Origin of the sequence: Saliphagus sp. LR7 (assembly GCF_003344565.1) — an archaeon.
Taxonomy (GTDB): Archaea; Halobacteriota; Halobacteria; order Halobacteriales; family Natrialbaceae; genus Saliphagus; species Saliphagus infecundisoli.
Genome location: NZ_QPND01000003.1, coordinates 169,975 through 281,324, shown reverse-complemented (window position 1 = coordinate 281,324; position 111,350 = coordinate 169,975). Strand labels below are relative to the sequence as shown.

The window sequence follows — 111,350 nt, the reverse complement described above, 5'->3', positions numbered from 1 at the left end:
GGCCTCGCCGTCGACGAAGGTGACGTCGGTGAGCGCGCCCGAGAACCGGAAACCGAGGCTCTCGTCGGTCACCGAGCCCTGAATGGTCGACCCCGAGACGATGGTCACGTCCTCGTTCTCCCCTTCCTGCTCGACCGTGCCGTCGATCGTCGCCTCGAAGCTCGCGGGCGTCCCCTGGCCCTCGATCTCCAGAGTCTTCGGGAGCTCCGTGCCGAAGTCGGCGGGATCGACCTCCTCGCCGTCGATCGAGACGGTCGCCGGCCCGTCGGCCGTGAGCTGTTCGATCTCTCCTTCGAAACGGAAGGCGTCGCGCCAGTTCGCGACGACGCCCTGGACGGCCCCGTCCTCGATGGCGTCCTCGTCGTCGATCGTCGCTCCCTCGTAGTTGGCCGCCTCGACCTCGCCGCTGGCGGCGAACTCGTATCGGGTGACGCTCTCTTCGCTTCCCTCGAAAAGGATCACGTGCTCGAGGCCGCCGGCTGCGTCCGCCGATTCCCCGTTCTCGGCCTCCGTGGACTCGGCGTCCTCGCTCCCGGAGCTGTCGGCCGGGTCGCCCTCGTCGCTCTCGACCGTCGAGGCGACCTCCGTGGTCTCCGTCGTGGCGCCCGCAAAGACCTCCTCGGGGCTGGTCGGCGTCCCCTCGGGGACGGAGGGATCGGGGTCGGTTCCGTTGTTCGACTCCTGAAGGTTTACCGTCCCGCGTTCCTGGAGGCCGCCGCTGTAGTTCGTCCCCTCCATGGAGACGGACGTCGTCTTGCCGTCACGACCGATGTCGAGCGCGTAGGGGTAGGGGCCGGCGACGAAGTCACAGTCGACGACCTCGACCGCGTCGCCGTGGGCCTCGGTCGGCCAGACCCACAGCGGCCGGCCGTTCCGGCCGGACTCGGTGTTGACGGCGGTGCAGTTCTCGACGGTGCCCCGGGCGATCCGGAAGCCCGAGACCCACGAGTCCTTCGCGTAGGAGTCCTTGTAGTGGATCGTCCCGCGTCCGCCGTTGGAGTTCGAGCCCGGCGCCGAGCCGTAGAAGGCGTTGTCGTGGGCGCCCTCGACGTAGACGTTCTCGACGTGGAGGTGGCCGTTGTGTGCGGGATCGACCCAGAGACCGAACTTGGGGTGGCGCTGACCGCCGACGCTCCCGTCGACGCCGTCGCCCAGATAGACGTTCTCGATCCGGGAGGTGCCGTTGCCGGTGTCGGCGACGCCCAGCGCGCGGTCCCGGTGGGAGAACTCGCCCTTCCAGGCGACGTTGCGGATCGTCCAGTCACTGCTCGTCGCCGCGATCGTCGCCGCCGATCCGGGCGCGGTCTGGTCGAAGAGGACGTTCTCGAACGTCTCGCCGTCCTCGAGCCGGATGACCCGACGCTCGCCCTGGTCCAAGGTGATCGTCTCGTAGTCGGCCGCGGCCGCCGTCGTCGCCAGCGCGCTCCCGGCGAGGCCGGCCGTCGCGGCGCCGGTGAGCTTCAGGTACGAGCGTCGTCCGAGGACGCCCTCGGGGGTGGTTCCATCGCTATCGCTCTCTTCCTCGTCCGCAGGTTCGCGTGCCATTGCGTCCGGGTAACACCACGTTACCCGCATAAATCTTTCCTTAGTACGACGATTAAAATTTATAGATAGTAACTAATATCTGATCGACTTCACACAGGATCTTATACGTTCCATCATGAACGTTTATACGATCGAGCGAGCCGATTTCGTTCCGAAAGCGGTCGTTGACCGGACTTCGAGCCGGAGCGCCGCGAGAAAAAGGGAATTACTGCTCTAGTCGTCGCCGACGGCCTCGCCGGGGCTGGTGGGGACGGCGTCGGGAACGACCGCCTCGGCGCCGGTCTCGACGCCGGAGCCGAGGTCGACGCTTTCCTCCCCGTTGATCCCGCCGTGGTAGCCCTCGTCGTAGGCGGTGTCGGTGACCGAGACCGACGAGGCGCTGCCGTTCGCGCCCGCGCGGATCGCGTAGTGGTTGTCGCCGGTCTCGAGCTGGCAGTTCTTGACCTCGCAGGGACCCGGCGCCCAGACCCAGACACCGCGGCCGTCGTACCCCTCGTCGTCGAGGCGGACGCTCGAGTTCGTCACCGTACTTCCCGCCGAGCCGATCCGGTAGTGGGCGACCCGGCAGTTTGCCGCGAAACAGCGGTCGATGTGGACCGTCCCGCCGCCTTTCCCGCCGGGCGCGGAGGCGTAGATCGCGTTGTCCGGGAACCGCTGGACGTTGACCCCCTGGATGTCGAGCTTGCCGGAGTGATCGGGCGCGACCCAGATCGCGGTTTCGGCCGTGTCTCCGCCGGCGTTGGTGCTCCCGTCGCCCAGATAGACGTTCTCGAGCCGGGAGCTGCCGCCGCCGGTGTCGGCGATCCCGAAGACTGCGCCGGGCGCGCCGACATCGAGTTCGCCCTCGACCGCGACGTTGCGGATCGTCCAGTCGGTGCCCATCGCGCTTACCGTGACGCGTGCGCCCTCGGCGGTGCAGTCGATCACCCGGTTCTCGAAGGTCTCACCGTCGCCGACCTTGATGGTCCGGTCCTCGCCGGGGTCGATGACGATCCGTTCGGCGTCCGCGCCGTCGGCGGCCGCGGCCGTCCCGACGGCGCCGGTGGTCGCCGCCGCGACCGCGGCCAGCGAACGCACGTACGAACGCCGCGTTAATCCGTCGTTTCGGCTCTCGGTAATCGTCTGCTTTCGTGGCATGCATCCGGGAAACACCGGGTTACCCGCATAAATTTTTCCTTATTACGGACTCTAAGTTTTACTGACTTTGGTTCGTTAGGAACTGTGGGCCGGGTATCGTTTCTCCGGACGCGACCGAAGGAAAGACCGACAGCGATCCCGGAGAGTCGTCCGACGAAGAACGGAACGAGCCGATTACCGGCGTCAATCGGCAATTATCGCGGGTCGAGAGCGGGCGCGACGGGCCAACGGCCGTGTGAACGGGGAGTACACGAGGCTCGGGTCACGACGAAGCGGGGTCAGCGATCCTCGACCGCGTACAGCGTGACCTCCCCGTTCGAGAGGAGTTCGTTCGCCGCGGGGTCGGTCGCGAGCTCCGCCAGCCCCTCCTCGCTGTGGTGGAGTTCGTCGTAGACCTCGTGTTCGCGGACGCGGTCGTACTCCGTGACGACGAGGTAGTAGCGGTCGGGCGGGTAGGCCTCGCCGTAGGCGCCGGCCTCGAACGGGTCGGGTTCGACGGTGCCCGCGATCGTCGCCCGGTAGCGCCGGTCCTGGTCGCGCTCGACGCCGTACAGCCCCTGGCCGTAGCGGGTGACGCCGAAGCCGTAACCCGCGTAGGCGATCTCCTCGCTTCCGTGTTCGAACGCCGAGTCGTAGCCGCTCACCTGTGCGTCCGTGACGTGTTGGGTCGGCGTGTAGATGAACGGGCTCGCGAACAGCGTCGCCAGAGCGAGGACGAGACAGGCGCCCAGCGCGGCCGCGGCGACGGCGGTCGCGCCCGGCGTGGTGACCAGCCCGGAGAGCCAGCCGACGCCGCGTGCGAGCGCGACGCCCGCCAGCACCGTGATCACGACGAAGATGAAGCCGACCTGGCGAAACGCCATCGTCGGCGTCCCCACGAAGTAGACCAGGAAGATCGCCCCCAGGGGGACGAGGGCGGCCCCGAAGTAGGTGACGAACGCCCGACTCTCGCTATCGATCCGGGTCCGGCCGAGCCAGGTCAGGAGAACGAACAGACCCACGACGCCGCCGATCAGGGCGCTCACGAGGAACAGCTTGACGAACAGCTCGCCCAGGCTCCCGCCGACCTCCGAAAGCGAGGAGCCCCGCTGGCCGACCTCCGAGCCCGCCCCGACGCCGGCGGTCGCAAGCCCGTAGAACAGCCCCGAGAGGGCGTCCCGGAATCGCTCGTTCGAGAGCGACCAGGCGACGAACAGCCCGCCCAGTGCGAGCGTGTGGGCGTAGGCGGTTCTATGTCCCGCGATCGCGGGGTTTCCCGAGCGCCGGCGGCAGACGAACTGGACGAGACAGATCGCCGCGAGAACGACGACGACGTTGACCATCTGCTGGGGGTGGACTAGGAGGAGCGCGACGCTCGAGGCCAGAAGCAACAGGCCGAACGGCGAGATCGCGAACGGGAGGGCCTCGAGGTCGGCTCGGCGGCGGCTGTAGGCGACGAACGCGAAGAAGACGGCGGGCACGAGAAAGAGGGCGTTCGAGTTGGTGTGGATGCCCATGTGGGTCGCGACGTTGTTGATCGGGAGGACGAGCCAGGCGGCGATCGCGGCGAACCCGACCGCCGCCCCGTCGCCAGTCATGTCCCGGACGACAAGGGGAACGAAGACGACGAACGGGACGAAGAGGGCGACGACGACGAGCAAGAGCGCGCGCTCTACGGGGATTCCGCCGGCGAGGTGCAGCGCCGAGGCGATGCCGTGAACGCCGGGATAGAACAGCTCGTGGGGGTACATCGCGCCCTCGAGGAAGTCCCGCGTCCAGCCGAGGTGGGTGAGCGCGTCGCCCATCCCCGAAAAGCGGTAGTTCCTGACGGCGGGAAGGGCGACGATCGCGGTCACCGAGAGCCCTCCCAGCCCGATCCCGGCGGCCTGGTCGAGCCCGCGCGCGAGGAGGGCGATGGCGACCGCGACGGCCATCGCGACCCCCAGTCCGAGCCAGGTCGCCGTCGGCGTCCCGGCGTAGATCGAGGCCTCGTACCCCGTCGGCGGGGACCCCCTCGCGACCAGGAGCGCGGCCGCGACGGCGAAAAAGCCGACCCCGAGGACGCAGTTGACGACCGACCGTCTCATCCGATCTCCCTCCGCGGGCGAATGCCGTCCATCGAACGTTCGGTCCCCAACACTGCGGTTTGTTATCCGGCTCCTACCCCCCGGTTCCGACTCCGGGTCGCTCCATCACGCAACTCCGACGGGGTTCTCCGTCCTCCGGCCGACCGAACTCCCGTCGAGAACCGGAGCGGGTAGCGGACCCGTACCGCCGGTCGGGAATCGGTTTCGATTCCCCTACCCGATGGCCCCCGGGTGAACGGTCGACCGGGCTTTTGTGGCCAGCGCTGGCGGTTCCTCTCGCCGATGTCCCCATCCGCCCCGCAGATGTCCGGCCAGCGGACCGAGCCAGCCCCGGAGACGCCCCCGCCCGACCCCGCGGTCCGGATCGGCCGGATCGCAGCCGAGGGGACGACCCTCGAGTGCTCGGTGACCCCCTCCGCTTCGCTCCGGCGGTTTTTCACCGGCGAGCCGTTCCGCGCCGAGTACGACGTCCCCATCGAATCGGTCCCCGACGCGATCCTCGCGATCCCCGTCCTCGCCCAGGTCTGTCCGGTGGCGTGGGCCGCCGGCGCCGACGTCTACGTCGCGACGGTCGACCGGACGTTCGCGACGGCGCTGGGCGAGGTCGAGGCCACCCTTGCCTCGCTCTACCCCTTCATCGAGGGCGGCGACCTCTACGCCAGGGCGTTCGCCGAACCGACTCTCGAGGTCGGGAGGGGATCGACGGACACTGGCCTCCTTTTTACCGGCGGCGTCGACTCGACCTGTTCGTACGTCCGCCACCGCGAGGAAGAGCCGACCCTGATCAGCATCCGGGGTTGGACGGTGACGACGGATTCCAGCGACGACGAGACCTGGGACCGCCTGCGTTCGCGGGTGTCGGCCTTCGCCGACGAGCGGGGCCTCGAGACCGCCTTCGTCGAGTCGAACGCGCTCTCGATGCTCGACCATCCGATGTTGCTCGCACACTTCAAACGCTACGTCGACGGCGGCTGGTACAGCTCCGTCGGCCACGGCCTCGGCCTGCTCGGGCTCTGTGCCCCGCTGGCGGCCGCCCGCGGGCTCTCCGAGCTCTACGTCGCGGCCACCCACTGGGAGGGAGTCGACCTCGAGTGGGGCTCCCGGCCCGACATCGACGACCGGGTCCGGTGGACCGGCACCCGCTCGCACCACGACGCCTACGAACTCACCCGTCAGGAGCGCATCGACCGCATCGCCGACTACGTCCGGACCGAAGCCCCGGAGCTCCCGCTCCAGACCTGCAACGTCCGGATCGAGGACAACTGCGGCCGCTGCGAGAAGTGTTACCGAACTGCCGTCGGCCTCCGGCTGTCGGGACTCGACCCGACCGACCACGGCTACCCGCGGGAGGCCCTCGACTACGACGCGATCCAGCGCGGTCTCGAGAACGGCGACTGGATCCTGGGCGAGGACGAACGCTACATGTGGGCCGACATCCGCGATCGGGTCCACGAGACCGATCCGCAGTCGCCCGCGGAACGGGCCTTCTTCGAGTGGCTCCTCGAGGCGGAACTCGACGGCCTCGTCGACGAGTCGGGATCCCCGCTCTCCCACCGCGCGCTCCGTGCGGGCGCGCGAAACACCCCGACGGTCGTCTACACCCGGATCTACCCCGTCTGGGACGCCGCGAAGGGGGTTTACCGGCGGTTCGCGTAGGTCGCGTTCCGGGCTCTCGGAGCGCTCGAGGACCCCGCCGCGGTGCTGGCACGCGAGGGCGAGACGTCGGTCCGGTCGGGAGCGTCGGCGGCTACGGCGCGGTTCTTAGGGCCCGTCTAACGCGACCGGTACGGCCCCGTTCCCGAACTCGCCTGGTCCGTTTCTGCCGGGCGAACGCGACGCGGGACTCGATCTCGATCGGCTTCCGTCACCGGATACGAGGGTCGGTGGCGGGTGACGGTCCCCCGGGTAGTGACGTTCTTCCTTGAGCGGATCGGGGGCTCCGGAAACATCGTATTACCGTTAGTCATTCGCGTATGTCTCCCCTCCCGAGTAGTGTTGATTTCCTCACGTTCCAGGGCCTGATTAGCAATATACGGCCGGACCGGTGTCGGAGTCGCGTTATGCGATCCACACCTGACCCTTCGGAGAGCAGCACCGACGACCCCGAGAGCGGATCCGACCGGTCTACGAGTACCGGACCGGAACGAACCCCCGTCTCGCGGCGAACCTTCCTCGGACGTGCGGCCATCGGCGGCCTCGCGGCGGCCGGACTCCCCGCGGTGGTGTCGAGGACCGCGGCGGCGGTTCCTCGAGCCGACGAGTACGGAACGGTCATCGACATGGTCGAGGAGGGAGCCGACGATACGGGCACCGAGTCGATCACGCCCGTCCTCGAGTCGGTCCGGGGCGACGACACGCTGCTTTACTTCCCGCCCGGGCGCTACTACATGGACAGCCAGTTCCGGTATACCGGGTTCGAGAACGTCGGCGTCGTCGGCGAGGACGCGACGCTCGTCCCGGCGACCTACTACGAGTTCGACGGTCCCCAGTACCGGCTCTTCCGGCTCGGCACCTCGAGTACCCCGGGCCGTCGGATCAGGTTCGAGGGGTTCGAGGTCGACCAGACCGCCCCCGAGACGGGGATCCGGGTCGTCGAGGCCTACGCCGTCGACCGCCTCGACATCGTCGACGTCCGCGTCCGTGGCGTCCACGACAGCGGCACGTTCGGGCCGTTCCTGGCGAACGTACTCGGTTCCGACGGGACCGGCCTCGTCGAGAACGTCCGCGCTCCCGACGGCGGCGCCTGGATCGACGAGACGCCACACACCGAACCCGGCGGGCTACGCGAGACCCGCGGACCGGACGGAATGCTCGCGAACCAGACGGAAGGAACTCTCCGATTCAAGGATTGCGTGATCGGCGGCTTCCCGAACCACGGGCTGTACGCGTCCACCAGCCCGGGTCGGATCGTCGTCGAGGGCGGCCACTACAGCAACAGCAACCCGGTCTCGCTCCGGATCGGCGGGACCGACAGCGAAGTCCGGTCCGTGACCGTCGAGGTCGACGAGACCCGTCCCCAGGACGTCTCCCAGCGGGGGATCCAGGTCGGCAACGGGAACGTCACGATCCGGGACGCGACGGTTCGTATCACCTCCCCGATGCCCAACAGCCACGCGATCGCGGTCCTCAACAGCTCTTCGGGCACGCGGATCGAGGGAACGCGCGTCGAGATCAGCGGCGACCGGCCCAACAGCGGGATCGTCATCTCGCCGGATGCCGGCCGGACGACGATCGCCGACACCGAGATCCTCCACGACGTTCCCCGAGGATATCCGCTGTGGGCTCGCGGCTCCGGGGGCGACCCGCTCACCTGCTCGCACGTCCGGGTCACCGAGGAGACCGTCATCGACGGCTCGAACGACGGCGTCTACTGCGTCGAGGACGGCGAATCGATCCCGTCCGATCCCCCGGAGTCGGATTCGAGCGAGGAGGAACCGACCGAACCGGATTCGAGCGACGAGAGCGGGCAGCCCAGTGACACGGACGACGATGTCTGTCCGACCGACCTCTGAGCACGTCCGGTCCGACCCGCACTCGCTTCGATACCCCTCGCCGACCATCTTCGAGGCACCCGTCCCGTCGGTATCCTTTTCCGGAAACCCGGAAAGATCCGACCATGGTCTGGGCGTTTCACACCGACGAACCCGAGTTCTGTCCGCAGTGTGGCGACTCCCTCGAGACGCAATCGACCGAGGACGGGCCACGACCCCACTGTGCGACCTGTCGGACGACGGCCTATCACAACTCGGGGGTGATGGCCCGAACGGCCGTCGTCGACACCGACCGGGTCCTCCTCATCGAGCGCGGCGCCGCGGGGGACGTCGGCGCATGGGCGACTCCCGGCGGCTACATCGACGCCGGCGAACCCCCGCGCGAGGCCGCCATCCGCGAACTCGAGGAGGAAACCGGGTTCGAAGCCGCCCCCGAAGCGTTGACGCCGGTGAACGTCGGCTTCCTCGAGTTCGACGGCGGCGAGAGCGACGTCGCGGTCAACTACGCGGTTCTCCGCTCGGAGACCGCCGGAACCGTCGAGGCGGGAAGCGACGCGGCAGAGGCCCGCTGGTGGACGCGCGACGCGCTCCGGGCCGATCTTCCCGCGGAGAAGAACAACCTCCGTGCGATCGGGATGGAGACCCTTCTCGATCTGCTGGACGACCGGTCGTGACCGTCGCTCGTCCCCCAGGTGTTCGAGCGGTCCCGATAGCTTCGGGAAGGGGAAGACGAGAGCGGATTCGACGAGTTACTCGTACCGAAGCGCCTCGATCGGGTCCGTTCGAGCGGCCCGCCACGCCGGATACAACCCGGACCCGATCCCGACGACGATCCCGACGGCGACGGCGAGAACGACGTACTCGAGGGGATAGACGACGGGGAGATCGATGTACTGGGCCCCGAGATAGCCGACGACGAGTCCGAGAACCGTCCCCAGAACGGCCCCGATGAGGCCCAGGACGACCGCCTCGAGCAGGAACAAGCCGAGGACGTCCCGTTTCTGTGCCCCGACGGCCTTCATGATGCCGATCTCGCGGGTTCGTTCTGTCACCGAGACGAGCATGATGTTCGCGATGCCGATCGAGGCGACGACCAGCGAGATGGCGGCGATCCCGACGATGAAGCTCTGGAAGATCTCGAGGACGTCCTGGAGCTGCTGGAGCAGTTCCGTGCTCGTCTCCAGGGAAACCGCGAGATCCTCGCCCAGGAACTCGCCGGCGTCGGAGTCGTCGCTTTCGAAGTAGGCTTCGGCCGCGGATCGAGCGTCGTCGACGGCGCCGTCGTCGGCGGAGGGTGCTTCGATCACGATCGCGGCGAACCGAAGCCCGCCGTCACCGGTGTCCTGGCCCTCCGTTCCGACCTGTTCGGCGTAGAAGGGGTCCGTGGGAACGTACACCCGCGGCGAGTTCTCGAACCCCTCGAAGGGGCTCAGTCCCTCGGAGCTGTCGGTGATGCCGACCACCTCGACGTCGGTTTGGCCTCCCCCGAGGAGCGTTATCGTGAGTTCGTCGCCGACGCTGACGTTCTCCTCGAACTGGCTCGCGGCGGCCGGGTTGAGCACCGCCTCGCGTGCCCCCGTCTCGAACTGGCGTCCGTCGGCGAGCGTGCTCTCGCGAACGTACGACGGCCCGGTCGCGATGACGCCGTCGCCCTGGGGGAGCCGCTGGTCGCCGGACGCGATCGAGCGGGTCCCCACCGGGGCGTAGCCGTAGGCGGCGTCGACCTCCTCGAGGTCGGCGACGGCCGCCAGATCGCTATCGCTGAAGATCGGCTGGGCGCCGGCTCCCGGTCCGCCCTCGACGTCGGGGTCCGCGGCCCAGCCGTAGAGGCTGCGCTGGTCGTCCGGGCTGATGTCCCCGATGATCCCCGCCTGGAGGCTCGCCCCGAGCGTGACGAATGTGATCACTGCTGCGATGCCGATGACGATGCCCACGATGGTCAGGGCCGAGCGGAGCTTGTGTCCGGTGATCGCACGCCAGGACAGCCGCAGGCTCTCGCGGACCATCATGGCGCCGCCCCCGAACTTCGATCCCGGTCCCCGTCGGTCGAATCGGATGCGTCGAGCCGTTCGATGCGCTCGATGGCGCCGTCGAGGAGGTGGACGATCCGGTCGGCTCGTTCCGCGACGTGGCGCTCGTGGGTGACCACGACGAGGGTCGTGCCGGCCTCGTGGAACTCGGAGAAGAGATCGAGCACCTCGGCTTCGGTCTCGGTATCGAGGTTGCCCGACGGTTCGTCGGCGAGCACGATGGCGGGGTCGTTCACCAGCGCTCGAGCCAGCGCGACCCGCTGGCGTTGCCCGCCCGAGAGCTCGTTCGGGAAGTGTTCCGTCCGGTCTGCGAGCCCGACCCGCTCGAGCAGGGTTCGCGCCCGGTCCGTGCGTTCTCCCCGTGGTACGTCCTGAAACAGCTGGGGCAGGCGAACGTTCTCCAGGGCGGTCAGCCGGGGCATGAGGTTGAACGTCTGGAAGACGAACCCGATCTCGCTCCCCCGGAGACGGGTGCGTTCCCGGTCCGAGAGCCCGCCGGCGTCCCGTCCGTCGATGCTCACCCGTCCCGACGTCGGGGTGTCGAGACAGCCGACGAGGTTCATCAGCGTCGACTTCCCGGAGCCGCTGGGCCCCATGATGGCGGTGTACGAACCACGGGGAATCTCGAGGCTGACCCCGTCCAGGGCGTAGACCGGTTCGCCCCGGTAGTAGGTCATGGAGACGTCGGTCAGGGAAACCGCCGACTGCGTTCCCGGCATGGCGTTCCTACCACACCACGGACGAAAAGCCTTCGTTGCGGGCTTTCGGGACCGATGAGACCCACCCCATCGGAGCGAGCGTGGTGTGGTGAGGGCGGTTAGCCCGCGGGACCGGTCTCTCGGTAGCCCGTGGATCGGGAGCCCGCGGGAATCAGCTATCGGTTGCTTCTTTGCCCGGAGCCGATATCGACAGGCATGAGGGTTCCCCATCCCCGCCGCCCCCCGAGCTTTCGACTCGCCGACACGGCCCAGCAGGTCGTCGGCGGGTTCCTGCTCGCCGGGCCGTTCGTCGTCACCGAGGAGGTCTGGGTGCTCGCGGCGAGCATGAGTTCGTTGCAGGGGGCCGCGACGGTCGGTATCGTGTTCGCCATCGGCTACGCCACGCTGTACACCGCTGATTCGCGCCGTGACCCGACCGTCGAACGGGAGGTCAGCGGCGTGCCGCTCAGGTTCGTCTCGCTCATGGGCGTCTCCTTTGGCTCGGTGATCATCCTCGCGCTGCTGTTCGACGCCCCCTGGACGTTCCTCGATCCGGCGGAGACCGGCGAGAGCGTACTGGCGACGTCGGCCAAGGCGGTGAGCGTGGGCTCCGTCTTCAGCGTCGTCGGCGCGGCGACCGCCGACAGCGTCTTCTCGAAGTGAACTCCGACGGGGTAGCTATATCCGCCCCGCGGACCTACGTCGGGTATGGCAGACGAACCCGTCACGAGCGATGCGCCCGACAGCCCGTTCCGGACGACCGGCACCGACCACGTCACCATCTGGGGATCGAACGCCGAGGACACGATCGCGTTCTATCGGGACCTCCTGGGGATGCCCCTGGTGCTCCGCCAGCCCAACCTGGACGACCCCTCCCAGACCCACCTCTTCTTCGACACCGGCGACGGCCGGATCATCACCTTCTTCGTGAGCGACGATCGGCCCTCGAACCAGGGGCCCCAGCGCGGCGGCGTCGGCGCGGTCCACCACCTCGCCTTCTCGTTTGCCCCCGAGGACTTTCGCACGGTAATGGAGGCCTTAGAGGAGGCCGGCCACGGCTACAACGTCTTCGACCGCGGGATCTTCCAGTCGCTGTACACCCAGGACAACAACGGCCTCGTGATCGAACTCTCGACCGACAAGTTCGCCATCCCCGACGACCGCCGCGGGGAGGTGCTCGCGACCACCCAGCGCATCCGCGAGGACGCCGGTGCCGACTACGCGAAGGACGAGCACCTGGAGGCCGCCCTCGAGGAGCTCGGGATCGAGGCCGAACCCGCGGACTTTCCCGACGCCGCAAGCGGGGTCGGCGGCGTCGACTGATACTGCTGGCTGTAACTACGTGAAGGTTCTCGGCATCCCGTATCGCTCAGAACCTTCACGAACGTATAGTCGGTAGTGTGGGACGACGCCCGGCACTTGCCGGCAGGATGAAGTTCCCCCGTCTCCACTCGCCCGTATGAGCGGAACGATCGTCGAGGTGGGGCTCGCACTCGAGGACCTCTCTCTCGAACACACGTTGACGGCGATCGAGGGGCTCGAGTGCGAGGTCGAACGGCTGGTCGCCGACGACGAGGCCCGCGTGATGCCGTTTCTCTGGGTCGAGGCGCCGGATCTGGAGGGGCTCGACGAGGTCTTCGAGGAGGACGATACCGTAGACGAGGTCTCCCTCGTCACCGACCTCGGCACCGAGCGCCTCTACCGGATGGAGTGGGTCGCCCGGATCGACGCCCTCGTCCGGATTCTGGTCGAGGAGAACGGGACCGTCCTCTCGGCACGCGCCGACGCCGAGGGGTGGAGCCTCAGGCTGCTCTTTCCGACGCGGGAGGCCGTCTCGCGGACCCACAGCTACTGCCGGGAGAAGGAGATCGGACTCGAGATCCGGACGATCTACAGCCTCGACGACGGCCGCCAGGGCCGGTTCGACCTCACCGACGGCCAGCAGGACGTGCTGGTGGCGGCCTACGAGCGGGGGTACTACGAGATCCCGCGGGACGCCGATCTCGAGGACCTCGCCGCCGAGTTCGACATCTCCCACCAGGCGCTGTCCGAACGCCTCCGGCGGGCCCACCGGAGCCTCGTCGAGAACACCGTCATCATCGGCGAGGAGGCCCACGGGCCCTGAACCGTCGCCGGAGGTGTTTCACCGACGGCACCCGTTCCGCGTTCCTCACTCCTTGGAACCGTGAGACGGTGGGCAGAACCCCCTTATCGGCGTTTTCGAGGGGGGTCGAATATAGGCTCTTCGCTGGCAAGCACGGTGGCTACTCGTGTCACTCCGGTGAATAGGAGTGGAGAGACCAACGATGTTCCATCACAGCGACGAACTGCAGTACGACGTCACCGTCGAGGAACCGGACCCCGAGTTCGCGAAGCTGCTCCAGCAGGCCATCGGCGGCGCCGAAGGCGAGATGCGCGTCGCCCTCCAGTACATGTTCCAGGCGTTCGCCGTCCCCGCGGACAAAGGGGAGTACCGGACGATGCTGATGGAGACCGCGGCCGAGGAGCTGGGCCACATCGAGATGCTCGCGACCGCCGTCTCGAAGAACCTCCAGGGTGCCCCCGAGGCGGACCGCGAGCGCGCACGCGAGGACCCCGTCATCGCGGCGATGATGGACAGTGGCCAGCCCAGACAGGCCCTCTCGGCGGGACTCCACGCGATGCCCGTCGACAGCAACGGCGTCCCCTTCGACGGCAACTGCGTCGTCGCGAGCGGGAACCTGGCGGCCGACATGCAGGCGAACGTGATGGCCGAATCCACCGGACGGCTGCTCGCCTCGCGGCTCTGGGAGATGACCGACGACCCCGGGATGAAGGACATGCTTTCCTACCTGATCGCCCGCGACACCATGCACCAGAACCAGTGGCGGGTCGTCCTCGAGGAGGCCTTCGAGGACCACATGCCGATCCCCGGAAGCTTCCCCCAGGAGGAGGAAAACCAGGAGTTCAACTACGCGTTCATGTCCACCCACCGTGACGACCGCGAGGACCCCGAGATGCCCTGGACCCAGGGCGAGTCCCCCGACGGCAAGGGCGAGTTCTCCTTTACCGACCAGCCCGGCGGCGGCACGGCCGACCTCGAGGCGGTCATCGAGGAGATGCACAACGAGGTGAACTAGACTCGTCCACTCGTCGCGGACGTGCTCGCGGCGAGAGGAGGCCGCGCGGATCTTGAACTAGGTCCGACAACCGTTCGCTTTGCTCGCGGAACCTCGGTCCCTCAAATCCGCGCTCGACACGTACTTGCCGTTCGCGGAGTTGCCTGCGGCGAGTACGTGGGACCGCGCGGATATTGAACCACGGTCGCAGCAGGCTGGTCCCTGATTCAAATCCGCGGGTCGTGACTGATTCGCTCCTCACGTTCGTTCGTCGCAGAATCAGTGGGACCGCGCGGATTTGAACCGCGGTCACGGGCACCCAAGGCCCGAAGTATACCAGACTAACCCACGGTCCCGTACACGGGGTTCGCGCGTCGGTAGGTAAAGCGTTTCGCTCCGGCCGGGAAACCCGAACGCATTTGGCCGCCTCGTCGCTATCTCGGATATGGTTACCGGCCTCGAGATCGGCCTGTTGGTGCTCGTTCTCGCCTTCTTTCTCGGTGCGGCAACGATCATCCGGGCGGTCAAACCGTTCATCGTCAACGCGGTCGTCGGACTCCTGACGATCCTCGTCGCCCAGGCCGTGTTCGGCGTCTCGGTCGCGGTGACGCCGGTCGCGCTCGTCGTCGTCGCCCTCGGCGGGTTCCCCGGCGCCGTCCTCGTACTCCTGCTCTCGGCGTTCGGGGTCGCGTTCGTTCCCTGAGCCGACCTACTCGTACTCCTCGCGGAGTTCGATGTCGGCGACGAGGTCGTAGGGGTGGGATCCCTTCCGGATGCCGTCGAGCAGGACGAAGCTCTCCGAGGGCGAGAGGAAGTGTTCGGTCACGACCCGGCCCAACGGCGTCGGCTTGAGCCCCTCGATGAACCCGTACTCGATGAGCTTTCCGAGGGCGTGTTTGGTCGGCACGGAGCCGAGCATCCGGTCGTTGAGCCGTTTCGTGGCCTTCCCCCCGACCGTGACGTTCGCCAGGGTCTCCTCGATGGCGGCGGCCTCGTCGTAGTGGGTCATCACCGACTCCATCTCCCCCTTGAGGAGTTTGAAGGCGACCTCGTCCTCGGTCATCTCCATCGAGTTGTGATACGAGCAGTCGGGTTCGACGAGGACGTACACCTTGCCCTCGTCGTGATAGTCCGGGCGACCGGCTCGCCCGAGCATCTGGTGGAACTCCTGGACCGAGAGCCACTCGATGCCCATCGCCAGCGAGTCGAAGACCACCTGCGAGGCCGGGAAGTCGACTCCCGCCGCCAGCGCCGCGGTCGTGACGACCGCCGCGAGTTCCTGGTCGCCGAACTTCCGCTCGACGGTCTTGCGGCGCTTGTAGTCCAGCCCGGCGTGGTACGGCGCCGCGTCATACTCGAGCTTCCGGCTGATCTCGTGACAGCGCCGCCGCGAGTTGGTAAAGATAATCGTTTGTCCGCGATACCCCTTCGAGGACTCGGTGTCGAACTCGCGTCTGACGAGTTTGTTCTCGACGCGCACCTTCTCCTGGCCGTCGGCGAAGGTGACGTGGCGCTCGATGGGGACCGGGCGTTCCTCGAACTCGATGAGGGTGGCCTCCAGAGCTCCAGCAAGTTGCTTCGGGTTGCCGACGGTCGCCGAGAGGGAGATCCACTGGGCACCGCCGTAGCCCTCGGCGCGCGCCGCCCGCTGCTCGCAGTAGTACTTCAGCCGCGAGATGAGTCCGTCGAGGCGATGGCCCCGTTCGTCCTCCTTTAGGGTGTGGACCTCGTCGATGACGACGGTCCCGACGTCGCCCAGGTCCTTGCCCGTCCGCAGGGCGTGGTCGATCCCCTCGTAGGTGCCCACGATGACGTCTGCGCCGGGGTCGAACCGGTTGCCGTCGTCGTTGATCCGGGAGGCGCCGACCCGGAGGGTGACGTCCACGAGGTGGCCGTACTCGTCCTCGAAGTCCTCGTAGGTCTGGTTGGCCAGCGCGACCAGGGGCACGAGAAAGAGCAGCTTTCCGTCGCCCCGCAGGACGCGGTCGATCCCCGCGAGTTCCCCGACGAGGGTCTTCCCGGTCGCGGTTGCGCTCACGACCAGCTGGTCTTCTCCCTCGAACAGGCCGTTCTCGACCGCGAGGCTCTGGACCGGAAGCAGGGTATCGAACCGCCCCTCCAGAAGCTTCTGGAGTTCGGGCTCGAGATCGAGCGACTCGACGCCGACGGGATCGACGTCCTCGGTCGTCGCACTGATGGTATCGAACTTCGTGAGATCGGGGTCGAGGTCGCCCTGGAGGAGGTTGACGATCCGCTCTAGGTCCTGGACCTCGTCCATCAGCTCCTCCAGTCGATCCTTCGCCGCACTCGTCACGTTGCCCGCATACGAGAGCTCTCGCTCCAACTCCCGTCTCGCACAGTCCCGACAGATCCAGTCGTCGTCGTCCCTGATCGCCGTCTCGGTCGTCACCGGCGAATACTTTCCCTCGCTCGCACAGTACCGACAGGTCCGGACGGCCGTCGCCTCGAGCTGGTAGCCCGTAAACATCTCCTGGAGGTCCGTCCGCGCCTCGGGCGGGGTCTGCTCGGAAATCCGGATCCGGTCGGCTCGCCGGGCGATCTCGACGAACTCGTCGGGCTGGCGGGGCTCCTCGCTCGACCCGTCCTTGAGCCGGAACTTCGTCGGGCGCGGACCCGCGGAGGTCTCCGAGAGCCCGAGCTTCGCCCGGAACAGCCGCTTTCCGTCACGGATGGCGACGACGAGGTAGTCGCCACCGATCCAGTGACAGAACAGGGTCTCGACGCGCTGGACCTGCTTCGACACGCCCGTTCCTATGATCCGGCGGTATTTCAGCGGTTCGGACTCTCCACGTCCCGTTCCAACGGATCACACGCGAGACGGGCAGCCGCGACGTCTCGGCCGCCGGTCGATCCCGGCCGACTCACTCGACCAGCTCGATCTCGTCGTTACCGTTTGGCACCGCACAGAGGAACGCGCCCTGCTCGTCGCCCTCGTTTCGGTACCAGTGGACGGCCCCGGCGGGGATCAGGAGCGAGTCGCCCGCGCTCACCTCGTGTTCGTCGCCCTCGATCCCGACGACGTACTCGCCGTCGAGGACGTACTGTTCGTGTTCGACCTCGTTCGTGTGTTTCGGGACCTCGGCGCCCGCCTCGAGCGTGAAGCGCCGGAGCGCGAACGTCGGTGCGCCGTCCGTTTCGTCCACGAGCACGCCCTTCCGGAGCCCGGCGGCGGCATCGACGCCCTCGTACTCGATCTCGCTCTCTCGGCGGACGACCGGCTCGGGATCGGTCATATCACCCCTCGGGGGGCGATCGACGAAACCCTTCGGGATCGTCGGTCACTCGACGTCGAACCCGTCCTCGAGGCGGTGGACGAGGATCGAGATGAAGTAGACCGCCATGAACAGCCCGAAGCCGGCGACGAAGCCGACGATCTCGGTTCCGCGGAGGCTCTCGGGGTTGGTGACGGCAAAGGTTCCGAGTCCGAGGACGAACAGCGCCGTGATGAAGCCGCCGACGGCGACGTAGAAGGCGGTGTCGGACTCGAGGTAGCCCCGCATGGAGGGGGGTTCGGACGGGGAACGCAAAACGGTATCGACGCTCGGTCCGCTACGACCCGCGATTCTCCCTGGAGGAGCCCCAGGCCCAGACGCCGAGGGCGGCGGCGGCCGCCGCGAGGACGCCGAAGGCGATCCACTGGCCGGTTTCGCTGTCGGCGATCGGCGCGAGCACGTCGACCAGTCCGGTCGCCTGCATGAGTCCGAGCGTGAAGACCACCACCAGGAGAATCGAGAACACCCCGATCCGGATCGAGTTCTGGACCATCCAGGCGCTCTCCTCGGCGGCCTGCTCCCGGCTCTCGGTCGTCGTCTCCGTCGGATCATCACGGGAATCGGACATGTGTCCGCCTACGGACGAGCCGGGGGAAACGGTGTCTCTTGCACACACAAGGTCGCTTACGTCCACCGGTTCGGTCGTCGGACACTGTCTACCTACTCGGCAAGCGCGAGCCGCTCGCCCCGCTCGACGCTCCGGCGGGCGGTCTCGACGATCCGCTGGGCCTCCCGGCAGAAGGCGGGGTCGGCCGGCCCCTGTGGCTCCGAATCGGTTTCGAGGCAGTGGACGAGATAGGTCGCGAGGGTCTCGTATCGCGCCTCGAGGGGCGCGGGCTCGACCGCATACCCCTCCGGGCGCTCCTCGGTGGTGACCCGGATCGGAACCCCGCGCTCGCGCGTACTGATCGCGCCCTCGCTGCCGACGAGTTCGTAGCCCTTCGCCGGCTGGGGCTGGATCTCCCAGGGGTTCGTGAGCAGCCGCCAGGTCGTCTGGAGCGTCGAGAGTCCCTCCTCGTACCGGCAGCTCGTCGAGCTCTGGACGTCGACCGCGAGGTCCTCGGGGACGTAGGCGTCGGCATAGACCGCTTTCGGCAGTTCGCCGCCCCGGAACCACGTCGAGAACGTCGCGCCGTAGCCGAGGTAGTCCGCCATCGACCCCCCGCCGGCGTCGGGATCGTAGAACCAGCTTCCCTCGGGTGGGGCGCCGGCGTTCCCGCCGTAGTACTGGACCTCGATGATCTCGCCGATCGTCCCCTCCTCGACGAGCCGTTTGACCTCGTGTTTCACCGGGTCCCAGGCGACGGGCCAGTTGACCACGAAGAGGTCGTCGGCCATCGCCTCGAGCATTCGGTCTGCATCCTCCAGACTGTGCGCGAGGGGCTTCTCGATCGCGACCCCGACGTCGTAAGCGGCGACCCGTTCGACGAACTCGGCGTGTAAGGAGTTTCGTGGACAGCCGACCACGACGTCGGGCGCGCTCGCCTCGAGACAGCGATCGAGGTCGTCGTAGACCCGATCGTCGGGGAGGTCGAGGTCGGAAACCGCCCGCTCGAAAGATCCCGTCGAGGTTTCCGGTTCCTCGTCGCAGAGAGCGACGACCTCGCAGTCGGGGTGGTCGGCGAGCCACTCGAGATTCGTGTTCATGTGCATCTGGTCGAAGTTCGCGCCGACGAATCGCCAGGTCATGGGCGGAGCCTGGCGCCGGCGGGCCATCAACGTTCGGCTCGACGGCTCCCGCCGGACGCGGACGGCCCTGCCGCCTGGCCAACCGTTTTCCCCGCGCCGGGGTTACGGCAGGTGATGACAGATCGGACCTTCGATATCGGCGACCGTACCGTCGACCGCCTGGGATTCGGCGCGATGCGACTCACCGGCGAAGACATCATCGGCGCGCCCGACGACGAGGACGCGGCCCGCGAGGTCGTCGAGCACGCCGTCGAGGCCGGCGTCGACCTGATCGACACGGCCGACTCCTACGGCCCCGGCGTCAGCGAGCGTCTGATCGGCGAGGCCATCGGCGACGACGAGGACGTCCTCGTCGCCACCAAGGCCGGATTGCTCCGAAATCGTGAGGGCGACTGGCTCCCCCACGGCGACCCCGATTACATCCGCAACCAGGTGCTGTGCTCGCTTGACCGGCTCCGGACCGACACGATCGACCTCTACCAGTTCCACCGACCCGACCCCGACACCGACTTCGAGGAGTCGGTGACCACCTTTGGGGAACTCAAAGACGAGGGGCTCGTAAGCGAGGTGGGGCTCTCGAACGTCAGCGTCGAACAGTTGGAGACCGCCCGCGACCACGTCGAGGTCGCGACCGTCCAGAACCGGTACAACGTCGGCGACCGCGAGGAATCCGACGTTCTGGAGGCTTGCGAGGAGTACGGCATCGGCTTCATCCCGTGGGCGCCGATCAACGGCGACGACATCGACGGAGTCGATGCCGTAGAGAAGGTCGCCGACGACCACGACGCGACGACCCGCCAGATCGCGCTCGCCTGGCTCCTCGAGCGCTCGGACGTGATCCTCCCGATCCCGGGGACCTCGAGCGTCGACCACCTCGAATCGAACCTCGAAGCCACCGAGATCTCGCTGTCGGACGAGGAGGTCGAGCGGCTCACGGACGCGGGCTCGAACTGAGACGCCGGTTCGAGACGGCTACCACCGGGTCAGCGCCTGCGCGCCGTGAAAGTGGATCAGGACGAGGAGGAACGTCCCGACGCCGGCCAGCGCGAACGCGCCGCCGACGTAGAACACCGAGGCCATGCTGACCTCGACCATGAGCCAGCCGCCGAGCAGCGGCGCGATCACGCTCCCCGGGCGCCAGACGAGTTCGCGGATGCCGAAGCTCGAGGCGACGCCGCCCTCCGACGTCCCCTCGTCAGCGAACAGCGCCATGCTTGCGGGCTCGCGGAAGCTGTCGGCGACTCCCAGTAACCCGGAGAGCGCGACCAGCGGGAGGAAGGCAGCGGAGAGATCGCCGAACAGCGGGTAGGAGGCGGGGAGGCCGAGTTCGGCGCCGACCGCTGGTGCAAAGGGTACGGCGAGGGCGACCAAGCCGTAGGCGCCCCCGCCAGCGAAGACGAACAGCGCGCGGCCGTAGCCGTCGGAGAGCCGTCCCGTGAACGGCTGGCACAGCATGTTCGTGAACTTCTCCGCGGTGACCGTCAGTGCGACCGCGAGCCCGCTAGTGGTGTAGCCGAGCCCACCCTGGGCGGCGGTCACGCCGGCGAAGATCGGGACCCAGTTGCGAACAAGCGTAACCGAGAAGGCGTACTGAAAGCGGAAGGTCGAGAGCGTGAGAATCCTCCGGTTCAAGGCGAGTCCCGTGAACGGAAAGCCCTCGATCCGGGTCTCGTCTTCCTCCAGGTATCCCAGACAGGCCAGCCAGGCGACGACGACGATCGCGACGATGATCCCAAATATCGGCCCGAAGCCGAAGGCGCCGTACATCCCTCCTGCGCCCAGACTGCCGAAGATCGATGCCGAGAAGCTCGCGGCGTTGGCCTTCCCGATGTAGTTCGCGCGGGTGCCCCTCTCGGCGATCTGACCCACGAGCGAGAGCGTCATCAGTCCCGCGCCGGTGACGGCGACCCCCTGGAGGGCACGGATCAGGATCAGCGAGGCACTCGAGTCCACGAGCGGGAAGAGGCCGTAGACGACCGCGCCGAGGCCGACGACGGCGAGCAGGACGGTCCGCTTGTCGAAGCGGTCGCCGGCCCACGCCAGCGGGACCACGGCGACCGTCTGGGCGATGGTGAACCCGGTCGTGTACATCCCGATGATCAGCCCCGCGCTGATCGAGACTCCGAGCACCGTGGTCCCCGAGGGGTCGAGTTCGTTGATGTAGTACGGCAATAGCGTGACGAGGGCGATGAAGCCGAAGCCCTCGGCGAAGCGGGTGAGATACAGCGCCCAGAACTGGGCCCGGTCGTCGTTCACGCGGAGTCCTGTCGCGGTCGGTTCAAAGAGGCTTTCGAATCGACCTGCGGGGGACCTCGTCGTACTGCCGGCGTTCGAGCAATCCCGTCGGTCAGTTCCCGGAGACGGTCGAGAGCGTGTTCGCGGCGATCCCGAGCGACGACTCGCGAGAACCACAACGGATCATCGGGGAACCCGACTCCGAGAGCACCGCGATCGGGTGAGCCTTCTCGGATCTCGGCCGTTGCTTCGAGGAGTCGGAATCGAACGTATAAGCGAACAGCGCCCGAACGCGGGGTATGCGAATCGCCGTCTTCGGTTCGACCGGCCGTACGGGACGCCCGTTCTGCGAGCAGGCGATCGAGCGCGGACACGAGGTCGTCGCCCACGCCCGTTCCCCCGGGAAGCTTCGCTTCGAGCACGATCGGTTGACCGTCGTCGAAGGGGACGCCTACACCGGCGAGGGCGTCGCCGAGGCAGTGCGGGGCGCGGACGCGGTCGCGAGCGTCCTCGGCCAAGGGGAGGGCTCGCCCGACGACCTGCTCGCGGTCGCCGGCGACCACATCGTCGAGGCGATGGCCGAGGAGGGCGTCACCCGCCTGGTGACCCTCGTCGGGGCCGGCGTCCGCGAGGAGGGAGAATCGATCTCGCTGGGCGGACGGGTGATGGGCGTGCTGTTGAAGCTCCTCGCCCGCAACGCCCTCGAGGACGCCGCCGAACACGCCCGCCGGGTCCGAGCGACGGATCTCGAGTGGACGATCCTTCGGGTGCCCCGACTCGGCGAGGGCGACCCCGACGGCGACTACCGGATCGGCGACCCGAAACTCGGCTTCGAGGCGGTAGACCGAGCCGACGTCGCCAGGTGTCTGCTTGACCGGCTCGAGGCGGACGATTACGTCCGTGAGATGCCGAAAGTCGCCCCGGCACGAGGCGAGTAGTTCGTCGGGGACGGCGAAACGAGTCGTCTCTCCCGGTTCCGGCGAGTCGATCAGTCGCCGGCTTCTGCCCCCCGGCGTACCTTCTCGGCGAACTTCTCTCTGACCTTCTCCACTTTCGGCTGGGCGTGCATCGAGCAGTAGGCGTCGGTGGGGTTCTTATCGAAGTAGTCCTGATGTTTCTCTTCGGCGCGATAGAACGTCTCGAGGTGCTCAACGTCGGTGACGACTTCATCGTCGTAGCCGCCCTCTTCTTCGAGGGCTTCGACGTACGAGTTGGCGAGCTCGAGCTGGCGGTCGTCGTGGGCGAGGATTATCGAGCGGTACTGGCTGCCGACGTCGGGGCCCTGGCGGTTCAGCTGGGTCGGATCGTGAACGGTGAAAAAGACCTCGAGTAGCTCCTCGTAGCTGATCGCGTCGGGATCGTACTCGATCTGGATGACCTCGGCGTGACCTGTGTTGCCGGCACAGACCTCGCGGTAGGTGGGGTCGTCGGTGTGGCCGCCGGCGTACCCCGACGTGACGCTCTCGACGCCCTCGATCTCCTCGAACGCCGCCTCGGTACACCAGAAACAGCCGCCGCCGAACGTCGCTCGTTCCATGGCATCCGATACGGTCCGTTCGCGGAAAGACCTATCGCCCCGCCTATCGGTCGCCGGTCGCCTCCGCCTCGAGCCGTTCTAGGAAGTCCTCGACGAACGCCCGGCGCTGCTCGGCTACCTCCCGGCCGCGGTCGGTGTACATCCGCTCGGGGAGCGCGAGGATCTTCTTCCGAAGGTGGTTCGTCCCCGTCTCGCCTGCCGGGGAGTCGTCGGCCTCGACGGGGCGGTCGGGGTCGTGGATCGGCGTTCCCGTCTCGCCGCCGTAGGCGAAGACGCGGGCGATCCCGATCGCGCCGAGGGCATCGAGGTTGTCGGCGTCCGAGAGCAGCCGCGCTTCCACGGTCTCGGGTTCGACGTCGTTCGAGTAGCGGTGAGCGCGGATCGCGTGGGCGACGGCCTCGGTGCGCTCCGCGTCGAATCCCTCGCGCTCGCCGAGAACGTCCCGTGTTTCGCTCGCGCCCCATGCTGCGTGATCCTCGATCTCTCCCGCGTCCTCCCGGCCCCGTCCGATGTCGTGGAGGAGAACAGCGGCGTGGAGGACCCGTTCGTCGATCTTCCGGCCGTCGGCCTCCCGCCCCGCCGCGAGCCGATCCGCGAGGGCCTTGACGCGCTCGACGTGGTGCCAGTCGTGGGCCGGTCCGGGGTCGTACTCCGCGAAGTAACTCCGCGCGGTCTCGCGGAGTCCGTCGGCCTCGGAGCTCATATTGCGGGATCGACCGTCGGGCCGATAACCGTTGTGAACCCTGTCGTGCTACTGCTCGACCGTCCACGAGAGGAGTACGCCGCCGTCGAGGCGCTCGACGTCCTCGAGTGACAGCGACGGGAACTCGGTGAGAAAACCCTCGCCGTCCGCGAGCGTCGGCGCGTCGCGGCCGCCGATCAGCTGGGGGCCGACGAAGGTCCGGAGCTCGTCCACCAGACCCGATTCCGCGAGCGAGAAGATCAACTCGCCGCCGCCCTCGACCATCACGTCCTCGATGCCCGCCTCAGCTAAGGCCGCGAACGCCCGCAGGAGATCGACCCGCTCCTCTCCTGCGGTGACGAACTCGACGCTCTCGGGATAGGCGGCCCGCCGTTCGGCGCCCGCGGCCTCGGTGGTCAGGAGGTACGTCGACGCGGCGTCGTCGACGATCCGGGCGTCGGTCGGCGTCCGGAGCTGCGAGTCGGCGACCACGCGGGCGGGCTGGGCGGGTTTGCCGGCCGCGATCCGTTCCTCGAGGAGATCCGCGTCCTTCACCGTGAGGTGGGGATCGTCGGCGAGCACGGTGCCGACGCCGACGACGACGGCGTCGCTTCCCGCCCGGAGGCGATCGACGCGCGCGAAGTCCTCGGGGCCGCTGATCGCCACCTGCTCGCGCCGGACCGTCGAGAGCTTCCCGTCGGCGCTCATCGCGGCGTTGACGACGACGTGCATGACGGGCGTCCGTCGGCGGGCACAAAGAAGCCACCGCGTCATCCCCGACCCGGCACCCCCCGCTGCCGGTACGCTTATAATGATAGATATATAATCTTTCGTATGGCATATTCCCGGCACCCGTTCGCCCGGGACGCACTCGTCGCGACCGTGATTCTGGCCGCCCTCTACGGCCTCGGCGCCGCCAGCCAGGCCGCGCCGCTTCAGCTCCCCGCCTACCTCGTCGTCGTCGGGTTCGACGTCCTCGAGGTGGGCTTCGGCGCCGCGCCCGTCTACCGGATCTCGTTCGCCCTCTACCTGGTCGGGCTGGGGGTGGTCGCCGCGGCGGCCGCCGCCGGGATCCGTCGGCTGGCTCGAGGGCGGGAGGTCTCGAGCCTGCGACTCGGTGCGGCGGGTGCCCTCGCCGTCGTGGGAACCCTCTCGCTTGCGGTCGCCGCGAGCGTGTTTCTCGGGACCACACAGCGAGAACCCGTCGCCATCGCCGGGACGACCGGAGCCGTCATGCTGGCGCTGGCCGGCTGGCTCGGCGGGCTGTTCGCCGTTCCAGACCGCCGGAGCCGGTAGCGCGGGCGGCTATCGCCCGCTATCTGCGCCGCGGGTCGTCGCTCGTCCCGAGCAGGATTCGATACACGAGATAGCCGAGCAAACAGGCAAAGGCGAAGACCGCGACGGTCTCGGCGAACCAGACCGCCGCGTACAGCGCCCGGGTCAGGACCCGGATGACGACGATCCCGCCGAAGACGGCGGCGACGGCTGCGAGTCCGCCAAGCGCCGCGCCGACCCGTTCCATGACTTCCCCTCGTGCCGGCGGTCCTTGAAGATAGCGCAGCTCTCGGCCCCTCTCGGCGCCGACTTCACTTTCGCCCTCCTGCGGGAACGCTTTTTAACTCCCCGCTCGAAGGGCGAGTGATGGATCTCGAATCCCATGCCGAGGATCTTGCCTCCGACCTCGGTGTCGACAACGAGGAGGTCTTAGAGGACCTGCGGAATCTCGTGGAGTACAGCGTGCCGATCGACGAGGCCAAGGGGAGCCTCCGCCGGAAGTACGGCGACGGCTCTGCCGGCGGTGGCGGTCCTACGGCCACCGACGTCGGCTCGATCACGACCGACGTCAGCGCGGTGACGGTCACCGGCCGGGTGCTCACGGCGGGCGAGCGCTCGATCCGCTATCAGGGCTCCGATCACGTCATCGTCGAGGGGAGACTGGCCGACGGGACCGGCGTCATCGACTACACCGCCTGGGAGGACTTCGGGCTCTCTCCCGGCGACACGATCACCGCCGGCAACGCCGGCGTCCGCGAGTGGAACGGCGAACCCGAACTCAATCTGGGCGAGAGCACCTCGGTCGCCTTCGAGGACGACCCCCTCGAAGTGCCCTACGAGGTCGGCGGCGAGGCCGACCTCGCGGACCTCGCGACGGGCGACCGGGCGGTGACCGTCGAGGTGAGCGTCGTCGAGTGCGAACGGCGGACGATCGACGGCCGCGACGGCGAGACCGAGATACTCAGCGGAGTGTTCGGCGACGAGAGCGGCCGCCTTCCCTTCACGAACTGGGACCCAGACCCTGCGATCGAGGAGGGGAGTTCGGTCAGGATCGAGAACGCCTACGTTCGGGAGTTCCGCGGCGTGCCCGAGGTCAACGTCTCGGAGTACTCGACGGTCACTCTCATGGATCGGGAGGTCGACGTCGGCAGCGACGCGCCGACGATGTCGGTCCGGGAGGCAGTCGACTCCGGCGGCGTCTACGACGTCGCCCTGGTCGGCAATCTCCTGGCGGTTCGGGACGGCTCCGGGCTCATCCAGCGCTGTCCGGAGTGTAACCGGGTCGTCCAGCGCGGGCAGTGCCGGAGCCACGGCGACGTCGAGGGCGTAGACGACCTCCGGACGAAGGCGATCGTCGACGACGGCACCGGGACCGTCACCGCGATCCTGGGCCACGACCTCACCGCCGAAATCTATGGCGGCGACATCGAGGACGCCCGCGAGGAGGCCCGGGAGGCGATGGACCAAGAGGTCGTCGCCGACCGGATCGCAGAGCGGATCGTCGGCCGCGAGTACCGCGTTCGGGGCCACCTCTCGGTCGACGAGTACGGCGCCAACCTGGACGTCAGCGAGTTTTCGGAAAGCGACGACGACCCCGAGGCGCGTGCGACGGCCTACCTGGAGGGGATCGAAGCATGAGCGGCGAGGACGAGCCCGTCGGCCGCGAGGTCGCCTACCGGATCTTCGCGGCAGAATACGACGACGCCACCCTCTCGCATACCGAAAGCGACGACGACCGGGCGCCCAACTACGTGATCACGCCGACGGGCGCACGGATCAACCGGCTGTTCGTCGTCGGCACCCTGACGGAAGTCAGTCGAGTGAACGAGGAGATGGTCCGCGCCCGCGTCGTCGACCCGACGGGCGCGTTCGTCGTCTACGCCGGCCAGTACCAGCCCGAGGCCCTGGCCTTCCTCGAGAGCGCCGACCCCCCCGAGTTTGTCGCCGTCACCGGGAAGGCCCGCACGTTCGAGCCGGACGACGGCGATCGGATCTACACCTCGGTCCGCCCGGAGTCGATCGCCGTCGTCGACGCCGACACCCGCGACCGGTGGGTGGTGACGACCGCCGAGCGGACCGACGACCGGATCGGAACCATCGCTGCGGCTGCGACCGAGGAGGCCCGCGACGACGAGCTCGCGACCCTGCTCGCCGATCGGGGCATCGAGAGGGGCCTCGCTAGCGGGACCGCCCTCGCGCTCGCCCACTACGGGACGACCCCAGACTACCTAGGGGCACTCTCGGAACTGGCGACCGACGCAGTCCGGGTGATCGCCGGCGACTTGGAGGAGGTCCCGCCGTTCGATATCGCACCAAGCGGCGAGGGAGAGACAGATATCGCGTACGCGGATCTCGCCCGGGAGTTCGACGGGGAGCCGGCCGCAGTCGCCGACTCTGACCTGGCCTCTTCGGAACCGACGACCGCGGGCGAGCCGACGGAGACGGACGAGTCCGGGGAGCCGGATGCGACCGACGCGGAAGCGCCCACGGAGACGAGTGCGGCCGAAACGGATACCGAAAACGTCGAACCCGAAGGCGGAGACGAGGAGACCGCGATGGAGAACACGGAGTCCGCGCCGGAAACCGCAACCACGGAGCCCGAGGACCGCGAGGAGGCCAAACCGGCGGACGATCCCGAGCCGGCCGCCGGTGAGAAACCGGACCCCGTCTCCGAGGAATCCGCGGCCGCCGACTCGAGTTCCGAGCCGGCCGACAAGGAGCCGGAACCGGAGGCCGAGAGCGGAGCCGGTACCGAAGCCGACAGTGAGGCCGGCGAAAACGGAACAGAAGCGGCCGCCGACCTCGAGGAGAACGTCGAGGGAGAGGCCGGGATGTACGAGATGGACGACGAGGAGCGCGAAGAGATCGAAGACGAGTTCGGCGCCGAGTTCACGACCGGATCCGACGTCGAAGAGCCCGGAGAGGCCGACATCGAGGCCCCCGAGCCGGAGGAGCGCGAGGAAGGGACAGAGCCGGGCGATGGGGCGGCGACCGAGGAGGAGTCCCTAGAGGACTTCGACTCCGGGAGCGAGGGGTTCTCGGACGCGACGGACACCAGCAGATCGGATGCTGGCGGCGAGCCGACGTCGGCCGACGCCGGGCCCGAGGACGCCACCGAAACCGACGACGAGGCCGGCGGGGAGGACGAGGGGGACGTCGATCTCGAGGCGTACGCCGTCGAGACGATGCAGGAGTTAGACGACGGCGACGGTGCCGACCGCGAGACGGTGGTCGAGCGGGTCGCGAGCGAGACGGGTACCGACGAGGAGGCGGTCGAGTCCGCGATCGACGAGGCGCTGATGAGCGGCCAGTGTTACGAGCCCGAGGACGGGACGCTGAAGGCCATTTGAGCCGATGGTCGACGACGGCCGAGTCGAGCCGATCCCGGGGGAACCGGCGGCGGTCGCCGACCTCGGGGGCGAGCGCGCGCTCGTGATCGCGGACTACCACGCCGGGATCGAGGCGGGGCTCCGGGCCGAGCGGGGGATCGAGGTGCCGAGTCGAGCCGGCGAGCGCCGCGACCGGCTCCTCTCGCTGGTCTCCCGAACCGATCCCGACCGGCTCGTCGTCCTCGGGGACCTGATGCACTCGATCGGCGGGCCGGGAGGTGCCGAACGCGGCGAGCTCGAGGTGCTGTTCGAGTCCCTGCCAGCGGCCCTCGACGTCCTTCTGGTAAAAGGCAATCACGACGGCGAGATCGAGGGCTGGCTCGAGGGCGTAGACGTCCGACCGGGCGAGGGATTCCGCCTCGGCGGCGTCGGCGTCTGTCACGGCCACACCTGGCCGGCGCCCGCGGCGCTCTCCGGCGAGGTTCTCTGTCTGGGCCACGAGCATCCCTGCGTCCGTCTGGAGGACAGCGTCGGCGGGAGCCGGGTCGAGCGCGTCTGGCTCCGGGGCCGACTCGAGCCCGCGGGGTTCGAAGAGCGGGCGGGCTACGAGGCGGTCGGCTGGCTCGGCGGGGACGAAGAGCCCCCCGAGATGGTCGTCTTCCCGGCGTTCAACGATCTTGCTGGGGGAACCTGGACGAACCTCCCGGACCAGTCATTTCTCTCGCCCTTTCTGCCCAACGGGCTGGCGGGAGGCGAGGCCTACCTCCTCGACGGCACCCGGCTGGGCGACTACCGGTCGGTGTAGTAGCAGATGCAAGCGGGGGGTCCTTGCACCGGGACGGCCATCGCCCACTCATGCCGATGGAGACCTACCGACTCGAGGTTCGGGAGACCGAGACCGCGGAGGGAATCGACGTCGACCTCTACGGCGAGGACGACCTGGTCGAGGCCTCGACCAGGGTCGCCTACGAGGAGTTCGGGCTCGAGCCGGCCGACGACCGCGAGACGCCTACCGCCGAGGTCCGGGAGTTCCGGGCCGACGCGATGCGGACGGACGTCCAGTTCGCGCGCGACCCAGCCGGGTTCGATTTTCGAGTCGTCGGCGACGGCGACGACATAGAGACCGTCCGGATCGAGGACGAGGCGTGGGACCTCGACGACTCCTGATGCCGGTCGAGCCGACTCGACCGTGACGGCCGATCACGAGCCACGTCGACGAACAACGACCTTTTGGCCGCTGCGCCCCTGGTTCCGCCGATGATGCGCGGGGACCAGGCGGCGTTCGCTCGCCTCGGGGAAGCGGTGCGCGAGGCGCTCTCCGAGCGGGGCTTCTCGACGCCGACGGCCCCCCAGCGCCTGGCGATCCCGCCGCTTGCGGCGGGCGAGCACACGCTCGTGATCGCGCCCACCGGGAGCGGGAAGACCGAGACCGCGATGCTGCCCGTCTTTGACGACCTCTCGGAGGATCCTCCGGAGGGGTTCGGCGCGCTCTACGTCACCCCGCTGCGGGCGCTCAACCGGGACATGCGGGATCGCCTCGAGTGGTGGGGCGAGTACCTCGATCTGGAGGTCGACGTCCGCCACGGCGACACCACCCAGTATCGGCGGGGCAAACAGGCCGAGGACCCCCCGGACGTGCTCGTGACGACCCCCGAGACGCTCCAGGCGATGCTTACAGGGGAACGGCTCCGGGAGGGCCTCGAGAGCGTCTCCCACGTCGTCGTCGACGAGGTCCACGAGCTCGCGGCCTCCAAACGGGGCGCACAGCTTTCCGTGGGACTCGAGCGCCTCCGTGAGCTCTCGGGGGGGTTCCAGCGGATCGGGCTCTCGGCGACCGTCGGCGACCCCAGCGAAGTAGCAAATTTTCTCACGGGCGGGCGGCCCTGCGAGGTCCGGGAGATCGACGTCGGCAGCGACGTCTCGGTGACCGTCCGCGAACCCGAGATCACCGACGAGGACGAGGCGCTGTCGGGACAGTTGATGACCGAACCCGACACGGCGAGTCACGTCCGGTACATCCGCGATCTGGTGGCCGAAAAGGAATCTACTCTGATCTTCGTCAACACCCGCCAGACAGCCGAAGCCCTCGGCTCGCGCTTTCGAGAACTCGATCTCCCGATCGGCGTCCACCACGGCTCGCTCTCGAAGGAGGCCCGGATCGACGTCGAGGATCGGTTCAAGGAAGGCAAGATCGACGCCCTGCTCTGTACCTCCTCGATGGAACTGGGGATCGACGTCGGCCGGATCGACCACGTGATCCAGTACAAGAGTCCCCGTCAGGTCGCCCGGCTGCTCCAGCGGATCGGCCGGGCGGGGCACAGGAGCGACGAGGTCTCGGAGGGGACGATCGTCACCACTCGTCCCGACGACACCCTCGAGGCACTGGCCATCGCCCGCCGGGCGCGCGCGGGCGAGGTCGAACCCGCGGCGATCCACGAAGGGAGTCTGGACGTCGTCGCGAACCAAGTACCTGGACTCGTCCAGAGCCGTGGCTCGACGCCGTTCGAGACGGCCTACGAGATCGTTACTCGAGCGTACCCCTACCGGGAGCTCTCCGAGGAGGGATTTCGTGAGATCTGTTCGGAACTCCATCGCAATCAGGTAGTCTGGTTCGACGAGGGCGAGGATCGCCTGGAGACGACCGGCGGGACCTGGCAGTATGTGTATGGAAACCTCTCGATGATCCCCGACGAGGAGACCTACGAGGTCCACGACATCGCGGGGGGAAGCCAGATCGGGACCCTGGACGAGCGCTTCGTCGTCAACTTCGCGGCCCCCGGCGAGGTGTTCATCCAGCGCGGGGAGATGTGGCGGATCTCGGAGATCAACGACGACGAAGGGAAAGTAAAAGTAAGTCCGATCGAGGACCCCGCGGGCGAGGTCCCCTCCTGGATCGGCCAGGAGATCCCCGTTCCCGCCCCCGTCGCGGGCGAGGTCGGCGAGCTCCGGGGCGTCTGTGACGCCCAGCTCCGGGCGGGCGCGGAGGGGGGAAGCGTCGCCCGCGACCTCGCCGGACGGTATCCCGCCGACGAGTACACGCTGGGGGAGGCGATCGACGAACTCTCCCGCCAGGTCGAGGCCGACCACCCGATGCCGACCGACGACCGGCTCGTCCTCGAGCGCGAGGGCCGAACGATCGTGCTCAACGCCCACCTCGGCCACATGGCTAACGAGGCCCTCGGACGGACGCTCTCGGCACTCCTCGGCCAGCGGACGGGCTCCTCGATCGGCCTCGAGACCGACCCCTACCGGATTGAACTCGAGGTCCCTGGAGGAGTATCGACGACGGACGTCCTCGATGTGCTGCGGGAGACCGACCCCGACCACGTCCGGACGATCGTCGAACTCGGGCTCAAACGCTCGGACGCGCTGGCCTTCCGGCTGGCGCAAGTTTCCGCCAGCTTCGGCGCGCTCAAACGCTGGGAGGGCTCGGGGCGTCTCTCGAACGACCGGCTGCTCGCGGCCCTGGAGGACACCCCGATGTACGACGAGGCGCTCCGCGAGATCTTCCACGAGGACTTGGACGTCGAGCACGCGACCCGAGTTCTCGAGGGAATTCAGTCGGGCGACCTCGAGGTCGCGACGGTGGGCGGGCGGACCGCGGTCGGAACGGGTGGGATGTCGGCGGGGACCGAACTCCTCTCGCCCGAAAACGCCGACGCGAGCGTGATCGAGACGGTCCGGGAGCGGATCCGCGACGATCGGATGATCCTGCTGTGTACCCACTGCCACGACTGGAAGGTTCGGACGAAGGTTCGACGGATACAGGAGCAACCGACATGCCCGGAGTGTGGCTCGACCCGGATCGCCGCGCTCAACCCCTGGGCCGACGAGGTCGTCAAAGCGGTGCGCGCCGCCGAAAAGGACGACGAGCAGCGAGAGATGACCGAACGGGCGTTTCGCTCGGCGAGTCTCGTCCAGAGCCACGGCAAGCGGGCCGCCATCGCGATGGCGGCCCGCGGCGTCGGCCCGCACAACGCCGCCCGAATCATCAACAAACTCCGCGAGAGCGAGGACGATTTCTACAGGGACATCCTCGCCCAGGAACGCGAGTACGCCCGGACCCAGTCGTTCTGGGACTGACTGTGGCCGACCAGGACTAATCCTAATTCGCCGGTGAACCCGGCTTTAACCCTCTCGGGGTGGTGAATCGAGCTATGGAGTACGTCAGACTCGGTTCGACCGGCCTCGAGGTCTCGCCGCTGTGTCTGGGCACCTGGCGCTTCGGCCAGGAGTCGGGCGGCGTCGTCGAGACCGACCGTGAATCGGCCCACGAGTTACTGGATGCCTTCGCGGACGCGGGCGGAAACTTCATCGACACCGCGAACGGCTACGGCGGCGGGGATTCCGAGCGCTGGATCGGCGACTGGCTCGAGGGGAAGGACCGAGAGGAGTACGTGATCGCCTCGAAGGTCTACTGGTCCCAGAATTCGCGATTTCAGGAGAACCTCTCGCGCAAGAACGTTCGCGCGGAGATCGAGGGCACCCTCGATCGGCTTGGCACCGACTACCTCGACCTCTACTACATCCACCGCTTCGACGAGGAGACCCCGATCGAGACGACCCTTCGAACCCTGAACGACCTCGTCCGCGAGGGGAAGGTCCACTCGCTGGGCGCCTCGACGATGGCCGCCTGGCAGCTCACGAAGGCCCTCTGGAAGGCCGACGTCGAGGGGACCGAACGGTTCGACGTCACCCAGCCCCTCTTTCACGCGGCCTACCGCGAGGACGTCGCCGACTACCTCGACGTCTGTGCCGATCAGGATCTCGCCGTCTGCCCGTACTCGCCGCTCGCGGGCGGATTTCTCACGGGCAAGTACGAGCGGGCGGGCGACGGGACCCAGGATGTGGACGCGCCGGACGGCTCGCGCGGCGATCTCGACGAGATGTTCGGCGACTGGTACGTCTCCGAGCGGGGATGGCAGGTCCTCGACGAGGTCCGGGCGATCGCCGACGAGGAGGGTGCCACCCCCGCACAGGTCGCGCTGCGATGGCTGATGGATCAGGAGGCGTTCACCTGCGTCCCGATCGTCGGCGCACGGACGACCGACCAGCTATCCGAGAACCTCGGGGCGACCGACGTCGAGCTCGCCCCCGACCAGCGCCGGCGGGTCGACGACGCCCGCAGTGCCTGATTACGTCCGCCGAGAGGCGGAGAGATCGACCTGGTCGTCGGTCCGATCGTCGATCGGGCCATCGAACGCGAGGCGAACCGACTCCTCGGGGGCTGTGAGCTCCTCGTAGATCCCCTCGAGTTGGGACATGGTCCGATCGACGGCGTAGCGTTCGACGCCGCCGCGGGTGTCCCGGTCGGTCCGGAGACAGGTCTCGACGGCGGTGGCCATCGACCGGACGTCCCCGGAGACGAACCGCTCGCCGTTGTCGGGGCCGATCGTCCGGTCGAAGGGGGGGACGTCGGGGGCGACGACCGGGGTTCCACAGGCGTTGGCCTCGAGCGTCGAGAGCCCGAGGGTGTCGGCCGTCGAGGCGGTGGCGAAGGCGTCGATCGAGGAGTAAAACGTCGGCAGCGCCGTCCGCGGGAGGAAGTCCCAGAAGTCGACGTTGTCGGGAGCCTCGGCCTCGAGTTGCTCCCGGTAGGGGCCCTCGCCAACGACAACGAACTCGTAGTCGGGCAGTTCCTTGGCGACTGCCAGGACGTCGGCGACGTTCTTCTCCATGCTGAGCCGGCCGCTGTAGCCGATCACGGTCCGATCGGCGAACCAGTCGACGGGCGAGGGCTCGAAGAACTCCATGTCGATCCCGACCGGGAGGGTGACGTGGTCGACCTCGCGGTCGATCCGGTTCGTCGAGGCCGTCACGACGTCGAACGTGCTCAGAAAGCCGTTCTCCAGGGGGAGGTAGAGCCGCGCGAGGGTGTCAGCGACCGTCTCCGACCGGACGCTCTGGTGGAAGTACTCCTCGAGGGGCGTGTGGTGGGTGTAGACCGACGGAAGGTCGTGTTTACGGGCGTAGTAGCGCCCGAGGAGGCCGATCGTCGCCGGACCGTGACAGTGGACGACGTCGAGCTCCGGGAGGTCGGATGGCCGTTTGAAAAGCGGGATCCGGTAGCCGCCGTAGAAGGGGTTGGGCGCCGACGCGACTGGGATCTCGCGGTCGTCGGGCTCGTAGTCGCCGTCGGGGTAGACGACGTACACCTCGTGGCCCCGGGACCGGAGCTCCTCGCGCCAGAGGTCGATCGTGTACGTGACGCCGTCGATCTCCGGGAAGTAGCTGTCGGTGAAAAAGCCGATCCTCATCGTCTGCCCACCCGGGTTCGGATCGGCTTCGGTTCCAGTTCCGGGTCCGGATCGAGTTCGTGGCGATCGCCGCTCCCGGAGTCCGGTTCGGCCCCGCATTCCCCCCGTCGAACCCCGATCGACACGCTCGCACACACCCTCGCATCGCCGGCGCGGTCGTGGCTCGATCTCATTCGGGTTACGGCGGGATTCACACGGTCGTCTTATCAACGTTCCGTCTCGACCGGAGTCCGCAAACTGATGGTCTCCGCGTTCGAAGCGCCGGTGTGGCCACCACGATCCGGGCGTCGGCGGTCGGGTTCGTCGTCGCCGGTGCCGTCCTCGCCGTCCTCCTCTGGCTCATCGACACGGGGACCGTCGTCGCCGCGCTCCTCAGTGCCGACCCCGCGCTCGTCGCGGCCGTCGGGGCGACGATCCTCCTCTGGAACGGCTTCTGGGGGGTCGCGCTCTGGAACGTCCTCCGGGCGCTCGAGGCCGACGTCGGCCTCCCGCTTGCGGTCCTCGTCAACGCCGCCGCGGCCTTTTTCAATCACGTCTCGCCGGTCGGCCAGGCCGGCGGCGAGCCCGCGACGGCCTACCTGCTCACCCGATCGATCGGGACCGACTACGAGGTGAACCTGGCGGCGGTCGCGAGCCACGACGCGATCAACGTGGTGCCCTCCGTCACGCTTGCGGCCGTCGGCGCGGCCTACTACGCCACGACGGCGACGATCGATCCCGACCTCCGCGTGCTGTTCGCGGGCGTCGTCGCCGTCGCCGTTTCGCTCCCGGGCGTCGTCGCCGTCGCCTGGCGACGCCGGCGCGGGATCGAGCGCGCCGTCCTCGGAGCCGCGACCCGCGTCCTCGAGGCTACGGACCGGGTCGCCAGCGCGGTCCCGCTTCTCCCCGCTCCGCCCGATCCCGACGGGCTCGCGGACCAGCTTCAGGGCTTTCTCTCCTCGCTCGCGGTCGTCGCGCGCGACCGCCGGCGGCTGGCCGCCGCCGTCGCCTTCTCGGCGGCGGGCTGGGGAGTCCAGGCGGTCGGGCTCTGGCTCTCGGTCCTCGCAGTCGGCGGCTCGATCCCGCTCGTCGTTCCCTTCTTCGTCGTCCCGCTCGGGGCGACGGCGAGCGTCGTCCCGACCCCCGGCGGGCTCGGCGGCGTCGAGGTCGCCTCCGTCGGACTGCTCGCGCTCCTGACGGGGCTCGACGCGGGGACGGCGACCGCCGCCGTCGCGATCCACAGCGTCGGCGGCTACCTGCTGACGTCGGCGGTCGGGGCGGCCGCGGCCGGCGTCCTCGGCGCCCGGGGCTACCGGTAGCCCAGCGCCCGGAGGTGGTCGTCGATCTCCAGATCCTCGACGTCGGTCGGATCGACGCCCCGTTCGGGCAGGAGCTCCGCGAGCCGGGCCTCGGTTTCGGGGTCGTCGACCGGCGAGAGCTCCCGTGGGTCCGCTTCGAGGTCGTACAGCTCTGGAGGCCACTCCCGGCCGGGGTAGGTGACCAGCTTCGCGTCGCCGTCCCGGACCGCCCGCGCCCAGTTGCGCTCGCCCCGCAGCGAGGCGCCACACGCCCGAAGGTACGCCGGCCTGTCGGTGACTCCCTCGCGGGGTCGGATCGCCTCGCCGTCGCCGGCGGGCTCGACGCCGAGGGCCGAGAGCACCGTCGGGAGGACGTCGATGGCGCGGACCTGGGCGTCGACCGTCGCCGGCTCGACGCCCGGCCCGGCAAGGATAAAGGGGACGTTGGTCGTGAAGTCGAAGACGTTCTCGCCGTGGCCGTTCTCGAGGAAGTGGTCGGCTACGTCGGGGCCCAGATCCTCAAGGCGGCGGTTGATCCGGCGGACGGCCCTCCGGGTGTCGATCCCGCCGTAGTACTTCAGGGCGTCACGGACCGACTTCGCCGCCAGCCGAAGGGGGTTGTGTCGGTGGGTAATGCTCTCGCCGTGGTCGCCGACGACGGCGACGACGGTGTCGTCGGGAACGGAGTCGACCAGCGCCTCGATCTCGCGGTCGAGCGCCGACAGCGCCCGCTCGTAGGGCGTCCCCCCGTACCCCTTGCGGTCGTAGGCCGACGGTACGATGACGTCCTCGTGGAGCTCCCAGAGGTGGACGACCGCGGCGAACGGCTCCGGGAGGGCGCCCAGGCGCGCCGTGGCCCGCTCGCGCCAGGCTCCGAACACGGATTCGTCCTCGCCGCGACAGCGGTAGGCGTCGAACCCCCGGTCGAGACCCGTCTCGGGGACCAGCGGCCCGGTCACCATCCCTTCGGTATGCCAGCCCCGCTCGCCGAGGACCTCGGGCAGGAAGTCGACCCCCTCGGCGAGGCGCCCGCGGCGCAGCGAGTGGATGCCGTTTCGCTCGGCGTAGGAACCGGTCAGGAGGCTCGCGACCGCAGGGGTCGTCGTCGTTGCCGTCGCGTACATCGACGTACACTCCGTCCCCCGCTCGCGGAGGTCGTCGAGGAAGGGGGTCTCGGTCCGGTCGGTGATCACGAGGTCCTGGCGCAGACAGTCGACACAGACCAGGAGGAGGTTCGGACGGTCCCCGGGAGAGTCGCCCGAAACGGTGCCGTCGCCAGCGATGCCGGCGTTCTCGACGCCGGTTGGGGTGTTCGAGGTCATGTCAGGTGCGATAGCCGAGGCGCTCGAGGCGGTCGTCGACCGTCGCCGTCGGCTCGCTCTGGTCGGCCGTCCGCCCGTCGGGTTCGCGAGTCCCCCGGTCGGTTCCGGTCGTCACGCACCAGGGAACCTCCCGGAGGCAGGGAAGGGAGACGCCGCTGGGATGGCCGTAGATGCCGTACTCGCCGATCGCGTTGCCGTGGTCCGCGGTGATCACTGCTCGTTCGCTCTCGACGTTCGAGAGAAGGTCCTCGACCTCCCCCAGGACGTACGCGAGGTTCGCCCGGTAGCGTTCCCTGACCGTCTGCTCGCTCACCCGGCCGAACCGCAGGGCCTCCCAGACCGACATCGGCTCGTCGCCGAACGCCGACAGCGAGACGCCCTCGTCACCCCCGGAGAGCCCGGGCGCGATCGCGGGGAAGTGTGGCTGCATGTAGTGGACGACCATCCGATCGAACTCGCCCGTTCGACCGAGGTCGATCGCCCGGTCGGTGATCGGTTCGGGCGGGACGGTGCCGAGGTCGTCGTCCCAGCCCTCCCGCCAGACCTCCTCGATGGCGCCGAAGGGGTCGGATTCGAGAACCCGGTCGGTGTAGGGGTTGCCCGAGACATAGGCCAGGTCCTCGAGTTCCTCGGGGTCGGCGCCCCCGAACACCGCCTCGAGCCAGCCGACGGAACTGCTCGCCGGCGAGATTCGCGTCTCGCCGGGGTGGAGCCGTTCTGAAGGGTGGTCGGCCGCGACTTCCGAGAAGACGTCGGCACGGCAGGCGTCGAGAACGACCAGCAGGTCCCAGTCGGCGGCCAGCACCGGGTCGGGCCGGGGCGGGCGCCGCAGCGAGAAGGCGGTCCGCCAGGCGAACTCCCGGACCGCGCCGAGACCGGCGTGACGGAGGCTGCGGGCGGCGGTCGCGGCCGCGTCCGTCGGGTTCGTTCGGAGCATGCGGACGTTGGTCGAAGGTTCGGCCGTCGGGGCAAAAAGCCATCCATCCGGCGGCTCGTCGGTGGAATCGGATAAGTTTATGAAGGGACACACTCGATCCCCGGTGACTGTGGGTGGATCCAAGCGGTTTTCAGGAGTTCGGTCGCCGAACGCGCGGGCAACGGGGGATCGTCGGAGTCGAGATCGGGCGCCAACCTCTCCGATCGAGGGCCGGGCCGGCCACCCATGAACGGGGCGATCGCGGTCGCCCACTACTGCGAGGGCGGGGGCCACGCGACCCGGATGCTCGCGGTCGCCGACGGGATCGCCGACGCCGGCCACGAGACCGTCCTCGCCGGCGGCGGCCCCGGACGGGCGTTCGTCGAGGAAAACGGCTACACCGAGTTCGCCCCCCGTGCGGTCGACTTCATCCGGAGCTATCAACGGGGGAACCTCCTGGTCGTCATAGAGGAGTGTTTCCCGAACCTCGTCGATCGCGTCACGGAGTACGTCTCCTGGCTCGAGACTCACACGCCGCCGTTGCTCGTCGCCGACGACCTCTCGGCGGCGATCGCGGCGACGGTCCGGTCGATCCCCTACTACTACGTCACCCACGACCCCGCGGGCTTCTATACGAACCGTCTCGAGCGGGCCGCGGCGTGGCTCCGCAACCGGTTTGCGGCCCTGACCGCCGAGCGGTTCCTGCTCCCGAAGGTCTGGGAGGGCGAGCCGACGATCCCGAAGGCGGTCGAGATTCCGCCGATCGCGCCCGGCGGCGGGGAGGCAGTCGAGGAGCCGGTCGGAGTTCTAGTGGTCCCGAGTGCCTTCAGCGTGGACGAGGAGCGTCTGACCGGGGCGATCGAGGCGACCGGACGGCGGGTCACCGCGGTCGGGGGCGACGAGTGGGAGGTCGTCGCCTCGCTCCAGGGCCACATCGAGGCGGCCGACGCCGTGGTTTGTAGCGGCTACTCGACGGTGATGGAGGCCGCCGTCGCGGGCACACCCTGTATCGTCCTCCCCCAGACCTCCGAACAGCGCGGGGTCGCCCGGGCGGTCGATCCGCTCCGGGGGTTTCACTCGGCGGAGACCGTCCCCGAGGTCGTCGACGGCATCGAGCGCACCGAGGCGCCCCGTGGCTACGAGAACGGGACTGATCGAGTCGTCGAGGCCGCCCTCGGGGGGCTCGCCCGGTAGTCCCGTCGGCGAGACGACACGCTTACGTGGGGGCCACGAGACCGTCGCTCCAATGAACGGGATCGAGAACGTCCTCCTCGTGACCGTCGACTGCCTCCGTGCCGACCGGTTTCGCGAGGGGATCGACGCCGGACTGTTGCCGACCTTCGCCGACCTCGACGCCCGGGGAACGACGTTCGACGACGCGTTCACGGTCGCGAACACGACCGACCCGAGCCTCACCTCGATACTGACCGGTGCCTATCCCATGGACCACGGCGTCGTCGAGAACGGCTGGGGCCTCCCGGCGGATCGGCCGGTCGCGGCCGAACGCTTCCGCGAGGCCGGCTACAACACGTTCGGGGTCGTCAGCGTCGACCACCTCGCCGACGACCACTCCGGGCTCGGCTGCGGGTTCGACCGCTACTTCGACGGCTCGGCCTACGGCACGCTCTACCCGATCCTGAGCCGGATCTACGACACCAAGGGGTTCAACGCCGTCTTCGGCGCCGTCAAGGACCGCGGCGTCGGCCCCTACACCGTTAAACGGTTCCTCCGGAGGACCGGGCTCATCGATCTCCACTGCCGGCCGGCCCGGAAGGTCACGGCCGACGCCCGCTCGGGACTCGAGGCCGTCGAGGAGCCTTTCTTCGGCTGGGTCCACTACTTCGACCTCCACGAGCCCCGGAACGCCCCGCCGGGGCTCCGGGCCGACCACGACGAGTACACCGCCGCGATGATCCACGCCGACGACCACGTCGGGCGGCTGCTCGACGACCTCGAGGAGCGCGGGCTGGCCGAGGAGACCCTCGTGGTGCTCACCGGCGACCACGGAGAGGCACTTGGCGACCACGGCTACACCGGCCACGGCCGGACGCTGTACGACGAGGAACTCCACGTCCCGCTGGTGTTCGCCCACGACTCGCTTCCCGCGGGGACGGTCGGCAGGCAGGCCCGGACCGTCGATATCGTCCCCACGCTGCTCTCGCTTTCGGGCCTCGACCCGCTCGGCCCGGCGGGGAGACCCCTCTTCGCCGACGGCGCTCCTCTGGCGGAGGACCGGCCGCTGTTCGCGATGGCCTACCCGACGTTCGAGGACCGGGTCGCGCTTCGGACGGAGGGCTGGAAGCTCGTCCGCGACCGCGGGGCGGGAGACGAGGAACTCTACGACCTCGCGGACGACCCGGGCGAACGACGGGACCTTGCGGGGGAGCACCCCGAGCGCCGCGGGGATCTCGCCGCGGAGCTCGATGACTGGCTCGACGAGTTCGACGCCGTCGAGCGCCAGCAGGTCGATTCCGGAACCGAGGAGATGCTCGCCGATCTGGGCTACCGGGAGTAGGACCCCCGGAGGTAGACGAGCCCGCCCAGGAGGTTGTTGAAGACCCCAAGCACCAGTTGCATGGCGATCCCGAGGGTCAGGGCGGCGCCCGCGGGCGCGCCGACGGCGCCGAAGAGGTAGACGTAGGCGGTCTCCCGGACGCCGAAGCCCTGTATCGAGACGGGGACGAACAACAACAGCTCGACCAGCGGGACGAAAGCGAGGAAGTAGACGAACGAGACCTCCATCCCGAGGCCGACCGCGACGACGTAGTTATTGACGACGAGGACGAGCCGGAAGACAAGCGAGAGCACGACGACCGGAACGAGCGCCCGGCCGGCGCCACGGTAGTCGTGGATCGCGTCGTACACCCCGGCGAGGCGGTCGCCGAGGTCGAACCGGGAGACGCGAAACAGTGTCCTCTCGAGAACCCCCCGGCCGGTCCCCGTAAAGAGGACGCCGGCGACGGCCGCGCCCGCGGGGAGCGCCAGCAGGACGGTTCCGGAGACGACCGGCGGGAGCCGGTCGGCGACGACTGCGGTCGCGACGCCCCCGATCGCGAGCACCGTGAGCAAGCCGGTGAGTCGCTCCATGACGACCGAGGAGACCGCGTCGGGGCCGGCGTCGTGGTGCGCGTGGAGGGAGTAGACCCGGACGCCGTCGCCGCCGACGGTCGTCGGCAGGAAGGCGTTGAAGAACTGGCCGACGTAGTAGTAGGCGAGCAGCGTGCGAAAGGGGAGGTCGATCCCCTTGATCCGGAGGAGCAGGCCCCACTTGTAGGCGCTGATGGCCACGTTGAGCACGGCGAGCCCGAGGGCGGCGCCGAGGGCGGTCGGCCGGAGCTCGGCCAGCCCCTCGAGGACCGTCTCGACGCCGACGGTGGCGACGACGGCTCCGAGGAGGACGAGGCTGACCGCGACGCGGCCGGCCGTTCGGAGATCTGGCAGGGTCATGGCGGCAGGGTGGTGCCAACAGGCTGTGACGGCGGATTCGTGGCGGGTGGGCTCCGGCGGAGCCAACACGTCGGGCCGGGTTATAGGTTGTGAACCGCGGTCCCGGCGCCCGGAGGACAACGTTTATTATCAACTCGTGAACGACTTTTGGGCATGGACGGGGATCACGCCGGCGGCGTCGCGATCGGCGGGCGCGGGGACGCCCGGCGGGTGCGGACGTCGATCGTTCTCCCGGCGTACAACGAACGCGGGAACGTGGAGGCGCTGGTCGAGGAGATCGTCGCCGTCGCCGACGGGGCGGAGATGGCCCAGTTCCGGCCGGTCGAGATCGTCGTCGTCGACGACGGCAGCACCGACGGCACGAGGGAGGTGATCCGGGAGCTGGCCGCTTCCCACGACCGCTTTCGGGGCGTGTTCCTGACCCGGAACTTCGGGCAGAGCGCCGCGTTGTGTGCCGGCCTCGACGAGGCGGACGGGGAGTTCGTCGTCACCCTGGACGCCGACGGCCAGAACGACCCCGCGGACGTTCCCCGGCTGCTCTCCCGTCTGCTTGAGGGCTACGACTGCGTCAGCGGCTGGCGCCGGGATCGACAGGACCCGCTCTCAAAGACGCTCCCCTCCCGGATCCAGACCTCGCTCGCGCGGTTTACCGGCCCCAAGATCCACGACTTCGGCTGTACGCTGAAGGCCTACCGCCGCGAGGCCGTCGAGGAGCTCCAGCTTCGGGGCGAGGGCCACCGCTACATCCCGGCGAAGCTCTACAACCGGGGCTTTGCCATCGCCGAGGAGCCGGTCGCCCACCGGCCGCGGACTGCGGGGACGACCAGCTACGGCACGGGGCGGCTCCTCCGGGGGTTCGTCGACCTGGGCTTTCACGTCTTCTGGAACCGGTACTCGATGCGCCCGCTTCACTTCCTCGGCGGGACCGGGGTCTGCCTGCTCGGGCTGGGCGGGCTCCTCGGGAGCCACGCGGTCGTCATGAAGTACGCCCTCGGCGCGTCGTTGCTCCCCCACCTCCCCCGGCTCGTGCTCGTCGTCGCCCTGATCCTCTTTGGCTTCCAACTCGTGATGTTCGGCGTCCTCGCCGAGATGCAGAGCCGGTTGCTCCACCGCGAGACGCGCCCCTACCGGATCGCCCGGATCGAGGGCGGCGAGCCCGAGGGGCAGGCCGACCGGCCCGTCCGACGGAGCCGCGAGGAGTCGCCGGTCGCGATCGAGGGGGGAGAATGACGGTCTCGCGGGCGACGGACAAACCGGAAGCCGCTCCCTCCGGGGGCCGCCGGTAGCTCCCGATGGGACTTCGATCGCCGTCGGAGTCGTCCGTCGCCGCCGGTCGCCGGCTCGAGTCCCGCCTGGCTCGTCTCCGCGGGGCCGTAACCGTCGACCGGCTCCTGCTCGCGGCCGTCGTCGGGCTCTGGATCGCCCTCTACGTCGAGGGGCTCGGCGAGTTTCCACTCCGGGTTTGGGACGAGTCCCGGTACGCGGTCCCGGCCCGGCGGATGGCCGAGGGAGGAAGCTGGCTCGAGCCCCGGATCCGGCTCGACACCCACGAGCCCGGGTTCGCGGTCGAGCCCCGGCTGGTGAAGCCGCCGCTTACCTACTGGCTGCAAGCCGGCGCGATGGTCCTCCTCGGGGTCTCGGAGTTCGCCGCCCGGCTCCCCTCGGCGATCGCCGCCCTCGGTTGTGCGGGGCTCGTCTACCGGATCGGCGCGCGGACGTACGGCCGCCGGGCGGGCTTTGCCGGGGCCGTCGTCCTCCTCGTGTTCCCCGGCCTCCTGCTCGGGAGCCACGGCGGGCGCGCCGCGGTCACCGACCCCCTGCTGGCGCTCGCCGGCAGCGGCTTCGTCTGGCTGACCTGGCGGGGCCGCGAGCGGCCGCGCCTGCTCGTTCCCGCCGGGATCTGTGCCGGGCTCGCGGTGATGACCAAGGGGGTCGCCGCGGGCGTGTTCGTCGTCGCGGTCGCGCCCGTCCTGGTCCACTCGTTCCGGGCCTACCGCACGCCCTGGACGGTCGCCGCCGTCGCCGCGACGGCGGTCGTCGCCCTCCCGTGGCATCTCTACGCCTGGCTCGTCCACGGCGAGGAGTTCGTCCACCAATACTTCCTGACGGCGGCGGCCTCGCGGGCGAGCGGCGAGATGGCCCCGCCGCCGGCCGAGCCGCTGTTCGGGTTCATGAACTACCCCTACTTCCGGTTCGCCCTCGAGATGTTCGGGCCGCCCTACCCCTACGCGCTGCCCGTCTTCGGCGCCGGACTGGTCTGTGCGGTCGCTCTCCTCGGTCGGCGGGTCCGCCGGGACGGCCCCGCTCCCCACGCCGACGGGCTGTTCCTCTGCTGGTGGGCGGCCGCGGTCCCGCTGACGTTCGCGGTCGCCGGCGGCAACCACCCCTGGTACCTCCTCCCGATGTACGTCCCCGGTGCCGTCCTCGCAAGCTCGGTCCCGGCGGCTCTCGCCGCCCGCGTCGAGTCCCTCGACCTCTCGGTCGAACTCCCCTCGGGCGCCGGGACCGCGGTATATGCCGCCGTCTGTCTCTGTCTGGCGCTCCTGCTGGTCGGGGTCTACGCTCCGGCACCCGCCGAGGCCCACGACGCCGAACAGCGCGAACTCGGGGAGGCGATCGACGTCGAGGTCCCCGAGGACGAGCCCGTTTACGTCCACACGGACACCGACCGCCGTGCGCTAATGTCGCTCGTGTTCTACGGCGACCGTCCGCTCGAGGAAGCATCCTCCATAGCGCTCGAGGGCGACCCGGCGGTCCGGTACGCGATCGTTCCCGTCGAGAACCGCCAGCAGCTCGACCGCGACCATCGAGTCCTCGCCGAGGGCCCCGTCAACGGCGTCGCCGTCGTCGAGTTCGTCGGCGACCGCGGCTGACGGAACCGGCGGGCCGGCCGGCTACCGGCTGTCGCCCTCGAGCCGGTTATGGTCGTCGCGGTCGCCGTGGACGAACTCGACGCTCTCGGGGACCGTCGCGGACGTCTCCCCGCGCGTGTAGCAGGTGACGCCGTGGCCGGCCGCGGCGAGTTCCCGCGTGATCCCGTGGCTGATGAGGCCCGTGTCGCCGACGACGAGGACCCTATGAACCGGCTCGCACCCGACCGGGATAACGCGTCGGTGGACGTCGATCGCGTCCTCTCTCGAACGGTCTCCCGGACGAACTAACGCTATCCGGATATGTATTGTATTCGGTTAACATTCTCGCCCCTGAAACCGCGATCTTCCCTCATCCGTCCGATACCGAGCCGTTCCGCGGCTACTCGGAGATTCCAGCCCTGACTCATACCAGTCCGCGCTCGAAACGATTCGAGGATAGATATACGTAATCATATGAATAGTGGAACGCACTACTGTTCGTATAATTCGTCGCGGTCCGGTCGACCCGGCCGGCGGAGAACGGCCCGTTCGGGCGCGTCAGTCGCGCGTCAGACGCCCGGCGTAGCTCACAGGCGTAGTAGTGTAATGGAGTTTCGGGAGCGACGACGGCTCCCGTCTCGCCCCGGCCGGGGCGGCGTGCGCAACACTTGTAACGGTGGGTTCTCTCTACTCGGGCATGGCCGGAACCAACGGGCGCCGCCAGACCAAGGTCGAGCGCGTCATCGACGCCTACGACCTCGAGGGACTCGGCGACCGCCTCGAGCGCGAATGGGTCGGCGACGGGACCGATCGGACGAGCCTGCGGGATCTGGCGACGGAGTTCAACGTCGAGGTGCTCCGGGCGGCGCTTTCGGCGGCCGGCGAGTCGACCATCGAGAGCGACGTCGAGAGCACCTATCACACGCTCTCGGACGATGACGTCCCCCGGTCGGACGAGATCCGCAAGCGCCGCGAACTCGAGCGGGCGGGCGTCGAGGTCGAGGACGTCCTCTCGGACTTCGTCACCCACCAGGCGATCCACACCTATCTCACGAACGTGCGGGAGGCCGAACTCACCCGGGACGACGGCGACCGGATCGAGCGGAAAAAGGAGACGATCCAACGTCTCGCCAGCCGCACGCAGGTCGTTACCGACTCCACGTTAGAGGAGCTCTCCCGGGCGGAACTGCTCTCCGACCGGGAGTACGAGACGTTCGTCAACGTCCGGGCGGTCTGTAACAACTGCGGGACCGACTACACGATCGACGAGCTGATCTCCCAGGGCGGCTGTGACTGCGAGCTCTGAGCGAACCGACAGACGCAAGTCATGAATATTTATAAGCAGTGACCGATAGCATAGACGTATGTCCGTAGCAGAGTCCATCGAGACGCCAGTCGAGGTCGCCGCCGAGAACATCGGCGGCATCGACTCGACACGGGTCTCCTTAGAGCCCGGCATCAACGTACTAACTGGGCGCAACGCGACCAACCGAACCTCCTTCCTCCAGGCGATCATGGCCGCCCTCGGTAGCGATCGCCCCTCGTTGAAAGGCGACGCCGACGAGGGATCGGTCGAACTCTCCTTCGGTGAGGGCCACTACCGTCGGTCGCTCTACCGCCGGAACGACACCGTCGTCTTCGACGGCGAGCCCTACCTCGAGGAGCCCGAACTCGCCGACCTCTTTGCGTTCCTGCTGGAATCCAACGAGGCCCGCCGGGCCGTCAGCCGCGGCGACGACCTCCGGGAGCTGATCATGCGTCCGATCGACACCGACGAGATCCAGGCCGAGATCCGCCAACTCGAGGACGAGAAACGCGAGATCGACGACCGACTCGACCACCTCGACGACCTCAAGAACGAACTCCCGGGCCTGGAGGAGCGCCGGGTCTCGATCGACGACGAGATCGAGAACTTGGAGGCCGAACTCGAGGAGGTCGAGGCCGAACTCGACGAACTCGACGCCGACGTCGAGGAGAGCCAGAGCCGGAAGGAGGAACTCGAGTCGACGTTCGCCGACCTTCGGAGCGCCCGGCGAGAGCTCGAATCCATCGAGTACGACCTCGAGACCGAACGCGAGAGCCGGACCGAACTCGAAAACGAACGCGACCGTCTCGAAACCGACCTCGACGACCTCACCGACGAGGAGGACGGCGACGAGTCCCCCGAGCGCCTCCAGGGCCGGGTCCAGGAGCTTCGCGAGCGCAAGCGCGACCTCGATACGACGCTGAACGAACTCCAGAGCGTCATCCGGTTCAACGAGGAGCGTCTCGAAGACGGAGGCATCGACCTCGGGGACACCATGGACGAGGACGACGCGGTCACCGACCGCCTGCTGGCCGGCGACAGCGAGGTCGTCTGCTGGACCTGCGGGTCGGAGGTCGAACGCGACGCCATCGAGTCCACCCTCGAGCGCCTCCAGGAGCTCCACCAGTCGAAACTCGCCGACCGCAACGACCTCCAGGAGAAGATCGACGACCTGACGAGCCGCCAGAAGGAGCTCCGCCAGCGCCAGAACCGTCGCGAGCGCTTGGAGGAGCGCCTCGACTCGATCGAGGACGACCTCGCGGCCCACGGCGACCGGATCGACGATCTGGAGGACGAGCGAAGCGACCAGGAACAACGGGTCGAAGAGCTCGAGGACGACACCGAGTCGTTCGACGACACCGACTACAGCGAGGTCTTGGAGGCCCACCGCGACGCCAACGGCCTCGAGATCGAGATCGAGAACCTCGAGGACGAGCGCACGGAGGTCGACGACCGGATCGCCGAACTCGAGGCGACCATCGACGAGCGCGAGGAACTCGACGACCGGCGCGAGGAGATCACGGACGAACTCGCGGACCTCCGGACGCGGGTCGACCGGATCGAGGACGACGCCGTCGAGGCGTTCAACGAACACATGTCCTCGATCCTCTCGATTCTCGACTACGCGAACATCGACCGGATCTGGATCGAGCGTCGCGAAGGGACGGTCAAGGAAGGCCGCCGGAAGGTCGAGCGAACGGCGTTCGACCTCCACGTCATCCGCTCGACGGCGGACGGAACGAGCTACGAGGACCGGATCGAACACCTCTCGGAGAGTGAACGCGAGGTGACGGGGCTGGTCTTCGCACTGGCGGGCTATCTCGTCCACGACGTCTACGAGCAGGTCCCGTTCATGCTGCTCGACTCCCTCGAGGCGATCGATTCGGATCGGATCGCCGCGCTCGTCGAGTACTTCGAGACGTACGCCGACTGCCTCGTGGTCGCCTTGCTCCCCGAGGACGCAAGTGCCCTCGACGACGCCCACAACTACGTCACCGAGATCTAGTCGGACGCAAATTTTATCTACCCGGGCGACAGGTCGGGTGTATGGACCGTGGACTGGTGGTAGTCGAGTCGGCGGATCACGCTCGAACGCTGATCCGGGAGGCCGGGGAGCTGGCGGCCGGCGTCGGCGCAGACCTCGTGCTCCTGACGCTGATGGACAGAGACGAGTACGAACACGACCTGGAGACGATGGAGACGATCGCCGACATCGAGGGCGTCTCCTACACCTCCGAGGACATCAAGGAGAGCGGCCGCCGGTTCGGTCGGGACATCGCCCGCGAGGAGATCGGCGACCTGGCCCTGGAGTACGAGTCGATCTGTGCGGTCGTCGAGGGCGGCGGGGAGGCCGATCGGATCCTCGAAGCGGCCCAGCGGGAGGGCTGTGATCACGTCTTCATCGCCGGCCGGAAGCGCTCGCCGACGGGGAAGGCGCTGTTCGGGGACACGACCCAGAAGGTGATTCTGAACTTCGACGGGGTCGTCTCGGTCGTGACGGCCTGACCTGTTCTCCGGAGTTCGGCCTCCGTTCGGCGTGGTTACAGCCGTACGAATGTAATGATCGATTACGACAGTTACTCGCCGGCGCTCCAGCGGACGCAGTTCCGGAGGAGGGCGGCGACGTCCGGGTTCGAGAGCGTCGAGACGGTGTGGCCGATCGAGCAGTACGCGGAACGGCCGTCGCCGTACTCCTGGACCCAGAGAACGGGCATGTCCGCGTGATCGGGGTGGTCCATCCGGGCGAGGACCCGGACCGACTCGGAGACGTCGACGACGTACGGTTCGTCGAACACCCGGAGGTCGGGAGCCGAGACGGTGATCGGGTGGTGGCTGTCGACGATCCGGACGCCGTAGGCCGACTGCTCGGGGTGGGTGAGGAAGTGGCCGCCGACGAGGTCGCGGAGTTCCTCGATCGGTTCGTCCCGGGAGTCGAGGACGTCCTCGTCGTCGACGGGAACCGTCGAAGTCAGGTCCGAGGCACAGTGGAGGCCGAAGTACCCCCCGCCGCTCTTGACGAACGAGAGCAGTCCCTCCTGCTGGCCGTCGGTGAGCGTGCTGTCGGTGAGATAGTCGAGCACGACGTCGGCGTCGGGCGCCTCGAGCGCGCCCTTCTCCGTCGTCAGCGCCACGTCGATCCGCTCGCTTCCCACGGCGTCGGCGATGTGGGGCCCCATCTCCTCGAACCGGTGAAACGGGAAGTCGTTGTCCCCGATGGCGAGCACGTCGATCGGGTCGGATGTCATGGGTGGGGCTCGTCCCCGCAGGGTAAAACACCTCTGGACAGCGGCGGTATGTCCCGGTAGTCGTCGCCCGCGGGGGATCCTCCTCTCGGACTCGCCGGAGCCGACCGCCGGCGACGCCACGGGAGCGCCGGCCGGACGACCGCAGCGGGAGCGAACGGTGTTGAAGTTCTCTATCACAGAACGACGTTCGGCAGAGCGTCCGAACCGGCCTCCGATCCCCCACAGTTAAGTCGCCGCCCCGGTCTCTCTCGGTATGGGTACGATCGCGCTCCAGCTATACAGCATCGACGGGGTCGACGACGAGACGGCGACAAAGGTCGAGGAGGTCGCCGACGCCGGCTTCGACGGGGTCGAGTTCGCGGGGATCGACGGTTCGGACCGCGACGTCGCCGAGGCCCTGGCGGAGACCGGAGTAGAGGCGCCCAGCGCCCACGTCGGACTCGAGGAACTGGAGAACGATCTCGAAGGTGTTGTCGAGCGCTACGCCGACCTAGGCGTCTCTGAGTTCGTCGTCCCCTACCTTCCCCCGGAGCACTTCGAGTCCCGGGAGGCAATCGAGGAGACCGCCGACCGGCTCTCGGCCGTCGCGGCCGACCTCCCCGACGGCACCCGGCTGCACTACCACAACCACGACCACGAGTTCGTCGAGGTCGACGGCGAACCCGCGCTCGTCGCGCTCCTCTCTCTCACCGACGACGTCCTGCTCGAGCCCGACCTGGGCTGGATCGGCACCGCGGGCCACGACCCCGTCGATTTCTTGGAGGAGTACACCGACCGGGTCTCGCTGGTCCACGTCAAGGACTACGAGGACGGGGGCCAGCCGGTCGAGGGCGGCACCGGCGACCTCGATCTCGAGGCGGTCGCCGAGGTCGCAGACCGCGAGGGCATGGAGTGGCTGATCTACGAACACGAGGAGCGCCAGGACTCCTACGAGACAGCGAGAAACGGCGCCGGCTACCTGGCTCCCTACCGGTAGTCGGACGGGTTCGGGAGGCTCAGAACTCGAGTTCGCTCTCGAACTCCGCCGCCTCGCTAGCCGAGGGCTCCTCGGTCGGGATCTCGACGTCGATCAGCGTCGGCCCATCGCGGTCTATGGCGGCCCCGACCTCCCTCGCGAGTTCGTCGGCGGTGTCGGCCGACCGCCCGTCCCAGCCGAAGCCCTCGGCGATCGTCGGGAACGACGGCGAATCCCAGACGAACTCGTGGTCGCCCGTCTCGGCCATGATCTCCGGGGATTTGCTGATGACGCCGTAGTCTTCGTTGTTCGAGACGACCAGCACGATGTCGAGGTCTTCCTCCGCTGCGGTGTGGAGTTCGTGGACGCACATCATGAGCCCCCCGTCGCCGGAAAGACAGACGACCGGCCGGTCGGGATTCGCGAGTTTCGCGCCGATCGCCGCGGGGAGGCCGACGCCCATCCCGGCCCACGAGCCCGCCGCGACGAACCCCTCGGGCTCGTAGCTCTCGAAGGCCTGCATCGCCCACAGCCGGAAGCCGCCGACGTCGACCGTCACGATGCTTTCCCTGGGTGTCGACTCCCGGACGGTCCGGAGCACCGCGGGCGTGTTCAGGGGTGGAGTGTCCTCGAGGAGGCCCTCGTGCTCGAGGCGCCGGACGTACTCCTCGCGGGCCGCGCGGGCGACCTCGCTTCCGTCCCAGCCCGCCGCCTCCTCGGGAAGCCGGTCGTGAATCTCCCGTGCGGCCTCGCCGGCGTCGGCGACGACCCCGATCTCCGGTTCGTAGCTGGCGCCGATCGCGTCGGGATCGAGGGTGACGTGGATCAAGGAATCCCCCATCGGGAGCGCCCAGCCGTCGGTCGTGACGCCGTCGAAGTCGGTGCCGAGCGCGAGCACCGCGTCGGCCGCCTCGAGGACCGCCCGGGAGCCGGGCGGGAGATGGCTTCCGGTCACGCCGAGCGCGCGGGGGTCGTCCTCCGGGAACAGCCCCTTTCCCTTGTAGGTCGTCGCGACGGGCGCCCCGAGCCGGTCGGCCAGATCGCGGAGAGCGTCGGCGCCGCCCTCCGAGCGGCGGCAGCCGCCGCCGGCGTAGAGGACCGGCCGGTCCGCATCGGCGAGGATGTCGGCGGCCGCCTCGAGGGCGGACGCGTTCTCCCGGGTGATGCGTTCGGGCTCGACGCTGGCCGCGGGCGCCGAGAGCTCGCTCGCGAGTATTCCGCTCGGAACGCCGAGCCGGACGGGTCCCATCGGCGGGGCGAGCGCGCGCTCGATTCCGCGGGCGACGGCGGCCGGGAGGTCGCTTCCGCTCTCGACGACGACGTTTTCCTTGACGACGGTATCGTAGGTTCCGGGATCGATCTCGTGGATCGGTCCCTTTCCTCGATCCGCGGGATCGACGTCGGCGCCGACGTGGACGATCGGGACGCTGTCCTCGTAGGCGTTTTTCAGCCCGTGCATCGCGTTCGTCTCGCCCGGTCCGGGAACCGTAAGCGTCGCCGCGGGGGTTCCCGAACTCTCGTAGTATCCCCACGCAATGTGGGGAATCGCGGTCTCGTGGCGGGCCATCACGTAACGCATCTCCGATCGGCGGGCGACGACCCGGTCCAGAGGAAGGGTCTGGGTTCCCGGCAGTCCCACGAGGAGGCCGATCCCGGCCTCACACAGGGCCTCGTAGACGTACTCCCCGCCCGAGCGCGTCCGGTCGGTCATATCCCTCCCTGCTCCGGCGAGGACTATCAGTGTTCGGCTACCCGAACATCGTTCCCGGATCGAGGAGGTGCTCGCGGGCGACGTCCTCGTCGAGTTCGATCCCCAGACCGGGTTCTTCGGGGACCGTGATATGGCCGTCCTCGATGATCGGCTCCGCCCGGGAGAGGAGGTCGGCCCACCAGTCCACCTCGAGAGCGTGGTACTCGAGGGTCCCGAGGTTCGCCATCGCGGCCCCGAGGTGGACGCAGGCCATCGTCCCGACGGGCGAGCAGACGTTGTGGGGCGAGCAGACGACGTAGTTCTCCTCGGCGCGGTTCGCGATGGCTTTCGTTTCCGCGAGGCCGCCACAGGTCGTCGGGTCCGGCGTCACGATGTCGACGCCGAACTCGTAGAGGAGGTCCTTGAACTCGTGGACCCGGAATCGGTTCTCGCCGGTCGCGATCGGCACCGGGCTGTTCCGGGTGATCTCCCGCTGGGCGTCCATGTTCTCCGGGGGAATCACGTCCTCGAGCCACATCAGGTCGTACGGTTCGAGCGCCCGACAGAGCCGTTTCGCGCTGTCGAGGGAGTAGTCCCAGTGGCAGTCGAAGGCGAGGTCGATCTCGGGGCCAACGGCGTCGCGGACTGCTTCGACGATCTCTCGTTTGCGCTCGATCGCGGCGTTGTCGAGTCGGCCGTTGTAGGGGTCTGGCTCGTTGTCTGCGGGCTGATCGAGGTCGAATTTCAGGGCTCCGAAGCCCATGTCGGCGACCCGCTCCGCTTCGGCGGCGTACGCTTCGGGCGTGTAGGCCTCGGCGTCGTGGCCGACGGTGTAGCCGTCCTCGACCTCGTAGGCCTCGCCGGCGTGACAGTCACAATAGAGCCGGATCCGGTCGCGGTACTTGCCGCCGAGAAGCTGGTAGACCGGCAGCCCCGTAACCTTGCCGAGGACGTCCCAGCAGGCGATCTCGACGCCCGTCGCCGCAGTCACCACCTTTCCCGTCGTGCCGCCGTGGCCGGAGGTCTCCTGGACCATCCGCCGGAAGAGCCGCTCGACGTCTACGGGATTCTCGCCGATCAGGAACCGCTTCATGTACTCGATGACGTCGGTGACGCCCCCGCCGCGGTAGCACTCGCCGATGCCGACGACGTCGGCGTCCGTGTGGACCCGGACGAGGTTCCACTCGAAGTTTCCCTCGATCACGCAGGTCTCGACGTCGGTGATCTCGACGTCACGTTCCGTGGCCCGCTCGGTCGCATGGTTCGAGAAGTCACGCATGGGACCACCCGTACTCCGCGAGGGCGTCGCGGTCGAGTTCGATCCCGTGGCCCGGGCGGTCGGGGATCTCGAGGTACCCTTCGTCGTCGGGCTCCATCGGGTGGACGAGCACGTCGTCGAACGCCTTCACGTCGGAGTCCCGGTAGAAGAACTCCGCGAAGAGGCCGTTCTCGATCGCGCCCAGCAGGTGGACGTGGAGGTCCCAGTTGTAGTGGGGCGCGACCGGAACGTCGCGTGCGGCGGCGGCCTCCGCCACCCGGAGCCACTCGGTGATCCCGCCGACGACGGTGGCGTCGGGCTGGACGATGCCGACCGCGCCCGACTCCATGAGGTGCTCGAACCCGTAGCGGTTGAACTCGAGTTCGCCCGCCGCGACGGGGTAGTCGAGGGAAGCGTTGACCCGGGCCATCAGATCGATGCCGTCGGGCATCACCGGCTCCTCGATGAAGTAGGGGTCGTACTCCGCGAACGCGCGACAGGCCCGGACGGCCTCCTCCTCGTTCGTCCACTTGCCGTTTGCGTCCATCAGGAGCGTCCGGTCGGGCCCGATCGCCTCGCGGACAGCCGCGACCCGCTCGCGTTCGGTCGGGAGGTCCTCGCGGCCGACCTTCATCTTCACGGCGTCGTGACCTCGATCGATGTACCTGGCCATTTCCTCGCGCAGCCCCTCCAGGTCCTTCCCCTCGCGATAGTACCCGCCGCTGGCGTAGGAGGGAATCCGCTCGGCGCTCGCGCCAAGCAGCTTGTAGAGGGGCATTCCCGCGGCCTTGCCCTTGATGTCCCACAGCGCGATGTCCACGATCGAGATCGCCCGCAGGAGCACCCCTTTCCGGCCGATCTGGACGGTCCCGTCGAACATCTCCCGCCAGAGCCGGGTCGTGTCGCGGGGATCCTCCCCCACCACCATCGGCTCCAAGATCTCGCTTACGGCGTCGGCGATCAGCCCCGCGCCGCCGTAGCCGAGCGTGTAGCCCACGCCCTCGAGGCCCTCCTCGGTTCGCACGTAGACGATCGCGTGGTCGCGTTCCTCGACAACCCGGGTGGCGAAGGCGACGGGTTCCTCTAAGGGGATCGACACCGCGCCCGTCTCGATCTCGGCGATTTCCATGGCGGGGGCTCCCCCCGCTGGCGCATAAATCCGGTGGTGGCGTCACATACCACGGGTAGTGGTCGGATCGGGGCGGCTGATCCGAGCCGCGGCGCCGAGGATATATCCGTCTCGCCCGCACACCGCCTCCCATGGAGTTCCCCGACGCCTCGACGATCGACGCGGCGCTGGATACCGTCGAGTTCCCGGCGTTCGCGGAGGTGAGTTACGAGCCCCCCGCACCCGAGATCGACGACCCCGCGTCCGCCGCCGGCGAGGCGGTCGCCGACCTCGCGCTCGAGGAGGTTCCCGAGGGGGGAACGGTCGCCGTCGGCCTCGGGAGCCGCGGCATCCACGCCATCGACCGGATCGCCCGGGCGGTCGTCGAGGAGATCGGAAGTCGAGGGTACGACCCCGTCGTCGTCCCCGCGATGGGGAGCCACGGCGGCGCGAGCGCCGAGGGCCAGCGCGAGACCCTGGCGGCACTGGGACTCACCGAGTCGAAGCTGGGGTGTCCGATCGACGCCCGGATGGAAACCGAAATCGTCGGCGAGTCCGCACTCGGCCAGCCGGTCCACGTCGCCGAGGCCGCCCTCGCGGCCGACGCGGTCTGCGTCGTCAACCGGATCAAACCGCACACCAGCTTCCGGGCGCCGATCGAGAGCGGGCTCTGCAAGATGACCGCGATCGGGCTCGGCAAGCAGGGCGGCGCGGCCCGGACCCACGAGTACGCGATCGAGGAGGACTACTACGAGGCGATCACCGCGGCGTTCGACGTGATCCGCCGGGAGACGCCCCACGTCGGCGGGGTCGCGGTCGTCGAGAACTTCTACGACCGGCCTGCCGAGATCTCCGGGATTCCCGCAGACGAGCTTCCCGACCGGGAGGCCGACCTCCTCGAGCGCGCCAGGGAGTACATGCCGACGCTGCCCTTCGAGGAGTTGGACGCCCTCGTGATCGACGAGGTCGGCAAGGACGTCTCGGGGACCGGGATGGACACGAACGTCGTCGCCCGGACGCCGATGCTCGGCGCGAGCGGTCCCGACGAGCCGGAGATCGGTCGGGTCGTCGTCCGCGGGCTCACCGAGGCGACCCACGGCAACGGCCACGGGATCGGCCTGGCGGACCTCACCACGACCGACGTTCTCGAGGAACTCGACCTCTCACAGATGTACACGAACGGCCTCACGAGCGGCTCGTTCGAGCTCGACCGGCTGCCGATGGCGCTCCCGACGGAGGAGCAGGCCCTGACTGCGGCGCTTTCCTCGAGCGGGCGCTACGATCCCGACACCGTCCGGGTCGCCTGGATCCCCGATACGGCCCATCTCTCCTCGTTCCGGGTTTCGGCGGCCCTGGCCGACGAGGACTACGAGCATCTCACGACCGGAGGACGGACCGAACTCGCGTTCGACGACGGCGGACGGGCGGCGTTCGATGAGGAGTGAGCGGATCACGCCAGGGTTGCCTCGGGGTCAACGTTTACGGCCCGTCCGGGCGATACCCCGCGCATGGAGCTATCGATCGACGGCGACGCGGCGCTGGTAACGGCCTCGAGCAGCGGACTGGGGAAGGCTTCGGCGAAGGCGCTGGCGGCCGACGGCGCGAACGTGGTGATGAACGGGCGGGACGAGGACCGCCTCGAGGAGGCCGTCGCGGAGGTCCGCGAGGTCGCGGAGGGCGAGGTCGTCGGCCAGCCCGGTGACCTCACCGAACCCGACGACATCGAGGAACTGGTCGAGCGCACCGTCTCCGAGTTCGGCGGGCTCGACCACCTCGTGACGAGCGCGGGCGGGCCCCCCTCGGGACCGTTCCTCGAGACCGACGACGAGGACTGGTACGAGGCGTTCGACCTGCTCGTGATGAGCGTCGTCCGCCTCGTCCGCGAGGCCGAACCCCACCTCACCGACGGCGACGGCGGAACGATCGTCACCATCACCTCCCGGAGCGTCAAGGAGGCGATCGACGACCTCGTGCTCTCGAACTCGGTCCGGATGGGCGTCATCGGGCTCGAGAAGACCCTCTCGAAAGAACTCGCGCCCGAGGTGCGAGCCAACGCCGTCCTTCCGGGGGTCCACGAGACGCCCCGGATCGAGGAACTCGTCGAACAGGCCGTCGAGCGCGGCGAACACGACTCCTACGAGGAGGGCATCGAGGAGCGCGGGTCGGGAATCCCCGTCGGCCACGTCGGCGACCCGATGGATCTCGGCCGGACCGTCGCCTTCCTCTCGGCGCCCGAATCCTCCTACGTCAACGGCCAGGCGGTGACGATCGACGGCGGCGCCGGCGCCTCGAACCTCTGACCCTCGCCGGCCCGAGGAGGCGTCCGGTTCGATCCCGGTTCCGTCGTCACTCGTGAGGACGGATCCCGGCGAGGAGCGCGTAATCGTCCCGGTTAGCCCGTCCAGCCGGGTGGAGACTGCCTCCCGTCCGGCCGACGAAGTTACAGACGTACGGGCGTAATAGATTTCTCTCGACGCCGTGGAATCGGCCGGTGTACCCTGTGGATGCAGGATTAATAATAAATATGAGTATAATGTCAGAGATATATGTCCACCTTCACCCCTGCACTGTCGCTGTTAGATGGATATGGAAACCGATCCTGGGAACTGTTATAGGGTCGTCGAAGGAGTATTATCGCGACTGGCGGGGTTCGAACCGACACTGACCGTTGCATGCCCGTTAGTATTCTTTAGATTGTGTTTACCACGATCTATATTTTAAATTACTCTTTCGGCACGGGTCGTGGCCTCGTTCCTGTCGCCGGTCCGTGAGGGCCCGACCCGGTCGGCGACCTCGCCCATCGTCTCGATCTCGAGGGCCGACTCCGCGCGGACCTCGGCGGCGTACTCGAGGATCGCGGCCATCCGGTCGTCGTCGCGGGTCGCCCGGAGGTTGTTGGGGTGGAGCCAGAGGTGGAAAACGCCGTCGTCGGTCGCGGCCCGGTCGATGCCGCGGCGGGCCCGGGCGACGATCGGGTCCGTCCAGACGGACTCGGCGATCGACCGCAGTCGGCCTTCGAAACCGAACGCAAAGAGCGAGGCGGGGATCGACACCAGGCCGAACTCGTCGATCCTGGGGTGGACGAGCGACGACCGGTCCCGGATCGCCGCGTCGGCCACGCCCCGGATTCCTTCCGGCGTCGGGCTCCGCCCGCGGTAGGCTCGGAACCCGCAGTCGGCCAGGACGTCCAGATGGCCGACGTCGTTTCGCGGGTAGACGAAGGAGTCGACTACCAGGCCCCAGCGGGCGGCGATCTCCCGGCTCCGTTCGTACTCCTCGCGGGCGATCTCCGGAGTGGTTTCGGGATCACCGAACAGGACGTGCGAGAAGGAGTGGGCCGCGAGTTCGTGGTCGGGGTCGGCGGCCAGAATCCCGGCGACGAGATCGGGCGCGAACCGCAGGTCGGGGCGGTCCGCCCACGCGCCGCGCTCGCGCTCGAACCAGCCCGGCGGCGCCGGATGGTCCGCGTGGCGCCCGTCACAGCGATCCAGCATGAGGTGGGAGACGACCGCCCACGTGGCCGGCACGTCGAACCGGTCGAGCAGGGCGAGCAGTCGCCGCCAGCCCCGGCGGCCGCTCTCGACGCGACTCTCGGGAGGGTCGGCGAGGTCGTGAAAGCCCCAGCCGAGTTCGGCGTCGATCGAGATCACGAGACTCCCCATCGGTCACCTCCCCTCGCCGGGTCGCCCCTGGTCGTCTGCGACGCGAACGGTCCGGGTCGACGCAGTTCGGATCATGGGTCGGGAGTCGGACGGGGGCGGTTTCGTTATGGACAGCCTGTCGCTCGTCGGGGTCTCCTTTCGCTCCGGGAGGGCCGGCACGGCCGTCTCCCTCGCGAGAACGGTCGCTGTTCGTGAGGGTTGTGCCCCGGCAGCGGCCACATAACGAAACGGGACCCGAGCCAGGTGACCACAAGGACACATGAGTGGATCATCCGCGACGGCCGAGCGCGCGTTCGTCCTCGGACTCGACGGCGTCCCCTGGGACCTCATCGACCGGTTCACGAGCGAGGGCGCGCTGCCGAACTTCGCCCGGCTCCGAGAGGAGGGCGCGAGCGGGCCCTTAGAGAGCACGCGTCCCCCTACGACGCCGCTGGCCTGGCCCTCGATCGCGACGGGCGTCCGGCCGGACAAACACGGCGTCTACGGCTTCCAGAAGCTCTCGGGGTCGTACTCTCACCGGATGTACACCAGCCGGGACCGGCGCCAGCCCGCCCTCTGGGAACAGCTCTCCCCGGCCGCGGTCGGCAACGTCCCGATGACGTTCCCGCCCGAGGAGATCGACGGCGCCCTCGTCGCCGGGATGATGACCCCCTCGACGAGCGAGAGCTACACCCACCCGCCGGAGCTCCGCGAGACGGTCGCCGAACGGATCCCCGACTACGAGATCGGCCTCGACTACCCCGACTACGCCGACCGGCTCGAGGAGTTTCCCGGCGCTGTCTCGGAGATCCTCGGGAAACGCCGCGAGCTGATGGATCTCCTGCTCGAGACCGTCCCCGACTGGCGGCTGGCCTTTTTCGTCTACACCGCGCCCGACCGGTTCCAGCACCTCGTCTGGGACGAGGCGAAGATCCGCGAGCACTACCGGGCGCTCGACGAGATCGTCGGCGAGGTCATCGAGTACACCGACCGACGGAACGCCGACCTCTACGTCGTCTCCGACCACGGCTTCGGCCCGATCGACCGGCTGGTCTACGTCAACCACCTCCTGGAGCGCGAGGGGTATCTCGCCCGACGGGAGGACGACGGCACCCGGGGTGCGCTCTCGAGTCTCGGCATCTCCCGCGACGGCGTCGTCTCGGCGCTCTCCCGGGTCGGGGTCTCCGAGGAGCAGTTGGTGTCGGTGCTCCCCCGGACCGTCGTCGACGGCGTCGCCGCCCGGATTCCCGGCGATCACGCGCTCTACGACGCCGATTACGCCCGAACGAAGGCGTTCGTCCACGACGCGGGCAACGTCTACGTCAACGACACGCGCCGGTTCGAGAAGGGGGTGGTCGATCCCGGTGCGATCCCCGAGCTGAAGGCCGAACTCACCGAACTCTTCGAGTCCGTGACCGACGGGGGCGAGCCCGTCCTCGCCGTGTTCGACGGCGACGACCTGTTCCCCACCGACGCCGACTCCCCCGACCTCGTCGTCAACGGCCGCCGGACGTACGAGACCCGGACCGCGATCGCCGGAGAACTATTCGGCGACCCGGCTCCGACGGCCGCCAGCCACCGGAGCCAGGGGATCGCCCTCTGTCGGGGCCCCTCGATCGAGGCCGGCGCCCGCCTCGAGGGCGCCGACGTGACCGACATCGCGCCGACGCTGCTCCACGGGCTCGGCCGCCCGGTGCCCGACAACGCGGACGGCGAGGTCCTCGACGCGTTCGCGGCGGGCTCGCCGCCGGCGACGAGCGCGGTCGAACGCGTCGCGGTCGACCGTCGGCGGGGACACGAGGGCGCTACGGAGGACTTCTCGGACGTCGAGGACCGGCTGAAGGGGCTGGGATACATGGAGTGATCGCCCCCCGCACGCTCGCCAGTGGATCAACGCTTTTGTGCGTCCGGCGGCCCCTACCGGCATGGAAACCGAGCGCCTCCGGGCGGCCCTGGAGGGGGCGGGACTGACGGGCCAGCAGGCCGAGGCCTACCTGACGCTGCTCGAGACGGGCCAGTCGCCGGTCGTCGACCTCGCCCGGGAGTCGTCGGTGTCGTCCTCGCGGATCTACGACGTCGTCCGCGGCCTAGAGGAGATGGGGTTCGTCGAGACGATCGAACGCGACCGGCTGTTCGCCCGGCCCCGCGAACCCGTCGACGTCCTCGAGCGGCTGCGCTCGCAAAGCGAGATGCTCGCCGACGCCGCCGGCGAGATCGAGGAGCGCTGGGAACGGCCCGACCCCAGGGAGTCCCGGATCAGCGTCCTCAAACATCAAGAGAGCGTGCTCCGGGGAGCCGGCGAGGCCATCGCCGGCGCGGAGGTCTCCGTCGAACTCGCGGCGACGCCCGACCAGGTCCGGGAACTGCGCCCCGAGATCGAGGCCGCCGCCGACCGGGGCGTCCTGTCACTTCTCTCGGTGTACGACATCGGTCTCGAGGAGGTCCCGATCCCGGAGGGGGTCTTAGAGGTCCGCCGGAACCCGATCCCGGGGCCCTTCCTCGCGGTCGTCGACCGCCGCTACGCGTTCTTCTCGCCGAACGTCCACGGCGACGAACCGTACGGGATCACGATCGGCGACGAGATCCTCTCGTTTATCCTCCACTGGTTCTTCCTGACGAGCCAGTGGGGCGGCCAGGAGTCGGTCCACGTCAACCCCGATCACCCCCCGACGTACGTCAGCATCGAGGGGTTCGTCCGGGACGCCGCCGCCTTGCTCGCGGAGGGGGCGACGATCACGTTACAGACGGTCGGCCACGACACCGAGACGGGAGAACTCGTCTCCGTCGAGGGCGAACTCATCGGCGTCTCCGGCCACGGGCTCGAGGACCCGACCGGCGCTCTCTCCTACACCGACCTCGCGGGCCATCTCGCGCTTTCCATCGACGACGGCGAACGGCTCTACACGGTCGGGGGCTGGGGCGCCCTCGTCGAGGAGATCGAGGCCCAGGTGATCCGCGTCACCGGGATCTCCCCGGTCCTCCCGTGACGACTCTCGCGTCGGCGCCCGGATGGCGGGGGCCAACGGCCGTATCCCTCCCTTACTGCCCCCCAACGACGTCATAACAATATCGAAATCCGAACTCTCATCGCGTCGAATGCGACGGCGCACCTATCTCGCGGCGGCGACCGCACTGACTCTCTCGGGCTGTACCGGCAGCGACGATCCGGAGGAAACCGGGACGGGTTCGGACGACGGCGACTCGACCCCGGCCGACGCGAACGGGTCGGGGACGAGCGACGGGAACGACACCGGTGGCGATGGCAGAAGAACTACCGACGACTCGGCGAGATCGGAGGACGCGGAGGAATCGAACGGCGCGAAGGAGTCGGACCTCATCGAGGACGGGGATAGCTCCGACCCCCGGGAAGGAGCCGGCGACGAGCGGGAGGGGACGACCCGTTCCGAGGGAGAGGCCGGCGGGGAAAACGCGACGAACGAATCCGGGGAGGGGGATCGTCGAGAGGCGAACGAGTCCGACGGGAGAGCGGATCGAGAGCCGAACGAATCCACCGACAGGGGGGACGACGGAACCGACGAACCGGAGGAGCTCACCGGCCCCGGCGAACCCGTGAAACCGGGCACGTTCGACGAGTTCGCCGACCTCTCTCGCTGGGAGGTCCTCGAGGGATCTCTCGGAGCTAGCAACCGGGCGTATGTGGGCGAGCAGGCGGCCCGCCTCGAGGCGGGGTCGACGGAGGAGCGGGTAACCATCGCCTACGGGTTCGACGAGCCCCGGGACCTCCGGGAGGTGGTCCCCGGGATCGCGGTAGCAAGCGAGGAGATGGTCGTCCCGACGATCCAGCTGATCGCCGCCGGCGGGGGTCGAATCCATTACCGGCGGGCGATCAAGGGCGGGATCCCGTTCGCCCGGTACAACTTCGGGGTGAGCGACGTCTTCGGCGACCCGGATCTCCGGCGGGTGACCGAGCTCCGGATCACCCTCTGGACCGAGCGGTCCGACGAGCGGTCGTTCCGGTGTGACGACCTCCACTTCACGCCCCGCCCCGACGTCGGGACGGTGATGATCCAGTTCGACGACAGCCACGCGACCGACTACACCGAGGGGTTTCGAATCCTGAAGGAACACGGCTATCCGGCGACGACGTTCGTCAATCCCGACCGGATCGGCGGAGATGGATGGCTCTCCGTAGACCAGTTGGCGGAGCTCTCGGCGGCGGGCTGGACGGTCGGGAGCCACACGCTCTCTCACCCGAACCTGGCGGAGCTGGATCGGGAGGACCAGAGAGCGGAGATCGAGGGCTCCCGGAGGTGGCTCGAAGAGCGCGGCTTCGAGGGAGCGCGGTACTTCGCGTACCCGTTCGGCGGGTTCGACGCGCACACCGTCGAGATCGTCGCGGAGGTCCACGGGCTCGGTTTCGCGGGGGGACGTCCGGTCCAGGGTCACGCCGTCAACCCCGCGCTCTGTAGCCGGATCGGCGACCCCAGGAGCGACCGGGCGATCGAGGCCCTCGAACGGACCGCCGGGATGCGGGGGCTCACCTGTCTCTTCTATCACCGCCTCGAGGACGACCTGCTCGCGGAGTTCGAGGCGACAGTCGACCGCCTCGCCGAACTCGAGTCGGCGGGCGAACTCGAGGTGATCTCCCCCCGGGACCTCGAGGAGCGCCTCCTGTTCACGGGGTGATCGTCCCCGTAGGCTACACGTTTATCCCCCGCGGGAACGGAGGGGGAGCCATGAAACCGCTTGCGGGGGAGTCGGTCGCCGTGATCGGCGGCGGCGTCGGCGGGCTCTCGACGGCCTGTTATCTCGCCGACCGGGGCGCCGACGTCGCGGTCGTCGAGAAAAACGAGCAGGTCGGCGGGAAGGCCTCCCGGCTTGAGCGCGACGGCTTCCGGTTCGACATGGGTCCCTCGTGGTATCTGATGCCCGACGTCTTCGAGCGCTTCTTCGCGGACTTCGACCGCCGGCCCGAGGACTATTACGAACTCGAACGTCTCGACCCCCATTATCGGATCTTCTTCAAAGACGACGACCGGATCGACGTCACGCCCGACCTCGAGCGCACCAAACGGATCTTCGAGAGCTACGAGCCCGGTGCTGGCGAGGTCCTAGAGGAGTACCTCGAGCGCTCGAAGGTCAACTACGAGGTCGGGATGGAACACTTCGTCTACGAGGACCGCGAGCGTTTGCGGGATTACATCGACGCGGACGTCGCCCGCCAGGCCCGCGGACTCTCGCTTCTGGGATCGATGCAAGACCACGTCGAGGACTACTTCGAGCACCCGAAGCTCCAGCAGATCGTCCAGTACTCGCTGGTCTTTCTCGGGGGCTCTCCCGAAAACACGCCCGCGCTCTACAACCTGATGAGCCACGTCGATTTCGGCCTCGGCGTCTGGTACCCCGAGGGCGGGATCGGGAGCGTTATCGACGCGATCCGCGATTTAGGGGCCGAACTCGGCGTCGAGTACCACACCGACCGGCCGGCCACGGCGATCAAGGGCCGAAGTGGGGGGTTCAAACTAGAAACCCCGCGGGGACCGCTGCTCCCTGATCTGGTCGTCAGCAATGCCGATTACGCCCACACCGAGCAGGAACTCCTTCCCCCCGAGAAACGGGGCCACGACGAGGAGTATTGGAACTCGCGAACGTACGCGCCCTCCGCCTTCCTCCTCTATCTCGGCGTCGAGGGAGAGATCGAGAACCTGGCCCACCACACGCTCGTGCTCCCGACCGACTGGGACGACCACTTCGAACAGATCTTCGACGATCCACAGTGGCCGGAAGATCCCGCGTACTACTGCTGTGTCCCCTCGATGACCGACGAGAGCGTCGCCCCCGAGGGCCACGGCGCGCTGTTCGTCCTCGTTCCGATCGCACCCGGCCTGGAGGACACCCCCGAGATCCGCCGGCAGTACCGCGACCGGGTGCTCACAGACCTCGCGGAAAACACCGGCACCGACCTCGAGGACCGGATCGTCATGGAGGAGCGCTTCAGCGTCTCGGACTTCGCCGACCGCTACAACAGCTTCCGTGGGAGTGCACTCGGGCTGGCCCACACCCTCCGCCAGACGTCGCTCTTTCGTCCGCCCCACCGCTCTGCTGAGGTCGACGGGCTCTACTTCACCGGTGCCGACACCACCCCCGGAATCGGGGTCCCGATGTGCCTGATCAGCGGCCGGCTCACGGGCGAGAAGGTGGTGGAGGACTACGGGAACGAGCACGGCGAATGAGGCTGTCACAGGGGGACGATCGGCCGTGAGCGCGTTCCGTGCGGGCCCCCGCGACCGACTCGCCTACCTCCTCACCCTCTCGCGGCCCCGCTTCTGGCTCTACCTCGCGGGTCCCGTCCTCGTGGGCGGCGTCTACGCGGCCGACTCGCCGGCGGACCTGCTCGCGCCGGTGACGGTCGCCCTCTTCGCGTACTTCCTCGTCCCGGCGAACGTCTACCTCTACGGCGTCAACGACGTCTTCGACCGCGAGATCGACGCGGAGAATCCCAAGAAATCGGGGCGAGAAGCCCGTTACCGGGGACAGCGGGCAGTTCCGGTCGCCGTCGTCGCCTGTGGTCTCCTGGGGATCGCGCTCCTCGCTCTGGTTCCCCGAATCGCTTGGCCCTGGATCGGGCTGTTTCTGGTCCTCGGGGCGGCCTACAGCGCGCCGCCGCTCCGGCTGAAGACGACGCCCTTCCTGGACTCGGTCTCGAACGGCCTCTACATCACTCCGGGAGTCGCCGCCTACGCCGCCGTCGCGGGCTCGCTTCCCCCGGTACTGGCGATTGTCGGCGGCTGGCTGTGGGCGATGGGGATGCACACGTTCTCGGCGGTCCCCGACATCGAACCCGACCGACGGGCGGGGATCGAGACGACCGCCACGGTGCTTGGCGAGGACCGAACCTACGCCTACTGTGGAGTCTGCTGGCTCGCCGCCGCTCTCGCCTTCGGCGCGATCGACCTCCGTCTGGGCGCCGTGATGGCCGTCTACCCGCTGCTCGTCGCCGGGGTCGCGCTCTCTGCGGTCGCCGTCGACCGGGCCTACTGGTGGTTCCCCGCGATCAACACCGTCGTCGGCGCCGCCCTGACGATGGGCGGGCTCTGGGGGGTCCTCTATGGCTGACTCGAGTGGGCGGCGGGAGGCGATCCAGACCCGGCTCGAGGGCGTCATCCGGAAAAACCGCTTTACGATCGCCGTCGTCTTTCCTGCCATCGGCGCTCTGACGCTTCTCGCCAGCACCGAGGGGCTCCTTCCCGAGCCCCTCGCGTACAATCCCCTCCTGATCCTCTTTGGCACCCTCGTGATGCGCTCGCCGCTCGTGGTGGGGCTTCTGCCCCGGATCGATCGGCGGGCGCTCGCCGCACTCGGAGTCCTGACGGGCTACACGTACGCGATCGAAATCATCGGTGTGCGGACCGACTGGCCCTACGGCGCCTTCGAGTACGGGATCGAACTCGGGCCGATGCTGTTCGGCGAGGTGCCCCTGGCGCTCCCGCTGTTTTTCATCCCGCTGGTGGTCAACGCCTACCTGCTCACGCTGTTGGTGCTGGGGGATCGGGGGACCAACCCGCCCGTCCGGGTCGGGAGCGCGGTCGTCGCCGTCGTCGCCGTCGACGCCGTGCTCGACCCCGCCGCGGTCGCCGTCGGCTTCTGGACCTACGTTCCCCCCGGACCCTACTACGGCGTCCCGCTCTCGAACTATTTCGGCTGGGTGCTCTCGGGGACCGTCGCCGTGATCCTCGTCGATCTCGCCTTCGACCGGGAGGCGCTGCTCGCACGGGTCAGAGACTGTGAGTTCGTCCTCGACGATCTGGTGAGCTTCGTCCTGCTGTGGGGGGCGATCAATCTCCTCTATGCGAACTGGGTCGCCGCCGGCGTCGCGGGCGCGTTCGTCGTCGGCCTGCTCCGGACCGATCGCTACGACCGCGCGATGCTCCGGACGGCGCTGCCGGCCTAACGGGTCGGGAGGCCCTCGCCGTGGCCTGACCCCGGCCGGCTCCGGTCGGCGGTCGGAACCGCCGACACCCGCCGGAACACGGCCTCGGGGTCCCGGTTCCAGTGCCAGTGCCAGCGAGTACGGAGGAGACAGCCCAGTTTGCGGGTCGTCGAGAGCTCGGGGGGATCGCTCAGGACGTCGTACTCCCGGTTCCGGATGAGCCGGTGGTGTTCGGCGTAGAGGACGGCCGCAAGCAGGACGGGCAACTGGCAGTCCTCGGGGAGATAGCGGATGCCGGCGACCCCCTCGCGGTAGCGCTCTTCGGCCCGCCGGAGCTCCTCGGCCATCGCGCCACGGAACCCCTCGGAGGGCTCTAAGCGTTCGATCGTTTCCTCGCTCACGCCGTGGGCGGCGAGCGTCTCCCGGGGCAGGTAGATCCGGTCGCGGTCGACGACGTCCTCGCGGACGTCCCGCAGGAAGTTCGTCAGCTGGAACGCCTCGCCGAGCGCGACCGCGTGGGGCAGTGCGGTGTCGGGGTCGTCGGGCTCCATGATCGCCGTCATCATCACGCCGACGGCCGCCGCCGACCCGCGCATGTACGCCGCGAGTTCGTCGTAGCTCTCGTAGCGGGCCGTGTGGATGTCGGTCTTCATCGCGTCGATGAACGAATCGACCTCCGCCTCGGGAATACCGTACTCCGCCCTGAGCTCGTTGAACGCGGCGAGCACCGGATCTCCGGGCTCGGAACGGCCCGTCGCCTGGGCGCGGAGCTCCTCCAGACGGGCGGCCTGTTCTGCGGGCGGGGTGTCACCGGCGTCGTCGACGACCTCGTCGGCAATCCGGAAGAAGCCATAGAGGACGTGAGTCGGGTTCCGGACGCGCTCGGGGAGAAAGCGCGTCGCGAGGTAGAACGTCTTCCCGGTACGTTTCTGTATCTCCTTGCCGGCTGCGATGTGTTCCTGTTGCATGGTGGGGACTCGTCCGGGAACGATACGATTCAGTGTTTCTGGTTCGACGGATAACGGTAAAAAGCCTCGCCCTCACAAGGATGGCTTACCGGGTGAGACGAGCGAATCCGCCCGTTCCGGGATCCGATCCGGTCCGTGAGAAACTACTTGTCGGACCGGTCCCTACGGCCCGGCGTGTCACGCCTCGCGGTCGCTCTCGTCGTCCTCCTCGTTTCCCTCGCAGGCTGTAGCGGGCTCTCGGACGAGGGAGGCCCGCCCGACCGCGAACCGTACGGCGTCGACGAGCCGGTGAACCCCTCCATCGAGGACGGTTCGGAGGGGCTCCTCCTCGGCCTCACGACCGAGGGGGTAACGAACCCGGATGCCCTCTTCGAGGGCCACCACGAGGCGATAGCCGACACGCCCTACACCATCGAGACCGAGACCGTGTACGTGACCGAAACGGAGAACGGAACCGTCCGACAGGTGATCGAAGGCGAGACGTACGTCGATCCGGAAGCCGGAGTCGCCCTCGAGAGCAACCGACAGTACACGGAGGGCAACGGGTCGGAGGGGGCCTTTCCGGACCAGCGAAACCGGACCGTCGAACGGTGGTTCGGCACCGAGACGCTCGCCCGAACCGAGAGCGAGAACGGACGTGTAGGGTATCCCTACATGGGGTGGTCGTACGAACCCATGGAGTGGGTCGCGGGCACCCTTCTCGGCGCCCTCGAGACGGTCGGGAACACGACGACGGTCGGCGCCGTCGAGGCCGAGGACGGGCGGTATTACGTGGTCGAGGGCCGCGGGAACCGATCCGAGGAGTTCGACGGGACGAGTAGGGTACGGATCGTCGACGTCCGGGCGCTCGTCCGCGACGACGGACTCATCCGCCAGGTGGTGTCCGAGCGGGCCGTCGAACGGACCGACGGGCGAACGGTCGTCGACTCCAGCGTCGAAGTCACCGGGGTCGGCGAGACGAGCGTCGAACGGCCCGCCTGGTACGACGACGCCCTCGAGGCCCAGCCCGAGGAACCCGATACGTAGGGTCCGAGCGAGGAAGAGGGATGGAGTGGGGGGCAACGAGAGCAGAAACGGCGAGCAACCGACGGACGACGATGGAGCCGACGACGCACCGAACGGCGGGGGCGGATAGGCCCTCGCCGGACAGCCCTCCATCGAGGGACGGGGACCGTCCCGGACGGACGGTGGGCAGATATTTGTCGGGTCGGTCCCTACGGCCCGGCGTGTCACGCCTCGCGGTCGCTCTCGTCGTCCTCGTCGTCATCCTCGCGGGCTGTGGCGGATTCGCGGGCGGGGACGAGCCGCCCGACCGCGAACCGTACGGCGTCGACGTGGGGATAAACCCCTCCGGCGAGGACGAGTCCGAGGTGCTTCTCACCGGCCTCACGACCGAGGGGGTAACGAACGCGAGCGAGCTCGGGGAGGCCCACCGGGAGGCGATCGGCAATCGGTCGTACACGATCGAGACCGAGTACGAGTACGTCATCGCCGAGGGCGACGAGACCTTCCGGCAGACGTCGAACTCGACCATCTCCATCGATCCCGACGCGGAGACCGTCCGCTTGAGGGGGCGCTACCGGTCCGAGGGGAACGTCTCGGACGTACCGACGGCCGACGAGCCGAACACGACCGGCGATCAGTGGCTCGGCGACCGAGGGGTCACCAGGATCGAGTACGAGAACGGGAGCGTCGAGTACGCGCCGCCACAGGGCGCCGCCACGACGGGAAGCGAACGGATCGACACCGCGGACCGCTCGCTCCTCTCGCCGCTCGAGGGCTCCGTGGTGCCGACGACGGCTGGCGCGGTCGACGCCGAGGACGGAACCTACTACGTCGTCAACGGCTCGGAAACCGTCTCGGGAGACGAGGCGGAGTACGGACAGGAGAGCCGGGAGGTCGACGTCCGGGCGCTCGTCCGCGAGGACGGGCTGATCCGCCAGACGGTCGCCGAACAGGAGATGATCATGGAAGACGGCGAGCGAATCAGAATCGCCCGGACCACCGAAGTCACGGCCGTCGGTGAGACGGACGTCGAGCGGCCCGACTGGTACGAGGAGGCCATAGCGGCCCTGCCCGAGCCGATGGAAAACGAGTCGGGCGAGGGTGGTATGGCAGTCGACCGTGGGGCCGGCGCGGGCAACGGGACGGCCGACGAGCGAGCGACGACCGAGGCGAACGACAGCGACGACTCGGACGACGTCGAAACGGAAGACGACGGCGAGGACGCCGACGACCCGAACGGGACGACCGGATAGCTATCGGTCGTCGATCAGTTCCTCGGCCAGCAAGGGGAGGAAGGTGCCGATGTCGGTGACCATCCCGATCGCCTGGGCGCTGCCCCGGTCGAGGAGCTGTGTCACTGTGGCCGGATTGATGTCGACGCAGACGGTCTTGGTCGTCGAGGGCAGACAGTTGCCGACCGCGACGGAGTGAAGCAGCGTCGAGAGCATCAGCACGAGGTCGGCCTCGTGGGCCTGCTCGCGGATGGCGTTCTGGGCCTCGATCGCATCCGTGATCGTGTCGGGGAGGGGACCGTCGTCGCGGATCGAGCCCGCGAGCACGTAGGGGACGCCGTTCTCGATACACTCGTACATCACGCCGCTCCCGATCGTGCCGGCCTCGACGGCGGCCTCGATCCCGCCCGCTCGGCCGATTTCGCTGATCGTGTAGATGTGGTGCTTGTGGCCCTCGCGGGGATGCTCGAGGCTCTCGGTGTCCACCCCCAGCGAGGTACCATAGAGGTCCCGTTCGAGATCGTGGACCGCAAACCCGTTGCCCGCCGACAGCGAGTCGATGTAGCCCTCCCGGACGAGCGAAGCCAGTGCGTCGCGGCCGCCCGCGTGGACGATCGCCGGGCCACAGACGACGAGGACGGTGCCGTCCTCCTCGCGAACCTCGCGCATCTCGCCTGCGATCTCGCTTATCAGCGACTCCGAGGGCCGTTCGCTGCTGACCCCGCCCTGCATGAACCCGAAGGAGCCGCCGCCGTTGCGCGGGCGTTCGGGCGGTTCGACCCGGATACCCGTCTCGCCGGTGACGACGAGGTCGCCCTCCTCGATGGCGTTCAGCACCTTCGTCCGGGCACGCACGTCTCCCTCCGTCGAACCCCCGCCACCGCGCTCGACGACGATCGCACAGTCCATCTCCGGGTCGTCGATCCCGTGCCACTCGCCGTCGACCCGGACGTACGTCGGGTGGTTCGTCGTCGAGTAGAAGTCGATCGGGACGACCTGGTCGTCCGGCGCGGCCTCCAGCGTGGCGTCCCGTGGATCCGCGACGGTCGCCCCGTTCTGGTTCAACTCGTGGACGATCGCTCTGAGGTCGGCCTCGGTCTCGGCCAGCACCCGCATCCGGCAGTAGGTCTCTTCGTGTTTGTGCCGGCCGACCTCGAACTCCTCGACCTCGAACTCCCCGCCCATGTCCATCACCGCCCCGAAACACCGGGCCATCATCCCCGAGTCGATGATGTGGCCCTCGAGTTCGACCGTCCGCGCGACTGTCATGGCCGCCCCTTCGAGCCGGGTCGCCGTCAATCTGTGCGTCCTCGCAGTTCCTGCGCCCGTCCGGTTAGAGCCGATCGCCGATCTCCAAGCCGCCCTCGAGGGAGGCGTGAATCCGTCCCTCGCCGTGGGTCGCGTCGCTCGCGACGTACAGACCCGCCGCCTCGCCCGCGTTCGCGTCGATCGCCTCGTCGTCGGGCAGCGCGTGGCGCCACGAGACCCGTTCGGTCCACTTGGGGTCTGCGAGACGGTCGTCGTCGAGCAGGGCCGCGGCGTGACCGGCCGCGAGTTCCGCCGCCCGCCCGTCGGGCGTCTCCCGGTGTTCGACCGACCAGTCGGGGGCCATCTGGACGATCAGCAGGCTCCGACCGTCGGGGACGTGACCCCGTTTTTCGCCCTCGCGGGCGAGCCAGCCGACGGCGTGGGCGCGGTCGGTGTTGACGGCGGCGTAGTACGGCCGATCGAGCGGGAAGGAGTAGGCGAGTGCGAACGAATCGATCGATCGGTACGCAAACGATTCGAGATCCGCGGCGAGAGCCGCAGGATCGAAGTCCGTACCGGAATCGACGCTCGTGTGCTCGAGGATCGACGCCGACGCCGGCCCCGGCGGCGTGAGGACGACGGCATCGTAGGGACCCGTCCGACCGCCGCCGGCGAGGACGTCCCATTCTCCCTCGCCCGTGCGCTCGAGGCCCGTCACCTCCGTTCCGGTTCTGACGGTCGCGCTCGCCCGTTCGAGGAGCCGTCGCGGGAGGATCGTGATCCCGTCCTCGAAGGTCCACTTGTGGTCGTCGCGATCGTCTCCTGGTTTGATCTCGCCGTCACCCTCGAACGTCCAGACGGGCTCCTCGACGTCGATCAGGTCGCCCTCGTCGAGCGAGTCGAGGAGTTCGGAGCCGCCCTTGTGGTAGTTCGCGCCGACGTCGTAGACGTGGCCGGCACGCCTGCGGGTCGCGGTCCGGCCGCCGGGTTCGCCCTCGCGTTCGAAGACGACGACCTCCCGTTCTCCATCGAGCGCAGTCGCGACGCCCGCACCGGCGACGCCGCCGACGACGACGGCGACCCGGCTCACGGGCGCTCACCCGCCGTCCGTCCGCCCGTTCGTACTCGTCGCGTTCGAGGACCCATGACCGGACGGTGGTGGGCCGGCGACATATACCCACGGCGAGCAAAATCTATGAGGGTCGATCACGTAGGTCCGCGTATGGCGAGTGAATCCACGGCGTCCGAGTCACGGTGTCTGAACTGCGGGTTCGAGGCCCCCGGAGGCGACGAACAGTGGGTGCGCCTAGACCTCGCAGGCATCGGCCGGCTGACCCAGTGTCCCGACTGCGAGAGCACGAACGTCATCACGGGCCGATAGGGGACAGACACTTACTTCCCTCGCCCCTACCGTGAGGTATGAGCCAGGACCAGTACGAAGAGGGCGAATCGGTTCCCGACAGCGACGACGAGTGGCGCGAGCGACTCTCGGAGGAGGAGTACGAGATCCTCCGGGAAGCCGGGACCGAGGCGCCCTTTTCGGGGGAGTTTCTCGACCACAAGGAGGACGGCAGCTACGTCTGTGCGGGCTGTGGCGCCGAGCTGTTCGACTCCGAGACCAAGTTCGACTCCGGATGTGGGTGGCCGTCGTTCTCGGACGTCGACGACGACCGGGTCGAGACGCGACGCGACACGAGCAACGGGATGGACCGCACGGAGGTCCTCTGTGCGAACTGCGGGGGCCACCTCGGCCACGTCTTCGACGACGGCCCCGAACCGACGGGCAAACGCTACTGCATCAACTCGGTCGCGCTCGGATTCGACGACGAGTAGGTGACTGCAGGCATCACGCTTTTCGACCGGACGCGTCGAGGAGTGAATATGGTAGACACCGATACGCCGCCCGACGCCGACTCGCTCCGGGAGGGGATGACTGTGCGGGTCGTCCAGCCCGACCAGGACGTCGAATCGACCGAGAAGGAGCCGATCGTCGGCGAGGTCGGCTCCGTCCTCGGCGAGGAGCCCGAGGGCCCGAAAGTCGAACTCCTGTCGGGCGCGGTCGGCCACGTGAAGGAAGTCGTCACCGACGAGTGAGTCGACTACCGCTCGTCGCGCTCCCGCCCGTAGCGGTACGTATTTGAGTCCCTCCGCGGAAACGGAGGGCATGGTCTCGAGCGTCGCCGACTTCGCCCGCGACGTCCTCGCGGTCTCCCGGGAGCGCCAGCTCGGGGTCACCGCCGCGGGGCTGGCCTTCCACGCGTTCAACACGCTAGTGCCGGCGGTGATCCTCCTGTTGGTCGCGACGACCGTCTTCGACGCGGGCGAGGCCCTCCTCGGGTTCGTCGAGGCGACCAGCGGGATCGACACGGCGCCGATCGAGGGCCAACTCGAGCCCGGCGGCGCCCAGGGCCCGATCCGGGCGACGGTGCTCGCTTTCCTGATCCTCGCCTGGAGCGGCGTTCGGCTGTTCCGGGCGGTCAACAGCGCCTTCACGGACGTCTACGACGGCCGAAAGCGCCAGTCGCTGTCGGGCATGGTCGTCAACGTCCTCCTGACGTCGGTGACGCTCACGGTCGCGGTCGGGCTCGCCGGGATCGTCGGCGTGAGCCTCTCGTTCGTGATCGACGGGCTCCTCTGGCGGATGGTCAGCCCGGTCGTGCTTTTCGTCTCGCTCGCCTGTGCCTTTCTCCCGATGTACTACCTCTACCCCCAGACCGACGTCACGCTCCGGGAGGTGCTGCCGGGGACCGCGTTCGCCGCCGGAAGCTGGGTCGTCCTCGCGGCGGGCTTTCGGCTCTACATCCGGACCTCGGAGGGCGTCGAGCTCTACGGCATCGCGGGCGCGGTGCTCATCGTTCTGACCTGGGTCTACCTCGGCGAGCTCTGTATCCTCCTCGGTGCCGTCGGCAACGCCGTCCTCGCCGGCCGAGTCGAGCCCGACGCCGAGTGGATCCCGCTTCGGGATCGTCTCCGGTCGGTCGCCGACTAACGATCACAGCAGGTCATACTACCGGACAAAAGTCAGTGAACGGTCGATCGCGCTTCGCGGACCGTCGCCGCCGGCGACGGCCGTTCACATGCGATCGATCCGTGAACCGTTTTATCCGATAGTATCAGTCGCCCGGATCGACGTGACCGGTCGCGGCCTCCAGGTGCCGGCGTTCGATCAGGACCTCCCCGGCGCGGTCGTTCGCCTCCTCGGGGCCGTACGCCTCAGCGACCTCACGGATCGCCGCCATCGAGGCGTCCCGGACGAGCGCCTCCAGGTCGGCGCCGGTGTAGCCCTCGAGGTCGGCCGCGAGTTCGTCGAGATCGACGTCGTCGGCGAGGGGCTTGCCGGCGGTGTGGACCGCGAGGATCTTCTCTCTGGCCCCGAGATCGGGCTCGGGGACGAGGACGTGGGTGTCGAGTCTGCCCGGCCGGAGGAGCGCGGGGTCGATCGCCTCGCGGCGGTTGGTCGCCGCGACCACCACCAGATTGGGGTTCTCGGCCATCCCGTCGAGTTCCGTCAGCAGTTGGGAGACGACCCGTTCGGTGACCTCGTGGGTTCCGTCGCCGCGGGCGCCCGCGATGGCGTCGATCTCGTCGAAGAAGACGATCGAGGGGGCGGCCTGGCGGGCGCGCTCGAACACCTTTCGGATCGCCTTCTCGCTTTCCCCGACGTAGCGATCGACGATCTCGGGGCCGTCGACCCGGACGAAGTTGACGTCGGTCTCGCCGGCGAGCGCCCGCGCGAGCAGGGTCTTTCCCGTTCCGGGGGGACCGTGAAGCAAGACGCCAGAGGGCGGGTCGGTGTTGGTCTCCTCGAACAGGCGGTCGTAGACGAGGGGCCACTCGACTGCCTCCCGGAGGGTGGCTTTCGCCTCCGCGAGTCCGCCGACGTCCTCGAAGGTCGTTCCGGGCGATTCGGCGACGTACTCGCGCATCGCGGAGGGCTCGACGCTCGCGAGCGCGGTGTCGAAGTCGGCTTTCGTCACCCGCGGATCGCGGTTCCACTCCGCTCGCTCCTCGGGCTCGGTCGGCCGCCGGCGGATCGCGGCCATCGCGGCCTCGCTGGTCACCGAATCGAGGTCCGCGCCGACGAACCCGTGGGTCCGGGCGGCGATCTTCTCGACGTCTACGTCGTCGGCGAGGGGCATTCCGCGGGTGTGGACCTCGAGGATCTCGCGGCGTCCGCGTGCGTCGGGGACCCCGATCTGGATCTCGCGGTCGAACCGACCGCCCCGCCTGAGCGCGGGATCGAGCGAATCGACCCGGTTGGTCGCCCCGATGACGATCACCTCGCCGCGGGCGTCGAGGCCGTCCATCAGCGTCAGCAACTGGCCGACGACCCGGCTCTCGGCGTCACCCTCGTCGGAGCGTTCGCCCGCGATTGAGTCGATCTCGTCGAAGAAGATTATCGTCGGCGACTTCTCGCGGGCGCGCTCGAAGACCTCCCGGAGCTTCTCCTCGCTCTCGCCTTTGTACTTCGACATGATCTCGGGGCCGGAGACGGTGAGGAACGTCGCGTCGACCTCGTTTGCGACCGCGCGTGCGATCAGCGTCTTCCCGGTTCCGGGCGGACCGTAGAGGAGGACGCCCGAGGGCGGATCGACCCCGAGCCGCCGGAAGAGGTCGGGTTCGGAGAGGGGAAGCTCGATCATCTCCCGGACGAGTTCGAGTTCGTCGTCCAGCCCGCCGATGTCCTCGTAGGTCACGCCGGAGGGGCGGTCGGCGTCGCCGTCGCCGGCCCGACCGCCACTCGTCCCGGCGTCGATGGGCACGTCGGTCCCTTCCGTCGGTGCGGCGCCAGTCTGCACCCGGAACTCGGTTCCGGAGCCGACCCGAACGTCGCCCGCGGGATCGGTGTCCGCGACGCGGAACGGGGCCGCTCCCGCGCCCTCGATCCGGAGGCGTTCGCCCGCCCGGATCGGCCGGCCCTCGAGCGCGCGGGCGGCGGCGCGTTCGGCCAGCGGGCGGTCCTCGGTGGGCAACGATGGGGGTGCTTCGAGGGTGACCGACCGCGCCTCCCGGACGTCCGACTCCTCGACGGTCCGGACAGTGACCGTGTCGCCGACGTGGACGCCCGCGTTCGCGCGGGTGTCGGCGTCGATCTGGACGACTGTTTCGGGCACCGTCGGGTCCGCGGGCCACAGCTTCGCGACGGTCGTCCGCTCGCCCTCGATGGCGACGTCGTCGCCGCTCAACACCCCGAGGCGTTTGCGTGCGGCCTCGGGAATCCGGGCCACTCCCCGTCCCGCGTCCCGTTTCTCGGCGGCCCGAACCGAAAGCGAGACTCCCCGTCCGTCCCCACCGCCGTCGGATTCGCTCATACCACCCGTTTCGGAGGGGCGGTCTTGAGAATTTCCCCGTCCGGGAGAAACGCCTTTCCTTCCGGACGTTCTTCGGTAGCCATGGTCGTGGACACCGAGCGCGACGGCGCCACCTGGTTCGAGTGCGAGGACTGTGGACTCCTGTTCGACGACCGCTCCGAGGCCGAAGAACACGAGCGCCACTGTGACGCCGAGGGTCCCTCCTACATCCAGTAAGGCCTACTACTCCTGGACCTCCTCGACGGTGTTCTCGAGGGTGCCGATCCCCTCGACGTCCACCTCGACGGTGTCGTCGGGGTAGAGCTGGATGTCCTGGAACGTTCCGACGCCCTCGGGGGTCCCCGTCGCGATGATGTCACCCGGTTCGAGGCGGACCCGCGAGGAGACGAAGGCAACGAGGTCGGCGACCGACCGGATCATCATTCCGGTATTATCGTCCTGCATCGTCTCGCCGTTGACCCGCGAGGCGATGGCGAGGTCCTGTGGGTCCTCGATCCCGTCCGTAACGACGTAGGGGCCGACGGGCGTCGTCTCCTGCATCGCCTTCCCGGAGAACCAGTCGAGCAGGCGGTCGCCACCCATCTCGAGGCCCAGCTGGCGATCCCGCGCGGAGGTGTCGTTCAGGATGGTGTAGCCCGCGACGTACTCGAGGGCCTCGTCGCTCTCGACGTGGCGAGCCGATTCGCCGATGACCGCGGCGAGTTCGGCCTCGTAGTCGATCTCGTCGGTGACGCGGGTGTGGTAGCTGATCGGCTCGCGGTGGCCCACCAGCGTCCGGGGGAGTTTCAGGAAGACCAGGGGCCACTCGGGGACCTCGATGTCGGACTCCTCTGCGTGGGCCTCGTAGTTCAGCGCCGCACAGAACACCGTGTTCTCGTCCGTCGTCGGCGGCAGGTAGGTGATCTCCCCGGTGTCGAAGGTGTCGCCTCCGACGCCGGCGGCGTCGCCGGGCCGGGAGAGGGCGTCCCGGAACGAGTCGAACTCCCCGGTGACGTCCCGCACTTCGCCGTCCTCGAACACGCCGATTCGTCGTTCCCCCTCCGCGCGGAAGCAGCCGATTCGCATGCTCGGAGGTCACAGCAGGGGCCCTTGAGCGTTTGTATCCCTGCGAGATCCGCGGGCGGTCCGCCGGGCCCGGCCCCGTCCGACAGTATATACGTCCGGGGACCGAACCCGCAAGGGATGCGTTCGTCGATCGGGAAGGGCCTCGCCTGGCAGCTCGTGGGTCTGCTGTTCTATCTCATCGGGATGGCCGTCTTCCTCGTGATCGCGGTCGACGTCTTCGTTTCTCCGCCGGAGGGCTCGATAGAGAACTTCACCGCGGGCCACCTGACCGGGATCGTCGTCAGCGTCGTCCTCCTGATGGTCGGCCGGGCGATCAGCTGGAAGTACGGCGGGGAGATCGGCGGCCTAACGATGGGTGGCTACGGGTTCGGCGGTCAACCCGGCCGGGCCGGGGATCGTGACCACCCCGATCAGACGGTCCTCGAGCAACACGGCTACTACCAGTCGCCGCCCGACCCCGAGGAGCGCCCCGACGAGGGCGGCCCCGGGCGGGGCCTCGAGTCGGTGGCGGCCGAGGGAACCGTCTGTGAGTCCTGCGGGACCGAAAACGGAAGGGGATTCGACTACTGTCGCAACTGCGCCGCCGAGCTGTGAGCCCGGAACTATGACTCGAGGCGCTCGCGGTGGTCTGCGACCAGTTCCGCCGCCCGGTCTCGAGAGCCCGTCGCCTCCCAGCGGACCCGCTCGCCGTCGCCGTAGGCGAGCGCCGTCTTGAGTTCGTCGGCGAGCACTCCCGACTCGACCGCGAGCACCGTCCCCTCGTCGTCGCCGAGTTCGTAGACGCCGATCCGGTCGGGCGCACGGGCGACGGTCTCCCGGTCCAGGTCCCTCCAGTGTTTCGAGAGGGGCATCTCACTCGGCCTCGCCGTCCCCTCCCGCGACGATCTCGTAGGCGTGTTCGCTCATCTCGTCCTCCGCGAAGACGAACACCCGGCCGCTGGCGACCTCGGGCTCGGCCTCGACGACGATGGCGTACCCCTCCGTCCGGACCGAGACTCCGGGGAACAGCTCGGTCTCCTCGTCCGTGCCGAGCATGACCCGGCCGACGCCGGTCGACTCGAGGATGTCGTCGTGGGTGTTGCGGTCGTTGACGTAGGTCATGACCCCGGAGACGCCGTCGGGGTCGGTAACGAGGACGTGGACCTCCTTGCCGGGCGGGGTCCGGACCGATCCGGTCTCGGGCTCGGGGACGCCGTTGTAGAACGTCTCCCGGCCGTCGGTGTACTCGACGACGACGCCGCCGTCGACGAGTTCCACGCCGAGGGTGCTCGGCGGGACGTCGTTTCTGGCGCTCATGGCCCCGGGTTGGAACCGACCGGGGAAAAGCGCCGCGTTCGCGGGAACCGCCAGCCGTAAATACGCCGTGGGAGAGAGTCCCGGTATGGACGGCCGGGCCAGGGCCCCCGCGGCCGGAACGGTGCTCAACGCGCTCGCGACCCGGAAGGGTGCCGCGTTCGCGATCGACCTCGAGACGACCGCGACCGTCTCCCTGACCGACGACGGCCGGGTCGAGGGAGAGATCGCCGACCGGCCCGACGCCGACGCCGCGTTGATCGAACGCTGCGTCGAACTCGCGGTCGATCGCTACGCCGCCGACGCGGGCTTCGATGCAACCGGCGCCCGCGTCCGCACCGAGAGCGAGGTGCCGATGGCCTCCGGACTGAAGAGTTCGAGCGCCGCCGCCAACGCCGCCACCCTCGCGACGCTCGACGCCCTGGGAGTCGCCGACTCGGTAGACCGGATCGATGCCTGCCGGCTCGGCGTCGAGGCCGCCCGCGCAACCGGCGTGACGGTCACCGGTGCCTTCGACGACGCCAGCGCGAGCATGCTGGGGGGCGTGACGGTGACCGACAACGCGACCGACGAACTGCTCGTCCGCGAGGAGGTCGACTGGCAGGCGCTGGTCTACACGCCCCCCGAGCGGGCGTTCAGCGCCGACGCCAACGTCGCTTCCTGCGAGCGGGTCGCGCCGATGGCCGACCTCGTCTACGAACTCGCCCTCGAGAAACGGTACGGCGAGGCGATGACGGTCAACGGCCTCGCGTTCTCGGCCGCCCTGGAGGCGCCGACCGGGCCGACGATCGAGGCCCTCCCGCACGCCGACGGCGTCTCGCTGTCGGGGACGGGGCCGAGCTACGTGGCGGTCGGCGACCGGACGGCTCTCGAGGAGGTTCGGGAGACGTGGGCAGAGCGGCCCGGGACGACGCGGCTGCTCGAGACCAGAAACGACGGCACACGGATCCAGACATGACCAGAGAGACCGACACCGACGGCGAGGGGGAGATCGGGCATGGAGACGGCGTGGCGATGCCCGAGGACGCGGAACTCGACGACCTCCGCGAGGAGATCCGGGAGATCGACGGCGACATCGTCGAGCTGATCGCCCGACGGACGTACGTCGCCGACACGATCGCGGGGGTCAAAGAAGAAGAGGGGCTGCCGACGACCGACGAGAGCCAGGAGACACAGGTGATGGAACGTGCCGGCGAGAACGCCGATCGGTTCGACGTCGACGCGAACCTCGTGAAGGCGATCTTTCGGCTGCTGATCGAGTTGAACAAGGTCGAACAGCGCGAGAGCAGGTAGCTCGAACGGACGTCCTCAAGAACCGAGCCGTCGCGATCGATCATCTGACGGGCTTCGAGGTGTTTCCGGCGGGGAAGTCGCGCCTCCCGTTTTAAGGTTCTCCCCTCGCGAAAGGCGGGCATGGTGGCGATCGACGCGAACGAGGTCTCGAAGCGCTACGGAACGCTTCAGGCGGTGGATCGGGTGAATCTCACGGTCGAGGAGGGGGAGACGTTCGGCTTTCTGGGGCCCAACGGGGCCGGGAAGTCGACGTTCATCAATATGTTGCTGGATTTCGTCAAGCCCAGTCACGGTTCGGTCTCGCTGTTCGGCAACGACTGCCAGGGCGAGGGCGTCGCCGCCCGCTCGCGGATCGGTGTCCTCCCGGAAGGGTATTCGACGTTCGACCGGCTGACCGGCCGCCAGCACGTCGAGTACGCGATCAGGTCGAAAGCGGCCGACGATGACCCGATCGACGTGCTGGACCGGGTAGGGATCCGCGAGGCCGCGGACCGGAAGGCAAGCGGCTACTCGAAGGGGATGGCCCAGCGGCTCGTCCTCGGGATGGCCCTCGTCGGCGAGCCCGACCTCCTCCTGCTCGACGAGCCCACGACCGGGCTCGATCCCAACGGCGCCGCCGAGATCCGGGAGATCCTCCGCGAGGAGAACGAACGGGGGGCGACCGTCTTCTTCTCGAGTCATATCTTGGAACAGGTCGAGGCGGTCTGCGATCGCGTCGCGATCCTCCAGGACGGCGAACTCGTCGCCCTGGACACGATCGAGGGGCTCCGGGAGACGATGGGCGGGGGGACGAAACTCGTCATCACCCTCGACAGACTCGAGGACGGAACCCTCGAGACGATCCGGGCCGTCGAAGGGGTCGATACGGCGGTCGCGACCGAGGAATCGACCGTCGAGATCACCTGTACGAACGACGCGAAGATGGACGTCATCGTCGCGCTCCACGAGGCCGGTCTCGACGTCCTCAACTTCCGGACCGAGGAGGCCTCTTTGGAGGACATGTTCGTCGAGTACACCGGTGCGGGGCGATGAGCTGGACGGTTCTCGCCCGCCAGGACGGCCGGCTCACGGTCGGCGCCAAGTCGGTCAAATACCTCCTGGCGCTGCTGGTGGCGGTGGTCATGCTCGGCGCCTACGTCTACCCGCTGTTCGGGACCGAGCCGATCACGACCGCGCGCTTTTCGGGGTTCGTCGTCGGCTGGCTCGCCACCCTGCTCCCGCTGATCGGCGTCCTGATCGGCTACAACGCCGTCGTGAGCGAACGAGAGTCGGGCGCGCTCCTGCTGTCGCTTTCCTTGCCCCACAGCCGGGGGGACGTGATCCTGGGGAAGTTCCTCGGCCGGGCGGGCGTCCTCGCGGCGGCCATCGTGGTCGCGATGATCGGTGCCGGCGCGCTCGTCGTCTACCCCTTCGGCGAGCTCGAGCTCCCCCGGTCGCTCGCGTTCGTCGGCCTCACCGTCGTCTTCGGGATGATCTGGACGGGGATCGGGGTGGCCTCCTCGCTGGTCGTCGCCACCAAACGGCGCGCGCTCGTGGTCGCCTTCGGGGTCTTCTTCCTGTTCGTCTTCGCCTGGGAGACCGCGGCCGACGCCCTCGAAACGGGGCTGAATAGTGCGGGGATCCTCGACGGCGAGCTTCCCGGCGCGGTCGAGTTTCTCGTCGCGATGGAGCCCGGAGCGGTCTACACCCGGCTCGTCACGAGCGTCGATCCCGGCGGCAGTCTCGAGGGGGCGTGGTACCTGGGCTGGGACGTCTCTCTGGTGGCGTTCGTCTGCTGGGCGACGATACCGATGGGGCTCGCCTACCTCCGCTTTGCGGGGAGTGATCTCCCGTGAGCTGGCGCGCGCTCGCCTACAAGGACCTCCACGACGCGAGCCGGTCGCGGACGCTCTGGCTCCTCGTGGCCCTCCTGATCGTCGTCTTCGGGGGGTACACCGTCGGCCACGGCTACCTCGGCGAGGAGACCTTCCCGGCGTTCGTCGCCGGACTCGCGGGGGTGGTCGGAGTCTTCCTCCCGGTGCTCTCGCTCCTGATCGGCTACAAGTCGGTCGTCCACGAGCGGACCAGCGGAAGCCTCCACCTCACCCTTTCCTTTCCCCACTCCCGGTCGGACCTCGTCGTCGGGACCCTCGTCGGCCGCTCTCTCGTCCTCCTCGCGCCGACGCTTCTGGCCCTTGCCCTCGCGGGCGTCGGCGGCGCCGTCCTCTATGGCACCGAGGGAACGGTCGCATACCCGCTGTTTCTCGCCGCGAGCGCGCTCTACGGGCTCGCGTTCGTCGGGGTCGCGGTCGGGCTCTCGCTGTCGACCACCGCCGACCGCTGGATCACGTTCGGCGCGCTCGGGGGCTACCTCCTCTTGGTCCAGCTCTGGGACAACCTCCACTCGCTGACGCTGCTCGTCCTCCATCGCTTCGAGTTCGCCGTCCTCACCGACATCCCCGACTGGGCGCTTCTGTTTCGGCTGATCAAACCCAGCGAGTCCTACTACCGCCTGCTCCGGGCCGGATTCGACGTCTCCCTGGCCGGGCGCTACGTCGGCGACGTCCCCGTCTACGTCGGCTGGTGGATGGCTCTCGTGATACTGGTCGGCTGGATCGCGGTCCCGCTCGCCGTCGGCTACCGGCGGTTCCGGGCCGCGGACCTCTAAACCCGTCCGACGGTTTCCGATGCCGTTCGAGAACCGCCCGCCAGCTACCCGAATCCCGGTCGTCCTCCCCAGCAACTACTCCGAGAACTCGTCGTCGTACTCCTCTAAGTCACTGAACTCCTCGATGACGGCGACCACGATCGAGTCGCCCGCCTCGTCGGCGCCGACGAACACCGTGACGTGTTCCTCGTCGGGACTCGCGACCTCGACCGTCTCGGTCGCCCCGCTCTCGCCGCCGACCGCCCCGTCGAGTTCGATCGACACCGTGTACTCCCCCGAGTCGGTCAGGACGTCCTCGTAGATCCCCATCGACTCCCGGTCGCCTCCGTCGCTCTCGTTGCCGCCATCGTCGCCGTCACTCTCGCTCGATGGCAGGTCGAAGCGTTCCTCGAGGACGACGTCGCCGTTGGGATCGAGCATCTCGATCGAACCCGACAGCTCCCGGTCGGTGCCGTTGAACACGTTGACGTCCTCTAGGAACATCCCCCCGAGGAAGTCCGCGATGGCCGAACAGCCCGCGAGCGGGACGCCGGCGGCGCTCGCGCCGGCCGCCAGGAACCGGCGCCGTCCGATCGTCGATCCCATCACCGTTCGTCCGCTGTCTCCATCTCTCATTGACACCTGCTGATTGTGGTTGGGTACGCAAAAGGGATGAAGGGCGTTCTCTCGGCCAGAAATCGGGGACCTCCATCGCTCGCGGAGAGTCACCGTCGAGCGAAAAATGATTGATGGGGCGGCTCCCCGAACGGGACGCCATGTCGAGGATCGACCGACGGCGGTTCCTCCGGGCGACGGCCGCGGCCGCCGGCACGGCGACGGCTCCGGCTGGGGCGGCCGCCGGGGCTCGAGAGGGATGGGAGTGGATCGACGGCGGCTCCCGGTTCGGCACGGTCAACGGCGCGGTCGCCGTCGGGAACGGGGCGGTCCTCGCCGGCACCGTCGCGGCCGAGGGCGAGCCCAGCGCCGGCTTCGCCGTCCGGCTGGCGGCCGGCGGTGAGGTCGTCTGGCGCAGCCGATACGTCTCCGACGATCAACGGGAAGCCCTCGAGGCGGACGTGCTGGGCCCGATCCCACAGGACGGGATCTCGGCGGTCCTCCCGGCGCCCGACGGCGACGGGGCGCTCCTGGTGGGGTGGATCTACCACGACAGCACGGCGGTCTACGCCGGTCGGCTGGTCCGGATCGGTGCCGACGGGCGGGTACGCTGGGAGCGCTCGACCGGGGGGTTCGCGCCCGATTTGGCCTACGGCTACCTCGCCGGCGGGGTCGCGACCGAGGAGGGCTACCTCCTCTGTGGGATGGGGTCCCCGGGGATCATGCTGGGGGGCGCCGGCTGGCTCGTCTCGCTCGACGCCGGGGGCCGGGTCCGCTGGCAGCGCCTCTACCCAGCCACCGACCGCGACGTAGAGCGGACGAGTCTCCGGGACGTCTTCCGTGGAGCCGTGGCCGTCGACGGCGGGTACGTCGTCGGGGGCCACTACGACCCCCGCGAGGTGGGGGACCCACGGGGGTGGCTCCTCGGAATCGATCCCGCGGGCGGCGTGCGCTGGGAGGACCGCTTCGACGGCGAACCGACGCAGGTCCACGCGCTCGCGACCAGCGACGCCGCGGGGTACGACCTGCTCGCCGTCGGCACGGTCGGCTCCGAGGTCGACCCGGGCGACCGCCAGTTCTCCCGGCCACACCGACCAGGAGTCGGGGGCGACGGGTTCGTCGCGGCTTCCACTGCGGGCGGCGACCGGGTCTGGCGCGAACGCCTGCCGAGGACCCCCCTCCTCGCGGCGGGTCACGGCCCCGAGGGAGTCCTCGCCGGCGGCGTCCGGCGGGGGAGCGGGTGGGTCGGGACCGTCGGCCGGACCGTCGTCGACTCCGGCGGGCCGGGACTGGTCACCGCCCTCGCTGATGCCGGCAGCGGGCGCGTGCTCGCGGCCGGTCGCCGGCGCCGAGCGGTCCGGACCGACGCGTGGGCCAGAGCGGTTCCATAACCTACTTCACGACCGTCACGGGGGCCGACGACCGGCGGACGACGAGTTCGGCGACGCTACCCAGCAGGAGCCGTGCCGCGCCGTCCCGGCCGTGGCTGCCCATCACGACGTGGTCGACGACCTCGCGCTCGACGTACTCGACGATCTCCCGCCAGGGGGAGCCGGTCACGACCTCGGTCTCGATCGTCGCGTCCGGGGCGTCGAGGCCCGCCGTCGCGGCCTCGAACAGCCGTTCTGCCCGGTCGCGGTCGCGTTCGCCGCTGGCACCCCCGCCCGGTCCCTCGAGGAGCCCCGACTCCTCCTCGGTGGGGTCCGCGACGTACAACAGCGTGATCATCGCCTCGGGGAACAGGTCGGTCGCGCGCTCGAGGGCTTCCTTCGACTGGGGCGAGCCGTCGATCGGCACCAACACGTGTTCTGGCATGCGGGGTGGTTGGGCGGTCCGTCGGATAATGCTACCCCCTGGCTCGTCCCGTGGGTCGGCCGCCACTCGTCGTTCTCGGCGGATCGGATGGGCCGGGCGGACCGGGCCGACTGGTCCGATCGGGCCGACCGGAGCGGTTCCCGCCGGTCGGGCGTCGGACACGGACGCCCGTGTCGATCGTTGGCTGACCGGAAGCGGTCGCGACTGCCGGCTTTCGAGGGTCTTTTTGCTCGCGTTGACAAGCGCGGTCGAACCCAGTGGACCGTCCCCCGAACCCCATCAGACTGCTCATCCTCTACATCGGCCTCGGGCTCGCCCGCCTCGGGCTGATCGGCGGCGAGCGCGCGCGCCGGACCGCCGACCTCGCCTGGCCCCGGATCGTCACCGGGATCGCCCGGATGTCGAAGAACGCCGTCGACGTCGCGATGGTCGGGATCGCCATCGGCCCGGCCGCGATCGCGGGCGTCGGCTTCGCCTCGCCCTTCTGGGGACTGGCCTTCGGCGTCGGCGGCGGGATCGCAGGCGGCACGATCGCGCTCGTCTCCCAGCGCTACGGCGCCGAGGCCTACGGCGAACTCGGCCAGGCGGTCCGGTCGAGCGCCCTGCTCGTTCTCGTCTTCACGCTGCCGCTGACCGTCGTCTTCTGGCGCTATCCCACGGAACTGATCTCGCTGATCTCCGACGACGCCGAGGCGATCCGCCTCGGCGCGGACTACCTGCGGGTGGTCGGCTTCGGGATCCCCTTCGCCGGTCTGAACCTCGTCGGGAGCCGGATCTTCGTCGGCTTGGACGACGCCCGGACGCCGATGATGTTCCGGGGCGGGGGCGCGGTCGCGAACATCGTGCTCAACGCGACGTTCATCTTCGTTCTCGAGTTCGGCGTCGTCGGCGCCGCGATGGGCACCGTGCTCTCGAACGCCGCCGCCGCCTCCGCGTTCGCCGTCGCGCTCGTCGCCGGGCGCTTTCCTGGTCTGGGCTCGTTTCCGGTCCGGGTCGACCCCCTCGGGAGCTACCTCCACCTCGCCACGCTCCGGGACTTAATCGAGATCGGTCTCCCCGTGATGGCCCGGGGGCTGGTCTGGACGGTCGCCGAGTTTCCGATGCTCGGGATCGTCGACATCTTCGGACAGAACACCGTCGCGGCCTACGTCATCGCCCGGCGGATCTGGGGGCTGATGAACGTCCCCGGCTGGGGCTTCGGGCTGGCGGCCTCGAGCCTCGTCGGCCGGGAACTGGGGGCCAACGACGAGGGGGCCGCCGAGTCCTACGGCCGGGAGATCATGCTGTTTGCCTTTGCCACCTACTTCCTCTCGGCGGTCATCGTCTTCGCGTTCGCCGAGCCGATCGTCAACGCCTTCGTCGGCGACGCCTCCGACCCCGCCGTCGTCGAGATCGGGATCGGTCTCGTCTACGCCGCCTGCTTCGCGATCCCGCTCAAGGGGATCTCCAGTGGCGCCTCCGGCGCTCTCGAGGCCAGCGGCGACACCCAGTGGACATTCTACAGCCAGGCCGCGGGGATGTTCGGCTGTGCGATTCCCCTGGCCTATCTCGGGGCCGCCGGGCTCTCGATCCCCGCCGCCGTCTCGGTGCCGCTGCTCGGTAGCGTCGCCGTTCCCCTCGGCGGGTTCTCGATCCCCGCGCTCGGGCTGGTCGGGCTCTATCTGGGCTTCATCTCTGAAACCGCGGTCCCCGCGGCGATCAACTACTGGCGCTTCTCGACGGACAAGTGGAAGGCGATCAGCCGGGCGTACCGGCCCGATGCGGCGCCCAGCGACGACTGATCCGGTCTGGCTCTCGACAACGATGGGGGAGTTATACAACGATTCTCATATCCGCGTTCGCCGCTTCCTCTATGTGCTCACTGCAGGTGCGATTAATCGCTGGGGTTCTATCAGTTTGAGATGGTGTTTTTGCTACCGTGCAAGATGTAGGGCGCAAATAGTGCACGAGACTCGGCTTGAGTTACGAAGGCGGAGATTGTTCAGTACAGGGTACGAATGGAGCACGACACACCCAAGAGTCAATCAGAGCAAATCGGCCGAGCAGAAAACATTGTGGTATGAATACAGTGGCTATATAACAATATTGATTGATGAATTTGGAGAAGCATTCGTTACAGGACGAATTCTCGATTGCGCATCCAAATCAGGATCGGGAGCGCTTTTCGAGATGGATCGACTCACCGGCGGTGACGGTGACGACATATCCTTCGTATGGAAACGTGACCAAGATTTCACCAGCGGTACACAGTGTGTCAAGCGCGTCCGGATCGACAACGTCATACAACGGTCGCAACTCCTCGGGAGTGGTCCCCTCTCGCTCTGCGACGGCCATCACGACCCCGACGCTCACTGAGTCGCCGAACTCCGTTGGGTCTGTATACATCGGTCATTCCTTTTTTTGATCAGCGTCTCTGGCCAGTTCGGTGATTTGTACTTCCCAGTCGTAGGTCGATCCTCGCGTTCGAAACTCCCAGGCACCGCGAACGTCCACCTCCGTCTCGACGGCCTTCTCGACCGCCTCCGCGAGGATAGCCTCGAATTCATCGGAACTGGTAATCGTAACATCATCGAGTTGATCACGTGTCATGGTGGGTGGGCCACGATCCTTGACCCGAAGGGGGGAGAGTGCTAAGTCACGACCACATCAGCATGGTCTCACTTCGTGCAGAGCGTTCGGTCCAGTATCCCAAAGAGACGCCATACCCATAGGTGTGCCGTTGTGCATGGTACACCATGGTATTTTCGCGAGGGTGGTGCACCATGCCGCCCTATTTACTTACCTTGAACTCCATCCTCTCTCAAGGAATGGCAGTCATTGCGCATCTTCGAATCCCGGCCGATTCGTTCGAACTCGGCCGGATCCTCGACTTGGAAGCCAGCGGACTGATCGAACTCGAAAACATGGTTCCGATGGGTGAGAAAGCCGTTCCTTTTTTTTCCGTGAGCGACGAAGTTCGAGAATCGTTCGAGCAAAACGTCGAGAATCATCCGTCCGTCGGTCACATCGTCGAAGTGACCCGCCATGACACCGAGCGGTTGTATTCGCTGGATTGGAACGTCAAGCGTGACGTATTCTTCCAGGGAATTATCGATCTTGAAGGACAACTCCTGAGTGCCACTGGGACGCCCAACACGTGGGAGTTCGAGGTTCGGTTTCTCACACACGACGCGCTTAGTGAGTTTCAAGACTACTGTTCGAACGCTCACATTCCCCTCGAAGTCGGCCGCATCTACAATCCCGTGCGTCCGGGAACCGGGATGTGGTATGGAGTGACGCAGGCCCAGCGTGAAACGCTGATGCGTGCTGTTCAGGGCGGGTACTATTCGATTCCACGACGAATGTCCACGCAGGATCTGGCCGATGATCTCGGTATCTCCGACCAGGCGGTCACAGAGCGACTCCGACGGGCGATTGTGGCACTCACCGAAAACACGCTCATTGCGATGGAGGAAGAACTCGCCGAGGAGTTCGAGCACGTCCCGGACTCCTGAACACCTCATCCCAGCAAAAGGACTACTGCGCCGGATGCTACCCGATACAACCTTGTCTACCATGCAGTACAAGCACCCGTATGGAAAGCATCTATGGGTATCGTGGGACCAACTATGGGATTCAACGACATTGCTGATGCCCTCGGGACCCGAACGCGACGGCAGATCCTGTTGGAGGTTCTAGATCATAATCCAGTGGAACAATCAGAAGTTGTGACGAAGAACGATGCGCGAGAGAACGAGAAACGAGAACTGGAACTCATCCACATACATCTCCCGAAACTCCACGAGACGGGCTACATCGTGTGGAACAGGGACGATCGGGATATCGTAAAGGGGCCAAACTGGGAAGAGATCGAATCGACGGTTCGATTACTCAGTGACAGCAGGGAACGTCTCCCTGACGACACGTTCTGACGCTCTCAAAGCCATTTCTGACGCCTATTCGAGAAATGAGTGGTTGTTCCGGTAACGCCTCCGACTGTACCGAGCACGAGATTCGCAGTTAGTTGCAATGAAATAAAACTTCTCGTGACTGTTCCGTGACACCCGACAACGATGCGTATTTACGCCGGCCCCGAACACGCGCTACCGAATGACTTACGACGTCATCCAGGTCGGGACCGGCGGTCAGGGCGAGCAGTGGTGCAAGAAATTCCTCCCGCCGAACGTCGAGGACGGGCTGGTCAACCCCGTCGCCGCCGTCGACGTCGACGAGGCCGCACTCGACAACGCCCGGGAGGGGCTGGGGCTCAGTCCCGACGAGTGCTACACCGACGTCGAGGCGGCCTTCTCCGAACACGACGCCGACTTCTGTACGGTCGTCGTCCCGCCGGCGTTCCACGAGGACGTCGTCGACGCCGCGATCGAACACGACCTCCACGTCCTCTCCGAGAAGCCGATTGCGGACACGCTGGAGGCGTCCGTCCGGATCGCCCGGAAGGTGGAGGCGGCAGGCCTGAAGATGGGCGTGACGATGAGCCACCGCTTCGACCGCGACAAGACGACCCTGCGCCGCGAGCTCCGGTCGGGCGACCACGGCCCGATCGACTACCTCGTCTGTCGCTTTACCTGTAACTGCCGGACGTACGGAAGCTGGGGTGCGTTCCGCCACGACATCGAGGACACGCTGATGGTCGAGGGGGCGGTCCACCACCTCGACATCCTCGCGGACCTCGCGGGCGCGGACTGCGAAACGCTCTACGCCCAGACCTGGCTCCCCGAGTGGGGCGAGTACGAGGGCGACGCCCAGGGGCTCGTCCAGCTGAGCTTCGAGAACGGGGTTCGAGGGACGTACGAGGGCGCGAAGACCAACGCCGTCGGGCTCAACGGCTGGGGCCACGAGTACGTCCGCGCGGAGTGTCGGGACTCGACGCTCGTTCTCGACGGGCGCGAACTCCGCAAGCACGCCTACGACCCCGACGCGGAAGCCAGATTCGGCAAGGACCCCGGCGCGGGCGAGCCGATCCCGCTGGACGAACAAGACAAATGGGCGAACACGTGGCTGATCGAGCAGTTCGTCGAGTGGCTCGACGGCGGCGAACCGATGGCGACCAACGTGCGGGACAACCTCCAGTCGATGGCGCTCATCGCTGCGGCGATGGAGAGCTCGGAGACGGGCGAGGCCGTCGACGTTCAAGAGCTGCTGGCGGAGGCCGAAGCGACGGTCGAGGGTTAGGCCTCGCCGATCGCAGACCGGAACTCGGGAACCCCCGGCACGTCGACGTCCGAATACCGGAAGAGCGCGCCCGCGCCCTCGCCTTCCTCCTCGCGGGTCGCGTCCGGCCCGCCCAGGGCCGTCGTCAGGTAGAGTTCGTCGTACTCCTCGCCGCCGAAGGTGAGACTCGAGACCTTCCGGGCGGGCACCTCGATTTCGGCGACGACCTCTCCCTCGGGGCCGTAGCGGACGGCCCGGCCGCCGTCCCAGCGAGCCGACCAGACGTACCCCTCCTCGTCGACGGTCATCCCGTCGGGGATGCCGTCGCCCTCGGGGGTCTCGACGAACGTCCGTCGGTCAGATATCTCGCCGGAGTCCTGGTCGTAGTCAAAGGCGTAGATCCGGTGGGCCTCGGACTCGGTGAAGTAGAAGGTCTCGAGGTCGCGGCTGAAGCCCATCCCGTTGGCGATGTCGACGTCGGGAACGACGACCTCCCAGCTCCCGTCGGTGTCGAGGCGATAGAGGTCGCCCAGTTCCTCGCCGGGCATCGTCCCACAGAAGACTCTCCCCTCGGGGTCGGCGATCACGTCGTTGAACCGGGTGTCGGCATCGATGCGGGCGAGTTCCTCGCTCTCGCCGCCCTCGGCGGGGTCCCACCGGCTCACCCGTCCGTCGTCGGTAAACAGACAGAGCGCGCCGTCGGTCTGGATCGTGTACCCCCCGAGCGGGCTCCCGTCGGGGGTTTGGTACACCCGCTCGTGGTCGCCCGTGGTGGGTTCGTACCGGTAGAGGTGGCCCGGCGGGATGTCGACCCAGTACACCCGCTCCTCGTCGGGGTGCCACAGCGGTCCCTCGCCCGTCTCGGCGTGCGTGTCCGCGATCCGTTCGGCCATACCCGGGCGTTCCCGATGATCGTACATGAAGCTATGGTCCCTCGCCGGCGGTTCCCGCCCGCTACTCCCGGGGCGCTTCCTCCGCGGTGAACGCCTCGAGGACGGTGTCGGTGTCGCCGCTCCGCGAGAGGACGGTCACGATGTCGTCCGACCGGATCGTGGTCGTCCCGTGGGGCGTCACCACCCGATCGCCCCGTTCGATGGCGATCACCAGCGAGTCCTCGGCGAGGAGGTCGTCCTCGACTGCCTCCTCCAAGGTGTGATCGACGATGGGGGCGTCGGGCTCGACGGTGACGTCGACGACGTTCGCCCCGCCGGCGAGGCTGATGACGTCGGTCGCCTGTGAGGTCGTGATCTCCTCGTCGGGTCCGAAGGAGGTGTACGGGCTGTGGGTTTCGGACTCCACGAGCGTCTCGTCTTCGATCTCGATTCCCAGCCGCGAGAGCGCCCGGGTGATCCGCCTGAGCTGTTCCGTGTCCTCGCCGACGGCCATGACGTGGAGGTTCCGGCGGCCGGTCATCAGCTGTCGGACGTTGATGACGCCGGGGACGACGCTCGCTTCCCTGGCGAGGGCGGTTCGCTCCGAGACCGGCGCGTTGCAGACGTACAGCGTCGTCAGATGGCCCTCGGCCCGCTCGAAGTCGATCTCGGCGGTGTACGTCCGGATGATCCCGTGCTCTTCGAGCTGGGCGATCCGGTTGCGGATCGTTCCCGGCGAGACGTTGACCGCGTCGGCGATCGTCGGCGCGGACGTGTTTCGGGCGTCATCCATCAGTTCGTAGATGATGCGCCGGTCGATCTCGTCGAGCCGATAGTCCATGCGGCCCCTCTCGTCGGACGGGACTTCATAACGAGGGTTCGGGAATTGCGCAATCAGCAATCAAGATAAGGGATATTACTGATTCAGCAATCCTACCGGAGTGGTTATATGTGTGGTGTCCGATGGCCGGGACATGAGCCAGGACGGGAGCGACGAGGAACTCGCGAAGGACCTCGGGCTCGTCTCCGCGATGACGATCGGGATCGGGACGATGATCGGCGCCGGGATCTTCGTCCTCCCCGGCGTCGCCGCCAACGCCGCGGGGCCGGTCGTCGTCGTTTCATTCGTCGTCGGCGGGCTGATCGCGATGGTCAACGCCCTCTCGGTTTCGGAACTCGGGACTGCGATGCCGAAAGCCGGCGGCGGCTACTACTACATCAACAAGTCCCTGGGGCCGCTGTTCGGTTCGATCGCCGGCATGGGCGACTGGATGGGCCTCGCGTTCGCCTCGGCGTTTTACTGCATCGGCTTCGGCCAGTACCTCGCCGTCTTCGTCCCCCTCCCCGAAGTCGCCTTCCTCAATCCCATCCAGGTGGGGGCGCTCGTCGCGGGCGGGATCTTCGTCGCCGTCAACTACATCGGCGCCAAGGAAACCGGCGGGATCCAGACGGTCATCGTGTTCGTGCTACTAGCGATCCTCAGCGCCTTTGCCCTCGCGGGCTTTGCCTCGTTCGACTACCCGACGCTCGCAGGCGAGGACGGGCTCGCACCGTTCGGAACGGGCGCGGTCCTGCCGGCGACCGCGCTCGTCTTCGTCTCCTTTCTGGGCTACGCCAAGATCGCGACCGTTGCCGAGGAACTGAAGAATCCCGGTCGGAATCTCCCAATCGCGATCATCGGGAGCGTCGCCATCGTCACGGTGATTTATGCGATCCTCGTAACGACGATGCTCGGCGTCGTTCCCTGGCCCGACCTGAGCCTGGATGCACCAGTCGCACAAGCTGCAGAAGTGGCATTCCCCTCGTCTATCGGACCTATTGAGGGGGTTGCTGCTGGCGCGGCAGCGATAATGACCGTCGGCGCCCTGTTGGCGACGGCGTCGTCGGCCAACGCCTCGATCCTCGCATCGGCCCGGATCAACTTCGCGATGGGCCGGGATCGGATCGTCACCGACTGGCTGAACGAGATCCACCCGAGCTTCGCGACGCCCTACCGGTCGATCCTCGTCACCGGCGGGCTGATCGTCGCGTTCATCGCCCTGCTGGGCCGGGACATCGAGATTCTCGCGAAGGCCGCGAGCGTCCTCCACCTGATCGTCTACGCGCTGATGAACGTCGCGCTGATCGTCTTCCGCGAGGCCGACGTCCCCGAGTACGACCCCGATTTCCGGGTCCCGCTCTATCCGCTGACGCCGATCCTCGGGGCGGTCCTCTCGCTGGGACTCGTCGCGTTCATGGAGGCCCAGGAGATCGCGCTGTCGGTCGGGTTCGTCGCCGCCGCGGTCGTCTGGTACTTCGCGTACGCGCGCCGGAACACGACCCAACGGGGCGTCCTCTCGGACTACATCCGTCACCGCGAGGAGGAGCTTCCCGATCGGGTCGTCGGCGCCGCCGACGCGGTCGCCCCCGACGGGGCGGAGGGGCCGACGATCATGGTCGCGGTGTCGAACCCGCGGACCGAGAGCGCGCTCATCACGCTCGCGAGTGCCCTCGCCGCCCACGAGGGCGGGCGGGTCCTCGCGACCCACATCGTCTCGGTCCCCGACCAGACCTCACTCGAGGCCGCCGCTGACAACCGGGCGGACCTCGACGCGGCCTCCGAGGGTCTGCTCCAGGCCGCACGGGAGGACGCGGCGCCGTTCGACGTGCCGATCGAGACGCGGACGATCCTCTCGCACCGCGGGTTAGAGGAGGTCTACGACGCGGCGCGAACGAACGACGCCGACATGGTCGTGATGGGCTACGGCGGCGCCCGCTTTACGGGCGGGCGTGCGGAGGGCGCCATCGACGAACTGACCCACGATCTCCCGTGTGACTTCCTCGTGCTGGACGGGGCCGAACTCGATCCCGAGCGGGTTCTCGTCCCCACCGCAGGGGGAGGGTCCTCGGACCTCTCCGCAGAGGTCGCCCTCGCGCTCCGGGAGACCGCCGGCGTCGAGGTGTCGCTATTGTACGTCGCGGGCGAGGGCGAGGAAGGGGCGGGCCGGGAGTTCCTCGGCGAGTGGGCCGACGACCACGGGCTGGCCGACGCCGACCTGCGCGTCGAGACGGGCGATCCCGAGGCGACGATCGAGCGCCTCGGTGCCGACTACGACCTGGTCGTCCTCGGCGCGACCGAGCAGGGGCTCCTGGCGCGGATCGTCGAGGGCTCGCTCGTCTACGACGTCCTCGAGACCCTGGAGACGCCGGTGTTGCTGACCGAGCGACCGTCGTCACGCTCGCTCCGGGCCCGGCTCTTCGGTCGGCGCTGACGCGGATTACTTCTCGGGCCCCGATCGGGGCAGGGCGACGACGGGTCGGTCGGCCTCTGTGACGAGCTTGGTCGACAGGTCGCCCGAGAGAAACTGTACGAGCCGGTTCCCGCCACGGGACCGGTAGACGATGGCGCTGGCCTCGACCTCCTCTGCGGCCTCGAAAACGGCGTCGACGACGTCCCGGTCGTAGGCGGTACGATCGTCGGCCTCGGGGAACACGCGCCGGACGGCGACGAAGGCGTCCTCGGCGACCTCCTCGGACTGCTCGACGGGCGTCTTGTCGGGTACGCCCCCGCCTTTCTCGACGACGTGGAGGGCCGTCACCCGGTCGGGATCGTATGGCTCGAGCGCCATCGCGGTCCTCTTGGCGTCCTCCTCGTCGGCGATCGGGACGAGCACGTTTGCGAGGAGCTCGCGGCGGGGCGGATCGCGTTCGCTGCTCATACCGACACGAGGGGAACCGATCCCATAACTGTTCGGTGGCTCACGGCTTCTCCGTCGACCGTCGAATCGTCTCGAAACCGGCGCCTACCCCCGGGGTAGGCCGGTCCGAACCCGATCCCGGGAGAGCCGGCAACCGGATACGCGAGCCATACTAATCGGGCGGGCCGGGGACCGGACAGTCGATGGACGACTCGCTGGACGGACGGACGATCCTGATCACCGGCGGCCTCGGCTTCGTCGGGAGCCACCTCGTCGACGCGCTCGTCTCCGACGCCGAACTCCGGATTCTCGACGACTGCTCGACGGGCCGGCGGTCGCGCTGTCCCGCCGAGGCGACGCTGATCGAGGGCGACCTCCGGGAGCCCGGCGTCCTCGAGCGGGCGACCCGCGGCGTCGACGTGATCTTCCACCAGGCCGCCGTCGTCAGCGTCGAGGAGAGCGTCGCCGACCCCATAGGGACGAACCGGACGAACCTCGAGGCGAGCCTGCGGTTGTTGGAACGGGCCCGCCGGGAGGACGCCCGGGTCGTGGTCGCCTCCAGCGCCGCGATCTACGGCGACCCCGAGACGGTTCCGATCACCGAAGACCAGCCCACCGAACCGACCTCGCCCTACGGTCTCCAGAAGCGCGCCGTCGACGGCTACGCCCGCCTCTACGCCGACCTCTACGGCCTGGAGACCGTCGCCCTGCGCTACTTCAATATTTACGGTCCTCGCCAGCGAGGCCCCTACAGCGGCGTCGTCTCGGCGTTCCTCGAGCGGGCCGAGGCGGGCGATCCCATCGAGATCGAGGGCGACGGCGAGCAGACTCGCGACTTCGTCCACGTCTCCGACGTCGTCCGGGCGAACCTGCTCGCGGCGACCACGGACCGCACGGGGGAGGCGTTCAACGTCGGCACCGGCCGCCGACACACGATCCGGCGCCTCGCGGAGGTCGTCCGGGAGGCGACGGACTCCCCGGCCGGGATCGTCCACCGCGAGCCCCGCGCAGGCGACATCCGACACAGCGTCGCGGACGTCTCGAAGGCCCGCCGGGAGCTCGGGTTCGAGCCGACGGTCGGGCTCGAGGCGGGGATCCGGGCCCTGGCCCAAGAGCGCCCAGCTCTCGGGGCGACGACCGGCGACGGCTCGACCGGGTAACGGTTCCTCGGGGGAAGACCCGCGCTGGCGACCGAAAACCGTGGTGCGGTTTCGGGCGGGAGCACGTCCCCCAAGCGGACCCTCACTGCGATCGCGGCCCCGTACGATCGGCCACACCTCGTTCGCGGTTCTCGCCCGAGGTGGCGAGAATCAGCACATAGTTACGGCCGGCAGTATCAGTTTCTCGCGAGATACGGATGTTCCAATAACAGCTCCTATCTTATAAAAAACACTTTGTTCGGTGGCGTCGTCCGTCGGTCCCTGTGAGAGCGAGCACGAGAGGAGGGACGGAGGGGTCTCGGGGACCGATCACGAGCCCGGTCGTCGCGGCGACGATCGCGGTGCTCGTCGCGAGCGCGGCCTATCCGGTCGGCGCCGGCGCGGTCGATGCCGGGGTCGTCGAGTCCGACGGGGAGGCGGCGGTTTCATCGATCGATACGTCCGAGGCGATCGGCGAGGACCGCCCCCACGTCGCCGCGTTCGCCGGAATCGTCGCGCTCGCCGTCCTCGGGGGGAGCCTGATCGTCAGGAATCGCCTCGCCGGAGGAGGGGCGACGGCGCCAAGAGAGGAGGTCGTCACCGACCGCGAGCGGGTCCGCCGGCTGCTCGTCGACCACGGCGGCCGGATGCGCCAGAGCGAGATCGTCGACTCCGTCGAGTGGTCGAAAGCGAAGGTGAGCCGGCTGCTCGCCGACCTGGAGGCCGACGGGGAGATCACGAAGCTCCGGCTCGGCCGCGAGAACCTGATCTGTCTGCCGGGCCACGAACCCCGGGCCTCCCGGCCACCCCACACTCCCGACCCCTAAGCGAGCAGGCGATAGAGGCTGCTCGCGCCGACGACGAGGAGCGCGAGGATCGCCACGAGTACGGGATCGACCGAGCCGACCACGGGGACGTCGAAGCCGGTGACGGCGATGACCGCGAGCGCGAGGACACAGGTCACGAGATGAACGACGAGGGCCGTCGCGCGATCGCCCCGGTCGCCGTCGACGTAGCCCAGGACGTCCTCGAATCGGGGGCCTCGATCGACGGTCTTCTCGTCGGGGTCGTAGACGACGATGGCGTCCTCCTCTAGCTGCGGGAGGTGGGTCTGCTGGAGGGAGACGTAGACGCTCTTGTAGAGGTTGTTCGGGACCGGCGTCCCGGTGGCTTCGGTCTCGGCGATCCGGGTCGCCACCTCCGAGACGTCGATCCGGCCCTCGCTCTCGGTCAGATATCGGATGATCGCCCGCCGCCTGTCGTTGCCCAGGAGATGAAAGATCTCGCTCTCCTCGAGCGTGCCCGAGTCACCGGTCTGGACGGACATGGATCAGCGAACGGCCGGCGACGTCTCCGCTCTGTCGGGGCTCTGGTTCGTCATGAGCTGTGGGTGGCACCGGTTAGTGCTAGGCGCGACATGCCCCGTGATATCTCACGCGGTCGTATAAACCATCGGGTCGGTACGAAAACGGTAGCGGGGTCGGTCAACGGTTCGTCGGTGACTACTCGACGAATCCGCGGACGAGTCGTAGTGGGACGGGGAGACGGACGGTCCCTCGTCCGACCGTCGATACGCGGCTCGAGACTCTCGACGGACGCAGGTGGCGGACCGCCACGGGGGTACCGCCGCCGGCAGTATCAGTCGTCCGGAAGGTGGTCGCCGGACTGCATCTCCCGGTAGGTGGTACAGGCGGGACAGCCGTGGACGACGTCGCCGTTGTCGCCGAAGACGCGGGCGAACTGCTGGGTGACGTGGGCGTCGCAGTTTCGACAGCGGGTTCCCGCCGTCGACGATTCCGTCGGCATCCAGGGCGTTCGAGTGGACATCGTGTGATCTCGGTCGTATCAGGCTCTGGGACGCGAATAAAAGCGATCGACCGTTCAGTATCTGAGGTGGTATTAGGAGCGGTAAACACCACCTTGGTCGGCGCGAGACGGGTCGTGGCGGACGATTTCACGTCCTACACGAGACGATCGGTCGACGCGACTTCAGCCGCCTTGGCCAGTATTCGATCGGAAACGCGGTATTGTGGCGGGCGGACGGGCACGAAATTCCCAGTTTCTATCCACTAACGAGGTGTTTCCGGTCGGTACGGTACTATTTCCCGAAATAAGGAACATCGTTATAAAGTACCACAACGGCATACCGTATTCCACCCGGGCCGGGGTCGACAGGGCGGCCGACCCCGACCGACCGAACGATAATCATGTCTGGAAAAGCCAATGACGCGGGGGCGACCACGGTACCGGAGCCGACGAGACAACTCGACGTGCTGGGCGACGACTGCGCCCGGACGATCCTCGTCGCGACGAGCGAGGGGCCACACACCGCAAAGGAACTCGCCGACCGGACGAACTGTTCGTCGGCGACGGTCTACCGGCGTCTCAACGACCTCCTCGAGAGCGACCTCGTCGAGGAGTGTATCCGGTTCGCGGACGACGGCTCGCATACGACCGCCTACGAGGCGACCGTCGACCGGGTGCACGTAGAGATCGGTGGTGGTGGGATCGACGTCGGCGTGGTCCGGTCGGGCGGGCCATCGAATCCGGGCGAACTGGAATGAGCGGTCGGGAACGTCGATTCTCTCGGGAGACGGCGGGCGGAAAATCGTGCTTATCGTCGCACCCGCAGCCAGTAACGAACGACGACCGTCTGTACGCGGCGGATAACAAATATCCGATCAGTCGAACGGTCCGTGTGAGTGAACAATGCACGACCTGACCGGGTTCCAGCGAGACCTACTGTACGTGATCGCGGGCGCGGACCAACCCTCCGGCCAGTCGGTCAAAGACGAGGTCGAGACCTACTACGAGAGCGAGATCAACCACGGTCGGCTCTATCCGAACCTCGACACGCTCGTCAACAAGGAGTTAGTCGAGAAGGGCCAGCTCGATCGCCGGACGAACTACTACGCGATCACCGACGACGGGGTAGAACGGATCGAGCAACGCCGCGAGTGGGAGTCCCAGTACGTCGATTTGTAGGGGTAACCCGGCCATAACAAAACCGATATCGAGCGACGGGCCCAGGTAACCATGCCAGCCAGGAGCCGCCCTCACGCGCGTCGTAATCGATCCCGAACGCCGGCGGTGGCCGGATGAGCTTTCCGGTCCGGTCGGGAACCAGGTTCGGGGCCGGATGGTATCCGGGCGACCTCGCGGCCTGTACGGTCGGTGGGCTCGCCGCCGGCTACCTCGTGACCGTCCTGCCGGCGGGGAGCACTCTCCGGCTCGCGGTTGCGCTCCCGCTCGTGTTCTTCCTGCCCGGCTACGCGCTGACGGCGGCGCTGTTCCCGGCATCGGCCCGCGCGGGCCGGGGCTGGAACCCCGTGGGTGCCTCCGAGGGAGAGACAGATCGCTCCCGGCCCGGCGGGATCGACACGGCCGAACGCCTCGCGTGTGCGCTCGCGCTTTCGATCGCGACCGTCCCGACGGCGGTGATCGCCCTCGCGCCGACGGTCGGGCTGACGACCGGAACGGTCGCGGCCGCCCTCGCGGGCGTGACGGCGGTCGTCGCACAGGTGGGCGTCCTCCGGCGCCTGCGGGTGCCCGAGGGGGAGCGTTACACGGTCTCGGCGCGGAACGCGTTCCGGCGGCTGCGGGGCGAGCAGGGCGCCGTCGCGACCGCGTCGGCGCTCGTGCTCGTCGCTGGGGTCGTCGCCGCCGCTCTGGCACTGGGTTCCGGGCTGGTCGCCCCACAGCCGACGCCCGGATTCACCGAACTCGGACTGTACACCGAGGAGGAAGACGGCGACCTCGTCGCCGACGGCTTCCCCGACGCTATCGAGCCCGGCGAGTCCGTCCCGTTCGTCGTCGCCGTCGAGAACCATGAGCGTGAGGCGGCCAACTATACGGTCGTCGTCGAGGAGCAACACATCGCTGACGGGGGCGTCGCGGATCGAACCCGGCTGGATGAGGCGTCGTTCGCCGTCGAGGACGGGGACAGCGAGCGGACGGAGTGGACGGTCACGCCGACCGCGGAGGAGGGGACGGTCCGGATCGCGGTCCTGCTATACGAGGGCGAATCCCCCGCTTCCGACGCGGAGCCCGCGGAGGACGTCCACTTCTGGCTCGAGATCGCCGACGGCGGGGACGAAACCGACGCCGACGACACGGACGAGACGGTGGAGGCCGAGGACGGAACGAACGGGGCCGGAAACGAGTCGAACGACTCCGGGACGACCGGGGGCGACGACGTCGGGACCGACGACGGGGACGACGCGAGCGCCGACGGAGAAAGCGGCAACGACACCGAGGACGTCCTCGAGGAGATCTTCGGCAACGGGTCGGATGACGTGGGAGACGGCGGCGAGTGATCTCGAGGACGCGACCGAACCTGGAGCTTCGACGGATGACCGGTGCTCTTCTCCGAATCGGTGGGCGAGGAGTGATCGGCGGACGGCGAACCGAACGGGAGCGGCCGCTCCGTATGGGTTGCGCCAGTCGACAAACCAGTCAGTTCGTTCGGTCGGCCAGGCCGTGAGTTCCGCCCGTTTGTTCCGATGGTCACGGCCCGTCCGCCAAACCGCGAGAGCGCCGGGGGGGGGGGAAACCGATGGAGAGCCGTCGCAAGTCCCAACGAGCCCGTCCTCCGGCCGGCGTGATCGGAGAGCTATCCGCGGCCGACGGGACCCGATGGTCCGGCGGAGCGTTCGGAGGCGTGGTGTACGAGCGCGAGCGCGAAGATTCCGACCGCGAGCGCGAGCGCGACGATCGGGGCGTCCGTCGGAGAGAGCGGGCCGACCGAGAGGGTCGCGGCGACGAACCCGACCACTCCGACGGCGGCGAGGGAGGCGTAGAGGGCGTGCCAGCGGCCGAACGGCTCGCCCCGGTCCAGGTAGGGGTCGAACGTCCCGCTTCCTTCCCGGAGCTCGACCCGTCGGTCGTCGGGATCCCAGTCGACGATGCCGTGCTCTGCGAGCATCGGGAGGTGGGTCTGGTAGAGCGAGATGTAGACACGCCGGCGCTGCGGACGGGTCAACTCGTCGGGGCCGACGTCGTTCTCCCGGAGGGCGACCCGTTCGACCAGCTCGTCGAGATCGCAGGCGCCGCCACAGTCCTCGAGATACCGGACCGCCCAGCGCCGGCGGGCATTGCTGAAGACGTCGAACAGCTCCGCCTGCGTGAGTTCCGCCGTGGCCGCCGTCATCGGATCCCCCGATCTGAGGGCGTCGCAGTCGTCGCCGGTTCGGTAGCGGTGAGATGGCTCACGTGGGCCGATCCCACGGGCCGGGCCTTTACTATCGATCCGCTACCCGCCACGAAAGGACGGAATACCCGTCGGAACGGCTGAAAGACGTGTATGGCGATGAATTACGCGGTCCCGTCGCGGGCCCGCGGCGGTCGGGAGGGGGAGGGCAACGCGGGCCGATCCGGCGGCGGCCTGTAGCTCCGGGCTACCCCGGCGCAGGTCGGGGATAACAAAGCCACGGTAACGTCTGTCTCCCGATGACCGCCCCCATCCCATGACCGAACCACACACGGAGCTTCGAAGCCTCGCCCCGCGAGGTGAGCCGAGATGAGCGCCGACCGGAGCCACGTCGATTGCGGCGCGGGTTCCCGCATCGATCCCTCCGCCGACGTGGGGTACGCCGCCCACGTCGAGGGGAGCGAGAGCCCGCCCCCGACGCGGATCGGGGACGGCGCGCGGATCCGCGCCGGAACGGTCGTCTACGCCGGCGTCGAGATCGGCGACGGCTTTGCGACCGGCCACGACGCCCTCGTCCGCGAGGAGACGACCGTCGGCGACGACGTCCTCGTCGGAACGAAGACGGTCGTCGACGGCGCGACCGAGATCGGCGACCACGTCAGCCTCCAGACGGGGGTCTACGTCCCCCGGGAGACGGAGATCGGATCGAACGTCTTCGTCGGTCCCGGCGCCGTCCTCACGAACGACCCCTACCCGATCCGGGCCGACGACGGCCTCCGCGGGCCCACGATCGCAAAAGGCGCATCCGTCGGCGCGAACGCGACGGTCCTCCCCGGCGTCCGGATCGGCGAGAACGCCTTCGTCGCCGCCGGCGCCGTCGTCTGCGAGGACGTCCCTCCCGACACGCTCGCCGTCGGCGCGCCCGCACGCGAGCGGGAGCTTCCCGACCGGCTGGCGGGACCGAACCAACTCGCATGAGCCGAGTCCCCATCGCCGACCCCGACCTCGGGGCGGCGGCCGTCGATCGCGTGAGCGGCGTCGTCCAGAGCGGCCACCTCGCCGACGGGCCGGAGGTCCGGTCGTTCGAATCCGCGTTCGCCGACTACTGTGGGACGGTCCACGGGGTCGGAACCTCGAACGGGACGACCGCGCTCGTCGCCGCCCTCCACGCACTCGGAGTCGGCGAGGGCGATTGCGTCGTCACGCCCTCCTTTTCATTTATCGCGAGCGCCAACGCTGTCCGGCTGGCGGGTGCGACCCCCGTCTTCGCCGACGTCGATCCCGCGACCTACACGCTCGATCCGGCGTCGGTCCGGGCGGTCGTCGAGGCCCGCGAGGACGTCGTCGGGTTGCTCCCGGTCCACCTCTACGGGCTCCCCGCGCCGATGGCAGAGCTGGGAGAGATCGCCGACGACCACGACCTGTTCGTCGTCGAGGACGCCTGCCAGGCCCACGGCGCCGCGATCGACGGCGACCGGGTCGGGAGCCTCGGCGACGCCGCCTGCTTCTCCTTCTACCCGACGAAGAACATGACCACGGGCGAGGGAGGAATGATCACCACCGATCGCGGAGAGGTCGCAGAGCGTGCGGCCTCCTACGTCAACCACGGCCGCTCGCCCGACGCCGGCTACGACCACGCCCGCCTGGGCCACAACCACCGGATGACGAGCCTCGCGGCCGCCATCGGGCTCGCCCAACTCGAACGGCTGCCCGCGTTCAACGAGGCAAGGCGGGAGAACGCCGCCTGGTATGACGACCGACTGGCCGAGTTCCCGGTCGAGACACCGTCGGTTCCCGAGGGCTACCGCCATGTCTACCACCAGTACACGGTCGCCTGCGAGGACCGCGACGCGCTGGCCGAGAGCCTCGAGGAGGCCGGCGTCGGCTGTGGCGTCTACTACCCGACGCCGATCCACCGCCAGCCCGCCTACGAGGACGTCGCGGCCGCCGACGTCTCCCTTCCCGCCACGGACCGCGCCGCCGACCGGGTGCTCTCCGTCCCCGTCCATCCCGGTCTCTCGGAGGCGGACCGCCGTACCGTCCGCGAAGCCCTTTCGACCCACTACTCATGACTGCCACCGAATCGACAACGATCGAACCGTCACCCCTCCGCGTCGGCGTCGTCGGCGTCGGCGCGATGGGCGCAAACCACGCCCGGATCTACAGCGAGATCCGGGAAGCCGACCTCGTCGGCGTCGCCGACCTCGACAGCGCGGCCGCAGAACGTGTCGCCGGCGAGTACGGCACCGAGGCGATCCCCGCCGACGTGCTGGCCCGCCAGTGTGACGCCGTCACCGTCGCCGTCCCGACGCCGGCCCACGAGACGGTCGTCCGGGACTGCCTCGACGCCGGCGCCCACGTTCTGGTCGAGAAGCCGATCGCCGAGGACCCCGCCCAGGCGAGGGCGTTGGCCGACCGGGCCCGCGAGGCCGGCCTGGTGCTCCAGGTCGGCCACATCGAGCGGTTCAACCCGGCGGTCCAGGCCCTCAAGGGAATCGTCGAGAACCTCGACGTGATCGCGGTCGAGGCCGAACGCCTGGGGCCGCCGGTCGACCGGGCGGGCGCCGATTCGGTCACCGCCGACCTGATGATCCACGACATCGACGTCGTCAACTCCCTCCTCGGGGGAGAGCCCGACTCGATCGCTGCGACGGGAACCGACGACGGCCAGTACGCGACCGCGACGATGGAGTACCCCGGCGGCGTCGTCGCCTCGCTGACCGCGAGCCGGATCACCAGGAAGAAAGTCCGCCGGCTCGTGATCACCGCCGCCGAGTGTCTCGTCGAGGTCGACTACGTCGACCAGTCGGTGCTGATCCACCGCGAGTCGTTCCCCGAGTACGTCACCGTCGACGGAACCAACCGCTACCGCCACGAGAGCGTCATCGAACGCCCCCGGATCGCCAACTGCGAACCGCTCCGGGTCGAACTCGAGTCGTTCCTCGCGGCCGCGTCGTCGGGACTCGTTCCCGAGGTCACCGCCGAGGACGGCATTCGGGCCCTGGAGACGGTCCGGCGGATCGACCGGCTGATCGGCGAGAGCGAGGGGATCGAGGTGCGGGCCGGATGAGCCGGGGTCCCTACGGCGCGAGCGAGGAGCGCCTCCGTGAGGGGTTCCACGCGGGCGAGTACCCGATCGCAGTGTACGGCCTCGGCAAGATGGGGCTGCCGCTCGCGGCCGTCTTCGCCGAAGCGACCGGCGCCGTCACCGGCGTCGACGTCGATCCTTCCGTGGTCGAGACCGTCGCTACCGGCGACTGCCACGTCACGGCCGAACCCGGACTCGCCGACCTCGTCGCCGGGCAGGTCGAGGGCGGCCGGTTGACGGCGACCACCGACGGGGAGCGGGCGGCCCGGGAGGCGACCGTCCACGTCGTCATCGTCCCGACGCTCGTCTCCGGGGGCGAACCCGACCTCTCGACGGTCGAGGCCGTCCTCGACGTCGTCGCGGCCGGCCTCTCGCCGGGCGACCTCGTGATCGCCGAATCGACGCTTCCGCCCGGGACCTGCCGGGACGCCATCGTTCCTCACCTGGCCGCCGGAAGCGGTCTCGAACCCGCGGAGTTCGGCGTCGCGGCCTGCCCCGAGCGGACGGCCTCGGGGACCGCCCTCCGGGACATCCGGGGTGCGTACCCGAAGGTCGTCGGCGGGGTAGACGAGGTGAGCGCACGGGCCGCGAGCGCCCTCTACCGGGAGGTCAGCAATAACGAGATCCACGTCGTGGGCGACGCGGCGACCGCCGAGGCCGTCAAGGTCTTCGAGGGCGTCTACCGGGACGCCAACATCGCGCTCGCGAACGAACTCGGCCTTCTGGGCGACGAACTCGGGATCTCCGCCCGCGAGGCGATCGCGGCCGCGAACGCGATCCCGATGTGTGACCTCCACGATCCGGGTCCCGGCGTCGGCGGCCACTGCATCCCCAACTACCCCTACTTCCTGCTCGCGGGCAGCGAGACGCCCCTCGAGGTGATCCGCACGGCCAGAACGCGAAACGAGACGATGCCGGCGGCGACCGCCGACGCCTTCGCCGACGAACTCGCGGCCGCCGGCGAGGAGGTGGCGGGTGCGTCAGTGCTCGTCCTCGGACTCACGTATCGCCCAGGGGTCGCCGAGACCCGCAGATCGCCCGCGCTGGGCGTCATCGACCGACTGGAGGAACTGGGTGCCGACGTCGCCGCCTGCGACCCGCTGGTCGATCCGGGGGAGTTCGGCGTCCGCCCGGTCGCGGTCGGCGAGATCCCCGACCAAGAGTTCGACGGCGCGATCCTCGTGACGCCCCAGACGGAATTCGAGACGATCGAGTGGAAACGCATCGACCCGATGGTCGTCGTAGACGGCCGGGACGCCCTCGATCTCTCGGGGACCGACCACCGGTGTCGGACGCTCGCGGGGTCGGTCGGCGACCGGCCGCGGGTCGTCTCCCGCGCCGAACGCGAAGCACCCGACTACCTTCCCGATCAGTGATGGAGGTCCTCACGCTCACCACGAACGAGAACGCGCCGTTCATGATCCAGCAGCAGGCCGCCCTCGAGGAACGCGGCGTCTCCTTTAGCACCCTCTCCGTCGGCGGCGAGATCGGAAACGGAACCTCGAGGTCGCCCGCGGACTACCTCCGATTCTTTCCGCGAGTCCGGCGGGAGGCGAGAGAGGGCTACGACCTGATCCACGCCCACTACGGGCTGACGGCGCCGATGGCCCTCGCCGGGCGGGAGGTTCCAGTCGTCCTCTCGCTGTGGGGCTCGGACGTCCACGGCCCCGTCGCCCCGGTGAGCCGGGCCTGTGTGCCCTTCTGTGCGGCGGTCGTCGTCATGTCCCCCGAGATGCGCCGGGCGATCGGCACGGGCGAGGTGATCCCCGATGGGGTCGATCTCGCCCTGTTCCGGCCACGGGATCGGAACGAGGCCCGCGAGCGCGTCGGCTGGAACGGCGAGGGGTACGACGTCCTCTTTCCCTACCACCCCAGCCGCGAGGTCAAGGACTACCCGCGGGCAAAGCGGATCGCGGGCGTCGCCGACGCCCTCCTCGACCGCCCGGTTCGCCTCCGGACGGTTTCGGGCGTGGACCACGACCGGATTCCCGACTACATGAACGCCGCCGACGCGCTCCTGCTGACCTCCCACAGCGAGGGGTCGCCGAACTCCGTCAAGGAGGCCATGGCCTGCAATCTTCCCGTGGTCACTACCGACGTCGGCGACGTCCGCGAGCGCCTCCGGGGGGTCTCTCCCTCCGTGGTCGCTCGAACCGACGACGAACTGATCGACGGGCTGATCGGGGTTCTGGAACGCAGCGAGCGATCGAACGGACGGGAGGCCGCTCGACCGGTGAGCATCGAGGCGACCGCCGACGCGATGCACTCGGTCTACGAGCGGGTCTGCGGGGCCGATGCGGTCGGCGACGGCGAGCGGTCCGTCGATCCCGCCGTCCGACCGGACGCGCGGTGACGCCTCCCATCGGCACGGTCACCGCATCGGGACGAGACGGGGTGGTGTCGTCCGCAGAAGGACGAGACGGGGTGGTGTCGTCCGCAGAAGGACGAGACGGGGTGGTGTCGTCCGCAGAAGGATGTGAGTATATATCGCTCCTGCCCGATCATATAAATACTTTTGACCGGTTGGCGGGATCGACAGTCATGGCCAACAGCAATGGCGGCGACCGGCTCGACCGACGTGGCTTCCTCGCGGGCGTCGGGGCCGCGGTCGGCTCGCTCGCGCTCCCGGCGACCGTCTTCGGGTCCGAGGCCGCGAGCGCGGCGGAGGGGGTCGAACTCGACCGGCTCACGTTCTACTCGTCGGCGAGCCAGATCGCCGCCGACGGCGAGAGCGAGCTGGGAGACGAGGATCACGTCGTCGTGTGGGCCGAGCCGACGGCGTACAACTTCGAGACGACCGCCGACGGTCCCGAGACCGTGGTGTACGACGAGAACCCGATCCCGCTCGTCTCGGAGGACGGCGGCGTCGTCGGGATCGGCACCGCCGACTTCGTCAGCGACTCCAACGGCGGCTTCGACGCCGACAACGAGCAGTTCATGCTCAACCTCTTCGACGCGAGGATGGGCGGCGAGGGCACGGTCCTCTGGGACGAGGGCCACGATCAGTTCTACGAACTCGGACTCGACTACTACGACTCCTTCCGTCAGTACGCCGGCGACTCCGGCTACGACCTGCAGGCGACGACCGACCTCCTGGGAAGCGGGTCGCTCACCCTCCCCTCGACAGCGAGCCAGCTGGCGCCCGACGGCGGGGTCCTGACCGACCCCGAGCGCGTGATGGTGTGGGCCGAGGACACCGCCGAGAACGTGGACAACGCGGGCGACGAAGCCGCACACCTCTACGGAGAGGACGAGGAGATCCCGCTGATCTCGCGCGAGGGGGACGTCGTCGGCTTCGGCACGCCCGAACTGATCGCGGACGACGACTTCGGCGACGCGAACAAGGAGTTCGCGCTCGCTCTCCTGGAGGACACGATCGGCGCTTCGGGAACCGTCGTCTGGGACGACGCCCACGACACCTTCTACGACTCCTCGAACTTCGGCGCGTTCGCCGACGCAGTCGAGAACGAGGGCTACGGGTTCGAGGCGAGCGAGGACCTGCTCGCCGGCGGCTCCGGCGGCAGTGGCGGCGGCAGCACGGAGGGTGGCGTGCTGGCGGCCGACCCCGCTATCCCCGGCGAGCCCTCGACGCACACCTGGACGCTCGAGGACCTCGCTTTCGGCGAGTCGGGAGCCGACGGCGACGAAGTCGACACGATCGCCGTCGAGTACGAAAGCGCCTCGCTGGACGGGCTGACCGACGAGGACGTCACGGTGACGATGACCCGAACCCTCTCGGGCGGGCCGGACACGAGCGAGATCAGCGTCAACCAGGGGAGCTACGGCGGGTCGTCGGCGACGTTCGACCTCTCGGGGAGCTTCCAGAGCGACGTCGCCGGTCCCGTAATCGTCGAGATCGACGGCATCGAGAACCCCGCCGAAAGCGAGACGGCGACGATCACGCTCGAGGGTGACGCCGATCCCCTCACGGTCGAGGCCGAACTCGCGATTGGCGACGGGATATCGGATCTCGAGGGCGCCGACCTGCTCGCGGTCCCGTCGCCGAGCGAGGCCTATACCGACAATGAACTCGCCGCGCTCGATGACCACCTCGCTGGCGGCGGTGCCGTGTTCCTGCTCGATCAGTCCGATTACAACGGGTATGACGAAACCCCGAATCTGAACGCCATCGCCGACCACCTCGATCTCGGCTTCCGCTTCAACGCTGACCAGGTCGAAGACCCCGAGAACAACGCGGGCGCCCCCTACGTCCCGACGACCGCCAACTTCAACGACGGGTTCGACGTCTTCTCCGGCCTCGGCGGGATCGGCCTCGCCGACGCCGACGGGCTCGTGGTCGCCTCGCCGACCGAGGCGTTCTCGGGCGCCGAACTCGACGCCCTCTCGGACTTCGTCGCCGACGGCGGCGCCGTCTTCCTGCTCGACGAGTCGGACTTCGGCGGGGTGGGCAACACGGAGACGGGCTTCGACGAAACCGAAAATCTGAACGGAATCGCCGACGCCCTCGAGCTCGCCTTCCGCTTTAACTCCGATCAGGTCAACGACGGCGACGGCGAGTTCGACATCGAGACGACGAACTTCAACACGGAGTTCGACTACTTCGCCGAACGCGAAACCGTCCTCGGGATCGACTTCGATCCCGAAGAGACCTACCACGGCCGGATCGTGAGCGTGATCGACGGCGACACGGTCGACGTCGAGTTCGACGGCGAGTACGACTACACCGACAGGGTCCGGACGCTCGGGTTCGACACGCCCGAGACGGGCGGCGGAAACGAGATCGAGGAGTGGTTCGGGATCGAGAGCGAGTCCCATCTCGACGAGTGGGGCGGGAAGGCCGCCTCGTTCTCACTCGACCGGCTGGCGCCGGATGGAGCCGGAACCGGCGAGTCCATCGAGGGCCGGCGGATCGAACTCAGCTTCGACGAGGTCGAGCCCCTGCGCGGGAACTACGGCCGGCTCCTGGGCTACCTGAGCTACGACCCCGACGACTTCGACGCCGGTCCCGACGGGAACTACACCGCCGAGTACAACCTCGAGATGGTCGAGGAGGGGTACGCCCGGGTCTACTCCTCGGGATTCGCGCGCCACGACGAGTTCGCGGCCGCGGAAGAGGCCGCCCTCGCCGACGGCCGCGGGGTCTGGGAGGCGTCCGACTTCGAGGCCGTCCCCGAACACCGCAACGACCCCGTCGAGGAGGTGTACGTCCCGCGGCCCTCGAGCATCACGACGAGTTCGGGTCCCCTTCCGGCCGACCGGTCGCCAGTGCTCGCAGGCGAGAGCGCCGAACAGGAATCCCTCGGCGGCGAGTTCGAGAGCTACGACGACGCCCCGCTCGTCGGCGTCGACGAGGACAGCCGCGTCGGGATGGTCGGCGGGGTTCTCATCGACGAGGCCTACGAGGAGGACGAGGATCTCGGCGTGGACACGAGCGGCTACGGCAACTTCCCCCTGGTGACCAACCTCGCGGCCTCTCTCTCGGAGAACGACGGGGACTTCCTGATCGAGGGCGGCCACGCCCAGTTCGGTGCCGCCGGCTCGATCTCGCTCGAGGACGCCCGGTACTACCTCAGATTCGTCGAGGGCGTCGGGAGCCGCCTGCGCCAGATCAACGACGTCGTGAACACGTTGCCCGAGGAGGACGAACCGACGGCCGTCTTCCTCACCGCGCCGGGGCAGGCGTACACCGACGCCGAACTCGCCGCGCTCGCGGAGTACCGCGACGCGGGCGGCGCGGTCGTCCTCCTGGGAAGCGCCGAGGCGAGCGCCGCCCACCGGGGGAACCTCGAGGCGGTCGCGGGCGGACTGGGCTCGGACCTCCGACTGAACGACGACCGCGTGATCGATCCCGAGTCGAACCTCGCCGACGACCCCGGACTCCCGGTCACGGGCCGCTTCGACGAGCGGTTCGGGCTGTTCCATCCCGTCGGTGAGCCACCCGTCGAGGAGCTGACCGTCCGCTACGGCGAGCACGATCCCGTCTCGGTCGGCTCGGTCACCGGCGACGTCCACGTCGGCGGCTCGGCGACGGTGCCGTCGATCGAGATCGCCGGCGACGTCGGCGGCGACCTCGTCGTGGACGGTGCCGCCGACGTCGGATCCGTCGCGGTCACCGGCGAGGTCGCGGGCGAGGTCCGGATCACCGCCGGCTCCCTGGTCGCCGACGTCGCGATCGACGGCTCGGTCGGCGGCCTCGCCCTCCGCGGGAACGCCACGGTCGAGGGCGGTCTCTCGATCGGATCGGTCGCGGGCGCGATCGGCCTCGCGGGATCGGCGACCGTCGAGGGCGATCTCTCGATCGCCGACGACGTGACCGAAGGTGTGGATCTGAGCGGCGCGAGCGTCATCGAGGGGACGTTCTCCGCTGGGGGCGTCGGCGGCGACGTCGTCCTCCGGGGGAGCCCGACGGTCGGCGCCATCGAGATCGAAGAGCTCGAGGGCGAAGTGATCGAGTGGGGCAACCCGCAGGTCGGATCGGCGAGCGGGCCGGGTCAGACCGGCCGGCGGGGCCGACCCTGAGTCACTCGAGGTAGGCCACCGCTTCCTCGTCGCCCACTTGGGGGAACTCCCGGTAGTGGGCGCCGACCGCCCGGAACGCGACGGGGCGTTCGAGGGCGACGACCTCGTCGGCTTCGTCCTCGAGGCGCTCGAGGGCGTCGGGCGGCCCGACCGGGACGGAGATCGAGACGGTCGCCGGTCGGGCCGCCCGGAGCCCCCGCAGGGCCGCGATCGCGGTCGCGCCGGTCGCCACCCCGTCGTCGACGACCAGCAGCCGTTTGCCGGCGACCTCCGGGACCTTTCCCCCCGGACGGTACTGCTCGGCTTTCGTCCGGGCCGCCTCGACCGCGCGGTCGCGTTCGCGCTCGAAATGGGCCTCGGAGACCTCCAGTCGGGCACAGAGGTCGTCGTTTCGCCAGACCCCGCCCTCGCTCGTCGCGGCGCCGATCGCGAGTTCGGGGTTGCCCGGCGCGGCGATCTTCTTGGCGGCGACGACGTCGAGGGGAGCTTCGAGGGCGTCGGCGACCGGCCGGGCGACCGGGAGCCCGCCCCGCGGGATCGCGAGGACGACGTCCGCACGGGTTCCCCGGTCCTCGAGGGCAGCGGCGAGGCGCCGGCCGGCCTCGGTCCTGTTCTCGAACATGGGGGGAGTACGGCGGCCAGCTATTTCGTCCTTGGCGGTGCCCAAGGATTACCTCCGTCGATCCCGTCGGTGGGACCATGAGCGACGCGACGACGGACGAACGCGGGGAGATCTCCCACCCCCGATTCGCCCGGCTCTACGATCTGGCGCCCGACGAGCGGATACTGGAAGCCCACCGCGACTATCTCGTTCGGAATCTCTCCGGACGGCTCCTCGACCTCGGTGCCGGCACCGGATCGCTGTTCTCCCACGTGGCCGAGCAAGCGGCCCGCGGCGAAGGAATCTCGCTTGCCGCGATCGAACCGGACCCCCACATGCGCCGGCGGGCCGCCGCGCGGGCGTCGGAACTCGGCCTCGAGATCGACCTCCGGGACGCCCGCGCCGAGTCGCTTCCCTTCCCCGACGACAGCTTCGACGCGGTGGTCGCGAGCGTCGTCTTCTGTACGATCGGGGAGCCCGAGGCGGCCGTCGGGGAGGTCGCCCGGGTCCTGAAACCCGGCGGCGAGTTCCGCTTTCTCGAACACGTCCACGCCGACGGCCCGACCGGCCGGCTCCAGGACCTCATCAACCCCGTCTGGGCGCGGGCCGCCGGGGGGTGCCAGCTCAACCGCGACACGCTCGAGCTGTTCGTATCTCGGGACGCGTTCGACGTCGTCGAAATCGAGCGTCTCGACCGCGGGCTGTTCCCCGCGACTCCGTTCGTCCGGGGACGGCTCCGGCGCCGGCGCTGACCCCCGACCCCGCGGGTGCCTGCAGGGGTTGTTTCCGTTCCCTGTTCGTGGTCGGTGACGTGCCCCGTCGTGACACCTCGATTTGGTATCGGTCGGTGACAATCACGAACTCTTATCACAGTGGTCGTGGTGACCCCGCCAATGGCTGAGGACCGCCCCGACGATCGGTACCGGGCCGATCGACTCCCCCTCCACCCGAGCAGGCGCACCGTTCTCGCGGCCGCGAGCGCCACGATGGCCGCGACCGCCGGCTGTACGGACGACAGCGGGGACGCGAACGTCGCCGATCCCGAGACCTTGGACGACGAGGAGGCCACCGAACTCGCCGACAACGACAGCGGAGGCGACGCCAACGGAACCGACGACGGGACGGGCAACGAATCGACACCCGAAACCGCCACGGAAACGGAGACGGTCAACGACACCGCAACGGACGACGACACCGGGTCCCCGACCGAGAACGGGACGGAGCTCCGAGAGGCGACCGAAAACGACACTGAGGAGACGGACTCCGAGTCGCCGACGGACGACCCTACCGAGGAGACGGAGACCGAAACCCAGGAGACCGAGCCGGAAACGACCGAGGAGACCGAAGAAACCGACGACCCCACCGAGGAGACGGAGACCGAAACCCAGGAGACCGAACCGGAAACGACCGAGGAAACCGAGCGGACCGAGCCTCCGGAGACGGACGAACCG

General features: G+C 68.5%; 109 protein-coding genes and 1 tRNA gene (2 of these 110 only partly in view). 67 read left to right on the top strand and 43 right to left on the bottom strand.

Features of this window, described 5'->3' with window-relative positions:
• The 3 genes from DVH23_RS06260 to DVH23_RS06250 form a co-directional block, all read right to left on the bottom strand.
• Positions 1-1,545 carry the 5' portion of a hypothetical protein gene (locus tag DVH23_RS06260; protein WP_114576577.1) on the bottom strand. It extends 303 nt beyond the left edge of the window, so 1,545 of the gene's 1,848 nt are visible here — the first part of the coding sequence; the start codon lies at positions 1,543-1,545; the stop codon falls past the left edge of the window.
• Between the two features lie 213 nt (positions 1,546-1,758).
• On the bottom strand, positions 1,759-2,682 hold the full coding sequence (locus DVH23_RS06255) for a hypothetical protein (protein ID WP_114576576.1): 924 nt from the start codon (positions 2,680-2,682) through the stop codon (positions 1,759-1,761).
• Positions 2,683-2,960: 278 nt separating this feature from the next.
• Entirely contained in the window at positions 2,961-4,748 is a 1,788-nt protein-coding gene (locus DVH23_RS06250; protein WP_114576575.1) for a DUF6541 family protein, read from the bottom strand.
• A gap of 303 nt (positions 4,749-5,051) precedes the next feature.
• Between DVH23_RS06250 and DVH23_RS06245 the strand changes: the two genes are divergently transcribed.
• From DVH23_RS06245 to DVH23_RS06235, 3 genes are all read left to right on the top strand, one after another.
• Positions 5,052-6,404, top strand: a complete 1,353-nt coding sequence (locus DVH23_RS06245; protein ID WP_114576574.1) for a hypothetical protein — start codon at positions 5,052-5,054, stop codon at positions 6,402-6,404.
• Positions 6,405-6,808: 404 nt separating this feature from the next.
• Complete coding sequence (locus tag DVH23_RS06240; RefSeq protein ID WP_114576573.1) at positions 6,809-8,260, top strand: right-handed parallel beta-helix repeat-containing protein; 1,452 nt, start codon at positions 6,809-6,811, stop codon at positions 8,258-8,260.
• 104 nt (positions 8,261-8,364) lie between these two features.
• Positions 8,365-8,913, top strand: a complete 549-nt coding sequence (locus DVH23_RS06235) for an NUDIX domain-containing protein (protein WP_114576572.1) — start codon at positions 8,365-8,367, stop codon at positions 8,911-8,913.
• A 75-nt stretch (positions 8,914-8,988) separates the two neighbouring features.
• On the opposite strand, the gene DVH23_RS06230 is transcribed toward DVH23_RS06235, so the two are convergent.
• Together DVH23_RS06230 and DVH23_RS06225 are read right to left on the bottom strand one after the other, a co-directional pair.
• The gene (locus DVH23_RS06230) at positions 8,989-10,248 is read right to left on the bottom strand and encodes an ABC transporter permease (protein ID WP_114576571.1); all 1,260 of its coding nucleotides are present in this window, start codon (positions 10,246-10,248) and stop codon (positions 8,989-8,991) included.
• Positions 10,245-10,988, bottom strand: a complete 744-nt coding sequence (locus tag DVH23_RS06225) for an ABC transporter ATP-binding protein (RefSeq protein WP_114576570.1) — start codon at positions 10,986-10,988, stop codon at positions 10,245-10,247. The genes DVH23_RS06230 and DVH23_RS06225 overlap by 4 nt, the downstream gene beginning before the upstream one ends.
• A 195-nt stretch (positions 10,989-11,183) precedes the next feature.
• Here DVH23_RS06225 and DVH23_RS06220 point away from each other — a divergent pair, with 195 nt between their 5' ends.
• The 4 genes from DVH23_RS06220 (at position 11,184) to DVH23_RS06205 (ending at position 14,086) form a co-directional block, all read left to right on the top strand.
• Positions 11,184-11,630, top strand: a complete 447-nt coding sequence (locus tag DVH23_RS06220) for a DUF2391 family protein (RefSeq protein ID WP_114576569.1) — start codon at positions 11,184-11,186, stop codon at positions 11,628-11,630.
• 45 nt (positions 11,631-11,675) lie between these two features.
• Complete coding sequence (locus DVH23_RS06215) at positions 11,676-12,290, top strand: VOC family protein (protein WP_114576568.1); 615 nt, start codon at positions 11,676-11,678, stop codon at positions 12,288-12,290.
• A gap of 136 nt (positions 12,291-12,426) precedes the next feature.
• Positions 12,427-13,092 carry a helix-turn-helix domain-containing protein gene (locus tag DVH23_RS06210; RefSeq protein ID WP_114576567.1) on the top strand — a complete coding sequence of 222 codons (666 nt, stop codon included), beginning with the start codon at positions 12,427-12,429 and terminating at the stop codon, positions 13,090-13,092.
• 181 nt (positions 13,093-13,273) lie between these two features.
• On the top strand, positions 13,274-14,086 hold the full coding sequence (locus DVH23_RS06205; protein ID WP_114576566.1) for a manganese catalase family protein: 813 nt from the start codon (positions 13,274-13,276) through the stop codon (positions 14,084-14,086).
• 262 nt (positions 14,087-14,348) lie between these two features.
• Here the strand turns inward: DVH23_RS06205 and DVH23_RS06200 are convergent.
• A tRNA-Pro gene (locus DVH23_RS06200) sits at positions 14,349-14,421 on the bottom strand.
• A gap of 89 nt (positions 14,422-14,510) precedes the next feature.
• Here DVH23_RS06200 and DVH23_RS06195 point away from each other — a divergent pair.
• Positions 14,511-14,768: a pro-sigmaK processing inhibitor BofA family protein gene (locus DVH23_RS06195; protein WP_114576565.1), complete on the top strand. Its 258-nt coding sequence runs from the start codon at positions 14,511-14,513 to the stop codon at positions 14,766-14,768.
• Positions 14,769-14,774: 6 nt separating this feature from the next.
• On the opposite strand, the gene DVH23_RS06190 is transcribed toward DVH23_RS06195, so the two are convergent.
• The 5 genes from DVH23_RS06190 to DVH23_RS06170 all read right to left on the bottom strand — a co-directional run bounded on the left by DVH23_RS06190 (position 14,775) and on the right by DVH23_RS06170 (position 19,047).
• On the bottom strand, positions 14,775-16,829 hold the full coding sequence (locus tag DVH23_RS06190) for a DEAD/DEAH box helicase (protein ID WP_114576564.1): 2,055 nt from the start codon (positions 16,827-16,829) through the stop codon (positions 14,775-14,777).
• Between the two features lie 118 nt (positions 16,830-16,947).
• Positions 16,948-17,319 carry a cupin domain-containing protein gene (locus tag DVH23_RS06185; protein ID WP_114576563.1) on the bottom strand — a complete coding sequence of 124 codons (372 nt, stop codon included), beginning with the start codon at positions 17,317-17,319 and terminating at the stop codon, positions 16,948-16,950.
• A 45-nt stretch (positions 17,320-17,364) separates the two neighbouring features.
• The gene (locus DVH23_RS06180) at positions 17,365-17,586 is read right to left on the bottom strand and encodes a hypothetical protein (RefSeq protein ID WP_114576562.1); all 222 of its coding nucleotides are present in this window, start codon (positions 17,584-17,586) and stop codon (positions 17,365-17,367) included.
• A gap of 49 nt (positions 17,587-17,635) precedes the next feature.
• Positions 17,636-17,926, bottom strand: a complete 291-nt coding sequence (locus DVH23_RS06175; RefSeq protein WP_114576561.1) for a hypothetical protein — start codon at positions 17,924-17,926, stop codon at positions 17,636-17,638.
• Between the two features lie 92 nt (positions 17,927-18,018).
• On the bottom strand, positions 18,019-19,047 hold the full coding sequence (locus DVH23_RS06170) for a Gfo/Idh/MocA family protein (protein ID WP_114576560.1): 1,029 nt from the start codon (positions 19,045-19,047) through the stop codon (positions 18,019-18,021).
• Positions 19,048-19,161: 114 nt separating this feature from the next.
• Between DVH23_RS06170 and DVH23_RS06165 the strand changes: the two genes are divergently transcribed.
• On the top strand, positions 19,162-20,001 hold the full coding sequence (locus DVH23_RS06165; protein WP_114576559.1) for an aldo/keto reductase: 840 nt from the start codon (positions 19,162-19,164) through the stop codon (positions 19,999-20,001).
• A gap of 18 nt (positions 20,002-20,019) precedes the next feature.
• Here DVH23_RS06165 and DVH23_RS06160 read toward each other — a convergent pair whose 3' ends face one another.
• Entirely contained in the window at positions 20,020-21,303 is a 1,284-nt protein-coding gene (locus DVH23_RS06160; protein ID WP_114576558.1) for an MFS transporter, read from the bottom strand.
• 278 nt (positions 21,304-21,581) lie between these two features.
• Between DVH23_RS06160 and DVH23_RS06155 the strand changes: the two genes are divergently transcribed.
• The gene (locus DVH23_RS06155; RefSeq protein WP_114576557.1) at positions 21,582-22,220 is read left to right on the top strand and encodes an NAD(P)-dependent oxidoreductase; all 639 of its coding nucleotides are present in this window, start codon (positions 21,582-21,584) and stop codon (positions 22,218-22,220) included.
• Between the two features lie 50 nt (positions 22,221-22,270).
• On the opposite strand, the gene msrA is transcribed toward DVH23_RS06155, so the two are convergent.
• Genes msrA through DVH23_RS06140 form a run of 3 tightly spaced genes read right to left on the bottom strand, consistent with a single transcriptional unit; the run spans position 22,271 to position 24,233 of the window.
• Positions 22,271-22,819 (bottom strand): peptide-methionine (S)-S-oxide reductase MsrA, encoded by a 549-nt coding sequence (gene msrA / locus DVH23_RS06150; RefSeq protein ID WP_114576556.1) that lies wholly within the window; start codon positions 22,817-22,819, stop codon positions 22,271-22,273.
• 43 nt (positions 22,820-22,862) lie between these two features.
• Complete coding sequence (locus tag DVH23_RS06145; protein ID WP_114576555.1) at positions 22,863-23,522, bottom strand: HD domain-containing protein; 660 nt, start codon at positions 23,520-23,522, stop codon at positions 22,863-22,865.
• 48 nt (positions 23,523-23,570) lie between these two features.
• Entirely contained in the window at positions 23,571-24,233 is a 663-nt protein-coding gene (locus tag DVH23_RS06140; protein WP_114576554.1) for a 2,5-diamino-6-(ribosylamino)-4(3H)-pyrimidinone 5'-phosphate reductase, read from the bottom strand.
• Between the two features lie 102 nt (positions 24,234-24,335).
• On the opposite strand from DVH23_RS06140, the gene DVH23_RS06135 reads away from it, so the two are divergent.
• A complete protein-coding gene (locus tag DVH23_RS06135) occupies positions 24,336-24,797 on the top strand; it encodes a hypothetical protein (RefSeq protein WP_114576553.1) in 462 nt (153 codons plus the stop codon).
• 19 nt (positions 24,798-24,816) lie between these two features.
• Here DVH23_RS06135 and DVH23_RS06130 read toward each other — a convergent pair whose 3' ends face one another.
• Positions 24,817-25,023 carry a hypothetical protein gene (locus DVH23_RS06130; protein ID WP_114576552.1) on the bottom strand — a complete coding sequence of 69 codons (207 nt, stop codon included), beginning with the start codon at positions 25,021-25,023 and terminating at the stop codon, positions 24,817-24,819.
• 119 nt (positions 25,024-25,142) lie between these two features.
• Between DVH23_RS06130 and DVH23_RS06125 the strand changes: the two genes are divergently transcribed.
• From DVH23_RS06125 to DVH23_RS06100, 6 genes are all read left to right on the top strand, one after another.
• Positions 25,143-26,414: a Single-stranded DNA binding protein gene (locus DVH23_RS06125; protein ID WP_114576551.1), complete on the top strand. Its 1,272-nt coding sequence runs from the start codon at positions 25,143-25,145 to the stop codon at positions 26,412-26,414.
• Positions 26,411-28,126 carry a hypothetical protein gene (locus DVH23_RS06120; RefSeq protein WP_114576550.1) on the top strand — a complete coding sequence of 572 codons (1,716 nt, stop codon included), beginning with the start codon at positions 26,411-26,413 and terminating at the stop codon, positions 28,124-28,126. Before DVH23_RS06125 ends, DVH23_RS06120 begins: the two co-directional genes overlap by 4 nt.
• 4 nt (positions 28,127-28,130) lie before the next feature.
• Positions 28,131-28,910: a metallophosphoesterase gene (locus tag DVH23_RS06115; protein WP_114576549.1), complete on the top strand. Its 780-nt coding sequence runs from the start codon at positions 28,131-28,133 to the stop codon at positions 28,908-28,910.
• 50 nt (positions 28,911-28,960) lie between these two features.
• Positions 28,961-29,272 carry a hypothetical protein gene (locus DVH23_RS06110; RefSeq protein ID WP_114576548.1) on the top strand — a complete coding sequence of 104 codons (312 nt, stop codon included), beginning with the start codon at positions 28,961-28,963 and terminating at the stop codon, positions 29,270-29,272.
• Positions 29,273-29,362: 90 nt separating this feature from the next.
• A complete protein-coding gene (locus tag DVH23_RS06105) occupies positions 29,363-32,188 on the top strand; it encodes a DEAD/DEAH box helicase (RefSeq protein WP_114576547.1) in 2,826 nt (941 codons plus the stop codon).
• Between the two features lie 74 nt (positions 32,189-32,262).
• On the top strand, positions 32,263-33,240 hold the full coding sequence (locus DVH23_RS06100) for an aldo/keto reductase (RefSeq protein ID WP_114576546.1): 978 nt from the start codon (positions 32,263-32,265) through the stop codon (positions 33,238-33,240).
• Here DVH23_RS06100 and DVH23_RS06095 read toward each other — a convergent pair whose 3' ends face one another.
• A complete protein-coding gene (locus DVH23_RS06095; protein WP_114576545.1) occupies positions 33,241-34,362 on the bottom strand; it encodes a glycosyltransferase in 1,122 nt (373 codons plus the stop codon).
• 266 nt (positions 34,363-34,628) lie between these two features.
• Between DVH23_RS06095 and DVH23_RS06090 the strand changes: the two genes are divergently transcribed.
• Complete coding sequence (locus DVH23_RS06090) at positions 34,629-35,660, top strand: lysylphosphatidylglycerol synthase transmembrane domain-containing protein (protein ID WP_114576544.1); 1,032 nt, start codon at positions 34,629-34,631, stop codon at positions 35,658-35,660.
• On the opposite strand, the gene DVH23_RS06085 is transcribed toward DVH23_RS06090, so the two are convergent.
• The gene (locus DVH23_RS06085) at positions 35,651-36,961 is read right to left on the bottom strand and encodes a sulfatase-like hydrolase/transferase (RefSeq protein WP_114576543.1); all 1,311 of its coding nucleotides are present in this window, start codon (positions 36,959-36,961) and stop codon (positions 35,651-35,653) included. The two genes, DVH23_RS06090 and DVH23_RS06085, sit on opposite strands and share 10 nt — an antisense overlap.
• A gap of 1 nt (position 36,962) precedes the next feature.
• Positions 36,963-37,898 (bottom strand): hypothetical protein, encoded by a 936-nt coding sequence (locus tag DVH23_RS06080; protein WP_114576542.1) that lies wholly within the window; start codon positions 37,896-37,898, stop codon positions 36,963-36,965.
• 225 nt (positions 37,899-38,123) lie between these two features.
• Between DVH23_RS06080 and DVH23_RS06075 the strand changes: the two genes are divergently transcribed.
• A complete protein-coding gene (locus DVH23_RS06075; protein ID WP_114576541.1) occupies positions 38,124-39,071 on the top strand; it encodes a glycosyltransferase in 948 nt (315 codons plus the stop codon).
• A gap of 52 nt (positions 39,072-39,123) precedes the next feature.
• Positions 39,124-40,392 carry a sulfatase gene (locus DVH23_RS06070; protein WP_114576540.1) on the top strand — a complete coding sequence of 423 codons (1,269 nt, stop codon included), beginning with the start codon at positions 39,124-39,126 and terminating at the stop codon, positions 40,390-40,392.
• Here DVH23_RS06070 and DVH23_RS06065 read toward each other — a convergent pair.
• A complete protein-coding gene (locus tag DVH23_RS06065) occupies positions 40,380-41,324 on the bottom strand; it encodes a lysylphosphatidylglycerol synthase transmembrane domain-containing protein (protein ID WP_114576539.1) in 945 nt (314 codons plus the stop codon). The genes DVH23_RS06070 and DVH23_RS06065 overlap by 13 nt on opposite strands.
• 153 nt (positions 41,325-41,477) lie before the next feature.
• Here DVH23_RS06065 and DVH23_RS06060 point away from each other — a divergent pair, with 153 nt between their 5' ends.
• The 6 genes from DVH23_RS06060 (at position 41,478) to DVH23_RS06035 (ending at position 47,987) form a co-directional block, all read left to right on the top strand.
• On the top strand, positions 41,478-42,554 hold the full coding sequence (locus DVH23_RS06060; protein WP_114576538.1) for a glycosyltransferase family 2 protein: 1,077 nt from the start codon (positions 41,478-41,480) through the stop codon (positions 42,552-42,554).
• A gap of 62 nt (positions 42,555-42,616) precedes the next feature.
• Positions 42,617-44,197 carry a glycosyltransferase family 39 protein gene (locus DVH23_RS06055; protein WP_114576537.1) on the top strand — a complete coding sequence of 527 codons (1,581 nt, stop codon included), beginning with the start codon at positions 42,617-42,619 and terminating at the stop codon, positions 44,195-44,197.
• A 48-nt stretch (positions 44,198-44,245) separates the two neighbouring features.
• Positions 44,246-44,485: a hypothetical protein gene (locus DVH23_RS24150; RefSeq protein ID WP_198667860.1), complete on the top strand. Its 240-nt coding sequence runs from the start codon at positions 44,246-44,248 to the stop codon at positions 44,483-44,485.
• A 388-nt stretch (positions 44,486-44,873) separates the two neighbouring features.
• Positions 44,874-45,482: a rod-determining factor RdfA gene (gene rdfA, locus DVH23_RS06045; protein WP_198667859.1), complete on the top strand. Its 609-nt coding sequence runs from the start codon at positions 44,874-44,876 to the stop codon at positions 45,480-45,482.
• A gap of 58 nt (positions 45,483-45,540) precedes the next feature.
• On the top strand, positions 45,541-47,487 hold the full coding sequence (locus tag DVH23_RS06040; protein ID WP_114576536.1) for an archaea-specific SMC-related protein: 1,947 nt from the start codon (positions 45,541-45,543) through the stop codon (positions 47,485-47,487).
• A 41-nt stretch (positions 47,488-47,528) separates the two neighbouring features.
• Positions 47,529-47,987: a universal stress protein gene (locus tag DVH23_RS06035; RefSeq protein WP_114576535.1), complete on the top strand. Its 459-nt coding sequence runs from the start codon at positions 47,529-47,531 to the stop codon at positions 47,985-47,987.
• A gap of 71 nt (positions 47,988-48,058) precedes the next feature.
• Here the strand turns inward: DVH23_RS06035 and DVH23_RS06030 are convergent, their stop codons facing one another.
• Positions 48,059-48,727, bottom strand: coding sequence for a ThuA domain-containing protein (locus DVH23_RS06030; protein ID WP_114576534.1), 669 nt, complete (start codon positions 48,725-48,727; stop codon positions 48,059-48,061).
• 253 nt (positions 48,728-48,980) lie between these two features.
• Here DVH23_RS06030 and DVH23_RS06025 point away from each other — a divergent pair, with 253 nt between their 5' ends.
• Positions 48,981-49,703 carry a sugar phosphate isomerase/epimerase gene (locus DVH23_RS06025; RefSeq protein ID WP_114576533.1) on the top strand — a complete coding sequence of 241 codons (723 nt, stop codon included), beginning with the start codon at positions 48,981-48,983 and terminating at the stop codon, positions 49,701-49,703.
• 19 nt (positions 49,704-49,722) lie between these two features.
• Here the strand turns inward: DVH23_RS06025 and DVH23_RS06020 are convergent, their stop codons facing one another.
• Genes DVH23_RS06020 through DVH23_RS06010 form a run of 3 tightly spaced genes read right to left on the bottom strand, consistent with a single transcriptional unit; the run spans position 49,723 to position 53,759 of the window.
• Complete coding sequence (locus DVH23_RS06020) at positions 49,723-51,393, bottom strand: thiamine pyrophosphate-binding protein (protein WP_114576532.1); 1,671 nt, start codon at positions 51,391-51,393, stop codon at positions 49,723-49,725.
• Between the two features lie 37 nt (positions 51,394-51,430).
• Entirely contained in the window at positions 51,431-52,651 is a 1,221-nt protein-coding gene (locus tag DVH23_RS06015; RefSeq protein ID WP_114576531.1) for a mandelate racemase/muconate lactonizing enzyme family protein, read from the bottom strand.
• On the bottom strand, positions 52,644-53,759 hold the full coding sequence (locus DVH23_RS06010) for a mandelate racemase/muconate lactonizing enzyme family protein (RefSeq protein ID WP_114576530.1): 1,116 nt from the start codon (positions 53,757-53,759) through the stop codon (positions 52,644-52,646). The genes DVH23_RS06015 and DVH23_RS06010 overlap by 8 nt, the downstream gene beginning before the upstream one ends.
• A gap of 131 nt (positions 53,760-53,890) precedes the next feature.
• On the opposite strand from DVH23_RS06010, the gene DVH23_RS06005 reads away from it, so the two are divergent.
• Together DVH23_RS06005 and DVH23_RS06000 are read left to right on the top strand one after the other, a co-directional pair.
• Positions 53,891-55,183: a lactate racemase domain-containing protein gene (locus DVH23_RS06005; RefSeq protein WP_114576529.1), complete on the top strand. Its 1,293-nt coding sequence runs from the start codon at positions 53,891-53,893 to the stop codon at positions 55,181-55,183.
• A 63-nt stretch (positions 55,184-55,246) separates the two neighbouring features.
• Positions 55,247-56,038 (top strand): SDR family oxidoreductase, encoded by a 792-nt coding sequence (locus tag DVH23_RS06000; RefSeq protein WP_114576528.1) that lies wholly within the window; start codon positions 55,247-55,249, stop codon positions 56,036-56,038.
• A gap of 417 nt (positions 56,039-56,455) precedes the next feature.
• Here DVH23_RS06000 and DVH23_RS05995 read toward each other — a convergent pair whose 3' ends face one another.
• The gene (locus DVH23_RS05995) at positions 56,456-57,400 is read right to left on the bottom strand and encodes a polysaccharide deacetylase family protein (protein WP_114576527.1); all 945 of its coding nucleotides are present in this window, start codon (positions 57,398-57,400) and stop codon (positions 56,456-56,458) included.
• Positions 57,401-57,659: 259 nt separating this feature from the next.
• Here DVH23_RS05995 and DVH23_RS05990 point away from each other — a divergent pair, with 259 nt between their 5' ends.
• The 6 genes from DVH23_RS05990 (at position 57,660) to cruF (ending at position 65,291) form a co-directional block, all read left to right on the top strand.
• Positions 57,660-59,243, top strand: a complete 1,584-nt coding sequence (locus tag DVH23_RS05990) for an alkaline phosphatase family protein (RefSeq protein ID WP_114576526.1) — start codon at positions 57,660-57,662, stop codon at positions 59,241-59,243.
• A 61-nt stretch (positions 59,244-59,304) separates the two neighbouring features.
• The gene (locus DVH23_RS05985) at positions 59,305-60,366 is read left to right on the top strand and encodes a TrmB family transcriptional regulator (RefSeq protein WP_114576525.1); all 1,062 of its coding nucleotides are present in this window, start codon (positions 59,305-59,307) and stop codon (positions 60,364-60,366) included.
• Between the two features lie 109 nt (positions 60,367-60,475).
• Positions 60,476-62,026 (top strand): polysaccharide deacetylase family protein, encoded by a 1,551-nt coding sequence (locus tag DVH23_RS05980; RefSeq protein WP_157972341.1) that lies wholly within the window; start codon positions 60,476-60,478, stop codon positions 62,024-62,026.
• Between the two features lie 50 nt (positions 62,027-62,076).
• Positions 62,077-63,573, top strand: coding sequence for an NAD(P)/FAD-dependent oxidoreductase (locus DVH23_RS05975; RefSeq protein WP_114576523.1), 1,497 nt, complete (start codon positions 62,077-62,079; stop codon positions 63,571-63,573).
• A 25-nt stretch (positions 63,574-63,598) separates the two neighbouring features.
• A complete protein-coding gene (locus DVH23_RS05970; RefSeq protein ID WP_114576522.1) occupies positions 63,599-64,456 on the top strand; it encodes a prenyltransferase in 858 nt (285 codons plus the stop codon).
• Positions 64,449-65,291, top strand: coding sequence for a bisanhydrobacterioruberin hydratase (gene cruF / locus DVH23_RS05965; protein WP_114576521.1), 843 nt, complete (start codon positions 64,449-64,451; stop codon positions 65,289-65,291). Before DVH23_RS05970 ends, cruF begins: the two co-directional genes overlap by 8 nt.
• Here the strand turns inward: cruF and DVH23_RS05960 are convergent.
• Entirely contained in the window at positions 65,288-66,238 is a 951-nt protein-coding gene (locus tag DVH23_RS05960) for a phytoene/squalene synthase family protein (protein WP_114576520.1), read from the bottom strand. The genes cruF and DVH23_RS05960 overlap by 4 nt on opposite strands.
• A 174-nt stretch (positions 66,239-66,412) precedes the next feature.
• Here DVH23_RS05960 and DVH23_RS05955 point away from each other — a divergent pair, with 174 nt between their 5' ends.
• Both DVH23_RS05955 and DVH23_RS05950 read left to right on the top strand, forming a co-directional pair.
• Entirely contained in the window at positions 66,413-67,264 is an 852-nt protein-coding gene (locus DVH23_RS05955; protein WP_114576519.1) for a hypothetical protein, read from the top strand.
• Positions 67,265-67,464: 200 nt separating this feature from the next.
• Positions 67,465-68,496, top strand: coding sequence for a hypothetical protein (locus DVH23_RS05950; RefSeq protein WP_114576518.1), 1,032 nt, complete (start codon positions 67,465-67,467; stop codon positions 68,494-68,496).
• On the opposite strand, the gene DVH23_RS05945 is transcribed toward DVH23_RS05950, so the two are convergent.
• Positions 68,497-69,744: a TIGR00300 family protein gene (locus DVH23_RS05945; protein ID WP_114576517.1), complete on the bottom strand. Its 1,248-nt coding sequence runs from the start codon at positions 69,742-69,744 to the stop codon at positions 68,497-68,499.
• 64 nt (positions 69,745-69,808) lie between these two features.
• Positions 69,809-70,813 carry an NAD(P)/FAD-dependent oxidoreductase gene (locus tag DVH23_RS05940; RefSeq protein WP_114576516.1) on the bottom strand — a complete coding sequence of 335 codons (1,005 nt, stop codon included), beginning with the start codon at positions 70,811-70,813 and terminating at the stop codon, positions 69,809-69,811.
• A gap of 132 nt (positions 70,814-70,945) precedes the next feature.
• Between DVH23_RS05940 and DVH23_RS24145 the strand changes: the two genes are divergently transcribed.
• From DVH23_RS24145 to DVH23_RS05925, 4 genes are all read left to right on the top strand, one after another.
• Positions 70,946-71,104 carry a hypothetical protein gene (locus DVH23_RS24145; protein ID WP_198667858.1) on the top strand — a complete coding sequence of 53 codons (159 nt, stop codon included), beginning with the start codon at positions 70,946-70,948 and terminating at the stop codon, positions 71,102-71,104.
• Positions 71,105-71,142: 38 nt separating this feature from the next.
• Positions 71,143-71,556, top strand: a complete 414-nt coding sequence (msrB, locus tag DVH23_RS05935) for a peptide-methionine (R)-S-oxide reductase MsrB (RefSeq protein ID WP_114576515.1) — start codon at positions 71,143-71,145, stop codon at positions 71,554-71,556.
• Positions 71,557-71,604: 48 nt separating this feature from the next.
• Positions 71,605-71,817, top strand: coding sequence for a DUF2196 domain-containing protein (locus DVH23_RS05930; RefSeq protein WP_114576514.1), 213 nt, complete (start codon positions 71,605-71,607; stop codon positions 71,815-71,817).
• Positions 71,818-71,887: 70 nt separating this feature from the next.
• On the top strand, positions 71,888-72,712 hold the full coding sequence (locus DVH23_RS05925) for a YihY/virulence factor BrkB family protein (RefSeq protein ID WP_114576513.1): 825 nt from the start codon (positions 71,888-71,890) through the stop codon (positions 72,710-72,712).
• 124 nt (positions 72,713-72,836) lie between these two features.
• Here the strand turns inward: DVH23_RS05925 and DVH23_RS05915 are convergent, their stop codons facing one another.
• Entirely contained in the window at positions 72,837-75,035 is a 2,199-nt protein-coding gene (locus tag DVH23_RS05915; RefSeq protein WP_114576512.1) for an AAA family ATPase, read from the bottom strand.
• Between the two features lie 81 nt (positions 75,036-75,116).
• Here DVH23_RS05915 and DVH23_RS24955 point away from each other — a divergent pair, with 81 nt between their 5' ends.
• Complete coding sequence (locus DVH23_RS24955; RefSeq protein WP_255565227.1) at positions 75,117-75,251, top strand: hypothetical protein; 135 nt, start codon at positions 75,117-75,119, stop codon at positions 75,249-75,251.
• A 6-nt stretch (positions 75,252-75,257) separates the two neighbouring features.
• On the opposite strand, the gene DVH23_RS05910 is transcribed toward DVH23_RS24955, so the two are convergent.
• Positions 75,258-76,100 (bottom strand): fumarylacetoacetate hydrolase family protein, encoded by an 843-nt coding sequence (locus DVH23_RS05910; RefSeq protein ID WP_114576511.1) that lies wholly within the window; start codon positions 76,098-76,100, stop codon positions 75,258-75,260.
• A 117-nt stretch (positions 76,101-76,217) separates the two neighbouring features.
• On the opposite strand from DVH23_RS05910, the gene DVH23_RS05905 reads away from it, so the two are divergent.
• On the top strand, positions 76,218-76,694 hold the full coding sequence (locus DVH23_RS05905; RefSeq protein ID WP_114576510.1) for a hypothetical protein: 477 nt from the start codon (positions 76,218-76,220) through the stop codon (positions 76,692-76,694).
• An 8-nt stretch (positions 76,695-76,702) separates the two neighbouring features.
• Here DVH23_RS05905 and DVH23_RS05900 read toward each other — a convergent pair whose 3' ends face one another.
• Complete coding sequence (locus DVH23_RS05900; RefSeq protein WP_114576509.1) at positions 76,703-76,951, bottom strand: hypothetical protein; 249 nt, start codon at positions 76,949-76,951, stop codon at positions 76,703-76,705.
• Between the two features lies 1 nt (position 76,952).
• Complete coding sequence (locus DVH23_RS05895; protein WP_114576508.1) at positions 76,953-77,396, bottom strand: DUF5796 family protein; 444 nt, start codon at positions 77,394-77,396, stop codon at positions 76,953-76,955.
• Positions 77,397-77,481: 85 nt separating this feature from the next.
• Between DVH23_RS05895 and DVH23_RS05890 the strand changes: the two genes are divergently transcribed.
• The 5 genes from DVH23_RS05890 (at position 77,482) to DVH23_RS05870 (ending at position 81,333) form a co-directional block, all read left to right on the top strand.
• Positions 77,482-78,351, top strand: a complete 870-nt coding sequence (locus DVH23_RS05890) for a shikimate kinase (RefSeq protein ID WP_114576507.1) — start codon at positions 77,482-77,484, stop codon at positions 78,349-78,351.
• Positions 78,348-78,686, top strand: coding sequence for a chorismate mutase (locus DVH23_RS05885; RefSeq protein ID WP_114576506.1), 339 nt, complete (start codon positions 78,348-78,350; stop codon positions 78,684-78,686). The genes DVH23_RS05890 and DVH23_RS05885 overlap by 4 nt, the downstream gene beginning before the upstream one ends.
• 120 nt (positions 78,687-78,806) lie before the next feature.
• Entirely contained in the window at positions 78,807-79,718 is a 912-nt protein-coding gene (locus DVH23_RS05880) for an ABC transporter ATP-binding protein (RefSeq protein WP_114576505.1), read from the top strand.
• Positions 79,715-80,521, top strand: coding sequence for an ABC transporter permease (locus DVH23_RS05875; protein ID WP_114576504.1), 807 nt, complete (start codon positions 79,715-79,717; stop codon positions 80,519-80,521). Before DVH23_RS05880 ends, DVH23_RS05875 begins: the two co-directional genes overlap by 4 nt.
• Positions 80,518-81,333, top strand: a complete 816-nt coding sequence (locus tag DVH23_RS05870; RefSeq protein WP_114576503.1) for an ABC transporter permease subunit — start codon at positions 80,518-80,520, stop codon at positions 81,331-81,333. Before DVH23_RS05875 ends, DVH23_RS05870 begins: the two co-directional genes overlap by 4 nt.
• Positions 81,334-81,408: 75 nt before the next feature.
• Here DVH23_RS05870 and DVH23_RS05865 read toward each other — a convergent pair whose 3' ends face one another.
• Positions 81,409-81,918, bottom strand: a complete 510-nt coding sequence (locus DVH23_RS05865; protein WP_114576750.1) for a hypothetical protein — start codon at positions 81,916-81,918, stop codon at positions 81,409-81,411.
• Between the two features lie 170 nt (positions 81,919-82,088).
• On the opposite strand from DVH23_RS05865, the gene DVH23_RS05860 reads away from it, so the two are divergent.
• Positions 82,089-83,318 (top strand): hypothetical protein, encoded by a 1,230-nt coding sequence (locus DVH23_RS05860; RefSeq protein ID WP_157972340.1) that lies wholly within the window; start codon positions 82,089-82,091, stop codon positions 83,316-83,318.
• A gap of 1 nt (position 83,319) precedes the next feature.
• On the opposite strand, the gene DVH23_RS05855 is transcribed toward DVH23_RS05860, so the two are convergent.
• On the bottom strand, positions 83,320-83,742 hold the full coding sequence (locus DVH23_RS05855; RefSeq protein ID WP_114576501.1) for a universal stress protein: 423 nt from the start codon (positions 83,740-83,742) through the stop codon (positions 83,320-83,322).
• Between the two features lie 257 nt (positions 83,743-83,999).
• Between DVH23_RS05855 and DVH23_RS05850 the strand changes: the two genes are divergently transcribed.
• Positions 84,000-85,523, top strand: a complete 1,524-nt coding sequence (locus DVH23_RS05850) for an MATE family efflux transporter (protein ID WP_114576500.1) — start codon at positions 84,000-84,002, stop codon at positions 85,521-85,523.
• Between the two features lie 364 nt (positions 85,524-85,887).
• Here DVH23_RS05850 and DVH23_RS05845 read toward each other — a convergent pair whose 3' ends face one another.
• Both DVH23_RS05845 and DVH23_RS05840 read right to left on the bottom strand, forming a co-directional pair.
• On the bottom strand, positions 85,888-86,127 hold the full coding sequence (locus tag DVH23_RS05845; protein ID WP_114576499.1) for a HalOD1 output domain-containing protein: 240 nt from the start codon (positions 86,125-86,127) through the stop codon (positions 85,888-85,890).
• Between the two features lie 3 nt (positions 86,128-86,130).
• The gene (locus DVH23_RS05840; protein WP_114576498.1) at positions 86,131-86,331 is read right to left on the bottom strand and encodes a hypothetical protein; all 201 of its coding nucleotides are present in this window, start codon (positions 86,329-86,331) and stop codon (positions 86,131-86,133) included.
• 218 nt (positions 86,332-86,549) lie between these two features.
• On the opposite strand from DVH23_RS05840, the gene DVH23_RS05835 reads away from it, so the two are divergent.
• The 3 genes from DVH23_RS05835 to DVH23_RS05825 all read left to right on the top strand — a co-directional run bounded on the left by DVH23_RS05835 (position 86,550) and on the right by DVH23_RS05825 (position 88,914).
• Positions 86,550-87,236: a helix-turn-helix domain-containing protein gene (locus DVH23_RS05835; protein WP_114576497.1), complete on the top strand. Its 687-nt coding sequence runs from the start codon at positions 86,550-86,552 to the stop codon at positions 87,234-87,236.
• A 114-nt stretch (positions 87,237-87,350) separates the two neighbouring features.
• Positions 87,351-87,653, top strand: coding sequence for a hypothetical protein (locus DVH23_RS05830; RefSeq protein ID WP_114576496.1), 303 nt, complete (start codon positions 87,351-87,353; stop codon positions 87,651-87,653).
• Between the two features lie 178 nt (positions 87,654-87,831).
• Positions 87,832-88,914, top strand: a complete 1,083-nt coding sequence (locus DVH23_RS05825) for a Gfo/Idh/MocA family protein (protein ID WP_114576495.1) — start codon at positions 87,832-87,834, stop codon at positions 88,912-88,914.
• Here DVH23_RS05825 and DVH23_RS05820 read toward each other — a convergent pair.
• A complete protein-coding gene (locus DVH23_RS05820) occupies positions 88,911-89,786 on the bottom strand; it encodes an SMP-30/gluconolactonase/LRE family protein (RefSeq protein ID WP_114576494.1) in 876 nt (291 codons plus the stop codon). The two genes, DVH23_RS05825 and DVH23_RS05820, sit on opposite strands and share 4 nt — an antisense overlap.
• 61 nt (positions 89,787-89,847) lie before the next feature.
• A complete protein-coding gene (locus tag DVH23_RS05815; protein ID WP_114576493.1) occupies positions 89,848-90,606 on the bottom strand; it encodes an Lrp/AsnC family transcriptional regulator in 759 nt (252 codons plus the stop codon).
• A gap of 133 nt (positions 90,607-90,739) precedes the next feature.
• Here DVH23_RS05815 and DVH23_RS05810 point away from each other — a divergent pair, with 133 nt between their 5' ends.
• Complete coding sequence (locus DVH23_RS05810) at positions 90,740-93,016, top strand: amino acid permease (protein WP_114576492.1); 2,277 nt, start codon at positions 90,740-90,742, stop codon at positions 93,014-93,016.
• A 6-nt stretch (positions 93,017-93,022) separates the two neighbouring features.
• Here DVH23_RS05810 and DVH23_RS05805 read toward each other — a convergent pair whose 3' ends face one another.
• Entirely contained in the window at positions 93,023-93,463 is a 441-nt protein-coding gene (locus DVH23_RS05805; protein WP_114576491.1) for a universal stress protein, read from the bottom strand.
• Positions 93,464-93,645: 182 nt separating this feature from the next.
• Here DVH23_RS05805 and DVH23_RS05800 point away from each other — a divergent pair, with 182 nt between their 5' ends.
• Positions 93,646-94,602, top strand: coding sequence for an NAD-dependent epimerase/dehydratase family protein (locus DVH23_RS05800; protein WP_114576490.1), 957 nt, complete (start codon positions 93,646-93,648; stop codon positions 94,600-94,602).
• Positions 94,603-94,865: 263 nt separating this feature from the next.
• Positions 94,866-95,408, top strand: a complete 543-nt coding sequence (locus tag DVH23_RS05795) for a helix-turn-helix domain-containing protein (RefSeq protein WP_318247904.1) — start codon at positions 94,866-94,868, stop codon at positions 95,406-95,408.
• On the opposite strand, the gene DVH23_RS05790 is transcribed toward DVH23_RS05795, so the two are convergent.
• Together DVH23_RS05790 and DVH23_RS05785 are read right to left on the bottom strand one after the other, a co-directional pair.
• Positions 95,405-95,908, bottom strand: coding sequence for an ArsR family transcriptional regulator (locus DVH23_RS05790; RefSeq protein WP_114576489.1), 504 nt, complete (start codon positions 95,906-95,908; stop codon positions 95,405-95,407). The two genes, DVH23_RS05795 and DVH23_RS05790, sit on opposite strands and share 4 nt — an antisense overlap.
• Positions 95,909-96,219: 311 nt before the next feature.
• Positions 96,220-96,408, bottom strand: coding sequence for a hypothetical protein (locus DVH23_RS05785; RefSeq protein ID WP_114576488.1), 189 nt, complete (start codon positions 96,406-96,408; stop codon positions 96,220-96,222).
• A gap of 380 nt (positions 96,409-96,788) precedes the next feature.
• Here DVH23_RS05785 and DVH23_RS05780 point away from each other — a divergent pair, with 380 nt between their 5' ends.
• From DVH23_RS05780 to DVH23_RS05770, 3 genes are all read left to right on the top strand, one after another.
• Positions 96,789-97,145 carry a winged helix-turn-helix domain-containing protein gene (locus DVH23_RS05780; RefSeq protein WP_114576487.1) on the top strand — a complete coding sequence of 119 codons (357 nt, stop codon included), beginning with the start codon at positions 96,789-96,791 and terminating at the stop codon, positions 97,143-97,145.
• Positions 97,146-97,290: 145 nt separating this feature from the next.
• Positions 97,291-97,566 (top strand): PadR family transcriptional regulator, encoded by a 276-nt coding sequence (locus DVH23_RS05775; RefSeq protein WP_114576486.1) that lies wholly within the window; start codon positions 97,291-97,293, stop codon positions 97,564-97,566.
• Between the two features lie 113 nt (positions 97,567-97,679).
• The gene (locus DVH23_RS05770) at positions 97,680-98,897 is read left to right on the top strand and encodes a DUF1616 domain-containing protein (protein ID WP_114576485.1); all 1,218 of its coding nucleotides are present in this window, start codon (positions 97,680-97,682) and stop codon (positions 98,895-98,897) included.
• A 296-nt stretch (positions 98,898-99,193) separates the two neighbouring features.
• Here the strand turns inward: DVH23_RS05770 and DVH23_RS05765 are convergent, their stop codons facing one another.
• Positions 99,194-99,730: a hypothetical protein gene (locus DVH23_RS05765; RefSeq protein WP_114576484.1), complete on the bottom strand. Its 537-nt coding sequence runs from the start codon at positions 99,728-99,730 to the stop codon at positions 99,194-99,196.
• 369 nt (positions 99,731-100,099) lie between these two features.
• On the opposite strand from DVH23_RS05765, the gene DVH23_RS05760 reads away from it, so the two are divergent.
• The 6 genes from DVH23_RS05760 to DVH23_RS05735 all read left to right on the top strand — a co-directional run bounded on the left by DVH23_RS05760 (position 100,100) and on the right by DVH23_RS05735 (position 109,298).
• Positions 100,100-100,708 (top strand): N-acetyltransferase, encoded by a 609-nt coding sequence (locus tag DVH23_RS05760; RefSeq protein WP_114576483.1) that lies wholly within the window; start codon positions 100,100-100,102, stop codon positions 100,706-100,708.
• Entirely contained in the window at positions 100,612-101,802 is a 1,191-nt protein-coding gene (locus DVH23_RS05755; RefSeq protein WP_394342625.1) for a DegT/DnrJ/EryC1/StrS family aminotransferase, read from the top strand. The genes DVH23_RS05760 and DVH23_RS05755 overlap by 97 nt, the downstream gene beginning before the upstream one ends.
• Positions 101,799-102,800 carry a Gfo/Idh/MocA family protein gene (locus DVH23_RS05750; RefSeq protein WP_114576481.1) on the top strand — a complete coding sequence of 334 codons (1,002 nt, stop codon included), beginning with the start codon at positions 101,799-101,801 and terminating at the stop codon, positions 102,798-102,800. The genes DVH23_RS05755 and DVH23_RS05750 overlap by 4 nt, the downstream gene beginning before the upstream one ends.
• A complete protein-coding gene (locus tag DVH23_RS05745; RefSeq protein WP_114576480.1) occupies positions 102,797-104,194 on the top strand; it encodes a nucleotide sugar dehydrogenase in 1,398 nt (465 codons plus the stop codon). Before DVH23_RS05750 ends, DVH23_RS05745 begins: the two co-directional genes overlap by 4 nt.
• Positions 104,194-105,171: a glycosyltransferase gene (locus tag DVH23_RS05740; RefSeq protein WP_114576479.1), complete on the top strand. Its 978-nt coding sequence runs from the start codon at positions 104,194-104,196 to the stop codon at positions 105,169-105,171. The genes DVH23_RS05745 and DVH23_RS05740 overlap by 1 nt, the downstream gene beginning before the upstream one ends.
• Positions 105,172-105,359: 188 nt before the next feature.
• Positions 105,360-109,298 (top strand): thermonuclease family protein, encoded by a 3,939-nt coding sequence (locus DVH23_RS05735; protein WP_198667857.1) that lies wholly within the window; start codon positions 105,360-105,362, stop codon positions 109,296-109,298.
• Position 109,299: 1 nt separating this feature from the next.
• Here the strand turns inward: DVH23_RS05735 and DVH23_RS05730 are convergent, their stop codons facing one another.
• Positions 109,300-109,920, bottom strand: coding sequence for a phosphoribosyltransferase (locus tag DVH23_RS05730; protein ID WP_114576478.1), 621 nt, complete (start codon positions 109,918-109,920; stop codon positions 109,300-109,302).
• A 77-nt stretch (positions 109,921-109,997) separates the two neighbouring features.
• Between DVH23_RS05730 and DVH23_RS05725 the strand changes: the two genes are divergently transcribed.
• Together DVH23_RS05725 and DVH23_RS05720 are read left to right on the top strand one after the other, a co-directional pair.
• Positions 109,998-110,651: a class I SAM-dependent methyltransferase gene (locus tag DVH23_RS05725; RefSeq protein WP_114576477.1), complete on the top strand. Its 654-nt coding sequence runs from the start codon at positions 109,998-110,000 to the stop codon at positions 110,649-110,651.
• Between the two features lie 141 nt (positions 110,652-110,792).
• Positions 110,793-111,350 carry the 5' portion of a thioredoxin domain-containing protein gene (locus DVH23_RS05720; RefSeq protein ID WP_114576476.1) on the top strand. It continues 1,077 nt past the right edge of the window, so only the first 558 of its 1,635 coding nucleotides appear in the window; its start codon is at positions 110,793-110,795; its stop codon lies beyond the right edge, outside the window.

Bases quoted from the DNA above. Each gene is read 5' to 3' on its own strand.
- DVH23_RS06255 (WP_114576576.1), bottom strand. From the start codon at position 2,682: ATGCCACGAAAGCAGACGATTACCGAGAGCCGAAACGACGGATTAACG.
- DVH23_RS06250 (WP_114576575.1), bottom strand. From the start codon at position 4,748: ATGAGACGGTCGGTCGTCAACTGCGTCCTCGGGGTCGGCTTTTTCGCC.
- DVH23_RS06245 (WP_114576574.1), top strand. From the start codon at position 5,052: ATGTCCGGCCAGCGGACCGAGCCAGCCCCGGAGACGCCCCCGCCCGAC.
- DVH23_RS06240 (WP_114576573.1), top strand. From the start codon at position 6,809: ATGCGATCCACACCTGACCCTTCGGAGAGCAGCACCGACGACCCCGAG.
- DVH23_RS06235 (WP_114576572.1), top strand. From the start codon at position 8,365: ATGGTCTGGGCGTTTCACACCGACGAACCCGAGTTCTGTCCGCAGTGT.
- DVH23_RS06230 (WP_114576571.1), bottom strand. From the start codon at position 10,248: ATGATGGTCCGCGAGAGCCTGCGGCTGTCCTGGCGTGCGATCACCGGA.
- DVH23_RS06225 (WP_114576570.1), bottom strand. From the start codon at position 10,988: ATGCCGGGAACGCAGTCGGCGGTTTCCCTGACCGACGTCTCCATGACC.
- DVH23_RS06220 (WP_114576569.1), top strand. From the start codon at position 11,184: ATGAGGGTTCCCCATCCCCGCCGCCCCCCGAGCTTTCGACTCGCCGAC.
- DVH23_RS06215 (WP_114576568.1), top strand. From the start codon at position 11,676: ATGGCAGACGAACCCGTCACGAGCGATGCGCCCGACAGCCCGTTCCGG.
- DVH23_RS06210 (WP_114576567.1), top strand. From the start codon at position 12,427: ATGAGCGGAACGATCGTCGAGGTGGGGCTCGCACTCGAGGACCTCTCT.
- DVH23_RS06205 (WP_114576566.1), top strand. From the start codon at position 13,274: ATGTTCCATCACAGCGACGAACTGCAGTACGACGTCACCGTCGAGGAA.
- DVH23_RS06195 (WP_114576565.1), top strand. From the start codon at position 14,511: ATGGTTACCGGCCTCGAGATCGGCCTGTTGGTGCTCGTTCTCGCCTTC.
- DVH23_RS06185 (WP_114576563.1), bottom strand. From the start codon at position 17,319: ATGACCGATCCCGAGCCGGTCGTCCGCCGAGAGAGCGAGATCGAGTAC.
- DVH23_RS06180 (WP_114576562.1), bottom strand. From the start codon at position 17,586: ATGCGGGGCTACCTCGAGTCCGACACCGCCTTCTACGTCGCCGTCGGC.
- DVH23_RS06175 (WP_114576561.1), bottom strand. From the start codon at position 17,926: ATGTCCGATTCCCGTGATGATCCGACGGAGACGACGACCGAGAGCCGG.
- DVH23_RS06170 (WP_114576560.1), bottom strand. From the start codon at position 19,047: ATGACCTGGCGATTCGTCGGCGCGAACTTCGACCAGATGCACATGAAC.
- DVH23_RS06165 (WP_114576559.1), top strand. From the start codon at position 19,162: ATGACAGATCGGACCTTCGATATCGGCGACCGTACCGTCGACCGCCTG.
- DVH23_RS06155 (WP_114576557.1), top strand. From the start codon at position 21,582: ATGCGAATCGCCGTCTTCGGTTCGACCGGCCGTACGGGACGCCCGTTC.
- msrA (WP_114576556.1), bottom strand. From the start codon at position 22,819: ATGGAACGAGCGACGTTCGGCGGCGGCTGTTTCTGGTGTACCGAGGCG.
- DVH23_RS06145 (WP_114576555.1), bottom strand. From the start codon at position 23,522: ATGAGCTCCGAGGCCGACGGACTCCGCGAGACCGCGCGGAGTTACTTC.
- DVH23_RS06140 (WP_114576554.1), bottom strand. From the start codon at position 24,233: ATGCACGTCGTCGTCAACGCCGCGATGAGCGCCGACGGGAAGCTCTCG.
- DVH23_RS06135 (WP_114576553.1), top strand. From the start codon at position 24,336: ATGGCATATTCCCGGCACCCGTTCGCCCGGGACGCACTCGTCGCGACC.
- DVH23_RS06130 (WP_114576552.1), bottom strand. From the start codon at position 25,023: ATGGAACGGGTCGGCGCGGCGCTTGGCGGACTCGCAGCCGTCGCCGCC.
- DVH23_RS06125 (WP_114576551.1), top strand. From the start codon at position 25,143: ATGGATCTCGAATCCCATGCCGAGGATCTTGCCTCCGACCTCGGTGTC.
- DVH23_RS06120 (WP_114576550.1), top strand. From the start codon at position 26,411: ATGAGCGGCGAGGACGAGCCCGTCGGCCGCGAGGTCGCCTACCGGATC.
- DVH23_RS06115 (WP_114576549.1), top strand. From the start codon at position 28,131: ATGGTCGACGACGGCCGAGTCGAGCCGATCCCGGGGGAACCGGCGGCG.
- DVH23_RS06110 (WP_114576548.1), top strand. From the start codon at position 28,961: ATGCCGATGGAGACCTACCGACTCGAGGTTCGGGAGACCGAGACCGCG.
- DVH23_RS06105 (WP_114576547.1), top strand. From the start codon at position 29,363: ATGATGCGCGGGGACCAGGCGGCGTTCGCTCGCCTCGGGGAAGCGGTG.
- DVH23_RS06100 (WP_114576546.1), top strand. From the start codon at position 32,263: ATGGAGTACGTCAGACTCGGTTCGACCGGCCTCGAGGTCTCGCCGCTG.
- DVH23_RS06095 (WP_114576545.1), bottom strand. From the start codon at position 34,362: ATGAGGATCGGCTTTTTCACCGACAGCTACTTCCCGGAGATCGACGGC.
- DVH23_RS06085 (WP_114576543.1), bottom strand. From the start codon at position 36,961: ATGACCTCGAACACCCCAACCGGCGTCGAGAACGCCGGCATCGCTGGC.
- DVH23_RS06080 (WP_114576542.1), bottom strand. From the start codon at position 37,898: ATGCTCCGAACGAACCCGACGGACGCGGCCGCGACCGCCGCCCGCAGC.
- DVH23_RS06075 (WP_114576541.1), top strand. From the start codon at position 38,124: ATGAACGGGGCGATCGCGGTCGCCCACTACTGCGAGGGCGGGGGCCAC.
- DVH23_RS06070 (WP_114576540.1), top strand. From the start codon at position 39,124: ATGAACGGGATCGAGAACGTCCTCCTCGTGACCGTCGACTGCCTCCGT.
- DVH23_RS06065 (WP_114576539.1), bottom strand. From the start codon at position 41,324: ATGACCCTGCCAGATCTCCGAACGGCCGGCCGCGTCGCGGTCAGCCTC.
- DVH23_RS06060 (WP_114576538.1), top strand. From the start codon at position 41,478: ATGGACGGGGATCACGCCGGCGGCGTCGCGATCGGCGGGCGCGGGGAC.
- DVH23_RS06055 (WP_114576537.1), top strand. From the start codon at position 42,617: ATGGGACTTCGATCGCCGTCGGAGTCGTCCGTCGCCGCCGGTCGCCGG.
- DVH23_RS24150 (WP_198667860.1), top strand. From the start codon at position 44,246: ATGGTCGTCGCGGTCGCCGTGGACGAACTCGACGCTCTCGGGGACCGT.
- rdfA (WP_198667859.1), top strand. From the start codon at position 44,874: ATGGCCGGAACCAACGGGCGCCGCCAGACCAAGGTCGAGCGCGTCATC.
- DVH23_RS06040 (WP_114576536.1), top strand. From the start codon at position 45,541: ATGTCCGTAGCAGAGTCCATCGAGACGCCAGTCGAGGTCGCCGCCGAG.
- DVH23_RS06035 (WP_114576535.1), top strand. From the start codon at position 47,529: ATGGACCGTGGACTGGTGGTAGTCGAGTCGGCGGATCACGCTCGAACG.
- DVH23_RS06030 (WP_114576534.1), bottom strand. From the start codon at position 48,727: ATGACATCCGACCCGATCGACGTGCTCGCCATCGGGGACAACGACTTC.
- DVH23_RS06025 (WP_114576533.1), top strand. From the start codon at position 48,981: ATGGGTACGATCGCGCTCCAGCTATACAGCATCGACGGGGTCGACGAC.
- DVH23_RS06020 (WP_114576532.1), bottom strand. From the start codon at position 51,393: ATGACCGACCGGACGCGCTCGGGCGGGGAGTACGTCTACGAGGCCCTG.
- DVH23_RS06015 (WP_114576531.1), bottom strand. From the start codon at position 52,651: ATGCGTGACTTCTCGAACCATGCGACCGAGCGGGCCACGGAACGTGAC.
- DVH23_RS06010 (WP_114576530.1), bottom strand. From the start codon at position 53,759: ATGGAAATCGCCGAGATCGAGACGGGCGCGGTGTCGATCCCCTTAGAG.
- DVH23_RS06005 (WP_114576529.1), top strand. From the start codon at position 53,891: ATGGAGTTCCCCGACGCCTCGACGATCGACGCGGCGCTGGATACCGTC.
- DVH23_RS06000 (WP_114576528.1), top strand. From the start codon at position 55,247: ATGGAGCTATCGATCGACGGCGACGCGGCGCTGGTAACGGCCTCGAGC.
- DVH23_RS05995 (WP_114576527.1), bottom strand. From the start codon at position 57,400: ATGGGGAGTCTCGTGATCTCGATCGACGCCGAACTCGGCTGGGGCTTT.
- DVH23_RS05990 (WP_114576526.1), top strand. From the start codon at position 57,660: ATGAGTGGATCATCCGCGACGGCCGAGCGCGCGTTCGTCCTCGGACTC.
- DVH23_RS05985 (WP_114576525.1), top strand. From the start codon at position 59,305: ATGGAAACCGAGCGCCTCCGGGCGGCCCTGGAGGGGGCGGGACTGACG.
- DVH23_RS05980 (WP_157972341.1), top strand. From the start codon at position 60,476: ATGCGACGGCGCACCTATCTCGCGGCGGCGACCGCACTGACTCTCTCG.
- DVH23_RS05975 (WP_114576523.1), top strand. From the start codon at position 62,077: ATGAAACCGCTTGCGGGGGAGTCGGTCGCCGTGATCGGCGGCGGCGTC.
- cruF (WP_114576521.1), top strand. From the start codon at position 64,449: ATGGCTGACTCGAGTGGGCGGCGGGAGGCGATCCAGACCCGGCTCGAG.
- DVH23_RS05960 (WP_114576520.1), bottom strand. From the start codon at position 66,238: ATGCAACAGGAACACATCGCAGCCGGCAAGGAGATACAGAAACGTACC.
- DVH23_RS05945 (WP_114576517.1), bottom strand. From the start codon at position 69,744: ATGACAGTCGCGCGGACGGTCGAACTCGAGGGCCACATCATCGACTCG.
- DVH23_RS24145 (WP_198667858.1), top strand. From the start codon at position 70,946: ATGGCGAGTGAATCCACGGCGTCCGAGTCACGGTGTCTGAACTGCGGG.
- msrB (WP_114576515.1), top strand. From the start codon at position 71,143: ATGAGCCAGGACCAGTACGAAGAGGGCGAATCGGTTCCCGACAGCGAC.
- DVH23_RS05930 (WP_114576514.1), top strand. From the start codon at position 71,605: ATGGTAGACACCGATACGCCGCCCGACGCCGACTCGCTCCGGGAGGGG.
- DVH23_RS05925 (WP_114576513.1), top strand. From the start codon at position 71,888: ATGGTCTCGAGCGTCGCCGACTTCGCCCGCGACGTCCTCGCGGTCTCC.
- DVH23_RS05915 (WP_114576512.1), bottom strand. From the start codon at position 75,035: ATGAGCGAATCCGACGGCGGTGGGGACGGACGGGGAGTCTCGCTTTCG.
- DVH23_RS24955 (WP_255565227.1), top strand. From the start codon at position 75,117: ATGGTCGTGGACACCGAGCGCGACGGCGCCACCTGGTTCGAGTGCGAG.
- DVH23_RS05910 (WP_114576511.1), bottom strand. From the start codon at position 76,100: ATGCGAATCGGCTGCTTCCGCGCGGAGGGGGAACGACGAATCGGCGTG.
- DVH23_RS05905 (WP_114576510.1), top strand. From the start codon at position 76,218: ATGCGTTCGTCGATCGGGAAGGGCCTCGCCTGGCAGCTCGTGGGTCTG.
- DVH23_RS05900 (WP_114576509.1), bottom strand. From the start codon at position 76,951: ATGCCCCTCTCGAAACACTGGAGGGACCTGGACCGGGAGACCGTCGCC.
- DVH23_RS05895 (WP_114576508.1), bottom strand. From the start codon at position 77,396: ATGAGCGCCAGAAACGACGTCCCGCCGAGCACCCTCGGCGTGGAACTC.
- DVH23_RS05890 (WP_114576507.1), top strand. From the start codon at position 77,482: ATGGACGGCCGGGCCAGGGCCCCCGCGGCCGGAACGGTGCTCAACGCG.
- DVH23_RS05885 (WP_114576506.1), top strand. From the start codon at position 78,348: ATGACCAGAGAGACCGACACCGACGGCGAGGGGGAGATCGGGCATGGA.
- DVH23_RS05880 (WP_114576505.1), top strand. From the start codon at position 78,807: ATGGTGGCGATCGACGCGAACGAGGTCTCGAAGCGCTACGGAACGCTT.
- DVH23_RS05875 (WP_114576504.1), top strand. From the start codon at position 79,715: ATGAGCTGGACGGTTCTCGCCCGCCAGGACGGCCGGCTCACGGTCGGC.
- DVH23_RS05865 (WP_114576750.1), bottom strand. From the start codon at position 81,918: ATGGGATCGACGATCGGACGGCGCCGGTTCCTGGCGGCCGGCGCGAGC.
- DVH23_RS05860 (WP_157972340.1), top strand. From the start codon at position 82,089: ATGTCGAGGATCGACCGACGGCGGTTCCTCCGGGCGACGGCCGCGGCC.
- DVH23_RS05855 (WP_114576501.1), bottom strand. From the start codon at position 83,742: ATGCCAGAACACGTGTTGGTGCCGATCGACGGCTCGCCCCAGTCGAAG.
- DVH23_RS05845 (WP_114576499.1), bottom strand. From the start codon at position 86,127: ATGTATACAGACCCAACGGAGTTCGGCGACTCAGTGAGCGTCGGGGTC.
- DVH23_RS05840 (WP_114576498.1), bottom strand. From the start codon at position 86,331: ATGACACGTGATCAACTCGATGATGTTACGATTACCAGTTCCGATGAA.
- DVH23_RS05835 (WP_114576497.1), top strand. From the start codon at position 86,550: ATGGCAGTCATTGCGCATCTTCGAATCCCGGCCGATTCGTTCGAACTC.
- DVH23_RS05830 (WP_114576496.1), top strand. From the start codon at position 87,351: ATGGGATTCAACGACATTGCTGATGCCCTCGGGACCCGAACGCGACGG.
- DVH23_RS05825 (WP_114576495.1), top strand. From the start codon at position 87,832: ATGACTTACGACGTCATCCAGGTCGGGACCGGCGGTCAGGGCGAGCAG.
- DVH23_RS05820 (WP_114576494.1), bottom strand. From the start codon at position 89,786: ATGGCCGAACGGATCGCGGACACGCACGCCGAGACGGGCGAGGGACCG.
- DVH23_RS05815 (WP_114576493.1), bottom strand. From the start codon at position 90,606: ATGGACTATCGGCTCGACGAGATCGACCGGCGCATCATCTACGAACTG.
- DVH23_RS05810 (WP_114576492.1), top strand. From the start codon at position 90,740: ATGAGCCAGGACGGGAGCGACGAGGAACTCGCGAAGGACCTCGGGCTC.
- DVH23_RS05805 (WP_114576491.1), bottom strand. From the start codon at position 93,463: ATGAGCAGCGAACGCGATCCGCCCCGCCGCGAGCTCCTCGCAAACGTG.
- DVH23_RS05800 (WP_114576490.1), top strand. From the start codon at position 93,646: ATGGACGACTCGCTGGACGGACGGACGATCCTGATCACCGGCGGCCTC.
- DVH23_RS05790 (WP_114576489.1), bottom strand. From the start codon at position 95,908: ATGTCCGTCCAGACCGGTGACTCGGGCACGCTCGAGGAGAGCGAGATC.
- DVH23_RS05785 (WP_114576488.1), bottom strand. From the start codon at position 96,408: ATGTCCACTCGAACGCCCTGGATGCCGACGGAATCGTCGACGGCGGGA.
- DVH23_RS05780 (WP_114576487.1), top strand. From the start codon at position 96,789: ATGTCTGGAAAAGCCAATGACGCGGGGGCGACCACGGTACCGGAGCCG.
- DVH23_RS05775 (WP_114576486.1), top strand. From the start codon at position 97,291: ATGCACGACCTGACCGGGTTCCAGCGAGACCTACTGTACGTGATCGCG.
- DVH23_RS05770 (WP_114576485.1), top strand. From the start codon at position 97,680: ATGAGCTTTCCGGTCCGGTCGGGAACCAGGTTCGGGGCCGGATGGTAT.
- DVH23_RS05765 (WP_114576484.1), bottom strand. From the start codon at position 99,730: ATGACGGCGGCCACGGCGGAACTCACGCAGGCGGAGCTGTTCGACGTC.
- DVH23_RS05760 (WP_114576483.1), top strand. From the start codon at position 100,100: ATGAGCGCCGACCGGAGCCACGTCGATTGCGGCGCGGGTTCCCGCATC.
- DVH23_RS05750 (WP_114576481.1), top strand. From the start codon at position 101,799: ATGACTGCCACCGAATCGACAACGATCGAACCGTCACCCCTCCGCGTC.
- DVH23_RS05745 (WP_114576480.1), top strand. From the start codon at position 102,797: ATGAGCCGGGGTCCCTACGGCGCGAGCGAGGAGCGCCTCCGTGAGGGG.
- DVH23_RS05740 (WP_114576479.1), top strand. From the start codon at position 104,194: ATGGAGGTCCTCACGCTCACCACGAACGAGAACGCGCCGTTCATGATC.
- DVH23_RS05735 (WP_198667857.1), top strand. From the start codon at position 105,360: ATGGCCAACAGCAATGGCGGCGACCGGCTCGACCGACGTGGCTTCCTC.
- DVH23_RS05730 (WP_114576478.1), bottom strand. From the start codon at position 109,920: ATGTTCGAGAACAGGACCGAGGCCGGCCGGCGCCTCGCCGCTGCCCTC.
- DVH23_RS05725 (WP_114576477.1), top strand. From the start codon at position 109,998: ATGAGCGACGCGACGACGGACGAACGCGGGGAGATCTCCCACCCCCGA.